At 43.4% G+C, this 115,343-nt stretch carries 81 protein-coding genes and 1 pseudogene (1 of these 82 cut by a window edge); 59 read left to right on the top strand and 23 right to left on the bottom strand.

All coding sequences use genetic code 11. The features are described from left to right. The first annotated feature begins 26 nt into the window (after nt 1-26). The 6 genes from SNE26_RS12695 to SNE26_RS12670 all read left to right on the top strand — a co-directional run bounded on the left by SNE26_RS12695 (nt 27) and on the right by SNE26_RS12670 (nt 10,114). A complete protein-coding gene (locus tag SNE26_RS12695; protein ID WP_321559727.1) occupies nt 27-1,646 on the top strand; it encodes a RagB/SusD family nutrient uptake outer membrane protein in 1,620 nt (539 codons plus the stop codon). 70 nt (nt 1,647-1,716) lie between these two features. After that, nucleotides 1,717-4,602, top strand: coding sequence for a VCBS repeat-containing protein (locus SNE26_RS12690; protein WP_321559726.1), 2,886 nt, complete (start codon nt 1,717-1,719; stop codon nt 4,600-4,602). Nucleotides 4,603-4,616: 14 nt separating this feature from the next. Continuing rightward, the gene (locus SNE26_RS12685) at nt 4,617-5,279 is read left to right on the top strand and encodes a VCBS repeat-containing protein (RefSeq protein ID WP_321559725.1); all 663 of its coding nucleotides are present in this window, start codon (nt 4,617-4,619) and stop codon (nt 5,277-5,279) included. 151 nt (nt 5,280-5,430) lie between these two features. Further along, entirely contained in the window at nt 5,431-7,266 is a 1,836-nt protein-coding gene (locus SNE26_RS12680) for a family 16 glycoside hydrolase (RefSeq protein WP_321559724.1), read from the top strand. Between the two features lie 12 nt (nt 7,267-7,278). Then, complete coding sequence (locus SNE26_RS12675; RefSeq protein ID WP_321559723.1) at nt 7,279-9,243, top strand: hypothetical protein; 1,965 nt, start codon at nt 7,279-7,281, stop codon at nt 9,241-9,243. A gap of 94 nt (nt 9,244-9,337) precedes the next feature. Continuing rightward, nucleotides 9,338-10,114 carry a DUF1080 domain-containing protein gene (locus tag SNE26_RS12670; RefSeq protein ID WP_321559722.1) on the top strand — a complete coding sequence of 259 codons (777 nt, stop codon included), beginning with the start codon at nt 9,338-9,340 and terminating at the stop codon, nt 10,112-10,114. A 134-nt stretch (nt 10,115-10,248) separates the two neighbouring features. Here the strand turns inward: SNE26_RS12670 and SNE26_RS12665 are convergent, their stop codons facing one another. Next, nucleotides 10,249-11,481, bottom strand: coding sequence for an MFS transporter (locus tag SNE26_RS12665; protein WP_321559721.1), 1,233 nt, complete (start codon nt 11,479-11,481; stop codon nt 10,249-10,251). Between the two features lie 55 nt (nt 11,482-11,536). Next, nucleotides 11,537-12,190 (bottom strand): FadR/GntR family transcriptional regulator, encoded by a 654-nt coding sequence (locus tag SNE26_RS12660; RefSeq protein WP_321559720.1) that lies wholly within the window; start codon nt 12,188-12,190, stop codon nt 11,537-11,539. Between the two features lie 185 nt (nt 12,191-12,375). Here SNE26_RS12660 and SNE26_RS12655 point away from each other — a divergent pair, with 185 nt between their 5' ends. The 6 genes from SNE26_RS12655 to SNE26_RS12630 all read left to right on the top strand — a co-directional run bounded on the left by SNE26_RS12655 (nt 12,376) and on the right by SNE26_RS12630 (nt 21,344). Then, nucleotides 12,376-12,984 (top strand): sigma-70 family RNA polymerase sigma factor, encoded by a 609-nt coding sequence (locus SNE26_RS12655; RefSeq protein WP_321559719.1) that lies wholly within the window; start codon nt 12,376-12,378, stop codon nt 12,982-12,984. A gap of 48 nt (nt 12,985-13,032) precedes the next feature. Next, the gene (locus SNE26_RS12650) at nt 13,033-13,971 is read left to right on the top strand and encodes a FecR family protein (RefSeq protein WP_321559718.1); all 939 of its coding nucleotides are present in this window, start codon (nt 13,033-13,035) and stop codon (nt 13,969-13,971) included. A 111-nt stretch (nt 13,972-14,082) separates the two neighbouring features. Further along, nucleotides 14,083-17,436: a TonB-dependent receptor gene (locus SNE26_RS12645; RefSeq protein ID WP_321559717.1), complete on the top strand. Its 3,354-nt coding sequence runs from the start codon at nt 14,083-14,085 to the stop codon at nt 17,434-17,436. A gap of 33 nt (nt 17,437-17,469) precedes the next feature. Further along, entirely contained in the window at nt 17,470-18,984 is a 1,515-nt protein-coding gene (locus SNE26_RS12640; RefSeq protein ID WP_321559716.1) for a RagB/SusD family nutrient uptake outer membrane protein, read from the top strand. A gap of 59 nt (nt 18,985-19,043) precedes the next feature. Continuing rightward, the gene (locus tag SNE26_RS12635) at nt 19,044-20,888 is read left to right on the top strand and encodes an alkaline phosphatase (RefSeq protein ID WP_321559715.1); all 1,845 of its coding nucleotides are present in this window, start codon (nt 19,044-19,046) and stop codon (nt 20,886-20,888) included. A 126-nt stretch (nt 20,889-21,014) separates the two neighbouring features. Then, complete coding sequence (locus SNE26_RS12630; RefSeq protein ID WP_321559714.1) at nt 21,015-21,344, top strand: hypothetical protein; 330 nt, start codon at nt 21,015-21,017, stop codon at nt 21,342-21,344. A gap of 30 nt (nt 21,345-21,374) precedes the next feature. Here SNE26_RS12630 and SNE26_RS12625 read toward each other — a convergent pair whose 3' ends face one another. Genes SNE26_RS12625 through SNE26_RS12615 form a run of 3 tightly spaced genes read right to left on the bottom strand, consistent with a single transcriptional unit; the run spans nt 21,375 to nt 25,278 of the window. Then, nucleotides 21,375-22,106 (bottom strand): MIP/aquaporin family protein, encoded by a 732-nt coding sequence (locus tag SNE26_RS12625; protein ID WP_321559713.1) that lies wholly within the window; start codon nt 22,104-22,106, stop codon nt 21,375-21,377. Between the two features lie 22 nt (nt 22,107-22,128). Continuing rightward, on the bottom strand, nt 22,129-23,643 hold the full coding sequence (gene glpK / locus SNE26_RS12620) for a glycerol kinase GlpK (protein ID WP_321559712.1): 1,515 nt from the start codon (nt 23,641-23,643) through the stop codon (nt 22,129-22,131). Between the two features lie 54 nt (nt 23,644-23,697). Then, nucleotides 23,698-25,278, bottom strand: a complete 1,581-nt coding sequence (locus SNE26_RS12615) for a glycerol-3-phosphate dehydrogenase/oxidase (RefSeq protein WP_321559711.1) — start codon at nt 25,276-25,278, stop codon at nt 23,698-23,700. A 151-nt stretch (nt 25,279-25,429) separates the two neighbouring features. Here SNE26_RS12615 and SNE26_RS12610 point away from each other — a divergent pair, with 151 nt between their 5' ends. Further along, the gene (locus SNE26_RS12610; RefSeq protein ID WP_321559710.1) at nt 25,430-26,194 is read left to right on the top strand and encodes a DeoR/GlpR family DNA-binding transcription regulator; all 765 of its coding nucleotides are present in this window, start codon (nt 25,430-25,432) and stop codon (nt 26,192-26,194) included. Here the strand turns inward: SNE26_RS12610 and SNE26_RS12605 are convergent. Beyond that, on the bottom strand, nt 26,191-27,225 hold the full coding sequence (locus tag SNE26_RS12605) for a LacI family DNA-binding transcriptional regulator (protein ID WP_321559709.1): 1,035 nt from the start codon (nt 27,223-27,225) through the stop codon (nt 26,191-26,193). The two genes, SNE26_RS12610 and SNE26_RS12605, sit on opposite strands and share 4 nt — an antisense overlap. 247 nt (nt 27,226-27,472) lie before the next feature. Between SNE26_RS12605 and SNE26_RS12600 the strand changes: the two genes are divergently transcribed. The 5 genes from SNE26_RS12600 (at nt 27,473) to SNE26_RS12580 (ending at nt 35,929) form a co-directional block, all read left to right on the top strand. After that, nucleotides 27,473-28,093 carry a sigma-70 family RNA polymerase sigma factor gene (locus SNE26_RS12600; protein WP_321559708.1) on the top strand — a complete coding sequence of 207 codons (621 nt, stop codon included), beginning with the start codon at nt 27,473-27,475 and terminating at the stop codon, nt 28,091-28,093. Nucleotides 28,094-28,172: 79 nt separating this feature from the next. Then, nucleotides 28,173-29,207, top strand: coding sequence for a FecR domain-containing protein (locus SNE26_RS12595; RefSeq protein WP_321559707.1), 1,035 nt, complete (start codon nt 28,173-28,175; stop codon nt 29,205-29,207). A gap of 11 nt (nt 29,208-29,218) precedes the next feature. Further along, complete coding sequence (locus SNE26_RS12590) at nt 29,219-32,665, top strand: SusC/RagA family TonB-linked outer membrane protein (RefSeq protein ID WP_321559706.1); 3,447 nt, start codon at nt 29,219-29,221, stop codon at nt 32,663-32,665. A gap of 19 nt (nt 32,666-32,684) precedes the next feature. Then, entirely contained in the window at nt 32,685-34,217 is a 1,533-nt protein-coding gene (locus SNE26_RS12585) for a SusD/RagB family nutrient-binding outer membrane lipoprotein (RefSeq protein WP_321559705.1), read from the top strand. A gap of 83 nt (nt 34,218-34,300) precedes the next feature. After that, complete coding sequence (locus SNE26_RS12580) at nt 34,301-35,929, top strand: alpha-L-fucosidase (protein ID WP_321559704.1); 1,629 nt, start codon at nt 34,301-34,303, stop codon at nt 35,927-35,929. Between the two features lie 301 nt (nt 35,930-36,230). Here SNE26_RS12580 and SNE26_RS12575 read toward each other — a convergent pair whose 3' ends face one another. Genes SNE26_RS12575 through SNE26_RS12550 form a run of 6 tightly spaced genes read right to left on the bottom strand, consistent with a single transcriptional unit; the run spans nt 36,231 to nt 43,547 of the window. Next, a complete protein-coding gene (locus SNE26_RS12575; RefSeq protein WP_321559703.1) occupies nt 36,231-39,869 on the bottom strand; it encodes a hypothetical protein in 3,639 nt (1,212 codons plus the stop codon). Nucleotides 39,870-39,891: 22 nt separating this feature from the next. Next, complete coding sequence (locus SNE26_RS12570) at nt 39,892-40,779, bottom strand: ABC transporter ATP-binding protein (RefSeq protein WP_321559702.1); 888 nt, start codon at nt 40,777-40,779, stop codon at nt 39,892-39,894. 16 nt (nt 40,780-40,795) lie between these two features. Continuing rightward, nucleotides 40,796-41,533: a hypothetical protein gene (locus SNE26_RS12565; RefSeq protein ID WP_321559701.1), complete on the bottom strand. Its 738-nt coding sequence runs from the start codon at nt 41,531-41,533 to the stop codon at nt 40,796-40,798. After that, a complete protein-coding gene (locus SNE26_RS12560; RefSeq protein ID WP_321559700.1) occupies nt 41,517-41,924 on the bottom strand; it encodes a GntR family transcriptional regulator in 408 nt (135 codons plus the stop codon). Before SNE26_RS12560 ends, SNE26_RS12565 begins: the two co-directional genes overlap by 17 nt. A gap of 11 nt (nt 41,925-41,935) precedes the next feature. After that, on the bottom strand, nt 41,936-42,706 hold the full coding sequence (locus tag SNE26_RS12555; RefSeq protein WP_321559699.1) for a hypothetical protein: 771 nt from the start codon (nt 42,704-42,706) through the stop codon (nt 41,936-41,938). Beyond that, entirely contained in the window at nt 42,699-43,547 is an 849-nt protein-coding gene (locus tag SNE26_RS12550; protein ID WP_321559698.1) for an ABC transporter ATP-binding protein, read from the bottom strand. The genes SNE26_RS12555 and SNE26_RS12550 overlap by 8 nt, the downstream gene beginning before the upstream one ends. 183 nt (nt 43,548-43,730) lie before the next feature. On the opposite strand from SNE26_RS12550, the gene SNE26_RS12545 reads away from it, so the two are divergent. The 3 genes from SNE26_RS12545 (at nt 43,731) to xth (ending at nt 45,867) form a co-directional block, all read left to right on the top strand. After that, nucleotides 43,731-44,744: a hypothetical protein gene (locus SNE26_RS12545; RefSeq protein ID WP_321559697.1), complete on the top strand. Its 1,014-nt coding sequence runs from the start codon at nt 43,731-43,733 to the stop codon at nt 44,742-44,744. 42 nt (nt 44,745-44,786) lie between these two features. After that, nucleotides 44,787-44,978: a hypothetical protein gene (locus SNE26_RS12540; RefSeq protein ID WP_321559696.1), complete on the top strand. Its 192-nt coding sequence runs from the start codon at nt 44,787-44,789 to the stop codon at nt 44,976-44,978. 112 nt (nt 44,979-45,090) lie between these two features. Then, nucleotides 45,091-45,867, top strand: a complete 777-nt coding sequence (xth, locus tag SNE26_RS12535) for an exodeoxyribonuclease III (protein ID WP_321559695.1) — start codon at nt 45,091-45,093, stop codon at nt 45,865-45,867. Between the two features lie 328 nt (nt 45,868-46,195). Here xth and SNE26_RS12530 read toward each other — a convergent pair whose 3' ends face one another. Then, nucleotides 46,196-46,807, bottom strand: coding sequence for a hypothetical protein (locus SNE26_RS12530; protein WP_321559694.1), 612 nt, complete (start codon nt 46,805-46,807; stop codon nt 46,196-46,198). 484 nt (nt 46,808-47,291) lie between these two features. On the opposite strand from SNE26_RS12530, the gene SNE26_RS12525 reads away from it, so the two are divergent. From SNE26_RS12525 to SNE26_RS12460, 13 genes and pseudogenes are all read left to right on the top strand, one after another. Continuing rightward, nucleotides 47,292-47,480 carry a hypothetical protein gene (locus tag SNE26_RS12525; RefSeq protein ID WP_321559693.1) on the top strand — a complete coding sequence of 63 codons (189 nt, stop codon included), beginning with the start codon at nt 47,292-47,294 and terminating at the stop codon, nt 47,478-47,480. Beyond that, nucleotides 47,461-47,661, top strand: coding sequence for a hypothetical protein (locus SNE26_RS12520; RefSeq protein ID WP_321559692.1), 201 nt, complete (start codon nt 47,461-47,463; stop codon nt 47,659-47,661). Before SNE26_RS12525 ends, SNE26_RS12520 begins: the two co-directional genes overlap by 20 nt. Further along, on the top strand, nt 47,654-48,619 hold the full coding sequence (locus tag SNE26_RS12515; protein ID WP_321559691.1) for a sterol desaturase family protein: 966 nt from the start codon (nt 47,654-47,656) through the stop codon (nt 48,617-48,619). The genes SNE26_RS12520 and SNE26_RS12515 overlap by 8 nt, the downstream gene beginning before the upstream one ends. Further along, complete coding sequence (locus SNE26_RS12510; RefSeq protein WP_321559690.1) at nt 48,619-49,761, top strand: formylglycine-generating enzyme family protein; 1,143 nt, start codon at nt 48,619-48,621, stop codon at nt 49,759-49,761. The genes SNE26_RS12515 and SNE26_RS12510 overlap by 1 nt, the downstream gene beginning before the upstream one ends. A gap of 196 nt (nt 49,762-49,957) precedes the next feature. Beyond that, the gene (locus SNE26_RS12505) at nt 49,958-50,134 is read left to right on the top strand and encodes a hypothetical protein (RefSeq protein WP_321559689.1); all 177 of its coding nucleotides are present in this window, start codon (nt 49,958-49,960) and stop codon (nt 50,132-50,134) included. After that, a complete protein-coding gene (locus SNE26_RS12500; protein ID WP_321559688.1) occupies nt 50,131-53,220 on the top strand; it encodes a TonB-dependent receptor in 3,090 nt (1,029 codons plus the stop codon). Before SNE26_RS12505 ends, SNE26_RS12500 begins: the two co-directional genes overlap by 4 nt. Before the next feature lie 24 nt (nt 53,221-53,244). Next, nucleotides 53,245-54,801, top strand: coding sequence for a RagB/SusD family nutrient uptake outer membrane protein (locus tag SNE26_RS12495; protein ID WP_321559687.1), 1,557 nt, complete (start codon nt 53,245-53,247; stop codon nt 54,799-54,801). Nucleotides 54,802-54,910: 109 nt separating this feature from the next. Beyond that, nucleotides 54,911-56,004, top strand: a pseudogene (locus tag SNE26_RS29535) (ISAs1 family transposase). 143 nt (nt 56,005-56,147) lie between these two features. Further along, the gene (locus SNE26_RS12480) at nt 56,148-56,624 is read left to right on the top strand and encodes a hypothetical protein (RefSeq protein ID WP_321559686.1); all 477 of its coding nucleotides are present in this window, start codon (nt 56,148-56,150) and stop codon (nt 56,622-56,624) included. Between the two features lie 11 nt (nt 56,625-56,635). Continuing rightward, nucleotides 56,636-58,471: an arylsulfatase gene (locus tag SNE26_RS12475; protein WP_321559685.1), complete on the top strand. Its 1,836-nt coding sequence runs from the start codon at nt 56,636-56,638 to the stop codon at nt 58,469-58,471. A gap of 19 nt (nt 58,472-58,490) precedes the next feature. Then, nucleotides 58,491-60,371 (top strand): arylsulfatase, encoded by a 1,881-nt coding sequence (locus tag SNE26_RS12470; protein ID WP_321559684.1) that lies wholly within the window; start codon nt 58,491-58,493, stop codon nt 60,369-60,371. A gap of 2 nt (nt 60,372-60,373) precedes the next feature. After that, nucleotides 60,374-61,105, top strand: a complete 732-nt coding sequence (locus SNE26_RS12465; protein ID WP_321559683.1) for a thioredoxin domain-containing protein — start codon at nt 60,374-60,376, stop codon at nt 61,103-61,105. 9 nt (nt 61,106-61,114) lie between these two features. Continuing rightward, a complete protein-coding gene (locus SNE26_RS12460; RefSeq protein ID WP_321559682.1) occupies nt 61,115-62,698 on the top strand; it encodes an arylsulfatase in 1,584 nt (527 codons plus the stop codon). Nucleotides 62,699-62,856: 158 nt separating this feature from the next. Here the strand turns inward: SNE26_RS12460 and SNE26_RS12455 are convergent, their stop codons facing one another. From SNE26_RS12455 to SNE26_RS12445, 3 genes are all read right to left on the bottom strand, one after another. After that, the gene (locus tag SNE26_RS12455; protein WP_321559681.1) at nt 62,857-64,716 is read right to left on the bottom strand and encodes a DNA topoisomerase 3; all 1,860 of its coding nucleotides are present in this window, start codon (nt 64,714-64,716) and stop codon (nt 62,857-62,859) included. 127 nt (nt 64,717-64,843) lie between these two features. Next, the gene (locus SNE26_RS12450) at nt 64,844-65,926 is read right to left on the bottom strand and encodes an aminoglycoside phosphotransferase family protein (RefSeq protein ID WP_321559680.1); all 1,083 of its coding nucleotides are present in this window, start codon (nt 65,924-65,926) and stop codon (nt 64,844-64,846) included. An 81-nt stretch (nt 65,927-66,007) separates the two neighbouring features. Next, on the bottom strand, nt 66,008-67,033 hold the full coding sequence (locus tag SNE26_RS12445) for a LacI family DNA-binding transcriptional regulator (protein ID WP_321559679.1): 1,026 nt from the start codon (nt 67,031-67,033) through the stop codon (nt 66,008-66,010). Between the two features lie 414 nt (nt 67,034-67,447). Between SNE26_RS12445 and SNE26_RS12440 the strand changes: the two genes are divergently transcribed. The 7 genes from SNE26_RS12440 to SNE26_RS12410 all read left to right on the top strand — a co-directional run bounded on the left by SNE26_RS12440 (nt 67,448) and on the right by SNE26_RS12410 (nt 81,021). Next, the gene (locus SNE26_RS12440; RefSeq protein WP_321559678.1) at nt 67,448-68,761 is read left to right on the top strand and encodes a DUF3472 domain-containing protein; all 1,314 of its coding nucleotides are present in this window, start codon (nt 67,448-67,450) and stop codon (nt 68,759-68,761) included. 35 nt (nt 68,762-68,796) lie between these two features. Then, the gene (locus SNE26_RS12435) at nt 68,797-70,146 is read left to right on the top strand and encodes a Gfo/Idh/MocA family oxidoreductase (RefSeq protein ID WP_321559677.1); all 1,350 of its coding nucleotides are present in this window, start codon (nt 68,797-68,799) and stop codon (nt 70,144-70,146) included. A 567-nt stretch (nt 70,147-70,713) separates the two neighbouring features. After that, nucleotides 70,714-73,824: a TonB-dependent receptor gene (locus SNE26_RS12430; protein WP_321559676.1), complete on the top strand. Its 3,111-nt coding sequence runs from the start codon at nt 70,714-70,716 to the stop codon at nt 73,822-73,824. A gap of 39 nt (nt 73,825-73,863) precedes the next feature. Continuing rightward, the gene (locus SNE26_RS12425) at nt 73,864-75,384 is read left to right on the top strand and encodes a RagB/SusD family nutrient uptake outer membrane protein (protein WP_321559675.1); all 1,521 of its coding nucleotides are present in this window, start codon (nt 73,864-73,866) and stop codon (nt 75,382-75,384) included. A gap of 84 nt (nt 75,385-75,468) precedes the next feature. Next, the gene (locus SNE26_RS12420) at nt 75,469-76,869 is read left to right on the top strand and encodes an aryl-sulfate sulfotransferase (RefSeq protein WP_321559674.1); all 1,401 of its coding nucleotides are present in this window, start codon (nt 75,469-75,471) and stop codon (nt 76,867-76,869) included. A gap of 10 nt (nt 76,870-76,879) precedes the next feature. Beyond that, nucleotides 76,880-77,896 (top strand): c-type cytochrome, encoded by a 1,017-nt coding sequence (locus SNE26_RS12415; RefSeq protein WP_321559673.1) that lies wholly within the window; start codon nt 76,880-76,882, stop codon nt 77,894-77,896. 140 nt (nt 77,897-78,036) lie between these two features. Further along, nucleotides 78,037-81,021 (top strand): glycoside hydrolase domain-containing protein, encoded by a 2,985-nt coding sequence (locus SNE26_RS12410; RefSeq protein WP_321559672.1) that lies wholly within the window; start codon nt 78,037-78,039, stop codon nt 81,019-81,021. Between the two features lie 161 nt (nt 81,022-81,182). Here SNE26_RS12410 and SNE26_RS12405 read toward each other — a convergent pair whose 3' ends face one another. Continuing rightward, nucleotides 81,183-81,515: a helix-turn-helix transcriptional regulator gene (locus SNE26_RS12405; RefSeq protein ID WP_321559671.1), complete on the bottom strand. Its 333-nt coding sequence runs from the start codon at nt 81,513-81,515 to the stop codon at nt 81,183-81,185. A gap of 745 nt (nt 81,516-82,260) precedes the next feature. Between SNE26_RS12405 and SNE26_RS12400 the strand changes: the two genes are divergently transcribed. Then, complete coding sequence (locus tag SNE26_RS12400; protein ID WP_321559670.1) at nt 82,261-82,821, top strand: inorganic diphosphatase; 561 nt, start codon at nt 82,261-82,263, stop codon at nt 82,819-82,821. Between the two features lie 293 nt (nt 82,822-83,114). Beyond that, nucleotides 83,115-84,236, top strand: a complete 1,122-nt coding sequence (locus SNE26_RS12395; RefSeq protein WP_321559669.1) for an XrtY-associated glycosyltransferase XYAG1 — start codon at nt 83,115-83,117, stop codon at nt 84,234-84,236. A 40-nt stretch (nt 84,237-84,276) separates the two neighbouring features. Here SNE26_RS12395 and SNE26_RS12390 read toward each other — a convergent pair whose 3' ends face one another. From SNE26_RS12390 to SNE26_RS12380, 3 genes are read right to left on the bottom strand one after another with little or no spacing between them, the layout of a single operon-like run. After that, nucleotides 84,277-84,600 (bottom strand): phosphoribosylpyrophosphate synthetase, encoded by a 324-nt coding sequence (locus SNE26_RS12390; protein WP_321559668.1) that lies wholly within the window; start codon nt 84,598-84,600, stop codon nt 84,277-84,279. A gap of 36 nt (nt 84,601-84,636) precedes the next feature. After that, nucleotides 84,637-85,569 carry a cation diffusion facilitator family transporter gene (locus tag SNE26_RS12385; protein WP_321559667.1) on the bottom strand — a complete coding sequence of 311 codons (933 nt, stop codon included), beginning with the start codon at nt 85,567-85,569 and terminating at the stop codon, nt 84,637-84,639. A gap of 6 nt (nt 85,570-85,575) precedes the next feature. Further along, nucleotides 85,576-86,616 (bottom strand): AI-2E family transporter, encoded by a 1,041-nt coding sequence (locus tag SNE26_RS12380; RefSeq protein ID WP_321559666.1) that lies wholly within the window; start codon nt 86,614-86,616, stop codon nt 85,576-85,578. A 232-nt stretch (nt 86,617-86,848) separates the two neighbouring features. On the opposite strand from SNE26_RS12380, the gene SNE26_RS12375 reads away from it, so the two are divergent. The 8 genes from SNE26_RS12375 to SNE26_RS12340 all read left to right on the top strand — a co-directional run bounded on the left by SNE26_RS12375 (nt 86,849) and on the right by SNE26_RS12340 (nt 99,301). Beyond that, nucleotides 86,849-88,087 (top strand): MFS transporter, encoded by a 1,239-nt coding sequence (locus SNE26_RS12375; protein ID WP_321559665.1) that lies wholly within the window; start codon nt 86,849-86,851, stop codon nt 88,085-88,087. 7 nt (nt 88,088-88,094) lie between these two features. After that, nucleotides 88,095-88,949, top strand: a complete 855-nt coding sequence (locus SNE26_RS12370; protein ID WP_321559664.1) for an ROK family protein — start codon at nt 88,095-88,097, stop codon at nt 88,947-88,949. 12 nt (nt 88,950-88,961) lie between these two features. After that, nucleotides 88,962-91,622: a glycoside hydrolase family 2 protein gene (locus SNE26_RS12365; protein ID WP_321559663.1), complete on the top strand. Its 2,661-nt coding sequence runs from the start codon at nt 88,962-88,964 to the stop codon at nt 91,620-91,622. Between the two features lie 164 nt (nt 91,623-91,786). Further along, the gene (locus SNE26_RS12360; protein WP_321559662.1) at nt 91,787-93,589 is read left to right on the top strand and encodes a hypothetical protein; all 1,803 of its coding nucleotides are present in this window, start codon (nt 91,787-91,789) and stop codon (nt 93,587-93,589) included. A 119-nt stretch (nt 93,590-93,708) separates the two neighbouring features. Next, entirely contained in the window at nt 93,709-95,949 is a 2,241-nt protein-coding gene (locus SNE26_RS12355) for a S41 family peptidase (protein ID WP_321559661.1), read from the top strand. Nucleotides 95,950-96,334: 385 nt separating this feature from the next. Then, complete coding sequence (gene rpsO / locus SNE26_RS12350; protein ID WP_090524765.1) at nt 96,335-96,613, top strand: 30S ribosomal protein S15; 279 nt, start codon at nt 96,335-96,337, stop codon at nt 96,611-96,613. A gap of 127 nt (nt 96,614-96,740) precedes the next feature. Beyond that, a complete protein-coding gene (gene pnp, locus SNE26_RS12345) occupies nt 96,741-98,873 on the top strand; it encodes a polyribonucleotide nucleotidyltransferase (protein WP_321559660.1) in 2,133 nt (710 codons plus the stop codon). 155 nt (nt 98,874-99,028) lie between these two features. Continuing rightward, a complete protein-coding gene (locus tag SNE26_RS12340) occupies nt 99,029-99,301 on the top strand; it encodes a hypothetical protein (protein ID WP_321559659.1) in 273 nt (90 codons plus the stop codon). A gap of 139 nt (nt 99,302-99,440) precedes the next feature. Here the strand turns inward: SNE26_RS12340 and SNE26_RS12335 are convergent, their stop codons facing one another. After that, the gene (locus SNE26_RS12335) at nt 99,441-100,607 is read right to left on the bottom strand and encodes a putative sensor domain DACNV-containing protein (protein ID WP_321559658.1); all 1,167 of its coding nucleotides are present in this window, start codon (nt 100,605-100,607) and stop codon (nt 99,441-99,443) included. 526 nt (nt 100,608-101,133) lie between these two features. On the opposite strand from SNE26_RS12335, the gene SNE26_RS12330 reads away from it, so the two are divergent. The 6 genes from SNE26_RS12330 (at nt 101,134) to SNE26_RS12305 (ending at nt 109,919) form a co-directional block, all read left to right on the top strand. Beyond that, complete coding sequence (locus tag SNE26_RS12330) at nt 101,134-102,294, top strand: MFS transporter (protein WP_321559657.1); 1,161 nt, start codon at nt 101,134-101,136, stop codon at nt 102,292-102,294. A 95-nt stretch (nt 102,295-102,389) separates the two neighbouring features. Beyond that, a complete protein-coding gene (locus SNE26_RS12325) occupies nt 102,390-102,905 on the top strand; it encodes a DinB family protein (protein ID WP_321559656.1) in 516 nt (171 codons plus the stop codon). A 141-nt stretch (nt 102,906-103,046) separates the two neighbouring features. Continuing rightward, the gene (locus SNE26_RS12320) at nt 103,047-103,649 is read left to right on the top strand and encodes a TetR/AcrR family transcriptional regulator (RefSeq protein WP_321559655.1); all 603 of its coding nucleotides are present in this window, start codon (nt 103,047-103,049) and stop codon (nt 103,647-103,649) included. Between the two features lie 417 nt (nt 103,650-104,066). Further along, nucleotides 104,067-105,212, top strand: coding sequence for an efflux RND transporter periplasmic adaptor subunit (locus SNE26_RS12315; protein ID WP_321559654.1), 1,146 nt, complete (start codon nt 104,067-104,069; stop codon nt 105,210-105,212). A 24-nt stretch (nt 105,213-105,236) separates the two neighbouring features. Further along, the gene (locus tag SNE26_RS12310; RefSeq protein ID WP_321559653.1) at nt 105,237-108,440 is read left to right on the top strand and encodes an efflux RND transporter permease subunit; all 3,204 of its coding nucleotides are present in this window, start codon (nt 105,237-105,239) and stop codon (nt 108,438-108,440) included. A gap of 66 nt (nt 108,441-108,506) precedes the next feature. Then, nucleotides 108,507-109,919, top strand: a complete 1,413-nt coding sequence (locus tag SNE26_RS12305) for an efflux transporter outer membrane subunit (RefSeq protein ID WP_321559652.1) — start codon at nt 108,507-108,509, stop codon at nt 109,917-109,919. 88 nt (nt 109,920-110,007) lie between these two features. On the opposite strand, the gene SNE26_RS12300 is transcribed toward SNE26_RS12305, so the two are convergent. Continuing rightward, a complete protein-coding gene (locus tag SNE26_RS12300) occupies nt 110,008-111,561 on the bottom strand; it encodes a hypothetical protein (RefSeq protein ID WP_321559651.1) in 1,554 nt (517 codons plus the stop codon). Between the two features lie 321 nt (nt 111,562-111,882). On the opposite strand from SNE26_RS12300, the gene SNE26_RS12295 reads away from it, so the two are divergent. Beyond that, nucleotides 111,883-113,670, top strand: coding sequence for a beta-N-acetylhexosaminidase (locus SNE26_RS12295; protein WP_321559650.1), 1,788 nt, complete (start codon nt 111,883-111,885; stop codon nt 113,668-113,670). A 41-nt stretch (nt 113,671-113,711) separates the two neighbouring features. On the opposite strand, the gene SNE26_RS12290 is transcribed toward SNE26_RS12295, so the two are convergent. Then, nucleotides 113,712-114,053, bottom strand: a complete 342-nt coding sequence (locus SNE26_RS12290) for a hypothetical protein (RefSeq protein WP_121227275.1) — start codon at nt 114,051-114,053, stop codon at nt 113,712-113,714. A 331-nt stretch (nt 114,054-114,384) separates the two neighbouring features. Here SNE26_RS12290 and SNE26_RS12285 point away from each other — a divergent pair, with 331 nt between their 5' ends. Further along, on the top strand, nt 114,385-115,343 hold the 5' portion of the coding sequence (locus SNE26_RS12285; protein WP_321559649.1) for a glycoside hydrolase family 9 protein. 817 nt of this gene lie beyond the right edge of the window; only the first 959 of its 1,776 coding nucleotides appear in the window; it begins with the start codon at nt 114,385-114,387; its stop codon lies beyond the right edge, outside the window.

The following is a 115,343-nucleotide window of genomic DNA, read 5'->3' as shown; positions in this document are numbered from 1 at the left end:
TAAACATTTAACATAACAGTAAAGAAATGAAATTCAACAAGAAATATATATACGTACTTTCAGTTGGACTGGCAGTATTGCTTCCATTGAGCTGTAAGAAAAACTTTTTGGATCAAACCGATTCACAGCACCCTACGGCAACCACTTTGTTTGATAAACCAGCCGATGGCATTGCCCTTGTAAACGCTATTTATGATACCTATCAAAATGCCGATCTGTTAAAAAAGTCAATTTGGTATTATGCAAATTTTCAATCGCATGACTTTTTTAACTGGGGTAACGACAGGTTCTATAATACCTACGCAATTCCCTCAACATTTGGCGCTATCGAAGTGTTCTGGACTCGTGCTTATGTTGGTATAGCCCGCGCAAACTCGGCGCTGCCTATCATAGCAAAAATGAAAGCTAATGGTGTGTTAACCGCAGCCCTTGCTGATAGGTTAACCGGTGAAGTTTACTTTTTACGCGGCATGACTTACTATTATCTGGCCGCAAGTTTTGGTGGTGTTCCGTTAGAATTAAAAGACGGTACCAACCTTGGTTTAACGCCAAGGAGCACGCAGGATCAGGTATTTACCCAGGTTGTTTCTGATTTAACAGCCGCAGCAGGTTTGTTACCATGGAAAGAACAACTGGATGATAAGGAAAAAGGCCGCGCAACCAAAGGTGCCGCTTTAGGTTATTTAGGAGCAGCGCAAATGTGGCTTAAAAAATATGCAGATGCTTTAGCTTCATACAATCAGTTAACAGGCAAGTATACCTTGTTGCCTAATTTCATTGATGTAAATGAGTACGACAAGCAAAACAACGCTGAGTCGCTGTTTGAAGTACAGTTTGATGTAGCCGGTACTCAAAGCTGGGGAGCAAGTAATGAAGTTGCCTGGATCAGCACCTTTGGTATGCCTGAGGAGGTAACCAATTTTGGTTATGATTATGCTAATTCTGCATTGGCAAGTTCTTTTCAGGACGGTGATTTACGTAGGATTGCTACCGTTATTGGTCCAGGCGATGAAAATCCAAGTCCGGGCATAAAAGCGCGTGGCGGTATTAAATCATACCCGCTGGTAATATCTGGTTTTGCAAGCACAGATCCAGCTGTAAAAGCGAAATATACCGGTGATGATGGAAAGATCATCAATACCTGCGGTACAAAAACACGCCCATGGGTTGGCTCGGATAACACGCAGTTGAGAACCGGTTATTATAACGAAAAATTCTGGAGAGATCCTACATTGGTAGGTAACTCAGGCGATCAAACGATCTTTGGCGCTCAAAACCAGGTTCTGTTGCGTTATGGCGAAGTTTTGTTAAGCAAGGCTGAATGCCAGGCCCGTACAGGCGATGCCGCTGGGGCATTGGCTACCTTGAAACAGGTCCGTGACCGTGCTTTTGGTGGCTCTGCTCCGGCAACTTTCATTAGCGATGGTAAAATTATAACTGATCCTTTGCAAATGATTTACAGTGAATACAGACACGAATTATCCGGTGAGTATTCAACTTTTTATGATTTGAGGAGAGCTGGTGTAGCTACCGAATTTGTTAAGAATGTGTACGGTGTAACTATACCTGCCGGTCGTGAATTGTATCCTATCCCTCAGTTTGAAATAGGCCTTAACCCTAATTTAACTCAAAACCCGGGTTATTAATATAGTTTGTTTTTGCTAAGAGGGTTTCTTCCAACCGGGAGAAACCCTTTTACTATTATAAGTTTCGTCGATGAAGAAAATTTTATCCATCGTTATACTATGTTCATCTGCCTTATTCTCCTGTAAAAAGCCTTCACTTTTTCAGCAGGTTTCATCTTCGCATTCCGGTATTCATTTTAAAAATGAGATTATCGAAAACGATTCGATAAACCCCTTAGACCTGGTGAATATTTATAACGGCGGGGGCGTAGGGGTTGGCGATTTTAATGGTGATGGCTTACCCGATTTATACTTTACGGGCAACATGGTGTCAAGCAAGTTATACCTCAATAAAGGTGATTTTAAATTTGAAGATGTCACCGATGCCGCCGGCGTAAATGGCGCGGGCCGATGGGGAAGGGGTGTTGCTGTAGTTGATATCAACAATGATGGATTACCGGATCTTTACGTTTGTAATACCATTACCAAAGATTCGCTGAAAAGGCGGAACATACTATACGTTAACCAGGGGAAGGGCAGCGATGGGATTCCTCATTTTAAAGATGAGGCTTCAGAATACGGTCTGGAAGCAGGGGCACAATCAACCATGGCCAGCTTTTTTGACTATGATAATGATGGCGACCTGGATATGTACCTTACGGTAAACAGCGCCACAGCAAGTTATAACCCAAATTTATTCGGAAATTCAAATTATACGGCAAACCATAGCCGCGGAAGATTATACCGTAACGATTGGGATGAGAAATTACAGCACGGTGTATTTCATGATGTATCTGCGCAGGCAGGTATTAACCTGGATGGCTACGGCCATGCAGCCACAACTGTCGATTTTAACAACGACGGGTGGAAAGACATTTATGTATCGGATGATTTTATATCAAACAACATCCTGTACATCAACAACCATGACGGTACTTTCATCAATCGTACCAAAGAATATTTCAAACATACATCCTACAACGCCATGGGGCAGGATGTTATCGATATCAATAACGACGGTTTGCCCGATGTGGTTGAACTGGATATGAACCCGGAGGATAACTATCGCAAAAAGATGATCCTCGGCCCTAACAGTTACCAAACCTATCAAAACTTTGATATTTATGGTACACAATATCAGTACGTGCGCAATACCCTGCAATTAAACCAGGGGCCGCGTTTAGGGCAGAATGGTGCTATTGGCACTCCTGCTTTTAGCGAAATAGGTTTTTTAAGCGGCATTGCCCAAACCGATTGGAGCTGGACACCGCTGATCATCGATTTTAACAACGACGGCTACCGGGATATGATCGTAACTAACGGCTTCCCTAAAGATGTGTCAGACCATGACTTCATGACCTACCGTGAGCAGGCCTACGCCGTTACCTCCAAACAAAAAGTTTTGGATCAGATTCCCGAAATCAAGCTGCATAACTATGCTTTTGTAAATAACGGTAACCTTACCTTCAGCGATGTAAGTAAGGACTGGGGCTTAAGCCTGCCAACTTTTTCAAACGGGGCTGTATACGCCGATCTGGATAATGATGGCGCCATGGATATGGTGGTAAATAATATCAATGACGAGGCGCTGGTTTACCGCAATACATCGCGCGATGATAAAAATAAGCTTGATAAAACCCACTACCTGCAAATAAGTTTTAAAGGGGATAAGCAAAATATTAACGGCTTAGGTGCTACGGTTGAGATCTTTTATGATAAAGACAAAAAACAGGTATATGAAAACGATCCCTACCGGGGATATATTTCATCGGTACAGAGTATCGCGCATTTCGGTTTGGGTAAAGTTACCTCGGTAGATTCGGTGTTGATCAAATGGCCGAACGGTAAAAGAGAAAAGCTGACTAACGTAAAAACAGATCAACAAATAAAGGTTGATATAAATAATGCGAAGGAATCTTATTACCTGATTCAGCCGCAAATAGCCGCAAATGCCTTGTTTAAAGAAGTAACAGACTCCATAGGGATCCATTATACCAACAAGGGAAGCGGTTTTCTTGATTTTAATATCCAGAAACTACTGCCGCATAAACTTTCGGAGTATAATCCGGCTTTGGCTGTAGGGGATATCGACGGCAATGGCTTTGACGATTTGGTCATCGGCGGCACCGCGTACGATCAGGCGCAGGTTTTTTTCCAGATGCCCGATGGTAAATTTAACCGCCGCAACCTGTTAACAGGCAATATTAATCCTGCCCATAATTTTCAAGATGAAGGTTTGTTGCTTTTTGATGCCAACGGCGATGGCAAGCTTGATTTATATGCAGCCAGTGGAGGTTACGAATTTGCAGCAAATGGCCCTGAATACCAGGACAGGCTTTATATCAATGATGGCAAAGGCAATTTTACGCTTAGTGCTGATGCTTTGCCTTCAAACCTCACCAGCAAACTTTGCGTACGGGCTTGTGATTATAATAAAGATGGCAAGCCCGACCTGTTTGTATCAGGCAGGGTTGAACCATGGAAATACCCCAACCCGGTTTCGAGTTTTATTTTACGGAACGATGGCGAAAATGGCCATGCAAAATTTACGGATGTTACAGCACAGGTAGCCCCGGCTTTGAAAAACATAGGCATGATTTGCGATGCCCTGTTTACCGATTATGACAACGACGGCTGGCCCGACCTGATCATGGCCGGCGAATGGATGCCGGTAACATTCCTTAAAAATGAGCATGGTAAGTTTGTTAATACCACGGCTCAATCCGGCCTGGGCAATAAGCTGGGCTGGTGGAACTCGTTAGTGGCCGGAGATTTCAGGCATACTGGTCGCACGGATTATATTGTAGGGAATCTGGGCGAGAATAGCCTGATTAAAGCCAGTGAACAATATCCTGTTTGCATTACAGCTAAAGAATTTGATAAGAGTGGCATCTACAGCGCGATTCCGTCTATTTTTCTGCCTGATGAAAAGGGGACAAGAAAGAATTTCCTATGTACGGTCGCGATGATATGCTGAAGCAAATGATCAGCATGAGAAAAAAGTTTACCAATTATCGCTCGTATGCTTTGGCAACTATGGATGAGGTGCTTTCACCTGAACAAAAGAGCGGGGCACTACGGCTGAAAGCCAATACGTTACAATCATGCTTTTTAAGAAATGATGGCAATGGCAAATTTACTGCTATCCCGCTGCCGGTTGAAGTCCAGGTTTCGGTATTAAACGGTATGGAAACCGGTGATTTTGATGGAGATGGAAACCTCGATGTAGTTATCAATGGTAACGATTATGGCAGTGATGCTACTATCGGGCGTTATGATGCGCTCAACGGTTTAATGCTGAAAGGTGACGGCAAAGGCAACTTTAAACCGTTAAGTATTATGCAAAGCGGTATTTATATTCCGGGGGATGGTAAGGCCCTGGTAAAGTTCCGCGATAAAAATGGGCAGGTAATATTGGCCGCCAGTCAGCATAAAGATGTTTTAAAAATTTTCAGATCAGAAAATAAAACAAAAACTATCCCGGTAAAGGCCAATGATGTTTATGCCCTGATCAAATATAAAAACGGCAAAACCTCGCGACAGGAATTTTATTTTGGCTCATCTTTTTTGTCGCAATCAGCAAGGTTTATACAGCTTAATGACAAAATGCTAAGCGTTACCGTTTTTGATGACAAGGGTAATCAAAGGCGGTAAATTAGGTATTTTACCCCCGGGAAAAATTATGCCGCATAATGATTAAAATATTTTTCGTAATCGATTGCGTAAATTAATTATCTTGCGTTGCTAATGTAAGGCCGCATTATTATGCGCTTTAGCCAATAAACCATATTATAATTAAAAATCAATGCATTGCTTTAATCAATCTCCTAAACTCTTCGGCAGAAAAAAGTTTTGGATAGCATGTGTTTGCCTGCTCGGTTGCCAGCAACTCCGGGCGCAAAACACGGTATCTCTTAATGATCTTTCTTTTTTTGATAATCCGTCACCCAACTGGAAAGTAGCAGCCAGCGCACAGGCTGATATTGTACAGGATGAGGTTTTCACCATTAAAGATGGCAACGGAATTTTGGTAAACCTGCCTGGCAAAAAAGGTGCGAAAGACCTTTTTACCAAAGCTGTTTACGGAGATGCCGATTTGGAGCTCGATTATATGATGGCTAAAAGCTCAAACTCCGGCATTTATTTGCAGGGACGTTACGAGATTCAACTGCTGGATAGCTGGGGAACAGTAAACCCAAAATCGGGAGACAACGGCGGTATTTACGAACGCTGGGACGATAGCAAGCCCGAAGGACAGCAGGGCTACGATGGCCATGCGCCAAGACAAAATGCCAGCCGTGCGCCGGGTTTGTGGCAGCACATGAAAATTTCGTTCCAGGCGCCGCGTTTTGATGGCAACGGGCAAAAGATCAGCAATGCCAAGGTGCTTTACGTTTGGTTGAACGGTGTTTTGATCCAGGATAATGTAGAGCTTGCCGGGCCAACCCGCGGTGCTTTTGACAATAAGGAGTCGGCCACCGGTCCGCTGCGTTTGCAGGGCGATCATGGGCCGGTAGCCTTCCGGAATATTCAGATAATCAGCTATGATAAACCGCATCCAGTACTTTCAAATTTGAAATATTGGGTTTATAAGGGTGGTGATATAGCGGGTAATGGTTATAAGAAACTAAAACCCGAATCTGAGGGGGCCTCGTCCGTATTGTCATCAAACCAAAGTAAGCTAAGCAATGATTTTTTGATTCGTTATACAGGTAATATACAAGTTAAAGAAGCTGGTGAATATGCTTTTAAACTGAATGTGCCAGGCGGTAAAGGGACATTGCGTATTAACGGCGCCGATGCGGTTGCGTTAACCGAAAACAAGGGTGAGGGCAAGATCCGGTTACAACCCGGCGATCATCCGTTTGAATTACTCTACTCAAAAACTGTTGATTGGGCAAAACCGGCTTTAGGACTTACCGTTTCAGGTCCTGGTATTCGCGAGTATTTATTGAGCGATGCTAACGTTAGCAACAATGATCCTGTTGATCCTATTTTGATTAATGCAACTTCAAACACCGTATTACGGAGTTTTTCCGATTTGCCGGGAGGCATCAGGGTTACCCATGGTGTAAATGTGGGCAGCCCTGAACTGTTGCATTACACTTACGATTTGGATAAAGGGATGATTGTAGAGATCTGGCGTGGTGGTTTTTTAGATGCTACCCCCATGTGGCATGACAGGGGCGATGGCTCATCTCGCCCGGCTGGTTCTGTACAATACCTTGGCAAACCTGTACCTGCTATCGAAAAGCTGAGTGATGCCAATGCCGCCTGGGCTTTGGATACTGCCGGTACGGGATATAAACCAAAAGGCTATGTTTTGAATGCCGACGATGTTCCGGCATTTAAGTACAATATTTATGGCACTTCGGTAAATGATGCCAGCAATGTAATGGATAAAGGCCAGGGCATCCACCGGGAAATAACCCTTGCCAATGCAGTAGACGGCCTGTTTTATCACCTGGCATCTGGCAATATCGAAACGCTTGGTAATGGATTATATGCCATTGATGATAAATCGTACTATATCCGCATTGACGATGCCGCTGGGGCAAAACCTGTGGTTCGGGACGCGGGAGGGAAGCAGGAGCTTATCATCCCTATCCAAAAGAAATTAACCTATTCTATCATTTTTTAAGCTGCCTTGATCATGAACAATACTTTAAAACAAATGATAAACAAGGGCACGTTTTTATTTACGCTTGTAATTATCGCGCTGTTAAGCGATATCAAAAATACCTTTGCCCAGGCCGAATCACCTAAAGAAGATGACTTTTTTAAGATCATGAAAGTGCCCGCGCCTGAAGGTACTATACTTGAGGTTGGTGGCTTATGCACACTGCCTAATGGTACTTTAGCTGTAACCACCCGTCGCGGGGATATTTTTATGGTCGAAAACCCAACTGGTCAGCACCCATTCTTCCGTAAGTTTGCTTCTGGGTTGCATGAGGTTTTGGGAGCTGCCTGGAAAGATGGTGCTTTATATGTGGTTCAGCGTGGCGAATTGACCAAACTGGTTGATACCAATATGGATGGCAAAGCCGATGTTTTTGAAACCATTTATGCCTGGCCATTATCGGGTAATTATCATGAATACAGTTTTGGGCCTAAGATAGCGCCCGATGGCTCATTCTTTGTGACTTTGAACCTTGGCTTCCCTCCCGATTGGTGGCACCCTAAAAGCTTTGTGCCTTACAGGGGCTGGGCTTTAAATATTAAAGAAGATGGCACCGTTATCCCATGGGCTGCCGGTTTGCGTTCGCCTTGCGGTATCAGTATGATTGATGGCGAGCTTTGGTATTCAGATAACCAGGGCGACTGGGTGGGCTCAGGCAGTATTATGCCGATCAAAAAAGGTGCTTTCATGGGGCATCCTTCAAGTTTGGTTTGGACTGGTTTGCCTAATTCGCCATTAAAACTTACGTCCGAGCAATTCTTTGCCAAAAATAATCCCCGAATAGAGTTTGATAAAAATGGCCAACCTGTAAAGCCGCAGGACATAGTTAACGAAAAATTTAAAACGGAGTTCGAGGCCAAAAAGGAAATCCCTGAATTACAACTGCCCGCGGTTTGGCTGCCTCATGGCATTTTAGGAATTTCAAACTCCGAGATCGTTAAAATCCCGGAAGGCGCATTTGGTCCGTTTGCGGGGCAGCTACTGGTTTGCGACCAGGGACAGAGCATGGTAGACAGGATCTTTTTAGAAAAAGTTAACGGCGAATACCAGGGCGCGGCCTGGGCTTTCAGAAGCGGTTTCCAGTCAGGCATAGTAAGGCTGGCCTGGTTACCTGATGGTTCATTGGCTACTGGCGAAACCAACCGTGGCTGGGGATCGGCAGGGGAGGCCACTATGGGATTGCAGCGATTGGTATGGAACAATAAAGTTCCGTTTGAGATGCGCGCTATCCGTGCTATGCCCGACGGTTTTGAGATAGAGTTTACCAAGCCGGTTGATAAAAAAGTAGCTGAAGACATTGCTTCATATTCTGTAGAAAGCTATATCTATAAATACCATGGTGTATATGGCAGCCCGCCGGTAAATACCGAAAAATGCCCGATAGCAGGTGTGAAGGTATCTGCAGATGGTTTAAAAGCGCGATTGATTGTGAATAACCTGCGTAAATATTATATCCACACCATTACGCTTACAGGTATCCGCGATAAAGAAAACTATTTCAATTTAGTTCATCCAACGGCTTATTACACACTCAACAACATCCCCGAAGGGCAAAAACTTTCAATGACGGAGGTAAGTAAGGTAAACTCTGCCAAAGCTGTTGGGGCGACCGATCTGAAAAAAGGCGTTGCGGGTAAAAAAGGTGCGGCGGTAAAATCTGCAGCTGGATTAAATGCCGTTCCTACTTATGCCGAGGTACAGCCGATTTTGCTGAAAAATACTTGCCTTTCGTGCCATAATGCTACAAAAAGGCAGGTTGGCCCAGCGTATGTGGATGTAGCCAAACGGAAATACAGCGTGGCCGAATTGATCCAACTGATCCGTAACCCGAAGCCTGAACATTGGCCCGATTATTCAACACCGATGCCGCCGATGCCGCAGGTGCCTAAAGATGAAGCACGCAAGATCGCGTTATGGATCAAATCGCTGGCTAAATAAAATTTGAGGAAATTTAATGCTGAAGTCGGAAAGCTAAAGCTGTTGGTATTGGTTAATTACTGTTTAGGATATTAATGTTGTTATATAAAGTTCAATGAAACATAAGATTATTTTTACTGCTTTATTAGCAGGTAGTTCATTAGCTGCATTCGCGCAGCAAAACGCTAAGCCGGAAGATACCGAGATCTGGTCGCCGGTGCCGGCTGTAGTTACGCCGGGCAAAGTTCCCGGTGATGCTCCTTCTGATGCTATCATTTTGTTTGATGGTAAAAACCTGGACGAGTGGGTGGCTACAAATGATACCACATCAAGCCATAAATGGAAGGTTGATGATAAAATAATTACTGTCGATAAAACAGCAGGCGATATCCAAACCAAGCGTAGGTTCATGGATTTTCAACTGCATATTGAATATCGGATCCCATCAAACATAACCGGCAGCGGGCAGGCACGTGGTAACAGCGGTATTTTCCTGGCGGCCCTGCCATGGGGAGCCGGAGGTTATGAGCTACAGGTACTTGATAATTACAACAACAAAACCTATGTGAATGGGCAGGTAGGTAGCTTGTATAAACAAGCTATCCCACTGGCAAATGCCTGCCGCAAACCCGGCGAGTGGCAAACCTATGATGTGATCTGGACTGCTCCGCAGTTTAATGAGGATGGTTCATTGAAATCGGCAGCCCGTGCTACAGTGCTGCATAATGGTGTGTTGGTTCAAAACAATACATCACTGATAGGTGATACCCCATACATCGGTAAACCCGAATACCGTAAACATGGTGCTTCGCCAATTAAATTGCAGGCCCATGGCGATAAAAGTGAGCCGATCAGTTATCGGAATATTTGGGTAAGGGAACTGGGGCAGTAGCGCCAATCTTCCAAAAAAGCGTCATTATAAGGTACGAAGCAATCCCAAACTGTACAGAGGGACTTGTATCGCTACTCTGCTAATCGGGGATTGCTTCGTGCCTTATGTTGACGTGATTAATTAGTCTGTATTGTTTAACCGTTTACCGCCTTTTTACCCTCAATATTGGGCAACAAGCCGGTGAAAATACCAATCAGCGGCAGATAAGCACAAATCTTAAACACATAATTAATACTGGTCATATCGGCAACTTTACCCAATACTGCCGAGCCTAAGCCGCCCATACCAAAGGCAAGACCGAAAAACAAGCCCGCTATCAATCCCACTTTTCCCGGTACCAGTTCTGTCGCGTAAACTAAAATGGCCGAAAAGGCTGATGAAAGGATCAAGCCTATAAATACAGATAAAACGCCGGTCCAAAACAATGATACATAAGGCAGGAGCATGGTAAATGGAGCTACACCCAATATCGAGATCCAGATGATGTATTTGCGGCCAAAACGATCACCCAATGGTCCGCCGAAAAGCGTTCCGGCAGCTACGGAACCTAAAAACATGAACAGATAAATTTGTGAGTGCTGAATGCTTAAATGAAATTTATTGATCAGGAAGAAAGTATAATAACTGGTGATACTGGCCAGGTAAAAATATTTAGAGAAGATAAGCACCAGCAAAATGCCTAGGGAAAATATCACCCTCCTTTTTGAAATGTTGAGATGCACGGCTTCTTTTGCATTTTTGTTTTTAGCATTGAGGCTGAGGCGCTCGGCGTACCATTTCGCTATCCGCAACAATACCAATATACCTGCAAAGGCGATAAGGCAAAACCAGATTACGTTTGATTGTCCATAAGGAATCACGATAAGAGCCGCCAACAGCGGACCGATTGCACTACCGGCATTACCGCCGAGCTGAAAAATAGATTGCGCCAATCCTTTTTTACCTCCTGATGCCAAATGCGCCACCCGGGATGATTCCGGGTGAAAAATAGACGAGCCAATGCCAATAAGGCTCACTGCCATCAGCATGATGTAAAAGTTGCTGGCAAAAGAGGCCAGTAACAACCCTGATAATGTAAAGCCCATGCCAATTGCCAATGAATATGGCTTAGGTTTTTTATCGGTATAAAGGCCTACAAAGGGTTGCAAAATTGAAGCGGTAATTTGATAAGTAAAGGTAATAAGCCCAATTTGAGTAAAGTTAAGACTGAACCGTTGCTTGATAAGCGGATAGATAGATGGTATAACCGACTGCAGCATGTCATTAATAAAATGAGCAAGGCTTATTGTAAACAAGATTGAATACACTGTTTGCTGAACCAATTTTTTTGGTTCGGAGACAATAGTTGTTGGTGATGTAGATTCCATTAGTAACAGATTAAATTATAAAACATTATATCATCAGATGAATTTGATGAAATTTTTAATATTGATGAATTTCAGTAGCGGTATTCCAGGCCTGTTTTGAATCGCAATCAAGGATGTTTTTCAATAGTTTTTCGTGCAGGTGCTGGGTCTCGATAAAACTGCGCGTATCAGGATAGATTTCAGTGAACCAGTTTTTTAAATGAACGGCGGCTGTTTTATATAGATCGCTCAGGATCTCGTTTTTTGATGCTTCGGCAATGGCAATGTGAAATTTAACATCGGCGTCAATGCATTCTTCCAATAAGCCGCCTTCGGCCGCTTTCTTCCTGTTTTCTAAATGTCCCTTCATGATAAAAATGTCTTTCTGAGAGCGGTTTATAGCAGCTTTTTCGGCTATTTTCATTTCCAAAAGCTGCCTTACCTCATCGAGGTCCTGTGATCGGGCACGTTTTAAGCGGGCTTCCATGGGTTCGGGATTGGTAGCTGTGCGTTCTACAAAAGTTCCGGCACCCTGCTGAATCCTGAGCAGGCCCGATTGTACCAGGCTTTTAGTTGCTTCGCGGATGCTTGAACGCCCAACGCCAAACTCGGCCATGAGTTCGGGTTCGGTAGGCAGTTTGTCGTTTACCCGGTAATGGCCGTTGCTTATCTGTTCCTTCAATTTCTCTGCGATCTCTTCTGCCAGCGACTTTTTAATAATCTTACTCATGTTTGTAAATCATCAGATGAATTACAAAGGTAGAAGTTTATCTGAAACATCAAAGCCATTTTTAAATCAAAATCAATCTGCAAAAAAATAATGTTCATTTGTGATCAACATTTTCTAAAGCATTAATATATATTTAAATTTAGCTTAACATCGGTGCTGTTACTTTGCCTCATAAAAATACCCCTGTGAAACATTACTCGGATGCACAACTTTTATTTGAACTGCAAGGCGGTGATGATAAGGCATTCCGGGAAATTTACGAGCGTTATGCGGATAGGTTAATTGCCTTCGCTTTAAAAAAAACGCAAAATGAGGATGAAGCCATGGATATGGTGCAGGAGCTCTTCCTCTCCATATGGAAAAATCGCCATACCATCCAGGTAAATGGTGCGCTTGAGGCTTATTTAATGGTTTCCATTAACTACATGAGCTACAAGTGGTATAAAAAGCAAAGCACCAAGCCACGTCCTTTAGATGATGTTGCCGAAATACATGAAACTTACGAACACAGCACCGATCAAAAACTCTCCCTTGCCGAACTGCGCCTGCTGATAAACCAGGAAATAGCGGATATGCCCGAAAAAATGCGCCAGGTTTATTTATGCAGCCGTGAGCAGGACATGACCGGTCCGCAGATAGCCGAGTTTTTAGGCTTATCTCATCAAACTGTACGCAACCAGATCAGCAATGCTTTAAGCAGACTGAAAAAGTCTGTTCAGAAATATTACGATGTTATCCCCTTTGATAATTACGGCAGATTTTTGCTGCTGATAATTTTTTTTAAACGCTTATAGTACACTCCTCCTTTCCCTGTCACTTACCAGGTATAAAGCTCCTGTTAGGTGAATCAAAAAGAAATAAAAAGACTACTCCATAAGTTTAACGCCGGTAAATGCACCGACGGGGAATTGCAGCTTTTGCAGCAATTAATGCACAACCTCGATACGGACGCCGAAGCTGATGATAAAATTAAAGCCCTTAAACATCCTCTTTGGGAACGAATAGAAAAGCAGACCATAGCTAAAGGGAATGTCCGCAGGTTAAATACTGCATGGTTAAAAGTTGCAGCTGCCGTGTTGGTAGCTGTTTGTGCCGGACTATTATATTCAAAGTTAGCACAACATAAGCCCGAGCAATTAGTTTACCAGGTGATCACCGCCCCCAAAGGCAGTATGAAACAAGTGATGCTGCCCGATAGTACCACCGTTCAGTTAAACGCGGGTACGTCAATCAAATTCCCGGTTACATTCAGTGCTGCAAAAAGAGAAGTTACCCTCATAAACGGTGAAGCTTTTTTTGATGTTAAGCATGATGCCTCAAAGCCGTTCCTGGTGCATACGGCGAAAGTTACTACGCAGGTATTAGGTACCTCATTCAATATTAAGTTTTATAAAGAATTGCCCGACATCCAGGTGTTTGTGAACAGTGGAAAGGTTGAGGTGCATGATCAAAAGCATACCCTTGGCTTTTATACGCCACAACAACAGCTAACCTATAATAAACATACCCAAAGCTTTACACGCCGGCAAGTTGCCGGTGATCATTCACTGAGCTGGATGCATGATGAGCTGATACTGGATAATGTATCATTTAAAGAAATCACAGTTTATCTGCAAAACCGCTACAGTGTAAACTTTAAATACACGGGTAAAAAGTTAAGTCAGCAGCATTATTCGGTAAGGTTTTCAAATAAGCTCAATATCAGCCAGGTGCTGGATATACTGCAATTTATTGACGGCCGAAAGTATAAGCTGAAAGGAGATACAGTAAATATTAAATAATAATATAAAAGAGAAACCAATGCCTGCTACGAACAAGCACTGGCTAATTAAGTGTAGCTGCCAAAAACTAAAAGCCAACAGGCAGTTACTAATCACTTTAAAAACAAATGTATGGAAAAATCTTTAACCCGGATTTCAAGAAGATTAATCACAGCAATTTTATTGCTGGTAACAACCCTGGCGGCATCATTGCCGGTACGTGCTTCGGCCGAACGGAGCGCTTCGCTGATGGATCAGCCGGTAACTGTAAAGTTTGCCGATGAAACCATGGATGCCTCGCTCGAGAAACTCAAAAAAGCGGTTAATACCGTTGCATTTAACTACAAAATGGATGATGTGGCCGTGGTAAAAGTAAAGGCAAACTCATTTGTAAACAAACCCTTAAAAGATGTACTTAATGCTTTAACCGCCAATACGCAATTGGAGTACCGGGAAAAGTATGGTACCATCATCATCTCGCGCAAAAAAGTGGTGCGCGCTCCCGAAAAAGTTACTGTTACCGGTACGGTGACCGATAAAGATGGCCCGCTTGCAGGTGTGGCCGTACGCAGCAAAACATCAACAGCGGCTACTTCAACCGATATTAACGGTAATTTTAAAATTACTGTTGAAAAGGGTGAGGTGCTGGTTTTTAGCTTTATCGGCTACAAAAGCCGTGAAGCCACAGCCGGTCAGTCGCCGCTTAATATTACTTTGGATGCTGATGTTACCGGTTTAAATGCTGTTGTGGTTGTTGGTTACGGTACACAGAAAAATACAGATGTAACCGGTTCGGTAGGTTCCTTGAAAGTTAGTAACGTTAAAGATAGGTCAGTAGGTTCGGTTACCGAAATGCTGCAGGGGCAGATAGCCGGCGTTACCGTATTAAATGAAGGTGGCGACCCGACATCAGGCCCGAGCATCAGGCTGCGTGGCCAGAGCTCTTTTAACAATGAAGGCCCGCTGGTGGTTGTTGACGGAACCATTTATAATGGCGGCCCTATCGATCCTTCAGATATTGAATCAATCGACGTGTTGAAAGATTCATATGCAGCTATCTACGGAGCCAAAGCTGCCGGTGGCGTAATCCTGATCACAACAAAACGCGGTAAACAAGGGAAAACCAACCTGGATATAACTGCTAAAGGCGGAGTACAAAATGCCTTAAAAATATTACAGGCTTTAAATGCTGCTGATTACGCTGATGCCATCAACACGGCATATGATAACGCGGGAAAAACGCGTTTGCCCGCCTTTGATGCAACTGTAAACCCCGATTCCCGCGTAACCCGTACCAACTGGACAAACGCGCTTTTCAAAACTGGTTATGTACAGGATTATAACCTGAATATCAGCGGCGGCAGCGAAAAATCTACTTTTTATATCTCCGGCGGCTATCGTAAAAACGATGCTATCCTGTTAAATACCAATGCTATCCGTTATAACTTTCGTGTAAACTCTGATCACCAGATCAATAACTGGCTGAAAATAGGCGAGAGCTTCTCGTACTCTTATAACAACGGACAGGGTGCTAACACAACCAGTGCTTATACCGGTGCTATATTATCAGCTATATTTTATCCGCCTAATGCCTCAATTTACAATGCAGACGGTAGCTTCGGTGGTGTGCCCGCACAATACGCAGGTTCATATGGCGATGTTATTAATCCCGTTGCTTATTTAAAACGTTTGGATAACAGCGATGCTGTAAACAGCTTCAATATTAACCCTTACGTTGAAATAAGCCTGATTAAAGGTTTAAAATTTCGCTCAAACCTGGGCATCACCAAAAACTCAGAAACCATCAAAAACTTCAGCACAAGGGTGTTGGAGCCCGGTAAAAAGTTTTTTGATAACTTCCTTTTCCAGGAGCAAAACAACACGCGCACTATCCTCGCCGAGCAAACTTTAAACTTCGACAGGACCTTTGGTAATCATCACTTCACTGCTTTGGCAGGTTATACCTACCAGGATGATACCCAGGAGTTTTTTAGCGTTAATACTGATAATTACCTGAGCGAAGACCCGGCTTACCGTTACATTATCAACGGAACGCTTAATCCGACAGGCGTACCGTTGCAGGGTAATAAAAACGAATCTGCACTGATCTCATACCTGGGCAGGATTGGTTACGATTATGCCGGAAAATACTTCATTAACGGTATTATCCGTCGTGATGCTACTTCATTACTTTCGAGCAAAAACCGCGCCGAGGTTTATCCTGGCGTATCGGCAGGCTGGTTAATTAGCAAGGAATCATTTTTCCCTACAGATGCGCTTGTTTCATTTGCTAAGTTAAGGGCAAGCTATGGTCAGTCAGGTAACCTTGCAGGTTTGCCAAGCTTCCCAACTTCGGTTTCTTTAACCAAAACTGCAGGTTATTTAGGTAACCCTGCCGCCGCCATTACCGGTTCGGCTGTTGATGGTTTGGCTAACCTTAATCTTAAATGGGAAAAAGCTACGCAAACCGATATTGGTGTTGATTTGGGCCTGATGAACGGCAAAGTCAATATTACTGCCGATGTATTTCAGAAAACGAATACCCGTTTCCTGTTCCAGCCACCGGTGGCTGCCGTTTACGGTGTATCAAATCCTCCATTTGTTAACGGTGGAAAGATCCAGAACAAAGGCGTTGAGCTATCGGTAAAGTATAATGGCAGTGTAGGGGAACTTCATTATAATTTAACCGCCAACGGATCGTACATTAAAAACAAGATAGACGACATTTTACCGGGACAACAAACCATCCTTTCTGGTCCTACCGTGAGGGATAACCTAGTGCCGGTTTGGTTGCAGCAGGGTTACTCTTTGTATTCTTTCTTTGGATTAAAAACCGCCGGCTTATTCCAATCGCAGGATGAGGTAAATAACTATAAAGATGCTTCAGGTAACCTGATTCAGCCAAATGCTAAAGCAGGGGATATCAAGTTCCAGGACCTTAACCACGATGGCAAAATAACCGAAGCTGATAAAACTTATTTGGGTACACCGTTCCCTAAATTCAGCTATGGCTTTACTGCAAACTTTAACTATGGTCCGTTTGATTTGAGCATATTTTTACAAGGTATTGCAGGTAACAAGCTTTTCAACGCGGTTAAATACACCGGCCTGAACGCATCAATCCAAAACTATAACCTGCTGGCCGACGCTAAAAATGCATGGACTCCAACCCATACCAATACCAATATCCCTCGCCTTTCGGCAAGTGATGCAAACGGCAACTTTGGTAACGTATCTGACTTTTATGTAGAGAATGGCTCGTACATGCGCATTAAAAATGTAACCCTTGGTTATACACTGCCAAAAGCACTGATGACTAAGATTGGTGTAAGAAGCGCCCGTATTTTCGCTAATGCACAAAACCTGGCAACGTTTACCAAATACACAGGTCTTGACCCGGAGGTTGGTATTAACCAAAATGGTGTTGATTTAGGCTTGTACCCACAGGCAAGGATCATTTTAGTAGGTGTTAACGTAGGCTTATAAGAAATCAGGAACCATAATTAAGGAGATACAGAGATGAAATTTAAAAATATAATTAGCAAAGGCTTAATGGGTGTAATGATTATTGCACTGGCCCAAAGCTGTAAAAAAGGTACTTTAGATAATATTAAACCAACCGGTACGCCAACCAGTACCAACTTCTGGAAAACTGCCGACGATGCTCAGGCGGCTGCCAACGGTTTATACGAAAAACAAAGCAACAGCGAAGACCTTTACGGTCGTGGTTTCTTTTGGTTTATTAACGCCAGTGATGATATGGTTGTAGGCCGCACCTCTGCCGACAGGGAAAATATCAAAAACTTTATTTGTACAGGTAACGAAAGCAGTATTTACGCGCCTTGGCAGCTGCACTTTGTGGTGATGAAACGTGCTAACGATGTGATTAACAATGTACCGAATATCAACATGGATGCGGCTACCAAAAACTTTATTTTGGGCCAGGCTTACTTTATCCATGCTGTAATGCACCTGGAGATAGCCGATTTGTACGGATCAGATAAACAGGGCGCCCCTTTACAAAACCGTACCAATGCATTGGCTTTCCCTGCTCAATTGCCATCGGTAAAAGATAACTATGCTTATATCGAGGCTGATTTGAAAAAAGCTGCTTCGCTATTACCTTACTTTGATAAGCTTGCTGCTGCCGATAAGGGTCGCGCTCATAAAACTGCCGCCTATGCATATCTTGCTAAAACTTATCTGCATGCTAAGGATTACGCCAATGCCGAAAAATATGCCGACTCGGTTATCCTGAGCGGCAAACACGCTTTGTTAAGTAATTATGCCGATGTGTTCAAGATCGCCAATAACTATAGTACTGAATATATCTGGTCGGTAGCCAGTAACCTGAATGGTCAGAGCATTTTACCGGGTGCTATGCTGGAGAACAAAGGCTGGGGCTTATACAACGGCTTTGGCTACTATCAGCCAACCAAAGAATTGGTTGACGAGTTTGAAGCGGGCGACAAAAGGCTTGCTGCTACCATCCTTCAAAAAGGTGACAGCTTCCAGTATTTCGGACAGACTTATACTTACCCAATTGGTGGTAAAAGCAACAGCTTAACCGGCTACCAGTTCAACAAATATATGGAACCGTTTAGCTATGCTGGGGGCATCCACGTAAGCCCTAACGGTGACGAGCCATCAACAGATTTAAACGTACCATTATTGCGTTATGCCGAAATTTTGCTGATCAAAGCCGAAGCCCAGATCATGCAGGGTAAAAACGGTGATGCCGCACTTAACCTGGTGCGTGTACGTGCGGGCTTAAAGCCAATTACCAATGCTACTATGGTTAACCTGAAGCACGAACGCCGCGTTGAATTGGCGGGCGAGTGGAGCGACCGTAATTTTGACCTGGTACGCTGGGGCGATGCACAGGCAACTTATGCAAAATCGTTACACGGTTCGGATGGCTCAGTTGTGTGGAAAGCACGTAACTTTGACCCGGCGAGGGATAACGTTTGGCCTATTCCGCCAAAGGATATCCAGATAAGCCAGGGGCAGCTGAAACAGAATGCCGGCTGGTAAATTGACATATTGAAACTATAAAAACCGGGCTCAGCCCGGTTTTGCTATATCTATACCAAATGAAAAAAAGTACTACTCTTATTACGCTGGCGGCGTTGCTTTCAGGTGTCACGCTTTCGGTTAATGCCCAGGTTAAAACCGCTTATACCGTAGCCGACGCACATTCCCACAATGATTATAAAAACAGTATCCCTTTTTTCAGGGCCTATGAAAAAGGTTTCGGCTCTATCGAGGCCGACTGTTATGCCGTTAACGGACGACTAATGGTGGCTCATGATAAAAAGGAGATTAACGCTAAGCGATCATTAAAGATTTTGTACATCGACCCGCTGATTGAAAAATTTAAACGCGATCCGCAGCGTCATTTAAGGTTGCTTATTGAGATTAAGGAAGATCATAAAGCGGTATTGCCACTGGTGATCAAAGAACTAAAACCATTGGAGCAGTATTTTGATTATGAAGGCCACCCCGGCAGGTTATCTATAGTAATGACAGGCGCAGTTCCTCCTCCGGTCGAAATGACCAGTTACCCGGCCTGGATCTCTTTTGATGTTGACCATATGAACGGCTTTACCCCCGGGCAATGGAAAAAGATCGGATTAGTAAGTTTTCCGTTTGGTAAATACATGCACTGGAATGGCAAAGGTGTTTTGAACAGCGAAGAGATAGCCAGGATAAAAGGCGGGATTGACAGCGTACATAATGCCGGTAAAAAGATCCGCTTTTGGGAAACTCCTGATACCAAAAGTAGCTGGCTGGCGCTGATCCGTTTAGGGGTGGATGTGATTGGTACCGATAAGATAGAAGAGCTTGGTGATTTCCTGGATAAGAAACCTATGAGCGAATACACTGCGCCGCAACCATACGCTATCTATAAGCCTACTTATAAATCGGACGGTACCGTTAAGAAAGTTAAAAATATCATATTGTGCATTGGCGATGGTATGGGCTTGTCGCAAATCTATTCAACCTATACCGCTAACCGGGGGCAGTTGAATATCTTTCAGATGCTTAACATCGGCTTTTCGGTAACTAATTCTGCCGATGCTTACATCACCGATTCGGCTGCCGGAGCCACCGCTTTTGCTTCGGGACAAAAAACTAATGACAGGGCGGTAGGAGTTGATCCCGCAGGAAAACCTTTAAAATCATTAGCGGATTATAGTGCCGAAGCAGGTAAAAAGACTGCCGATATTGTGGCTTGCGAATTAACCGACGCAACTCCCGCTGCTTTCTATGCTCATGATTTAGAGCGGAGCCATTCGGCCGCTATTGCCAATCAGATTACTTCGTCGCCTATTGATATTTTCTTAGGCTCATCCTATAAAGATTTCATCTGGCCGGTTAATGGTGAAAGCCCGATAGGCAAGATGAAAAAGAGGGGATATACCGTTATTCGTAACTTTGACGAATTTCTGAATAGTTCGGCGCCAAAAATCCTCGGCTTAATGGATGATAGCGTAACCCGCCCAAAAATGGAGGGGAGGGGAAATTACCTGCCGCTGGCGTTCAATAAAGTAACCCAAGCATTTAAGAATGCTCCAAAAGGTTTCTTTATGATGATTGAGGGTTCGCAGATTGATCACGGCGGCCATGCTAACAACCTAAAACAAGTAATCACCGAAAACAGCGACTTCGACCGTGTAGTTGGCGAGGCGCTGAAATTTGCCGACGAGGACGGTGAAACCCTGGTAATTGTAACTGCCGATCATGAAACCGGCGGCTTAACCCTGCTTGATGGCAGTATCAGCAAAGGTTATGTATGGGGCGATTTCAGTACCAACGATCATACCGGTACCCCGGTTCCTGTATTTAGCTACGGGCCGCATTCGCTGGATTTTAGGGGAGTTTATAGTAATACGGAGATCTTTAATAAGATCAAGGCTTTGCTGGAGACAGAGTAATAATTTCGCGCAAAGGCACAAAGACGCTAAGCTTTTCACATTTTTATAGCGTCTTTGCGCCTTTGCGCGAAAAATTAAAAAGAATGGTATTGGGTTCGTATTTTTATACAACCAATCTCCTGAAATATGTGGACAACAGAATCGCTTTGGTTCGAGGTAGCTATTGTAAGTATCATTTACGCACTCGGCAATATCATTTTTGGCCATTTTGAAGAGCGTACACCTGTTGTGCGCCGGGTAGGTAAATATCTGCTTACTCTTATTATTGTTATCGCGATCTCTTTTTACTTTGGAAGAACCATAGCTATGGCTTTCTTAGCCCTGTTTATTATACCTTTTCTATATATCCATGCCTACTACCTCCCACGTAAAAAAGGCATCAACGGGTTAACCGGCGAACCCAAAAGCAAATATTATGAGTTCAGGAAGTGGGACAAAAATATCTTCCAAAAATGATTGGGCAGTAATTTAATTTATAGTGGTTTGTTATTGTTTGATAGCGAGATATAATATTGCAGCAATAGCACCACCTGCCAATGGCGCAATCACGGGAATCCACGCATACGCCCAATCGCTGGTTCCTTTGCCTTTTATCGGCAATAGCATATGCATAAAGCGTGGGCCAAGGTCGCGCGCGGGATTGATAGCGTAGCCGGTAGTGCCCCCTAATGACAAGCCGATCACCCAAACCAGTAATGCTACGGGGATAGCGCCTACTGAACCCAGGCCAATAGGGGTTTTTGCCGGCGTGATTTCGGCACCGGCTATGTAGAAAATGGTAAAGAGCAATACAAAAGCACCTATTACCTCGCTGGCAATGTTTGATATGTAATTGCGCACGGCAGGACCGGTGCAAAACACCGCCAATATAGAAGCTGGATCATTGGTACGTTTAAAATGATCGTAATACATGAGCCATACTAAAAACGCGCCCATGCAGGCACCTGCAAACTGGGCAATAATGTAGGGCACAACATTTGCCCAGGCAAACTTACCTGCAATAGCGAGTGCTATGGTTACGGCAGGGTTAAGGTGTGCGCCGCTATACGGACCGGCAACAACTACCCCTACAAAAACGGCTAATCCCCAGGCGGTGGTAATTACTATCCATCCGCTGTTATTTCCCTTGGTATCTTTTAAAACTACGTTGGCTACTACACCATCACCTAATAATATCAAGAGCATGGTGCCTATCAGTTCGGCTACAAATGGAGACATGTTAAAATATTCTAAAGGTGGATTAAATAACTGTTACAGGATGGCCGGAATTTGACCAGCATTGAGCCGTGCTTACCGCGCGTTTCCAGCCCGCAATGCCCGATTTTACTTCATCAAGATCGTTTGCAGGGTTAAATTCGGCTTCGGCTGCCCACAAGTGCTGGATTTCGGCTATATCTTTCCAATAGCCAACAGCCAGCCCTGCCATATAGGCTACGCCAAGTGCTGTGGTTTCGGTAACCTCGGGCCGGATCACTTTGCAGTTCAACACGTCCGATTGAAACTGCATCAGCAGGTTATTGGCTGTTGCGCCGCCATCCACGCGCAGTTCTTTTATCTCCATACCCGCATCGGCCTCCATCGCTTTCAGTACATCCATGGTTTGGTAAGCTATTGATGATAACGCCGCCCTTGAAATGTGGGCCGCTGTAGCCCCGCGGGTTAGTCCAACAATAGCGCCGCGAACTTCCGGGTCCCAATAGGGGGCGCCCAAACCCGCAAATGCAGGTACAAAGTAAACGCCTGCGGTATCCTTTACCGATGTAGCCAATTTTTCAACATCGGCCGATGTTTTGATAATACCCAGGCCATCGCGCAGCCATTGTACTACCGCGCCGCCTATAAAAATACTGCCTTCAAAGGCGTAGGTGATCTCCCCGTTTATTTTCCAGGCGATGGTGGTAAGCAGGTTGTTTTTTGATTTGATAAACTCATGCCCGATATTCATCAGCATAAAACAGCCGGTGCCATAAGTGTTTTTAACCATAGCCTTATCAATACACATTTGCCCGAATAAAGCCGCGTGCTGATCACCGGCTATGCCCGCTATTGGGATCCGTTGCGCAAATAAGTTATTGGCAGTTTCGCCATATAATTCACTTGACTGTTTTACTTCGGGCAAGATACTTTTTGGGATGTTGAACAGCTGTAACAGTTCCTCGTCCCATTGTTGTGTGCGGATATTGAACAGCATGGTACGGCCGGCATTGGTTACATCGGTAGCGTGAACTTCGCTGCGGGTAAGCTGCCAGATGAGCCAGCTGTCAACCGTGCCAAAGGCCAGTTCACCGGCTTCGGCCTGCGCTCTTGCACCTTCAACATTGTCCAGGATCCATTTAATTTTTGAACCTGAAAAGTAGGCATCTATTACCAGTCCTGTTTTATCGCGGATCATATCGCTATGACCGCCTTGTTTTAGCTCATCACAAAAGGCGGCGGTACGCCTATCCTGCCAAACAATGGCGTTATGGATGGGTTCGCCGGTTTTGCGGTTCCACACTATGGTGGTTTCACGCTGATTGGTGATGCCTATCGCTTTGATATTTCCGCCACCTAAGCCTGCTTTCGCGATGGCCTCGGCAGCAACCCCAATCTGGCCTGCCCAAATCTCGTTAGGGTTGTGCTCAACCCAGCCGGGTTTAGGAAAATACTGCTTAAATTCTTTTTGTGCCGAAGCAATAATTTTGCCGGCATGATCAAAAATTATGGCCCGTGAGCTGGTAGTGCCCTGGTCAAGCGCTAAAATATATTCCTGCATAATTTGGTTTGGTCTACCTTGGTTTATTTATTGAATATCACATTAAATTTTATTTTAATGCGGTGTTAGTATATAATTTTTTGCTGTTTCGTTAAAAGCTTTAATCTGCGCTTGTTCCCATGCTGCATCTTTTCCAAGTTCGCCGGCCATGAGGCGGGCTACTTCGGGTGCCATCTCTGTAGCCAGGCGCGCATCTAAGAATAACACACGGGTACGCCGCGCAAGGATATCTTCAACAGTACGTGCCATTTCATTCCTTACCGACCAGATTACCTCACTCTTAGTATAGCTGCCTTGAGGATGAATGAGGTTTTTCCAGTCAGGGTTCTCGTTATATAGAGCAAGAATTTTCTCGGTATCACTACCATAAACAAACATGGGGTTTGTGCGGTCGGGGTTGGGGCGACTGCCATGGATAGGTAAGGAGTCCGTTTTGCAAGGCATGTTTTTAAGCCCGGCTATTTCAATAGCTTTATCAACAATATCTTCGGCCATCTTGCGGTAGGTGGTCCACTTGCCCCCGGTTATGGTAATTAAGCCCGAGGCCGAAACGATCAGCTTATGGCTTCGTGAAATTTCCTTTGTTTTTGACGATCCATCCTGCGGGGCGGCAAGTGGCCTTAAGCCTGCAAATACGCTTAATACATCTGCACGGGTAGGAGCTTTGGTGAGATATTTACCGGCTGTTCGCAGTATAAACTGTACTTCTTCATCCAGCGCTACCGGCTCCAGGCTATGTGAGTCGATAGGGGTGTCGGTAGTGCCGATTAATAATTTTTCATGCCATGGAACTGCAAAAAGTACACGCCCGTCTTCCGTTTTAGGGATCATCAGCGCATCCTCTGCCGGTAAAAATGAACGGTCGAGCACCAGGTGTACGCCCTGGCTTGGCCTTACCATGGGTTTCTTCTCGGGGGTATCCATTTTTAGCACGTCATCAACAAAAATGCCGGTTGCATTGATTACCGCTTTTGCTTTTATTTGAAGTGTATCGCCGGTTTCAATATCAGTGGCCTTTACACCTGTAATTTCATCGGCGGGATCTTTAATTAACCCGGTTACTTTAACGTAATTCAGTAAAGTGCCACCCTGTTCAATGGCCGTTTGCGCCAGGTTGATGGCCAGCCGCGAATCGTCAAACTGCCCGTCATGATATACAACGCCACCGTGAAGCCCTTTTTCCTGGATGCCCGGTAACCGTTTTAGCGTTTCTTTTTTTGAGATATGTTTTGCCCTGCCAAAGCTTAGCTTGCCGGCGAGCAAATCATAAATACTGAGACCTATAGTATAAAAAATGCCATCCCACCAGGAGTAATTAGGAATAATAAAACTTTCGTTTTTTACCAGGTGCGGGGCGTTTTTTAATAATAATCCCCGCTCACGTAAAGCTTCACGTACCAGGCCGATATCGCCCTGTGCCAAATATCGAACGCCGCCGTGTACCAGTTTGGTAGCCCGGCTCGAGGTGCCTTTGGCAAAATCGGCCTGTTCCAGTAATAATGTAGAGAAGCCGCGTGAAGCTGAATCTACAGCTGCGCCAAGTCCCGTAGCCCCGCCGCCTATGATGATCAGGTCCCAGATCTTTTGGGTATCGTTAATATCGCGGAGGTTGGCTTCTCTTGTAAATTGATTCATTTTATTTCGATATTTATTCAAATATATAAAATCGAAATAAAATAAAACTAAATGAAATTAAAAATAATTTTATTTGATTACATTTGAATGATTGGCAACGTAGGGAACTTTGCAAACATTTCAATCAATTTTTCTGTTTAGTTTTACGATTATGAGTAAAAACACCGACCGGCACAAGTTTATCCTGCAAAAAGTTGAGACAGAAGGATTTGTAAACGTGCAGGACCTGAGCAACCAGTTAAGTGTTTCGGAAGTTACTATCCGAAAGGACCTGAAACTTTTGGAAGACAAAAACCTGCTTTTCAGAACGCACGGCGGCGCAAGTAAAACCAACCCATATACTAACGACAGGCCGGTAGCGGAAAAGGAAAAGCTGAACGGGCCCGAAAAGAAAAGGATAGCAGCCGAAGCTGCGGTGAGGATAGATACTAATGATTCGGTTATTATTGCCTCGGGTACAACCATGCTTGCCCTTGCACGTGCCATGCAGCCCAATAAACATCTTACGGTTGTTACCGCAGCCCTGCCGGTAGCCCTTGAGCTTTTACAGCACCCGCAGGTTGATATTGTTCAATTAGGCGGGCAAATGCGTAATACTTCATCATCGGTAACCGGTAACTATGCTGAGTTAATGCTGGATGATATGCTATGTGGTGTTTTGTTTTTAGGAGTAGATGGTATCGACCCGGAAATAGGGCTTACCACAACCAATTTGTCCGAGGCACGGCTTAACCAAAAAATGATCAACGCAGCCCAAACTACCATTGTGCTTGCCGATAGTACTAAATTCGGCAAGCGGGGGTTAGCGAAGATCTGTTCGTTAGACCAGATCAATGAGATCATTACCGATAGTGGTATTAGCCCGGTAATGCTCAATATGCTGGAAGAAAAAGGGGTGAAGGTAACAGTTGTTTAGTTTACGCTTTTCCTTGATGATGACCGCACTATCAACTGTGTATCCACCTTTTCAGTAGTAAACTCTTCAACCGGCCATTTGCTTTCAATGGTTTTGATCAGCATTTCGGTAGCCATTTGTCCTATTTGAAAAGCCGGCTGACGTATAACTGTTAAGGGTGGGTCAAACAATTCAACCACGTCTGAGTTGGTAAAGCCGGCAATTGCAATATCTTCAGGTACTTTTAACCCCATTTTTTTTAAGATCGACATGCTGCTGATGGTAAGCCTGTCGCTGCCGATACAAATAGCCTCGGGGCGACCATCCAGTGCCAGTAATTCTTTAAGAACAAACTCAACTTCATCATGTACCATGCCGCCATGGTTGCAATGTTTCAGGTATTCGGGCCTAAATTCAATCCCGTGCTTATCAAGCGCTGCTTTATATCCATCAAAACGCTCGTGGCTGATGAGCAGGTTGTTTGAATTAGTGAGATGGGCAATTTTAGTAAAACCCGAATTGATCAGCGTTTCGGTAGCATCAAATGATCCCTGGAAGTTATTGGCTATTACTTTATGGGTGTTAAGGTCGGGAGCTGCCCTGTCAAAAAAAACAATGGGGAAGCCTTTCTCCAGCAAATACTTATATTGAGAGGTATCGGTTGTTTGGGCAGATATCGACACCAGCAAGCCATCCACATGGCGCGACAGCAGGTGTTTTACATTGGCGCTTTCCCTGTCAAATGATTCGTGTGTTTGGGTTATGATAACGTGATACCCGCGGTTGTAAGCTATGGATTCGATACCGTTAATGGCCTGCGAGAAATAATCGTTGGCTACCTCGCATACCACCACGCCTATGGAATGGCTTTTTTGCTCTTTAAGGCTTAAGGCGATAGGGTTGGGGCGGTAGTTTATCTTTTCGGCATATTCAAGGACAAGCTTTTTGGTTTCGGTGCCAATTTCGTAGCTCCCGTTCAGTGCCCGTGAAACCGTTGATGTCGACACACCCAAAGCCTTGGCAATATCCTTAATGGTAACTGATTCAAACATAATTTAATCCGGCAGCAGGTTTTTAAATATTCAGGAAAATATTTGATACGGGCTAAGTTATTTTAAAAAATGAAATATTTCGGTGTTTTTCGATTTTCAAACCGTATAACTTGTTTGCGCAGGGGCCAGACTAACCTTTATCAATTAATTATAGGATTGATTTTTAAAGTTGATGTAAAATTATTGTTATAATTATTACATTGTACCTGATTTCAATTGTAAAACGTTTTGTCCCCTGGTTAAAGCTATGTCTCACGAACAACTTGTTCATGACGATCATAATATTGCTACCTGGCTTGCTTTTAAAGAAGGCAGTTGGGATGCCTACACGCAATTATATAACCGGCATTTTAAAATCCTCAATAACTACGGACATAAATTTACAAGGGATGTTAACGTAATTGAGGATGCCATACATGATCTTTTTATCCGGCTATGGACAAACAGGGCAGGGCTTGGTAACCCGGTTTCGGTAAAAAACTATCTCTTCAAATCACTGCGAAGCATTATTTTCCGCAAGCTGCAATCAAAATCGCGCTTTGTTGACCTTGAAGATGAGGCAGAGCATAACTTTCCTTTCGAAATTTCATTCGACCAGCAGCTCATCGCCGATGAGGAAGAACAGGAATTACAGAAGAAAATTAAATTTCATGTAAAAGCTTTACCTGCCCGGCAGCAGGAAATCATATACCTGCGCTTTTATGAAGGGTTAAGTTATGATGAAATAGCCGATATTATGGAGATAAACATTAGTTCGGCCTATAAACTGATCTATAAAGCTTTCGATAACCTACAGGATGTGCTCAAAGTTTCCAAACTGGCTATCGTTTTAGCCCTCTATTCGTGCTTCTGCATAAATAATCATTAAAAATTAAATTTTTTTTCGGTTTGTAGGGATAATTAGGGTAGGCTGCTGTCTATAAGGATAAAATAACACCTTATAACCAATGCAGATCGCCAAATACAGTAATTATACCCTGCCTGATTTTTTAGAAGATGATGATTTTCTCCGTTTTGTGATCAATCTGTCACCTAACGATACTGTTTTCTGGCAGCAGGTAATTGCCGCATATCCTCAGCAAAAAGAAATAATAGCCGAAGCTTCAAAAATTATTACAGCGTACCGTAAGCAGGATGTTTTTACCAATGAGGATAACCAGGCAAAAGTTTGGCTGCGGATTGAATCAACCCTACAAAAAGATCAGGTTAAGCCAAAGATCTTTAGGCTGAACAGGTATCTCCGTGTTGCTGCGATGCTGGTGCTGGTATCCTCCATCGGCATAGCCTTATGGCTCATCAAAGGCAGGCAAAATGAAATTGATACCACATACGGCGAGCTCAGCACCGTCACCTTGCCCGATGGCTCAACCGTAGTGCTCAATGGTAACTCGAAATTAACTTACTCCAATAATTGGGATAAAAACTCAAGGGAGGTTTGGATAAGCGGAGAGGGGCTGTTCAATGTAAAGCATATCAATAAAGATCCGCGCCATATAAAATCTTCTGAAAGATTTATTGTGCATTGCTCTGACATGGATATCGAGGTTTTGGGAACAACTTTTAATGTAAGAAGCCGGCATAATAAAACTAATGTGGGCTTAGTGCAGGGAAAGATCAGACTTGATTATGTTGATGCTGCATCGGGGAAAAAATCACTTGTTATGAAACCGGGCGATTATGTACAACATACTTATAAAAAAGCCCTTACCCGTATTATCCTTCCCGCTCCTGAAAAGATCACCAAATGGACAAAGCACCAGCTTTTATTTAACGATGCCACCCTGGCGCAGATCAGCGAGATCATGACCGATGATTACGGCTATCATGTTGATTTTTCAAGCCGCGAATTAGCCGCCCTCAAAATAGAAGGCGAAATAAATGTACCTAATGTTGACGAGCTGATAGAAACCATTTCCACCACGCTCCCTGTGAAAATCACCCGAACAGACAAAAATATCACTATAACAAAATTAAACCCCTAAACGAATAACTTATGCGAAAACTCGACTCATCCAATTTTTTAAGATGTTGCTGTTTCCTGATGGTATTGCTTGGCCAGTCGGCGTATGGCTATGCCCAAATGGCATTAACCAGCAACAACAGGGTACATGCACGAAGCTTCAATTACCCGGCATCACAGGCTGCCGAAAGTAAGATGCTTTTGAAGGATGCACTTGAAAACCTAAAAAAGCAATTCAATGTGCAAATTGCTTACCAGGAGGGCCTGCTTGATAATAAATTTATATCGGCAAGCTTATTTAACAATGCTAAACAGCTTACGCTTGATGATAACCTCAGGCAATTGCTGTCGGCATTTCAGCTTGAATATCGTAAGATCAATGAAAGCCAGATTTCGATATTCGCCACAAAAGAAATAGCCTACAATACAGCTGTTGCAGCAGTTGTGTTAACAGGTAAAGTGCTTGATGTAAATGATAGTCAACCGGTTATCGGAGCATCGGTTTATTTGAAGGACGATAACAAGATAGGTACTACAACCGATGTATCAGGTAATTTCAAATTGCTGGTGCCCGACAAGTATTCGGGCAAATTACTAACCCTGGTAATTGCTTTTGTTGGCTATGTTCAGGAAGAGGTTGCGGTAACTGACGCGTCAGCGCCCATCCAGATCAAACTCAAACAGAACAACAGTACTTTAAATGAAGTTGTGGTTACCGCCCTGGGTATCAGTAAGCAAAAAAAGTCACTGGGCTATTCGGTTACCGAAGTTAAGGGCACTGAGTTTACCCAGGCCCGTGAAAATAACGTGGCTAACGCGCTTACCGGTAAAGTTGCCGGTGTTAACGCCGCTGGTTTATCAACCGGGCCGGGCGGTTCAAGCCGCGTGGTGATCAGGGGTAATGGCGGTCTTGCGGGCGATAACCAACCTTTATATGTGGTAAATGGTATGCCTATTGATAACAGCGTACCCGGAGGCGCTGCTACTGTGAACGGTATTACCAATAACGTTGACCGCGGCGATGGTATTGCGGCAATAAACCCTGATGATATTGAATCAATAAGTGTGCTTAAGGGCGGTACCGCCGCAGCCCTTTATGGTTCACGTGCGGCAAATGGTGTTATTTTGATCACCACAAAAAAAGGCCGGATCCAGAAAGGAGTAGGGGTTGAATTTAACTCGACAGCCACCTATGATAATGTTGCTGTATTCCCCGATTATCAATACGAATACGGGCAGGGCGATGGGGGTGTAAAACCGACAACGCTGGCGGCAGCACAAGCAAGCGGCAGGCGCTCATGGGGATCAAAAATTGACGGCTCGACTGATTATGTAGCTGTTGACGGGCTTACCCATCCTTATTCGGCACAGAAGAACAACCTGAAGAATTTTTACCAAACAGGCAGTACTTATACCAACAGCCTTGCTTTTTTAGGCGGTAACGAGGCTTTCACTTACAGGTTTTCGGCTGCTGATTTGAACAGTAAAGGTATTTTGCCGGGCACTACTTATGATCGTAAAACCTTTAACCTTGCCCTTAACGGTAAGTTAAGCGATAAACTATCCATAGAAGCATTAGCGCAATATAACGTTGAAACGGGCCACAACCGTACCGGCGCAGGCGATGCATTAGGTAATCCCAACTGGACCCCGCTTGAGGTAGCCAACACGGTTGATGTCCGCTGGTTGAAGCCTGGTTATGATGCTTTGGGCAACGAGCAGATCTGGAACGATGCATCCATTGCATCAAACGGTTATTTTGTGATCAATAAGTATAAGGAAGATGACGTTAAGAACCGTTTTATTGGCCAGGGATCTGTTATTTACTCGCCCATAAAAAACCTTACTTTCAAGGCCACCATCAGCCGCGATTTTTTCAATTACAACTATACCAATATCCTGCCAACGGGTACATTGTATATCCCTAACGGTCAGTACGCCGGCATCAAATCGGATGTATCTGAAACCAACGAACTGGCAACCGTTAGTTACAAAACAAAGATCATCAGCGATTTAAATGTAAATGTTTTGGGGGGCGTAAACAGCCGTAAAAACACAACCAACCAGCTAACGTTTAATGGTTCGCAATTTACTATTCCATATTTTTACAGCTTTACCAACCTTGCGGTTTCATCAACCACACCATACAATGCCAAAATTGTAACCAACTCGGTTTTTGGTTCGGCCGATTTTGACTACAAGAGCCTGGTGTTCCTGTCATTCACCGGCAGGAAGGATTGGTTTTCGACACTTAGCCCTAAAAGCAACAGTATCTTTTACCCAAGTATAGGCGGTAGCTTTATCCTGTCGGATGCGGTTAAACTGCCCGAATTTTTTAATCTTGCCAAACTGCGCGGCTCATGGGCCCAGGTAGGCGGCGGTGCTCCCGATCCGTATGTGATTAACCTTACTTACAGTAACGTACCAAGCGCCGGGCAACCGCTGCAAAACGTAACCAGCAATAACATTACCAATAACAACCTTAAGCCATATACTTCAACAACGTTTGAAGGCGGTTTTGAACTGCAGATGCTTAAGAACCGCTTAGGTTTGGATGTTACCCTGTATGACCGTAAAACTACCAACGATATCGTGAATACAGCAATTTCTTCAACATCGGGCTACAATAATGTGATCCTGAACGTAGGTGAGGTAAGCAATAAAGGTATCGAAGTATTGCTGAATGGTACACCGGTAAAAAAAGGCAGCTTTACCTGGACTGCAAGTTATAACGTAGCTTATAATGATAACAAAGTAGTAAAACTGGCTCCCGGCCTTAACACTATCCAATTGGCTACTTCGGTAGGTAACTGGGGTATTTTGGATAACATTGAAGGCAAGCCTTTTGGTATGATAGTGGGCACACGCATGCAAAAAGATGCCAATGGTACTGTAGTGTTTAATGCTACCACAGGTTTACCGGTACAAACCCCACTGCAACAGTTAGGTAAAAGCGTGGCCCCGCTTACTATGGGTTTAACCAACGAATTCAGGTATAAAAGGATTTCATTAAGCTTTTTGGTTGATGGTAAGTTTGGTAACAAGGTGTTTTCGGTTATGGAGGTATATGCTACCCGTTTAGGTTTGATGAAATCAACACTGCCAGGCAGGGAAAACGGATTGGTGCTGACAGGTGTTGATCAAACAGGTGCTCCTTATACCCGTACAGTGCCCGTAAGTGGCTTAAGATCATACTATGATAACTACAAAACGTATTCCGAACTGTTTTTGCATGATGGAAGCTTTGTTAAACTTCGCCAGGTTATCTTGTCGTATGCGCTCCCAACCGGCCTTTTAAACAAAGTTAAGATCCAGTCGGCCAGTATATCCTTTGTGGCCCGGAACCTGTGGACTATCTATAAACAGACAGACAATTTTGATCCGGAGCAAAGCTTTACCAACAGTAATGCGCAGGGCTTTGAGTCTATCGGCTTGCCGCGTACCCGTTCACTCGGTGTAAACCTGGCCGTTAAGTTTTAACACTTTTAAATTGAATACGATGAAAAGACATTTAACCAAATATATTTATTGCTCACTGGTATTGCTCAGCATTATCGCCACACAATCGTGTACCAAAAACTTTGATACGCTAAACGTTAATCCCGATGCCTCATCAAAAGCGGTACCACAGTACATTTTTACCAAAGCTCAATATGACGGTACAGCACGTATGCTCGATCTGTTACTGGGTACTATGCAGTATACCACCAGTTTTAATGATGTGGCAGGTTTCGGATCAAAGTATGTATTGAGCCAAAGCCCGCAGTCCGCAGCAGCTTTCAGTAATGCTTATCCCAATGAAATTAACGAATTGGTTGAGGTTTTGAAGGCCGTTGGTACCGATGCTTCGCAGGTAAACCTGCAGGCCGAAGCAAGGATCTGGAAGGTGTATTGCCTTAGCAGGCTTACCGATCTTTATGGCGATATCCCATATTCGCAGGCTGCACAGGGTTATAACCAGGCGGTGTATAAACCCGCTTACGATGCGCAAAAAGATATCTACGCCGATTTATTGAAGGAACTTGACCAGGCGGCCCAAAGTCTTGACGCTGCTAAAACAACCTTTGGCGCGGCCGACTTAATTTACGGCGGCAATACCGTAAAATGGAAAAAATTTGCCTATTCACTCATGCTTAGGTGTGCCATGCGCATGACCAAGGTTGATATAGTTCAGGCGCAAACCTGGGCTGCAAAAGCTATAGCCGGCGGCGTTATTTTGGATGATGCTGATGTTGCCAAAGTAGCCTACGTTGGAGCAGGCCAGGATATCAACAAAAATCCTTTGGCGCTTGATCTTTACAACAATGACTATATTGCAGGTAATGGCAGCACCAATACCGAGGGGGGCAAGTACCAGGATGTGTTTATCAATTATCTGAAAACCAATAAAGATCCCCGCCTGGCCGTAGTATCTGTAGTATGGAACAGTGGTGTGGCTGATACTACCTCGGCTATCCAAAAAGGTATGTCGTCGGGCCTGAATGCCAAGCCCGCCGATTTTGTTACCTATTCGGAGCCCAATCCTAAAACTATATTGCTGTTAAACTCGCCGCGGTTGGTTTTTACAGCTGCCGAAAGCTATTTCCTGTTATCTGAAGCTGCTGCAAGAGGCTGGTATACAGCAGCCACTGCCGAATCATTGTATCAAAACGGTATAGCGGCGTCAATGCGCCAGTGGAGCATTATTGCAGGCAGTGCGGGTACCATAACAACGGCCCAGATCAACTCATACATTAATGCACACCCTTTTAATACAGGCGGTACGCTTGATCAGAAAATGGCGCAGATCTACACCCAGTTTTGGGTTGGTGTATTCCCTGATGCGCAGGAGGTTTTTGCAAGCTACAGGCGTACCGGTTACCCGGCGCTGGTACCTAATAATTATGTGGGTAATGCTACCGGCGGTAAAATATTCAGGCGGATGTTGTATCCGGTTGGTGAGCAAAACCTTAACGCCGCATCATATGCTGCTGCCATCTCTCGCCAGGGACCGGATGATTTTTTAACCAGGATGTGGTGGGATAAACAATAATGTTAAAGTTTGATTAGTTAAATTAGTTGATGTTGTTTCGGGGAGGGCGTGGGGCCTTCCCTGATTTTTTTTAACCTTTTTTGATGTATAAGAGATACTTTTTTTTCCTGCTGCTGCTTTGTTGTATTCAGAGTGTATGGGCACAAAATGATCTGGTTAAGGATGATAATGCCAGTAATTATAACCTGAACAAACCCGAACGCGAACTATGGCTTAAAAATACCGGTTTAGGCCTGTTTATCCATTTTAGTATGGATAGCCAGTTGGGCGTGGTGATCAGCCATTCGTTGGTTGGGGCAAGTGACGATTATGTGAACAGGTATTTTAATGAGCTGCCGAAAACATTTGATCCCTCCAAATTTGATCCGCATCAGATAGCAACGCTGGCTAAGCTGGCGGGGATGAAATACATCGTATTTACAACTAAGCACCATTCGGGTTTTTGTATGTGGGATACTAAAACCACCGGTTTTAACATCACCCATACACCTTATAAAAAAGACTTGTTAAAAGAGTTTGTTGACGCCACGCGTGAGGCAGGCTTGCAGGTAGGCTTCTATTTTTCGCCCGAGGATTTTAATTTTCTTCGTGATCATCACATCCCCATTAGTCGTACCGATGTTAAAATGGATACCCAAACCCGGCACGATTATGACGAATACACCCGGAAACAATGCGAAGAGCTGATGACCAATTATGGGAAAATTGACGTACTTTTTATAGATGGCGATCCAAAAGAAGTGGTAAAGCAAACCTGCTGGAAATTGCAGCCCGATTTGCTGATAACCCGCGGCGCCATCAAAACCCCCGAGCAGATCATGCCGGGGGCTATGATCAATGAGCCATGGCTGTCATGCATAACTATGGGTACAGCCTGGGGATATCAGCCAACTAATGAACGCTATAAATCGGGCAGCCAGTTGATAGGTTTATTGATAGAGGCAAGGGCTAAAGGTGGCTCACTATTGCTGAACGTTGGCCCTAAACCTGATGGTGCATTACCCATTGAACAGAAGGAACGGCTGCGGGAAATGTCGGCATGGTATTTTGTTAACCGTGAATGTATCGACAGTGTGCGAAGCTGGGTGATCAGTAAAGAAGGCGATACCTGGTTTACGGCTAAAAACGGACATACGCTTTATGCCATAGTTACCAATGCCGCCGACTGGAAGGAGGGAACGCGCAAAAGTTTTCTGATCCGCTCGGCCATCTCAACTAACAATACCAAAGTGAATGTATTAGGGCAGAACAGCAAAATCATAGAATATAAAACCGACGATGTAAGCTGCAGGTACAAACAAACCGATAAAGGGCTTGAAGTATCTGTTGTAAAGGCGCAACGCATTTATGACGATCACCGCTGGCCTAACCCCGTAGTGATCAAATTGGAAAATGTTAACTCCGTTTTTAAGGAAGCTGCCATAGTTGAAACCGGTGCAGGTTCAAAAACAAAGACAGGGGCAGTTTTAAAAGGAAAGATCCTGAACTACAAAAGTATTTCGGCAAAACGGGCCCGGTTTGATTACCGTCCTTACCATGGGCAGGTTGAAACGTTGTATGCAGGCAAGTGGACAGCCAGCACCTGGGTAAGTATTAAGACTGATGGTACTTTTGAAGGAACGCTACCTTTAAAAGCCGATTACGAATATAAAGCGGTAGTTGAACAGGGTAACGTTGAAATCGAAGGGGAGAGCAAATTATTTAAGCCGTAATATTTCGTTAAATTATGGAAGGAACTTTGTCATAAATCAAACTGACCATCCTTGGTGTTATGTTACCTATAAATTGAAGTTTTGCCGATAATATTTAGACAAAAAGGGGGTTAACATATTTTTTGCGTGATAAACACTCAATTCATTGATTGTTAGCTATTTATGTATATATTAACCCCGAATTCTGTTAACCCTGTTAACCCCCCTTTTTGTCAGTATGGTCAATCTAACCCAACACTATATGTTGCTTAAGTATCTGAATACGATAAAAAAAGAGGCTCATTTTACAGCCTCTTTTAGTTTAAAGATCTTTGATGTTATCGTTGGGGTTCCTGTCGATCAATTTGCTAAACGGGTCGATGCCTACAGAAGCAGGTTCTCCTTTAACAATAATGCTGAATTGCTGTTGCCCGCGTTTAAGCTTATACTTCTTAAGGTATAAGGTGTTACTCACCATCCGGTTACCGGCCCCTTTAACCTGCTTGCCAAAGATCCCGATGTCGATATAGTCGTTCATGTTAACGGCCGGAATGTCGTTGTTTTTGGCATCCTTCCAAACTTTATCAATATCAAGCTTAAGTGTGACTTTATATTCATTTTTAGTACCTGTTGGCTTGCTGCTTGCTTCAACCACCCTGTTATCGTACAGCGTAATTTTTTGCCAGGTATCGGCAAGGTAGTATTGCAGCGAATCGGGTACATGCTTTTGAAGGCATTGGTAAAGGTTGTTGGCTCCGGCAAAAGGGCCGTCTGTTTTAAAAGTATAGGCCTTTTTAAATTCACGCAGGGCAACATTGAGGCTGTCTTCACCAATCAGGTCGCGCAAGCCATATAAAGCTACACTTGCCTTGCCTCCCCATAAAAACCATTGATCGGCTTTTATCAAAGGATGTTCATTTTCATTAAGGTGACGCCTGATGAACAAGTAAAACCATAATTGGTCCAGCACAATGTAACGCATGTTATCCTTACCGTATTTACGTTCTGACATTACCAGTTGATCATAGTTCGACAGGCCTTCAGGTATTACCAGGCTACCTATGGTGCTGTTTGGCGCTGTCTGGAAGCGCCACCACTGTTGGGACAGCAGCCTTGTGGTACTGGCATAGCAATAATCAAAACTGTTTGGGTCCCTGAAATCAGCATTCCAGCCAAAATTTTCGGCATAAGTATCCAGGGTAGTCATGGAGGCATCCTGCGGTCCATAAACAGATGTTTCCACCAGGCGGATATCATTAAACGGATAGTTGCCGTAAACCTTGCTGTAATAAGTTAAGCCATCTTTATAAGCTGCAATATATCTGTCAATATTAATATTATGCTCCGGATGGTAATAAACCTCAATGTTCACCTGGCGGTCTAACTGAACGGTTGCTTTTTTAACGGCCAGTCTTTCGGATATAATACCCATCGGCATGTACATGCCCGGTTTATCCTGCACATAGTGAAAGTAATTACGACCGTTTTGCTGCCATTGTTTTACAAGCCGGCCAGGTGCTATAGCAGTTTGATCGGCCAGGGTGCCAATGGTCACATCAAGTTTCAAAAGGTCAGCGGCCCTTCCTGCTTTCAAGGTGCTGATACCTTCGGGATCATTTTGCTGTATTTCCTCTTCCTTTTTTTCGGGCAAACCGGCTTTTTTGCGCTCGTAAGGGCTGCTTAGCTCATCATCTTCATCATACCCCAAGCCGGGCAATCCCCCGTTAAAAAATGTGCCGTTATTAACAAGGGCAGCAGCATACATGCCATTGGTAAATCCTTTATACACTATTTCTGAGCTGATCTCTAATGTTAATGAATCGCCCGGCATCAACGGTTTGATGAACCGGTATAAACGGAAGTCGGCAGTATCTGTCTTCGGCCTGAACCAGTTGAAAAATCCTCTCGGGTAAAGCAGGGGAGTGGTAAAAGGAACTAATGTGCCGTTGGTTTTAAGCGAGTAGCCGGTAAGTTCATCACCGTCGAGCAGCATTTGTGATATGGCAACTTTGTTTTTATTGGTGATGGTTACCAATGCATGCGTAGATACCTGTTGCTTATCGGGATAAAGCTCTACCATCATTTTTATATCGGTCACTTTAGGCAGGGGAAGGTGCTCATACTTTTTCAGCGTTTTTTCATACATCACTGCCCTGGCTGTGTTTTCACTTTTGATGAGGTAGCTGTTTAAAAAGCTTACGTTGTAATAATTCCACCCGCCAACGGCAAAAAATGCTATGGCTACTATGGCAGTGATCAAAGCTGTGCTGCTGTTAAAGCGCTGCGGCAATAAACGTAGCCGCTCTTTAAAAGATGAGGTTACCCCCCGGTAATAAAATAATCCCGAAACAATGATCAGCAAACCCGCAAACAACAGCCAGTACAGGTTGAACCAGCTAATGGGCGCTGCCATATGCCCTATGCCGGTCATATCAGAAATTCCCGACGATGGCGTATATGAATACAGCAGCAGGTTATAGTCAAAGATGCCCGTTTTGCGTAAAAAGAAAATGATCACCCATAAAAAAACACCTATGCCATGTGCCGCGAATTTGTTATTAATAACAACGTGAACTACATAACAAAATACTACCATTTCCAGTAAAGAAGGCAGCAGTATATAGCCTATATAGATAAAATACGCCGACAGGTTCAATGTGTGATAGCCTTTTAACAATTGAACAATAACGCCGGTTATCATTGGGATAAAAGATAAACCGGTACCTATCAATAATAAGGTGATGAGCTTTGACCCGTTCAGGATCCAGTTTGGCGGCGGGAGTGAGTCATTAATAAAGGCATAGCGGGTAGTCCTGTCGCGGTGCAGGGTTTCGCCGGTATAAAACATCAGGATAAAGAAAATGAAGAATGGAAAAGCTTCATTAAAAATGGCCAGCAAGGTAACCGTACGCGGAAAATCAGGCACACCATTCCGGTTTTCGCCAAGCCAGAATACAAAGCCAAGGAACAAGCTGCCGCTTAGTAATATGATCCAGAAATAGTTATCCCGGATAATGTTCAGCACTTCAACTTTTACCAGGTTGCATAAGGTGTTCCAATTGTATTTGCCGGTAAAGCTAACATCAGGTTTAATGGTTACCTGGTTTTTAGTTTTTACCCCTGCCTCGTCAATGGCTGCCTTATCGCGCCTGCCGCTAAAGAAGCGCTCAAAGCTAAACCTGAAATAAGTAAAAAGTACAATAACTATCCCGATACCTCCCCATAAGATACGGTTGAGCATAAATGTACCGGTAACCGGGAATAAGGTGGTGTTCTGCTCAATGGTGCTTGACGAATTGGTTTGCATCCTGATACCGTTAAGCCCAAAAGGATCGCTGAGGTTTATTACCGTTGGATTGTTAATGTGGTTAAGGAAAAACAACGCAATGAAGTAAAACAGGAATAGCAGGATGCCGCCAAAGTAAATAACCTTTACATTGCGGGTGATTGCCACAAGTCCGAAAAACAGGGAGGATGTGAATAAAACGTTAGGCAGACCGATAGTGAAAAACGGGTGCAGGTAGTAAATGAGACTATTGGGGCCGTATTGCCTCGCATCTGTCCATCCCATAGCAGGGCCAAGCCTGGTACCTATGAAGGCGCCAATGATAACTGCCGTTGATATCAGGATCATGAAAACGAACGAGCCCAGGTAACGGCCCCAGAAATAGCCTGCTTTGGTGATAGGGTAGGTTAAATAGTAGTCTTTGGTATTGTACTCAATGTCGCGGTATAAGGCAGTGCCCATAATTGACGAACTCACCAATGTGATCATCATGGTGATGCCTGAGCACCACAAGGCAAGTACATAAGGCGCGTTGATGTGCTCTTTTTCGCCTAATGGTAACGACCCTGTTGAAAAAGTAAACACGGTAAATACCAGTGCGGCTAAAAAATACAGGTAAACGGCTGGCCTGCGGACCCGATTTTGGATCTCGAACAGAAATATTTTAAGAAACATAAACTATTGGTTTATAGTGGTTTTAAATGGTATCTACATCTATTCGTGTAGCGATGTTGCTGAAGTATACATCTTCCAGGTTTGGCGTGCTGCTGATAAAACCGTTGCCGGGTTCGGCTTCGTTGATAATGCGGATATGAAGTTTGCCGGTTTTAAGCTGCGTTGATATAACCTGGTAATCATCCTTGTAAAAGCCCAGCTCTGATTGGGTGATCACTTTGCTGTAAATCTTCCCGTTCAACTCATTTACCGCACTTTCGGGGTCACCTGAATATAAAACCTCGCCCTGGCAAATAATAGCGAAATTAGCGCAGAGTGTACTTACATCCTCAACAATATGGGTTGACAGGATCACGATGGTATTTTCACCCAAGCGGCTCAGCAGGTTATAAAAGCGGTTTCGCTCGGCCGGGTCGAGGCCTGCTGTGGGTTCATCGACAATAATAAGCTTAGGGTTGCCAATCAGTGCCTGCGCTATCCCGAAACGCTGTTTCATACCGCCGGAATAGGTGCCCAGGTGCTTTTTTCGGTCTTTATACAGGTTTACGTTTTCCAGTAATTGCAGCACAAGGTCTTTACGTTCGGAGCTGTTACCAACGCCTTTGAGCTGGGCAATATGGTCAAGCATCCGCTCGGCCGATATTTTGGGGTAAACACCAAACTCCTGGGGCAGGTATCCGAGCAGCTGGCGTACTTCTGTTTTGTTTTTCAATACGTCCAGGTCATCTAAAAAAATGCTGCCTTTATCGGCCTCCTGCAGGGTGGCTATGGTACGCATCAATGATGATTTACCGGCCCCGTTTGGGCCAAGCAGGCCAAACATGCCGTTGTTCAGGGTCAGCGAAACATCTTTTAAAGCATGTACGCCGTTGGCATAGGTTTTTGATAGGGAGTTGATTACTAATTTCATGATTTGCTAAGTTTGGTTATTTGTTATTGCGGATCATCCTGGTACTACCGTTCAGAATAAGTTTGGCACTGTCGGCAAGTTTATAGGTTATGCTGCTGAGGCTGTCATCCTTGATCCATAGGCAGCTTTTATTCCTGATATCAAGATTTGTTTTTTCAAATTGGTTGCCTGTTTCAATAGATAAGTTTGAAGCACTGCTGTTGCTTTTGCCGATAACGGCATTTAATATATTAAACTGGTTATTTTTTAGTAAGATGGTGGAGGCATGGTCCTGGATAATATTAAGTTTATCCCCGCTGAAACCACTGATGGTGGTGGCGCGCCATTTGAAGTCTTGTGCGGCAGTGGTATCGATAATTTGAGTGTCGCCTGCCTTGTATTTTGCATCGGCATAAAACGCATCTAATTGCGGAAGAGATATGTACAGAACGTTTGGAGCTTGTACATTATGAAAGTTATCTTTAAACGCAGCGCGAATAAAGAGCGAATCCTGCCGTTGCTCAATTTTCATGAACTCCATGGCGCCAGGGTCGGCAAGTACTTTGAACGGGCCTTTTACAAGCATAATGTTAATTGCTGTGGATGAAGCAAGGTCAATAACCTTGAAATTTTTGAAATTTAGGATGCGAAAACCATTATAAGGGTTTTTATACTCCCCTTTCAAATACTCTGCTTTCAGCTGAAAGTCATAGATCCCTATCGAGATTATTAACAGCAGTACCGCGCTAAGTAGGGATTTATTGCTTGTTTTCATTGTTGGTTGCCTGGTTTAGTTCATTATTTTGTTGCGCCTGAAAGCTTTGATATTGCAGCCTGATCTCATCTATCGATATACCTAACAGATACATGTTTTTAAAAAGTTCGGGCAGGTTTTGACGTACAAAGTTTTCTTTGCGGTAAGCTTTTACCTTGTCAAAACCGCCATCGGCCACAAATAAGCCGAGGCCACGTTTATTATAAATAATTTCAAGCCCCTGCAAAAATTCGTACGATCGCATAACTGTATTAGGGTTCACTTCCAATTCCACAGCCATATCACGTACCGAGGGGATCTTTTGCCCGGCGGGCCATTTACCCATCAGGATCTGGTCGCTTACAAAAGCCGCTATCTGGAGGTATATCGCTTCGTTATCTTTAAATTCCATTATCGTTTTTTTTAAGCCTGTTTCTCCTTGAATCTAAAATATGCCGCCATCCAGAACAGGAGTGATACAACGGGAACAACAATAAAAACCCAGGCAGATTGCTGCGCATTTAAACCAACGGAATAAAAATTTACACCATCCTGGAAATTCAGAAATGCAAAAGGCATTACCGGTTTGATCGGCCTGCCAACAATAAATCGTACAAATACGGAATTCACAAGGATCAGCAGGGCATAAAAAATAAAGAAACTGAAACCTATTTTTATAAAGTGTAATTTTTCGAACCGGATTGCTCCATATAGGGTAACAGCATGCAGAAATGAAAAAAGCATTATTACCAGCACAAATTTATCCTGAAACAACGAAAGTATTTCACTTTGATGCCCGGGCCAGGGTTTTAGATTCATCAGTATAACTAATACCAGGTAAAAAACGCCGGTATAAACCAAAAGGAATATTACGTACGAATAAATCCAGCTAACCATGAACTTCTCAAGGGGCGATGCAGGCAGGGTTAATATTGGAATTGCCCTGCGTTTATCGCCGAGGTCGGTAAAGATGGTACTTGTAAATAATGGTCCTGCTATCAAAATAAGAACCCCAAATATGGCCATTTGAAAACCGGCATCTACCGGCCCGGGAATCATATAAAAAATGAACGAGCCACCAAGCAAAAATACCCCTGCCAAAACCGCTGCCGACATCAAATAGGTGCGGTAATGCTCTACAGTGTGTTTCATAAACAACAGGCCAAAGCGTTTTAAACTGAAGTAGTTATTCATGGTTTGTAGTTGGTTTTAGCACGTTTAATAATTTTCCGCTGTTGGTCGTTGCGGCATTAAATAATAATTCGAGGTCCATTTTACCGTACTTACCGGCCGTGTTTTGTACAATGGCGTATTTGCCCATAAGGGTATCTTCTTCATACAGTACATTCATCCCGGTAAGGTCTTTAAACACGCTGAAAAACAGTTTTTCGGTAAGCTCATCTACTGTATTTTCAATCACAATGCGGTGGTCATCCAAAATTAAAACTGTATCGATAAGGCTATCCAGATCCCTTACCTGGTGGGTTGAAATAATAATGCAGCGCTCTTCATTTAAAACCGATGCGATTAATTTCCTGAACTGAACTTTTGAAGGGATATCAAGCCCGTTGGTGGGTTCATCAAGTATGAGCACGCTGGTATTTGTAGCCAGCCCGAAAGCAATGATTATCTTTTTTTGCTGTCCGTATGACATTTTGGTCATCAGCAGATCGGGATCAATGTCCAGGATTTTCAGATAGCTGTAAAAGTCGATAATGCTGAAGGCCGGGTAGAAGCTCGCTGTCCTGTCCAAAAATTGCCCCGGGGTTAATGCCGGTACATAAACCTCTTCGGCAATGAAATAAAGATCCTGAAGGGTGGATACAAGTCGCTTTGAGCTTTTTGTTCCGTTAATAAGGCAATGACCTGATTGCGGAAAGGCCAGGCCGGCTATATTTTTCAGGAGGGTTGATTTCCCGGCTCCATTTTTACCCAGCAGGCCATAAATGTGGCCGGCCTTTAATGAAAGGTTCAGATTTTTGAACAACGGCTTGCTGCTGTTGTAGCTAAAATTCAAATTACTTATTTGAATCATTTTATAGTGTATTAGTGTGGTAGTACACTGCAAATGTAATTAAACATTTTTAAAATGCAAGCGGTATTTTATTGAAATCATAAAAGCTTATTTCAATACGGGTTGGTTAGGTTGGAAATATTACCCGATAGTTAAAACCTTGCCATAAAAAGCTTGTTTAAAGGATACTAAATTTAAACCTTCATGGCACTAAAAAAATTTGCACAAACCCGATGGGATATTGAAAGTCAGCGGGTAACATTGTATCCTTATCGTATTTTTAATGTACTCAGCGTTGGTTTCGCGGTAATATTTACAGCCTTTATTATTTTCTTTTGTATAACACTTTATCCCGATCCGTCGCAATCCGTATCGTTAATGATACCCATGTTTTTGGGGCTGGCGATTATTGTTGGCATATTGCGGGGAGTTGGCCGTACATCAGTGGTTTTTGATAGCAGTTCCCAGGTGATGCGTAAAAGGCTTTTTGGTTTGCTTAGTATCCGTTCTGAAAAATTTGATGACCTGGATAATATAGGTGTTGTACGTAATACCATGGGAGGCTATAATTATCGCGCTTTCCCAAAAAGAAATAAATATGGCAAAGGGGTTGTAGTATCGGCAAATTATATAAAAAATGATGACGCAAACGCCATCGCCTTAACCCAGGAAGTGTTCCCGGTAATTATGCAATTCCTTTCGGCGGGTTACATCGAGCCCACTTATGCCGATACAGCTATTACCGATAAATTTTATGACTCCCACCCGCCTTATTATGCAATTAAGCGTAAGTGGATTGGAGGGCTATTGATTGGTTTATGTTTGATAGCCCTTGCTTTAAATGAATTCATCAATCAATCTATGACTCATGATTCGGACCTTTTTCATAAGGTTTTAGTTATGGGGGGATGTTTACTGGGGGGAGCAGCGTTTGTATTTGCCGCCTTCACCAAAATAGTTTTCGATACAGCGAACAAGACGGTAAGCAGGATCAATCCGCTTGGTATAGGTAACCAAACTTTTGCTTTTGCCGATTTTATCAATTTTCAAATCACCAGGCGTACTTATAATTTCGTTTATTCGGGTACCGATATTAACATGTATTTCCAGGTAGCGGGATCCGGTAAGCAGAAGGCATTTGTTATTAAAAGCTTTTCGGGCACAAAAAAGATAGACCGTTTTTTGCAGGAAACAAGGCACATCATGGAGCTTAAATAATCATTCGGGAAAACCTATCCGAAGTTTAGCGGTTATTTAATTATGTCAAAGAAGAAAACCATGCCAAACGAGCCAGATGAAATGCCGGTAAACCCGGAGCGGCCGGAGATCAGGCAGCCTACAGATCCGGGAGAGCCGGAAATGCCCGAAGAAGCGCCGGAGAATATCCCGAATGAAATTCCTGATACCGAACCAGGCCAGCCTGAAGTAGACCCGGATGAGTTTGAAAAGTAAGGGAATAATTTATCGTTCATAAGCCATTGCAACCAATTTGCTTGCGAAGGGTGGCCGCGCTTTTTATATTTTGAAACGAGCATGGTATAACCTAAACTATTTAAATTGCATCATGAAAATAGCTACGTATAACGTAAATGGTGTAAACGGGCGACTGCCTGTTTTGCTCCGCTGGTTAAAAGAAACATCCCCTGACGTTGCCTGCCTGCAGGAACTTAAAGCTCCACAGGAAAACTTCCCGGAGCAGGCCATACTTGATGCAGGTTATAAAGCCATCTGGCATGGCCAAAAAAGCTGGAACGGCGTTGCGATACTGGCAAAAGACAGGGAAATTACAGAAGTATGCCGGGCGCTTCCCGGCGATCCTGAAGATGAGCATAGCCGTTATATTGAAGCGCTTGTTGATGGTATTACCATTGGCTGCCTGTACCTGCCCAACGGCAACCCGGCCCCCGGTCCTAAATTTGACTATAAATTGGGTTGGTTTCAACGCCTGAAAATTCATGCAGCCGGTTTACTTGCAGCTGATAAACCCGTTGTACTAACCGGCGATTATAACGTTATGCCTACCGAGCTTGATGTTTATAAACCGGAGCGCTGGGTAAATGACGCGCTCTTTCGCCCCGAAACCCGCGAGGCCTTTAAAACATTGGTAGAACAGGGCTGGACGGATGCTATCCGCAAACTTTATCCTACCGAAGTGATCTATACCTTTTTCGATTATTTCCGCGATGCCTACGGCCGTAACGCCGGTTTAAGGATCGATCATTTTTTGCTGAGCCCTCATCTGGAAAAGCGGCTCGTTGCTGCAGGCGTGAACAGGGACGTTCGCGGCTGGGAAAAAACAAGCGATCACGCGCCGGTTTGGATCGAGTTGAAAGATGCTTAATGAAAAACAGGGTCTGCGAAGCTTAAATGACATTAGGCATGGAGGGACTGTCATCCTGAGTGTTTAATCCCGCGGCCTCTGAAGGAGATATGACATTTCTCCGCCCGTCATCCTGAATTTATTTCAGGATCCCACGGGATAGGTAGGCGATTTGCTTAGCACGCGGCTTAGCAAGTGGGGTGCTGAAACAAGTTCAGCATGACCGTCTTTTTAATTATGTTATGGGTAGCTTGTCGAAGGACGCGCGCAGAGGCCCCACCCACCATGCTTCGACAGGTTCAGCATGACACCCATTTTTTAATATTTTATGGGTAGAAACGAACGTATTTTACCTCCGCATTGCGATGTTTTCATGCACCCATCTAACCTCGTCCTCCGGTGTCACTTTATCTACAGTACTGCTTACCCGGCTAAATGTAGCTGCGGGGAAATCATAAGGTTTGCTATCATCAAAAAATGGCCCTGCAACGCCAAGCATCCAACCGTTTTTAGCAGCCCAGTGGGGTGGGTTTACACGGTATTTAAACACCTCATAATGGATAAAATTACTTCTACCGTCAAAGTCAATGGTAACCCGTTTAATATGTTCTATCTCGTCGGGGCAGGCATCCAGCTCGGTAGGGAATTCCAGCCATTGGGCCAGTGAGCTTTCAGCCCCTTTAATAAGTGTATGATATTCTTCGGGAAACAGGTGTAGTTCGCCAAGTTCTTTTAAATATAAAAAGGTATCATAGCGGGTTAGCAGGTTTTGGGCAAAGGGCAGCACATCTTCAGCAGTAAGGCCGGCAATAGTTTCCGCTTTTTTATAAAGTGGTAAAATCCTGGCCGATCGCTCCAATTCCAGTTTCTGTTTCTTCTTTTTAACGTCAAACAGCCTGAATGCAGCAAACGCTATTATGAAAACAATAATGGTAATGACAATAAGGGTAGTTAGATCCATAATGATATGAATATAGGATTTGTGTGGGTGTGTTGTGAAATTTATTGTGCAACCAGTAGAAAAAGTTGGAGCGATTTCTCCGTTTCCCATGCTGTGTGACTGCTTAAAAGATTTAAATTCATCAAAAAATATTTTATTTATATAAATTCTATAGAATTAGTAGTATTTATCAAATCTTTTTTTACATTTGCCTCAGAAAATTAATCACAACAAATTAAAATCATTTAAAAGCACCCACCATGCAACCCGAACTTTTACCTAAATACGGCCTTGCTAATAATCAGTTAACCGCTGCTGCTTTTACTTCCTGTTGTTATTCTTGTTGTTGCTGTTAAGCGGCACAAGGGTTAATCCCTTCTCTATGATCGTGCGTTGATAGTGCGGTATCCCAGATTTTTCAATTCATTACATTATTTACCGGGCATTGCTGCTTTGTGCGGATCGTTATGCACTGCCCTATTGTTAATCATTTAATTAATTCATTATGACCATTAACGACGTTTCCCTGATTGGGAAAAAGGTACTGGTTGGCATTATTGTAACCTTGATACCTTTTATTATCATTTTCGGCGGGTTGTGGCTTGGCCGTAAGCTTCTTGAGCAGCGCTCTAAAACTAAACAGGCATTAATTATTCAACCTCAAACTAACGGTTATGAAACTGGAAGAAGCTAAAAAGACAAGGATCGTTAAAAATGCTATCCTGAGCCTGTTTTTGTATACGCTGCCTATCGTGCTCATGTTTGCTACATTTTATATCACCGGCGAACGTCCATGGGAAAAGAAACAGCACCATAAACAACAAACTGTTATAAAAAACAAAACCATAAACTCACAACCACAAGACAATGATTGATCAGATAAAACAAATAATAGAAAACCTTAACGGATATGGTTTCTCCGTGCTGGTGCTGGTACTTGGCGTACTGGAATTTTCTTTCGGTCTTTATAAAAAACGCTGGAACAAAAATGAAAAATGGGTAGATATCGCCTGTTTCACTATTCCAAAGCTGATAGTGAAGCCGTTGGTTGCTTATTATGGCCTGAAAGTACTGCCTGCTATTCTGCCTGGTTTTAAAGATACTTTTAGCTGGGTTCCATTTTTCTGGGGATTTATTATCATCGCGATAGCCGATGATCTTACCCAATACTGGTACCATCGCTTGCATCATGAAATACCGTGGTTATGGCGTTTTCACCGTACGCACCACTCGGCATCATACATGGGTATGGCAATGGCCAGCAGGCAAAACATTATCTATACCATTTTCTTTTCGCAAACTTATTTAACTACCGCGTTGGTTTACCTTGGTTTAGGTATCCCGGCAGTAGTAGTAAAAGGTATCAAAGGGACTATTACTACACTGGCGCATTCAAGTATCCCATGGGATAAACCATTTTATCAATATAAAATATTGCACCCGCTGGCCTGGGTTTTGGAGCGTACGATATCTACTCCGGCAACGCATCATGCACACCATGCAGCTACCACCGATGATGGGGTAGGGTATTACAAAGGCAACTTTGGCAATATGTTCTTTTTGTGGGATATCATTTTCGGTACGGCACATATTTCTCGTCAATACCCTAAAGCTTATGGGATATCACATTACGAGGGCGATCAATGGTATGCACAACTGGCCTGGCCTTTATTTAAATCAAAAGTGCCCGGAAGTGAGCTTGCCGCCGATGGACCGATGGTTAAAGAAGATGTTCCGTTGCAGCCTCATCATTTGTACAGACCTGATAAGGTCGAAGAGCAGTCGGCAGAACAGGTTGATGCAGCTTTTCAATTACAACCTGTTAAAGCGTAATGAATAAGATTGTACTTATACTTTTTAGTGTTATATGGATTGCTTCATGCAGACAACCGGAGAAACCGGCGGCGATTATTGCGGTAGCCAAAGTTCCCGGTATTAAAAAAAAGGTTTGCTGCGAATCAAATATCCCTAACAGGTTTAAAGCAGCGGGGTTAAGCGGTGCGGCGCTTGCCCTGCCCGATACAGGTGATACCCATGCCAGCCATGCGGGGATGGCATGGGTGCCGGCCGGGACTTTCAGGATGGGGGCCGATAACCAGCAGGCCGAACCTGATGAGTACCCTAAGCATGACGTAACGGTTGATGGCTTTTGGATAGATAAAACAGAGGTTACCAACACCCAGTTTGAAAAATTTGTAAAAGCAACAGGTTATGTTACCACAGCCGAGCGTAAGCCTGACTGGAACGAGCTCAAAAAGCAAATGCCCCCGGGTACCGAAAAACCTGCTGATAGTTTACTGGTTGCGGCCTCGCTGATATTTGTGCCGGCAAATAAACCGGTTAATCTCAGCGATTACAGCCAGTGGTGGGAATGGAAAACAGGTGCTAACTGGAAACACCCGCACGGGCCGGGCAGCGACATTAAAGGCAAAGGCAATTACCCGGTAGTACAGGTTTCCTGGTACGATGCCGTAGCTTATAGTAAATGGGCCGGCAAACGTTTACCAACCGAAGCTGAATGGGAGCGTGCGGCAAGGGGCGGATTGGAGGATAGAATCTATCCCTGGGGTAATGAAAAAGTAAGTGAAGGACAACCGAAGGCAAATACCTGGGAGGGAAGTTTCCCCTATAAAAACACCGAACGTGATCATTATTATTACCTGGCCCCGGTTAGCTCGTTTGCACCAAATGGTTACGGCTTGTACGATATGGCCGGTAACGTTTGGGAATGGTGTGCCGATTTGTACAATAACAATTATTATAAAACAGTAAACAGCCCGGCAGGAGTTAAAAACCCTAAAGGTGCTTCAAAATCATATGACCCGGACGAGCCTTATGCCATTAAAAGAGTGGTGCGAGGTGGCTCATTTTTGTGTAACGACAGCTACTGCTCTGGTTATCGTGTATCACGTCGGATGAAAACTACCGAAGATAGCGGCATGGAGCACCTCGGTTTCAGGTGCGTAAGCAACTAAATATTAATACCCCAATAAAATAATTGACCTGCCTGCTAATGCGGGCATAATAAAGAAAGGACTATGAAATAATCTGAACAAGTACATACTGCAAATAAGGGAAAAGCAAAGCTTTTCCCCGGTCATTAAAACAACGAAACAGGGATCGATTGGCGTTGAGCCTGTTTCAATGGTGTCATTTTAACTATTCAAATCTATGCAAAATATTGCAAATGCAGGGGTTGGCTATGCGTTGCCTTTCCCATTGCATGCAGCTGCTTTTACGCTGCAAATAATTGAGGATGCTTTTCATCCGCAGCAATTATACAGGCCGTTTAATGCGGTTACTGATCAGTCGTCCGGTTTTTCATCTTCTAAAAACCAGTCGACATGAAAAAATTGCTATTAATCCCATTCCTGCTGCTTATTGCTTTTCCGCTGTTAACTATCGCGCAGCAAACCCAGCCTATAATTAATTCAAGACTGGTTGGCCGTGTTATTGACGGTACTACCAAAGAGCCGCTTCCGGGTGCCGTGGTCCGTATCGAGGGTACTACGCACGTAGTTTCAACCGATATTGAAGGTAAATTCAGCTTTGTCACCGGGCAAAAGTTTCCTTATAAACTGATTGTCACTTTTACCGGTTATGAAAAACAGGAATTTATTGCTGATGGCAGCCCGGTTGAAATTAAGCTTAAAGACGCCCAAACCCAGTTAAACCAGGTAGTTGTGGTGGGTTACGGATCGCAAAAACGTAAGGACATCACAGGTTCAGTAGCATCTGTACCTGCACTGGCTTTAAAACAGCCGGTTCCCTCGCTCGACAGGGCTTTACAGGGCGCTGTATCGGGCATACAGGTTACACAGGCCACCGGGCAGCCGGGAGCGGGTGTGACAGTGCAGGTGCGTGGTGTAAACTCCATCAATGCCGTTGCCGAGCCATTGTATATTATCGATGGCTTTCCCACCTCAAACAGTAACTCACTTACTGATGCGGGTGTAACCAATGGCCCGAAGATCAATCCGCTGGCATCTATCAATACTTCGGATATCGAAAGCATTGAGGTTTTAAAAGATGCTTCGGCCACGGCTATTTATGGTACACGTGGCGCAAACGGTGTAATTATCATTACCACAAAAAAAGGTAAAGCCGGCGTGTCATCTATCAATTATGATGGCAGCTATGGCAAGCAGGAAGTGATCAAAACGCTCCCGTTGCTCAATACTCCGCAATGGGAAGCATTACGTAATGACGCTTTGGCAAACACAGGGAAAACCGCCCAAACAGAAGCGCAGCTTAATCCCTACAACGCCAATACTGATTGGCAGGATGCAGCCTTCCGTAAAGGGAGCTCACAAAATCACAGCCTTTCAATATTTTCAGGTACCGAGCGTACAAGGCTTGCTTTTTCTGGCAACTACTTTAAACAGGATGGTATTTTACAAAACACCAATTTTGAGCGTTATGCCGGCAGGGTAAACGTAGAACATGATTATAACGATAAGTTCAAGATCACATCATTTATTACCGGCAGCCGTACTACTGCGCAAATTGCGCCCCAGGGCGTAGTACCAGCCATCTTGCTGATGACGCCTACCACGCCGGTTTATAACGCCGATGGTTCATTCTTTATCAAAAACGTATTTGAGGGTACTTACGGAAACCCCATCAATACACTCTATAATCAAACCAATACCACTACCACAAGCCGCATTTTAGGTAATATTGCCGGCGATTACAAGATCACCGAAAACCTTACCGCAAGGGTGTTGGCCGGTGTGGATATCATCGACAATAAGCAAAACCGTTACCTGCCATCTACCGTTTACGAGGGTTCGGGCTATTCGGGCCTTGGCGAGGTTGGTACCCTTAACTCATTCAACTGGCTGAATGAAAACACGCTTACCTACAATAAAAAATTTGGTAAGCACTCGTTAAATGTATTAGCCGGTTTTACACAGCAGCAATTCAAAGCCGAAGGTGCAATTACAGGTTCATCGGGCTTTGTGAGCGATTATGACACTTTCAATAACCTTGGTTCGGGAAGTGTTACTTCGGTATCGGGCAGTGGTTTTGCCATTGCGCCATCGTCATCGTCAAATACCTGGGCTTTAAAATCATATCTGGGCAGGATAAATTATGGTTTTAACAGTAAATACCTGTTAACCTTAACCCTGCGTACTGATGGCTCATCGAAATTTGCACCGGGGCATCAATGGGCATCCTTCCCATCAGCCGCCATAGCCTGGAATGCATCGAGCGAAGATTTTCTGAAAAATGTAACTGCCATCAGCCAGTTAAAATTGAGGTTAAGTGCGGGTCAAACCGGTAATAGCGATATCCCGGCCTACCAGTCGTACTCACAATTAGGTTACTACCGTTACAATTTTGGTAATTCTACAGTTGCGGGTTTTGCGCCCAATAGTTTGTACAATCCCAACCTAACCTGGGAAAAAACAAGTCAGTACGATTTTGGTTTCGACCTGGGCCTGTTTAAAGACAGGGTTACGGTAACGGCCGATGTGTATTACAAGAAGACTACTAACCTGCTATTATACCTGCCTTTACCGGCGACAAGCGGTTTAACTATTATTACCAATACAGCTATTACCAATCCGCAGCAATATGAAAACGTGGGCTCGGTACAAAATAAAGGTTTTGAGTTGGGTATTAACTCGCGCAATATTGTTGGCAGTTTTGTATGGAACACCAACCTGGTATTTGCACTTAACCGTAACAAGGTGCTGAGCCTTGGCGGTAACGGTGTTAACCAGTTCATCCCCGATTCGTCACTGCCGTCTATCATTAAAGTTGGCGAGCCTATCGGCTCATTTATCGGCTACAAAACCAATGGCCTGATCCAGGCTGGTGGGCCGGTACTTACTCCTGCAGCCAATACCGCTCCGGGTGGTCAAAATTACCAGGATATTAATGGCGATGGCAAAATAACACAGACCGGCGACAGGGTGATCCTCGGCAACTCGCAACCTAAATTTACAGGAGGTATCACCAACACATTCGCTTACAAGGGTTTTGATTTAAGTGTTTTCTTACAGGGATCATATGGTAATAAAATCTATAACCAGCAAAGGGGTGTTTTGGAATTAGGAACAGGTTATACCAATGCTACTACCACACTGTTAAATCGCTGGACACCAGCCAACACCAACACCGATGTGCATAGTGCTTATCAGGACCCGGCTGCAACCATATCCGACAGGTTTGTTGAAAACGGTTCGTACCTGCGCCTTAAAAGTCTTGGTTTTGGCTACACCTTCCCGCAATCTGTTCTCTCCAGGTCGCCTGTTAAAAAGGTCAGGATTTACGTGAGTGCCCAAAATCTGGCAACCTGGACAAAATACACCGGTTACGATCCTGAAGTAAGCAGTAACGAGCAATCGGCAATTACCTCGGGAGTTGATAACGGGGCTTACCCCAATAATAAATCTGTAATAGTTGGCATAGGGCTTACCCTGTAAAGGCTACACCTTGATTTTTAAGATATGAAGACGAAAAATATTAAATACCTCATTATACTGGTTGCCCTTGCCGCTGCCTCATGCGCCAAGCTCAATGAAGACCCGCGGTCGTTTATCCCGGCAAGCCAGTTTTATAAAACCCAGGCAGATGCCGTTGCTGCAGTTACCGCGGCTTATTCCCTGTTGAATGGCGGCGCAAACGCAGTGCAAACACCCTATAATACCCTTTTTAACACCGGTATGAATTTTATGGGCGATGATGAGGGCCCGGGGCCTGGCGCCACCAATGCCGACGTACGCTCCCAGTCGGTATTAGGCCATTCAGCATCGGGCCTGCGCATTTTGCAGATCTGGCAGCAGCACTATGCCGCTATCAAAAAGGCCAATATTGCTATCGATACTATCCCCAATATCAAATTTGATGCAACGCTAAACAAAAGGCTTGTTGCCGAAGCTAAGTTTTTAAGGGCTTTGTACTACTTTAACTTAGTGCGTTTGTATGGCGATGTGCCTTTGGTATTGCACGATCAAACCTCAATTAACTTGTCTGATCTGCAAATTCCGAGAACGGCCGCCGCCACCGTATATACTCAAATTGAAACCGATTTAACAAATGCCGCTACCGATTTGCCCAACAGCTATACAGGTGCAGATGTGGGCAGGGCTACCGCCGGCGCAGCTTATTCACTGCTGGCTAAAGTTTACCTTACCGAGCGTAAATGGGATAAGGCTGTGACGCAGGCCGAAGCTGTGATTAATGGCCCATATGGGTATGATCTGTTTGCCAATTATGCTGATGTGTTTTTGCCCGCTACCGAAAATGGCAAGGAGCACATTTTTTCGGCGCAGTTTAAATCAAACTCGCAGGGGCAGGGCAATAACCAGGCCCCCCGGTCTATACTGAACGGTATTCCCGGTATGGTGGGCAGCTATGCCGATCAGGTAGTGTTTTACTCCGTGCCCGATGCTACCAAACCCGGCGGCGTTGATAAGTTTTTCAGTATTTATAAACTATACCCTGCCAATGATAAACGCAAACGGGTGAGCTTTGTAACCCGTTTCCAAAGCCCAACCACCAGCCTTTGGTACGGTAAGCTTAATGATGCTACCATAGCTAACGACTCTATCCCATTCTTTAATAAATATTTTGATCCAGGCGTGGTATCTAACGAAGCCGAGTCTGGCGCCAATGTATCTATTATCCGTTTCTCAGATGTATTGCTGATCCATGCCGAGGCTGAGAATGAATTGAACGGGCCGACAGCCAAAGCTTATGCATCCATTAACCGGGTAAGGAAACGTGCCGGGTTGGATGAACTTGCAGGGCTTGACCAGGCATCCTTCCGTGATGCGGTTTACTTAGAACGCAGGCTGGAGTTTGTATTTGAGTACCAGCGCTGGTTTGATTTGATCCGTGAAAGGGATGCATCGGGTAAAGGCATTCTTGAGGCAAGCCTGCTGAAAGTTGGCAAAACCAATGTAAGCAAAGGTGCGGCGGGCAAATTTTACCTGTTCCCGATACCTCAGCAGGAAATTGACAATAGCAATGGTAAGCTTACGCAAAATCCGGGCTGGCAATAGAAGCTGATGAACTGAGCGATGCGGGCAATGGCCTGCGCGATTCCCCTCTTGAGAGCAGGGCTGTTGCATTCTAAATATTATAAGTTAACTTGAGGTCAAAAAAGTTAGGATGGATAAGAGCATATTAGCGTATTTATCAGAGTTACCGGATATAAGGCGAAAGGCAGGCCAGCGCCATGACCAGACTTTCATTCTGTTGCTTGTGTTAATGAGTACAATGAGCGGTTATCATGGCTATCGTTCGATGGGTGATTTTATAAAGCGGAATGAAGTCGATCTTTTGGCCTTCTTTCAGCCTAATAAAGCCCGCCTTCCAAGCTTTTATACTATAAGACGTGTAATACAAGATTTAGACTTTAACAGCTTAAATGAGAGTTTCCATAAATGGGCCAGTCAGCATATTGATTTGTCTAAAAATGAATGGCTACATATAGATGGTAAGGCAATGAAAGGGACGATGAGCGATTATTCTCTTGACAAACAACGATTTGTAAGCCTGGTAAGCTTGTATAGTAGCAGGAGTAATCAAGTCGTTGGCCATGGTTTGGTTGACAACTCAAAACAAAGTGAAATCTCTGTAGTTCAGCAGCTTATTTCCAGTTTAGGATTACAGGGGGTAACGTTTACACTTGACGCATTACATTGTCAAAAAAAACGGTAGAGGCTATTATTGATACAGATAACAATTATATAATAGGCGTGAAGAAGAATCAAAAGAACCTTTACAAAAAGATCGAAACCATTACATCGGACGAGGCAATGGTTTGTAGTAAGTTTGTTGAGTTGTTGAAAAACAAAGGGCGAATAGAACGTAGAACAGTTTGGGTGTACCCGGGAACAGAGGAAATCAGTAACACATGGGCTGGGGTAAGCCAACTTATTAAAGTGCATCGCTGGGTAAAAGAAAAAGGACGTATCCGGGAAGAATACGCCTTTTTCATCAGTAGCTTAATCGGTAATGCGCAAACATTCTGCCATGGTATTAAAAGCCATTGGAGTATAGAAAACAGTCTTCATTGGGTAAAGGACGTGACATTTAACGAAGACGCTTCACGAATTAGAACATCCAATGCGCCTGAAAATACTTCTGTGTTCAGAAACATAGTTATTAATGTATTTAGAATAAATGATTACCCAAACCTCGCACAAGCGCAAAGGCTTGTTTGCAACGATATCAACAGGTTAAAACAACTATTAAATTAGAATGCAACAGCCCTGCTCTTGAGAGGGGTGGAGGGATGTGTTACTCTGTAGGCGACTTATCGCTCATACAACACACCCCTCCCAACGCCCTGTCCTTCGCGCCCCCTCTCAAGAGGGGAGCAAGAATTCCAAAAGCAATATCTATGAAAAAGATAACAATGTTCCTGTTAATCCTGGCTGGCCTCGTCAGCCGGGTATCGGCACAAAGCGCCCCTATCGAAAACGGCTCACACGGCATCGACCCCAGAGTACGCGCCGCCGTGTTGCAGGTACTTGACGAATATATGGCAACCTTTAATGCCAAAGATTTGAATGGGTGGGAGGCTACTTACCAGTTTCCGCATTATCGGCTGGCAGGCGGCAAAATGTCGGTATTGGAAAAGGCTGGTCTGCGCGATTCGGCAAAAGTATTTGGCGAGCTGCAAAAAGCAGGGTGGCACCACAGCCAGTGGGACCACCGTAACATTGTTCAGGCATCGGCAGATAAGGTGCATGTGGACACCCGATTTTCACGCTTCCGGGCTGACGGCAGCCTGATAGGGCATTATGAATCATTATACATATTAACCAAAGAAAACGGCCGCTGGGGTGTGAAGTTCCGCTCCAGCTATGCCGAATAAACCTTTTACAGATGAAAACAAAAAAAATAACATTGTTCCTGTCGCTTGGCTTGCTTGCCGCATTTACAGCCAGGGCACAAAATGGACAGGCACCGGTATTTGGCGGCACGGTGGGTAAAACGCTTGATGATTCGAAGGAGTGGTGGCCTGAGCCTCATAAAGCACCCACCGGCGCGCCAAACGTATTGTGGATTATTTTAGATGATGTGGGCTTCGGCGCTACGAGCACCTTTGGCGGCATCATCAAAACCCCCAATTTTGATACGCTGGCCAACAATGGCCTGCGGTATACCAATTTCCATACAGCAGGGATCTGCGCGCCTACACGTTCGGCTTTATTGACAGGCCGCAACCATCATTATGTTCATGAAGGTGGCTTTTCGCACGTAACCTTGTCGGCCGGTTTTCCGGGTTATGACGGGCGGATCCCATCTGATAAGGGAACCGTTGCCGAGATTTTACGCGAGAATGGTTATAACACCTTCGCGGTAGGTAAATACGGGCTTACACCCGATGAGGATGCAACCGATGCCGGTCCGTTCGACCGCTGGCCTACAGGTAAAGGTTTCGATCATTTCTTCGGATTTTTAGGCTCGGCTACAGATCAGTATAAACCGGATTTGGTGGAAGACAATGCTCATGTAACGCCAGACGGCCGTCACCTTACCGATCAGATTACGGATAAAGCTATATTTTACCTAACCCGCCAGCATAAAGTGGCACCCGAAAAACCTTTCTTTTTATACTACGCACCGGGAGCAACCCATTCGCCTCACCAGGTAGCCACCGAATGGAGCGACCTGTACAAAGGCCAGTTTGACAGCGGTTGGGACGATTTCAGGGAGAAGGTTATTGCAAGGCAAAAACAATTGGGCATTATCCCTGCTTACGCCAAACTGCCTGAACGTAATACGCGGATCCCTGCATGGAAATCATTGCCTGAGGCTGAGAAAAAGCTATACGCGCGTTTCATGGAAGTTTACGCCGGATACCTTACCTATACCGATCATGAAGTTGGCCGGCTCATCAATTACCTGAAACAAAGCGGTCAGCTGGATAACACATTAGTATTTGTGATCATTGGCGATAACGGTGCCAGTAAAGAAGGTACGGTTCATGGTGTGATCAATCCTAAAAAAAACTCGGCCAAACTGGTTGCTGAAGATGCTTACCTGAAAACCAATATTGAAGATATCACCGATATCGGCACGCCGCAGGCCAGTACAAATTACCCACTGGGCTGGGCACAGGCGGCTAATACACCATTTAAGTACTGGAAACAGGATGCCAATTCGGAAGGCGGCACCCGTAACCCTTTAATTGTTTACTACCCTAAAGGCATTAAAGATAAAGGGACTATCCGCACCCAGTATGGGCATGTGATTGACGTATTGCCAACTACCCTTGAATATACCGGCATTAAACTGCCCGAATATATCAGGGGCATTAAACAGGATACTTTACAGGGTACATCGCTCGTGTATTCATTTGATCATCCTGAAGCAAAATCAAAACATGTTTTGCAGCATTATTACATTTTTGGTTCCAGGTCGATTTATAGCGATGGTTGGAAGGCCGAAGCTGCGCATCATCCTGATAATGTTGAACTTGGGGATTTTAAAGTTGGTCAAAACGTGCCAGATAAGAGTTTTGATGACGACATTTGGGAATTATATAACCTGAATGAGGATTTCAATGAGCGCATTGACCTCGCCAAAAAATATCCTGAAAAGTTAAAGGAGTTGAAAGCTGTTTTTGAAGCACAGGCTCAAAAAAATAACCTTTATCCGTTTATCGACTGGTATGATGTTTATCACCAGCGCATCCACAAAAATTATAAAAAGTAAATTTTAAATCTTTAAGATCATGAAATACGCTTATCAACGAATTGTTATGTTATCGGCATTGGCGCTCGCATTCAGCGCACCGGCCTTAGCGCAACTGCCGCAGGTAAAGGTAACGCCGGCAAATATAGCACCTATTGACCCAGCCAACTTTAAAGGTGTGGAAGGAAAAACGCTTGCCGAATCAAAAGAGTGGTGGAACAAACCGCTTAAAGCCCCAAAAGCTGCGCCAAACATAGTTTGGATTCTATTGGATGACGTGGGCTTCGGCGCGTCGGGCACTTTTGGCGGATTGATCAATACGCCAAACTTTGATACGCTGGCCAATAACGGTTTGCGCTATACCAATTTTCACACGGCGGGTATTTGCGCGCCAACGCGGTCTTCATTACTTACCGGGCGTAACCACCACTATGTGCACATGGGTAATTTTGCCCACGCTTCTACAGCAGCGGGTTTTCCGGGCTATGATGGACGTATCCCGCCCGATAAAGGTACCATTGCTGAGGCTTTACGTGCTAATGGCTACAGTACTTTTGCAGTAGGTAAGTGGGGGGTAACGCCGGATGAGGATACCACAGCCGTTGGCCCGTTTGACCGCTGGCCTACCGGTAAGGGTTTTGATCATCACTTCGGCTTCCTGGAATCGGCTACCGATCAGTATAATCCGCCGCATTTGGTAGAGGATAATTTCCACATTAAACCCGATGGCCGCAACCTGAATGAGCAGATCACTGACAAGGCCATTGCCTATATCGATGCTGCCCATAAAGCGGCACCTGATCAACCTTTCTTTTTATACTATGCGCCCGGCGCTACCCATGCGCCACACCAGGTGAGCCACGAATGGAGCGACCTGTATAAAGGCAAGTTTGATGAGGGCTGGGATGTTTACCGCCAAAAAGTATTCGAAAACCAGAAGAAAGCCGGCTACATTCCTGCTTATGCCAAATTGCCCGAGCGTAACGAGCGCATCCAGGCCTGGAACAGTTTGCCTGCCGATCAGAAGAAATTGTATGCCCGGTTCATGGAAGTTTATGCAGGCTATCTAACCTACATCGATCACCAGGTTGGCCGGGTGATCAGCTATCTGAAAGCTTCGGGCCAGTTTGATAATACCTTGGTTTTTGTGATGATAGGGGATAACGGTGCAAGTAAGGAGGGAACTGTGCATGGTGTAATTAACCCTAAAAACTCACCAGCTACAACGCCGGAAGCTGATTATATCAAAAAGAACGAAAGCGATTACGAAACCATCGGCACACCGGAGGCTTCAACCAATTACCCACTGGGCTGGGCACAGGCGGCTAATACGCCGTTTAAATACTGGAAATCGGACGCTGACGCTGAAGGTGGTACCCACAATCCGCTCATTGTTTATTATCCAAAACTCATCACCGAAAAAGGAGGCATCCGCACACAATATAGTCACGTATCTGATGTATTCCCGACTACTATTGAGGCCGCCGGTTTAAAATTGCCCCAGTATGTTAAAGGCATTAAGCAGGATACGTTACAGGGTAAATCATTCTTCGGTTCGTTCAATAATGCTCAGGCAAAATCGCTGCATACACAACAGTATTATTACATTTTTACCTCAAGGTCTATCTACAAAGATGGCTGGAAGGCCGAGGCTGCACACCGCCCGGACAATGTGGACTTACTGAACTTCCCGCAAGGCAAAACCATCCCTGAACGTAATTACGATAAGGATGTTTGGAAGCTTTATAACCTGAACGAGGATTTTAATGAGCGTGTTGACCTCGCCAAAAAATATCCTGAAAAATTAAAGGAGCTGAAAGACGTGTTTGACGCTGAAGCTAAAAAGAACCACATCTATCCATTTATCGACAGGGACGATATCAACAACAAACGAATCCATAAACTCGAAAACAACAATTAACCATGAAAAGCTTAAAAATTGTATTGCTCGCGCTACTGGTAGTTTTTATCGGCGAGGCAAAAGCGCAATCGCCTGCTTTATTATCTCTTGAAGCATTTGCGGCCAAATTAAAACAGGCAAAAGAACCACAGATTTTAGATGCCCGTTCGGCTGAGGAGTTTGTGCAGAACCATATTAAAGGAGCTGTAAACGTTGATGCCAAAGCAGCCGGTTATCAGCAGAAAGTGGATGGCCTGGATAAGGATAAACCAACCTTTGTTTACTCGATAGCTAACGGCCGTAGCACGGTATTGTGTCGCGAGTTGAGGGCTAAAGGGTTTAAAGATGTAGAGGAATTGCCTGGTGGTTTAGCCAACTGGATAGGATCGGGTTATCCAATTATTTCTACCACAAAAAAAGGAGTTTCCTTGTCAAAAACCCAGTTTAATGAACTGGCAGCGTCATCATCTTTAGTGTTGGTTGATTTTGGTTCGAGGTATTGCGGGGCCTGCAAAAAGCTGGTGCCGGTACTTGATTCGCTCAAAGCAAATGCTGCTTTTACACCCAAAGTGATCAGCATTGAGGTTTATGATAATACCACTTTAGCCAAAGAGTTAAAGGTAAATGTGCTGCCAACGCTGGTGCTGTATAAAAACGGTAAAGAGGTTTGGAAAAAGCAGGGCTTTTCATCGACCACACAAATTGAGGCTGTTGCTGAACAAGCCCGAACCGGGCTGGCTGCAAGTGGTAAATAAAACACAGCAATGATAAAAAACATCTGCTACTTACTTATCGCTATATTTTGTACGGGGCCTGTGTTTGGGCAGGCCCCTAAGCAAAAGCCCAATATCGTCATCATTTTAGCCGACGATATGGGCTTTTCTGATATCGGCTGCTTTGGCTCGGAGATCAGCACACCTAATATCGACAGGCTTGCCCGCGAAGGCCTGAAAATGACGCAATTTTATAATGCGGGAAGATGTTGTCCCTCACGTGCGGCATTGCTAACAGGTTTATATCCTCATCAGGCCGGCGTTGGTGATATGGTAAAATACAAAGGTTCGCCAGCATACCAGGGCTACTTAAATGATCATAGTGCTACCATTGCCGAGTTGCTGAAAGAGCAGGCAGGTTATAATACCATCGTATCAGGCAAATGGCATGTGGGGTTGCCGCAATCCGCTTTGGCCTATAACCGCGGTTTCGATCAATCCTTTACGATGCTGAACAATGGCAGCAGTTATTTCAATTCGGCACCGCTGTATAATGATGGCAGCAAAATCACTTTTATGCTGAATGACAAGGAGATCACCCGTAGCGATACTTCAAAATATCTTACACAAGCTATTACTGATTTCGCTGTAAAATCATTAGACAAGATCAAGGATCAGCAGAAGCCTTTCTTTCTATATGTGGCTTATAATGCCCCGCATTGGCCCATCCAGGCCCTGCCCGAAGATATAGCAAAGTTTAAAGGCCAATATCTAAAAGGCTGGGATGTTTTGCGGAAACAGCGCTATGAAAAACAATTGGCCACCGGTATTATCAAAAAACAATGGCAGCTATCGGCGCGGGATAAGCGTGCTCCGGCATGGGATTCACTATCTCCGGGAGAAAAAGATAAATGGGATACTCGTATGGCTATTTATGCTGCTATGGTTTACCGGATGGACGCATGTGTAGGCGAGATCATGACCCGGTTGAAAAAACTGGGAAAAGATAAAAATACCATTGTACTGTTTGCATCTGACAATGGCGGCAGTGCCGATGAAGTAAAAAGTTTGTCAACGGTGATCCAAAAGAATGGAACTCCCGGTTCTGTCAATTCGATTGACAGTTATGAGATCCCATGGGCCAATGTGAGCAATACACCATTTAAGTTGTTTAAACGCAACACACACGAAGGGGGGATAGCCACACCGTTGATTGCCTGGTATCCGGGGCATATCAAAGCCGGAAGTTCCGATAGTAGTCCGGGGCACTTGATTGATCTAATGCCAACCTGCCTTGACCTTGCCGGTGTAAACTACCCGGCTCAATTTAAAAACAGGCAGCTTACACCATTGGCAGGCATCAGTTTGCTCGATGCTTTTAAGAGGAAAGCTTATACCGGTAATAAAACATTATTCTGGGAACATGAGGGGAGCAGGGCCATAAGAAAAGGCCAATGGAAGCTGGTTGCCGAAATTGGTGAGCCATGGGAATTATACGACCTGGAAACAGATCGTTCTGAAATAAATAACCTTGCTGCTAAATACACCGATAAAGTTAAAGTGCTTGAAGCGGAGTATTTGGAATGGGCAAAAAAAGTTGGCGTTGTTGATTGGAATACGATTAAAGGGTTGTAGAAATTGTTTATCAATTAAAAAAAACATGTCGTTGCGATCGTAGCGCGGCAATCTCGTAGCCAATGCATGTCCGATCTGTATAGCTACGAGATTGCTTCGTCGTTTCTCCTCGCAATGACATGGTTTTATAATTTAAAATGGAGTTTTTATTGGGCTCTCTAAGCACTTACTTTACCGCCGGTTACTTCCATAGCCGGGATCTTTAATGATTTACCCTGCGCTAATAATTCAGAAGTAATAGCACGGGTATAAGTTTTGATCTCGTTCTGGAATTCAGTAACCGAAGCCCCCGAGCGGATCTCTTCAAGGCGTTTTTCCCATGTTCCGGTAAGTTCAGCCTGGGCTATCTGCTGGTTTTTCACCACCTCATAAACGGCAATGCCGGTAGGGGTAGGTACCAGGTTCTTCTTTTCCCTGATAATGTAATTACGCTTAAGCAGGGTTTCGATGATGGCCGCCCGTGTTGCCGGGGTGCCAAGGCCACTGTCTTTCATGGCGTAACGGAGCTCTTCGTCATCAATCTCTTTGCCCGCTGTTTCCAAAGCCTTAAGTAAAGTGGCTTCGTTATATAGTGGTCGCGGTTTGGTCTGCTTTTCGAGCAGGGCCTTGGCGGTTATCGGCAGGTTTTCGCCTTGTACTACTTTGGGTAGTGTAGCGTTCTCTTCGTCTTTTTTATCGTCCTCCTTATCGTTGAACACTGCCCGCCACCCGGCAGTATGGATCACGGTTCCGCTGGCATTAAACTTGGCACCCGATTGTACAACAATTTTCGTGACCTCTTTGATACAATCCTGGTGAAAAGCTTCGAGCATACGCCCGGCCACCATATCATAAACAGCCTGCTGATCGGCCGAAAGCTGGTGCGGGTTTTCGCCGGTAGTAAGTACGGCATGGTGATCCGTTACCTTTTTAGCATTCACGCTCCGTTTGTTTAATGTCGCGCTGCCCAGTGCTATAGCCTGTTTGCCAAATAGCGGATGTTGTTCCAGTTTTTGAATCAGTGCAGGTACACCTGCAAAAACATCGTCACCTATGTAACGACTGCCGGTACGGGGATAGGTAACAAGCTTGTTTTCATACAAGTTTTGGAGAATATTAAGCGTTTGATCGGCAGTGAAACCTTTACGTTTGTTGGCTTCCTGTTGCAGGCTGCTCAGGTCGTGCAATAAAGGAGGTGGCTCTTTACGCGGTTTGGCTTCCACCTGCAAAATATGGCCACCCTGCGGAAAGCCGCCTTCAACATCCTGCACCTGGTCGACTACCGCTTGTGCTTCTTCTTTTGTTTTATAATTTTCGGTTGATATCGCTTTAAATACCTGTCCGTCTTTATCAGGGTGGATACTTACCTGGTAAAATGTTTCGGGTACGAAGTTTTTATTTTCCAGGTACCGCGAACAGATCATGGCGAGAGTAGGCGTTTGCACCCTGCCCAAGGAAAGTACCGCGCCTCGGATGCCCGACGAAAGACTGAGCGCTTGTGTGGCATTCATACCCACTAACCAATCTGACTGTGAGCGGCAATGGGCCGAATTGAACAGCGTATCATAATCGCTGCCGGGTTTCAGATTGCGGAAGCCCTCTTTGATAGCTTCATCTGTTTGGGACGAGATCCAAAGCCTTTTAAAAGGCTTTTTGCATTTTAAATAGTAGTAGATATAGCGAAAGATCAATTCGCCCTCGCGCCCGGCATCCGTTGCTACGATGATCTCAGTGGCTTCATCAAATAGCTTTTGGATAGTATCCAGTTGTTTTTTTACTGATGGGTCGTCTACCAAACCATCTTTTGTTTTTACCTTACGAATGGAAAGTTTGAACTTTGGCGGCAGCATGGGCAGGTGCTGAACGCTCCAGCCGTAGTAACCGTATTCCTGTGGTGCAGCAAGCTGCAACAGGTGACCGAAAGCCCAGGTAAAGGTGAAACCTTTGCCTTCAATATAGCCATCCTTTTTTGTGGTTGCCCCAAAAACTTTGGCAATTTCCCTGGCTACAGATGGTTTTTCGGCTATAATTACTTTCATAGATGCTGCTCCCAATGCGTTGATTTATACCAACGCTTGCTGATATGGGCGTCGAAAGTATGAATTTAACGAGGGCTGTGCAAGGTTTGTTGGTAACATTGTGCCGCCCGGTATATTGAACAACCTGTTAAATATTGTTCGTAGTAGCCAATAATTCCTTATCTACCCCGGCAATTATTTCTTTAAATATTGGCTCTCCATCGATGTAAGCTTCAAGCAGTTTAAACTGGTTTTTGGCCCTGATTAAATTATGCCCTTCGTATTGGGCTCCATAGTAAACATCGTTGTTTAAGAAATCGGTCAAAAAGCGAAGGCCCTGCATATAGATCATCATCTTGCCCGAAAATATGAAATACTGTTTTTCAGTTTCGGTAAGGATAGTGCCCATTTCGCTCATATAGCCTTTATATATTGCCCTGAAAAAGTCAGTCCTGGCGGTAATCTTATCCAGATCTTTTTCCTCTTCGTTGGCGGGCGACAAGTAGGTTCGCATCATGTCGCCAACGTCGCTTAAATAATAGCCGGGCATTACGGTATCAAGGTCGACAAGACATAGCGCGTTTTGCTCTTTGTCAAACAAAACATTATTTATTTTGGTATCGTGATGGATCACCCGGCGGGGAATTTCGCTATCGGTTGTAAACAGGTTGTAGGTATGCAGTATGTTGATATGATCATGCGCCGCTTTTACTTCTTTAGCAGCCTGTTCCAGTTTTTCAGATTTGGCAGTTTTTAAGGCCTGTTCAAATTGTGTAAACCGTAATTTCAGATTATGAAAGTCCGGAAGTGTGTATTCAAGTTTGCTGATATCAAAATTATTCAGTAAACGGGTAAACCGGCCAAACTGTACCGCGGCGCTATATGCCTCCCTGGTATCCTGTAAAAAATTTACCGTGTGCGATCCTTCAATAAATGGGAAAAGCCTGTAGAATTTATCACCGGCATAAATAATTGATTTACCTGTTTTGCCTTTTAAAGGGGCTACAAATAAATAACCGGGGTTGTGTTTATCAAGATATTCTTTGATTAGTGTAAGGTTGCTGTCGATATAATCAGGCTGTTTAAAAACGGCAGCATTAATTTGCTGAAGAATATAGGACTGATTAATACCGCTTACTTTATAAGTATAATTTATGAGCCCCGAGCCAAAAGGCCGGATATGGTATTCAGAAACGTTTAATCCAAAATTTATTAGGATATCATCAAACATATTATAGACGTTAACTCATCAAACATAGCTAATTGATAAACGATAGCCATGCGCAAACGTTTGAGTGTTTTTTGTTTAGGTTTATTTTTTGTTTTCGACCAATTGCGATTCAATGATCACCTTATAAAAGGCGCTTGGTTCATTGCCGCCGGTACCCTGGTGATGCAGCAGGTCCATTAAAATATCAGTTGCTTTTTGCCCTTGTAAATAAGGAAATTGCTCAACCGAAGCGGCCGGGATATTCTCCATATAATTGATCAGCGGTAAATTGGCATAGCTTACAAATTCAAGGTCCTTATTTATTTTGATGTTTAATTTACTGGCGTGTTTAATAGCAAAAAGCGCCACATAATCGTTAAAGGTTACTATAGCAGTCGGCTTGCGTTTGCTGGCCAGCAGATCGTCTAAGGCCTTTTTTGTGCCTTCTTCGGTCAGGTCGCACGAAACGATGAGTGATGGGTCATACTTAAGCCTGTTTTTGGTCATCGCTTTGATATAACCCTCTTTACGTTCGCCGGTGGCAACCATGGTTTGCGGCCCGTTAATCATGCCTATTGCCCGGTGCCCTTTTTTAAGCAGATAACTCACCGCCTCAATGGTACCTATTTCCATATTGCAGGCTACATAATGAATATTAGGTATAGATGGGATCCTGTCGAAATAAACTACAGGAATATTGTATTTCTTTAAGTTTTCAAAGTGCTGATAGGAGGAGGTATTTTTCCCTACCGATACAAGCAGGCCATCAACCCGGTGGTTTTTCATTTTTTCAACCAGTTGTTTTTCCTTCTGCTCGTCATCATGTGATTGTGCCAGCAGTACGGTATAGTTTTTTTTATAGGCAGTATCTTCAATTGCGCTTATGGCCGATGAAAAGAAAGCCTCTGAAAGTTCGGGTAAAATAACCCCAATGGTGAGGGTTTTACCCTTTTGCAAAAAAATAGCGGTTTGGTTAGGCTCATAGTTTAATTCGCCGGCCAGCTTTTTAACTTTTGCCCTTGTAGTGAGCCCTATGCTCGGGTGGTCATGCAAGGCCCTTGAAACTGTAGAAACCGAGATGCCTAATATTTGCGCTATCTCTTTTATAGTAGTTGGCTTTGTTTGCATTAATTGTGGGCTATATCGTTTTTATAGTTAAAGTTAAGCGATTATTATGAAATAGCTTGTATTAACTGCATTGCAAACGTTTGCGTGGCTAAATCATCAGTTTGCATAAGTTGGCTGGTTAGTATAGGGGAGATTTGATATTGGCGGCGGCATATAGTGCCCTTTAATTTTATTTAGAGAGCCTGGCTTATTTGCAATAAAGAAATAACCGCTTTGCAGGCATATTTACCTCCAATTTTTGAAACCGAAATCATCAACCCGGGATGTTTGATAAATACCTGTTTTTCAATTAATGCCAGTTAAAGGATAATTATGCCCATTTTTCAAACGTTTGCGTTGAAATTGAAGCATTTATTTTTTACTAAAACCGCTAATGCGAGTACATTTATGAAACGATACTTGTGTTATAATTCAATGATGAAGAAAACCGTTATAATTTGTCTTTCGATATTGTTTATTGCCATAGGAGATAATGCCGCCATTGCGCAGACCGTACACTTTGATGCTGCACAATTGCGTCACGTTATCCCGTTTGGCGGCAATGCCTGGGTAAACGCGCCTGATACTATTACCGATGAAGGCTTAATTGGTCTGAAAAGTCCGAAAACAACAGCTGGTATTTATTTCAGGGTTAGCAACGCACAGGATCTTCAACTTGCGCTGGTAGTACGTGTGCCGCAAGGCAGCAGTACTTTACAGCTATCGATAGGGAAAAATACGTTTGTTAAAAAACTAAACAATACCAAATTTGATACCGTCAGTTTCGGAAAGGTTCATATCAACAAGCCGGGGTATATAATGGTAAGGTTAAAAGGAACCAGTAAAACCGGCGCTGTTTATGCCGATGTATCTGATTTGGTAGTTACGTTGCAGAAAGCAGATAATGATATATCTTATGTTGCTAAAGGCAGCTCGTTTCATTTTGGCAGGAGAGGGCCTTCCGTGCATTTGCGCTATCCGGTGGCTGGCGATAAAGAAAATAAAGTAAAATGGTTTTATAACGAGATCATTGTACCAAAGGGACAGGACGTGATAGGTTCATACTTTATGGCCGATGGTTTTGGCGAAGGGTACTTTGGTATGCAGGTAAACTCTGCTACCGAACGCAGGGTACTGTTTTCAGTATGGAGCCCTTTTAATACTGAAGACCCCAAGAGTATTCCCGACAGCATGCGAATTAAACGGGTAAAAAACGGCAGTAATGTTCATATCGGCGAGTTCGGCAATGAAGGATCGGGCGGTCAAAGCTATATGCGTTTTCCGTGGACGGCCGGGCAGGCTTATGCGTTCCTGTTGAGCGCCGAACCTGATCAGCTAAAAAAAACTACTACGTACACCGCTTATTTTAAAGATGTAGCTGCCGGTAAATGGTTTCTCATAGCCAGCTTTACCCGCCCGCAAAAGGCCACCTACTTAACTCATTTGTATTCGTTTGTTGAGAATTTTGAACCGGAAAATGGCGATAAAGTGCACAAAGCTTATTTTACTAACCAATGGATAGGTGACAGCGAAAACAACTGGCTGGAGCTTACCCATGCCGTATACACAGGTGATGCTACCGCAAATGCCAACTATCGTAAAGATTATGCAGGCGGAAAAGAAGGCGATAAATTTTTCCTGCAAAACGGTGGTTTCTTTAACAATTATATCGTACTTAAAGCACCATACGATCGTGAGGCTACCGGCCAGAAACCTTTGATTGATTTTTCAAAACTCCCCGTTAAATAACACTCAATAGCCAATATAGATACACTAATTATAATATGGAAAGAAGACAATTTTTGAAAACCAGCGCAATTGCGGCGGCAGGTTTTAGTATTTTACCTTCAGGAAGCCTGTTTGCATCGGCACCTTCAAAAGTACGCTTAGGTTACATTGGTGTAGGTGCCCGCGGCATGAGCCATATTGCCGAAGGTTTGCTTCGCGATGATGTGGAGATCGTAGCCATTTGTGATACACAGGAAAGCTCCTTGAAAATTTGCCGCGAATACATCGCCAAAAAAGGACATGCGCCTGTAAAGGAATACACCGGCGGATTGGACGCTTACAAAAAGCTATTGGATCATAAAGATATTGATGCTGTGATTATTGCTACACCATGGCAATTTCATCATCCGCAGGCTATTGATGCCATGAAGGCCGGAAAATATGTGGGCTGTGAGGTGATTGCTGGTTTAACTGTTGAAGATCACTGGGATATAGTGCGCACATCCGAAAAAACAGGGATGCCTTACATGACGCTTGAAAACGTTTGCTATCGTCGGGATGTGATGGCGGCTTTGAATATGGCACGCCAGGACCTGTTTGGCGAGATCATCCATTTAGAAGGCGGATATCAGCATAATTTAAGGGGAGTATTATTCAACGACGGTAAGCATTATTATGGAGGCGGTGTTGAGTTTGGCCCTAAAGCCCTAAGCGAAGCGCAATGGCGTACCCAGTTCAATATCGATGTAGACGGCGATATCTATCCAACACATGGCGCTGGTCCGTGTATGCACTATGCTAATATCAATGCAGGTAACCGTTTTACTAATCTTGTGTCATTCAGTTCAAAGGCGCGCGGTTTGGCGGCCTATGTAGAAGAGTTGTCGCCAGGCCATCCGAATGCTAAAATCAACTATAAAAATGGCGACGTTACTACCACTATGATCAATTGTGCCAATGGCGAAACGGTACTGCTGAGCCATGATACGCACCTGCCGCGCCCTTATTCATTAGGTTTCCGTGTGCAAGGCACAAAAGGCCTTTGGATGGATGTTAACAAAAGTGTTTACATCGATCATAAATCAAAAGAGGATGATTCGTGGGACCCGGCAAAAGAATGGTTTGATAAATATGATCACCCGCTGTGGAAGAAATATGAAAAGTTTGCCGAGGGTGCAGGCCATGGTGGTATGGACTGGTTTGTGTTTAATGCTTTCGTTGAAGCTGTAAAGCAAAAGCGTCAAACACCTATTGATGTTTATGACTCTGTTACCATGAGTGTAATTACACCTCTATCAACCAAATCATTAAAAGAAGGTAACGCAAGTGTGGAGTTTCCTGATTTCACGAAAGGGAAGTGGAAGGAGCGGAAGAATACCTTTGCGCTCGATGATAGCGGCTTTTAATTATCGTTTATATTTTTTGTATGTTTTGTTTAGCCCGGCCAAAAGCCGGGCTTTACTTTTTTAAAACAATCACCGCCACCGCTCAGCTCCAGCCGAGTGGCTATTATCCAAGGCCTCAGGCCTACATTACACCCATCCGTGGCGGCCAGAGGCCGTGAAATAGTTACCACCCGGCTGGAGCCGAGTGGTGGCGGGGGCTCTGCTGTCACGCAATTGCTTCGTCGTTCCTCCTCGCAATTGACATAGGAAGCTTTCAACCTGCTCATAATCAAATTCTTTGATCATGAGCCCTAAATACGCCGATTGCATAAAATTAATGCTTCATTCACCCCATCTGTGGCTTGTTTAACGCCTCAAATAACCTCGATTATTGCCCGTTTTCGCCGCAAAATACTTTGAGTCAAACGTTTGCGTAAGCTCGTTTTTGCTCAAAGCAAACGTTTGCGCTGTGTTTGGAGGGTCGATTTTTTGCTTTCAAAATCCGGTATCTCTAATTTCCAATATTCAAAAACAGGACTAAATCGCAACAGAAAACTAACAATTAATTAATACCAACACCCACCACGTATGATTAAAATTTACTCAAACCCCGACAAGGGCTTCAGCAAACAGATTTATTTAGGGAGGCATAAGAATGGCCTTTTTAAATTGATGTGCTGTTGCCTGCTTTTATTATTGCCTGTGCTTGCAAACGCGCAAACAATTATCAGTGGTAATGTAAAAGATAAAGACGGCCCCATCATTGGAGCTACCGTAACCCAAAAAGGCGTTAAAAATACTACCTCTACCGATGTTAACGGCAAGTTCAAGCTTACATTAAAGAGTAATTCAACGGTATTGGTTGTTTCTTACGTAGGATTCAAAACACAGGAGGTATCCGTAGGAAATTCTACCGATATAACTATTACCTTACAGGAAGACCTTAACAAATTGAACGAAGTAGTAGTAGTAGGTTACGGTACCGTTAAAAAAGGCGACCTTACCGGTTCTATCAGTTCAATTAAAAGTGATAACCTCACGCTCGGCGGTACTACATCTAATATCGGCCAGGCCATTCAGGGTAAAGCAGCTGGGGTACAGGTTCAGCAAGCCAGTTTTGCACCAGGTTCAGGTATCAATATTACCGTGAGGGGTGGTAACTCCATCAATACTTCTACAGCACCACTTTATGTAGTTGATGGTTTTATCAGCGAAGCCGGCAGCCAGGTTAACCCGAACGACATCGAAGACATCCAGGTACTGAAAGACGCATCGGCGACGGCCATCTACGGTTCAAGGGGCGGTAATGGTGTTGTTTTGATCACCACTAAAAAAGGAAAAAATGGCAAAGTGTCTTTAGATGCTGATATATCAGGAGGTACGCAATACCTGACGTACAAGCCGGCTCTGTTAACCGGTCAGCAGTATACCGATATTCAAAATGCTACCGCTCTTGAAGACGGTAAGCCACAACCATATCCATCAAGTTTCCAGGTGGCCAATACCAATTGGCTAAAATTGGCAACCCGCAATGCTACCGTTCAAAATCAAAGCCTCAGCTTAAGCGCAGGCGATCAGAACTCAAAATTATATATCGCCGGTAACCACATCAAACAGGTAGGGGTGCTGCAGCATACCGGCTTTGAAAGGTATACTGCAAGGATAGGCGCTGAAAAAACAGTGAATGAAAATATTAAGATCAGCGGTAACTTCTATGGTGCAAATTCAACCTCAACTTTGCAATCATACACGGGCGATATTACCGCACCGTTGTTTAGCCTGCTTACGGCACCGCCTAACGTAGCGCCTTATAATGCCGATGGTACTTATAACTATTACGTTACCCAGGGCACAAAAACCAACGCTTTGGCCGGCCTGTTGGAACCCACAAATAATAGCGGTAATAAATTAATTAATGCCAATGTTGGTTTGGATTATAAGATCATCAACGGGTTAACATATCACCTTACTGCAGGTACCGAATATAACCAAACCACTACCGGTCAATACCTTCCAACAACTACAATTGCCGGTGCAAAGCAGGGTGGTGTAGCTGCCGAACAGATCTATTCAAACTTCAGGTGGATTGCTGAAAACTATTTTACTTATAAATTCAATATCAAAAAAGACCACGATTTTACCGTATTGTTAGGTACATCAAACCAAAAAGATGTTGCCGAATCATTGCTTTCAGGTGCCAAGGGCTTTTCAACCGACGCTTTTTTATATTATAACCTAAATGCAGGTTCATTAAGTAATGGCTATGGAAGCAACAAGGCAGAGGCTTTTCTTACATCATACTTTACAAGGTTAAATTACGCTTACAAAGACAAAATTTTGGCGTCGTTTTCTTATCGCGATGACAGGTCGTCACAGTTTGGTTCAAACAGACGCTCTGGCTTTTTCCCGGCCGGCGCTGTAGCTTACAAATTAACTGATGAGGATTTTGTAAAAGACCTGAATACTTTCTCAAATTTAAAAGCCCGTGTTAGTTATGGTGTTACCGGTAATGACCGTATCCCGGCAAGTTTATATCTTGCAACTTTTGGGCCATATAGCACAGTGCTTAACGGAAGCGGTCAGTTACAAACAGGCATCGAACCTAAAAATCTTGCTAACCCTAACCTTAAGTGGGAAGCCACAAGGCAACTGGATATTGGTTTGGATATGGGCTTCGCTAACGGCCGTATTAACGCAAGTATTGATTATTACAGCAAAAAAACTACCGACTTGCTGATCCAGGTACCGATTGGGGCACAATGGGGGGCTACTAACGGAACACAATGGATAAATGGCGGCGCTATCCAAAACAGGGGTATTGAGCTTTCGGTAAATACCAGCAACCTGCGCAGCAAAAACCTGTCATGGAATACTACAGTTACATTTGGCTACAATAAACAAAAGGCGTTAGATTTAGGTCCGGGGGTTACAATAATAAGTACTAATACCGCCAACCCAAGCGGCACCGTTTCGGGCCAGGAGTTTACAAGGGTTGTACCAGGTATTGAGCTTGGCGAGCTTTATGGGTATGTATACCAGGGTGTTATAAAAACAGGGGAAAGCTATGCCCCGCAACCAAATTCAAAAGCAGGTGACCCTAAATATAAAGATGTTAATGGCGATGGTGTAATTACCCCGGCCGACCGTACCTACCTGGGCAATTCAAACCCGCATTATATGGCTGGTTTTGGTAACGATTTTCATTACAAAGGCATTGATCTGGGTATATTTTTCCAGGGAGCATTTGATTACTACCTGTACAATATGAACAACATGGTACTGGAATCAACAACCGGAGCAGCCGCGTTGAACAGGTTTGTTGCAGGTAAAAATGAAAATACCGCTATCCCGCGTGAAGGTTATTACCTGAGCACCTATGGTAGCTACGTAAATTCACGTTTTGTTGAAAATGCCTCTTATGTGCGTTTGAAATCGCTTACGCTGGCATACAACTTTCCGGCCTCGTTATTTCAAAATATGAAAATTTTACAGGGCATCAGGATTTATGCCGAAGCGCAAAACCTGTGGACCATTACCGGTTATAAAGGTACTGACCCGGAAGCAAACGTACATGCCGATGACACTGGCGCACACCCTGGTCAGGTTCCGATCCGGTCGGCTCTCGGAGGCGGTTTGGATTTTAACTCCTTCCCGGCATTTAAAACGGTAACATTCGGTATTAAGGCATCTATCCATTAATGAATTATCCATTCAAGGGATCAACAAAATTTAAATCAAATGAAAAAATATAATATTCTACTCCTTGCTGCTGCGGTAGTTACTCAGTTTTCCTGTAACAAATCCAGCCTCGAACCTAAAATATACAGCAGTTTAACAAGTCAAAATGCGTTCCTCACCAAGTCTGACGCTATTGCCGCCGTAAATGCGGTTTATGCCCGGCTTAAAGGCCCGGCGGTAGGTGACAACTTTGACTATTGGACAGTAAGGCACTTCGCGCTTACCGATTTAACTACAGATGTAGGCCACTGTAGCTATGCAGGTGACCCGGGGCAATTATCGTTAGTGCAATGGAACTCAGCCAACGGTTTAATAGCTGAGGATTACAGGCAGATCTACAAACTTGTAGCCAATGCAAACAATGCTATCTACAACATTGCGGCGATGAAAAGTATCACAGATGCTCAGAAAAGTCAGTTCTTGGCTGAAATGAAATTTTTACGTGCTATTGCTTATTCTGATCTTACCGACGCCTGGGGGCCGGTGATCCTTAATACCGAAAAAGATATAGCCAATCCTGATTACAAGGCTCAAACCCCTCCAAGCCCGGTTGCTGATGTTGACGCTTTAATGATCACTGATCTGCAAAATGCGATCAATGTATTACCCGCAGATTATACAAAAAGTGATATTTATACAACCAACGATGTAGGTCGCGCTACAAAAGGCGCCGCTATGTTCCTGTTGGCCAAAATCTACCTGCGTGAGCATCAATGGCAAAAAGCTGCCGATTTAACCAAACAGGTAATGGATTTGGGAATCTACCAGTTATATCCGACATATGCAGGCTTGTTTAAAGAATCAAATACCTGGTGTTCTGAAAATATCTTCTCGGTATTGAGCGACGCCAACGTTAATGGAACAGAGTTATTGAACCACTTCGGTCCGCTAAGCCATCCGGTTTTAACTGACAGGTGGCAATACTACGCCGTAACCTGGGATTTTTACAACAGTTATGGCGATGAGGATGACCGTAAAAAAATGTTTTTTACCCAATACCAGGGTGTTGATGGTTTAACCCACAAACAGGCCCCGTCATCAGGTGCTACCGCGCCAGACGGTGTATTATATATGCCGGATGTTGCGACTATGAAATATGCAGATCCGAACGGTGCTAATACTTACTATGACGGCCACAGTGTTGATGTTTTGCGCTATGCGGATGTATTGCTGAGCCGTGCGGAAGCTTTAAATGAGTTGGGCGGTCCCACTGCCGAAGCTGTTTCCTTAGTAAACCAGGTTAAAGGCCGTTCGCACGCCAAGCTGCTGGTACAGGCAAATCTTACACAGGCAACTTTCCGTGATGCTCTGTTGCAGGAGCGCGGCTGGGAGCTGTATTACGAAGGCAAAAGAAGGGCCGACTTAAAACGTTTTGGCAAATATGATGTGATTGTGAATGCATACCTGAAACGTGTTGGCCAAACCAATACCGTTCAGTTGCCGCGCGACGAGTATTTCCCATATCCGCTTAACCAGGTTACTGTTAACCCTAAGCTGAATAATGCGGGCAGGCAGCAATAAACATAAAATTCAAATGGATAAAGAGTATACAGCCTTTACTGGTTGTATATTCTTCATCATTTAACCGGTATTACAAAATTAGTGATGAAGGATTGGTTTAAAGTTTTAGCGAAGGGTTTGTTAGTTTCGATCATCTGCGGTTGCTCGGGTGGTAACATTATAAAAGAAATTCACATAGGTTTGTACAATAACAATGAGCTGAAGATAAAGCTTGATGTTGTGACCAGTAAGCCTGTTGATGTTTACGCTGAGTATTGGATAGAAGGCAAACAGCCGGTAAAATACCGGTCGACCGCCACTGGTAATTCTAAATCGTACAAGCTTGTACTTTGTAATATTTTGCCGGATACTACTTACTCGTATCATATTGTAACCATTGATGGCGGTGATACCGTTGTCAGCAAACCCCATACTTTTAAATCGCACCAACTGCCGTTGTTTTTGCAGGAACAGTTTCACGCTAAAACAGCTGCTAAGGCTTCGCTACCTGCACAGTTCAATGGTGGGTTGATGCTCATCAATAAACGCTATGCGCCGGGCGTCGCATTTTTGGTTGATGCCAAAGGACAGATACGGTGGTACCATATGATTGACAGGCTGGGTTTTAAAGTGATCAATTTTACGAAGGATAAAACGCTGCTTTCTATTTTAGGCCGAAATGATGAGCCTACCAGCTACGGCAGCGAGATCCTGGAGGTCAATATGCTGGGCGATACATTGCTGCACCTTACCAGAGGCCAGGGCGATTTCAAGCAAACCATCCATCATGAAATACTGAAGAATGATAAAGGCCGGCTGGTAACCATTTTTGTTGATCAGCGATTAATGGATTTGAGTTCGATAGGCGGAGGTAAAAAAGATACTGTTAATGGCGATGGGATTATGATGATGGATAAAACGGGTAAGCAGCTTTATAAGTGGAGCGTGTTTGATGTGATGGATCCCCTGAAAGATCCTAAGATCCTGAAAACAAAAAAAGACTGGATGCATGCCAACAGCCTTAGTTATGATGTTGATGGCAATTATCTGATGTCGTTTTATAACAACGGGCAAATCTGGAAGATAGATTCTCACACCGGTAAGGTAATTTATAAGTTTGGTAAGGGTGGCACTATAGCTATGCCTGCCGACTGCAACTTTACCCAGGCCCACGCAGCCCATATTAATAACCAGGGAAACCTCATGTTTTTTGACAACGGGGTGGAGAAACACCAGTCGGGCGTATATGCTATGAAAATTGACGAGAAAAATCAAACTTCAACAATTGCCATGCACATCAAACTACCTAAAGAGATATTTAACGGCCGGATGGGCAGCGCTTATATGATCAACGATACAGCCACACTTGTATGCTGCTCAAAAAGGCACATCGTGGTGTTGGCAAACAACAAAGGCGTTTTACAGTGGACGATGGAAACATCCGTGCCAACCTACCGGGCCGGTTTTATAAAATACGAACAACTTGATCCATTTTTAAAACCATAGATCATTAAAAATGAAAAAGAAATATCAATATATAACTTTCCTGCTGCTGCTATTTGCCCTGGCAAACGTTGCCCAATTGGCATCATGTAGCGGAAGCAAGGCTGAAGAGGCAGATAATGCTGATTCGTTGGCCGCCGGCAGGCTTGTTTCGGTAGATACCACCAAAATGCCCGGAGGCAAATATGGTGAGGCTGTGCGCTATGGGAGGGAGCTGATGCTGCATACCGCCTATTATATCGGCCCGGAGGGCGTTAACGGACATTACACCGGCAATAAAATGAACTGCACCAATTGCCACCGCGATGCCGGTACAAGGCCGTATGCTTTCAACCTGGTAAGGTCTTTTCGTGATTATCCGCAGTACCGTGCAAGGGAGGGCAGGATTTTATCTTTGGCGGAGCGCATCAATAATTGCGTGATGCGTCCTAACTTGGGCAGACCGCTGCCGCTTGACGGGCGGGAAATGATCTCGATCATGGCTTACCTGAAATTTTTGAGCGATTCATCAAATGTTGCAAAAACTACTAAAGGCTTAAAGAATATGGAGGTTGAGCTGCCGGACGTTGCTGCATCATCAGACAGGGGCGAGGTGCTATACGCCCAAAATTGCGAGCGCTGTCACGCCAAAAATGGTGAAGGTAAAATGCGCTTTGATAACGTGACTTACGAATATCCGCCGGTATGGGGTTTATTGGCCTATCGCCCGGGCTCGAGCATGCACAGGGTAGTTAAGCTGGCACAATGGTTAAAAGGCAATATGCCTTATGATAAAACAGCCGAGGGTAAACCTTTTTTAACCGATGCTGAAGCGCTTGATATTGCCGCCTTTGTTAACGATGACACAAAGCATAAACGTCCGTTGCCTAAAACTACCAAAGAGGTTGATTATCCGCATTACGAAGAAAAAGCAATTGACTATGATAAAGGCCCTTTTAAAGATCCTTTTTCGGAGCAACAGCATAAATACGGGCCGTATAAACCTATCATTGATTATTGGGAAGGTAAGGGGATAACACCGGCTATTTAAAAATACTAAACCCCACTATGTCATTGCGAGGAACGAAGCAATCGCATGCTATACAGAGCGGACATGCTTATGTGCGATTGCCACGCTGCGCTCGCAATGACATAGTTTTTATTATAAAAAGTACTGACTAAATTTATTCCATGAAAAAACAATTTTTAGCTATCACTTTCCTTTTAACCGGCTTTGCTGCATCGGCACAAAAAGTACCTTATACCAACTGCGAAAAATGCTGGCTGGCCGATTCATTGGGTAATCACCGTGTAGTGTTAACCTTTAATGGTACTGGTAAAGTAGCTAAAGCCGTAATCAACTGGAGGCGAAGAGATAATGAACCTGAAAATAAACGGATCATTATTGAGGATGCTAAAACCAAACAAAAAATAACCAACGTAAAAATCGGTGCTGTGAACCGTGAAAGCGGCGAACTATATTTTGAGCCAACATCTGGCAAAGGCACTTACTTTGTGTATTATATGCCTTATAAAAATGAAGGCCGCTCAAATTACCCTAAAGGCGTTTACCTTAAACCCGAAAATACAGCGTCTGCGGAATGGCTTAGTGCTGTAAATGGTAAGCAGGTGCAGTTAGCTTCGGTAAAAGAATTTCAGTCGATTGATGCTTTTAACAGTTTTTACCCCATGGAGGTGATCGCCACTAAAGCAGAAACAGATGCCTTAGTAAGTAAGCATAAAGCAGACGCATTTTTAATTTTTCCGGAAGACAGGATGAACTCCATCCGCATGACTAAAGATCTGCCGCAACGCTGGATAGAGCTTGGTCCGCAGAATAGATACACCGGTGAAGCTGCCCGCGGCGAAAACTTTGCATTTCAGTTGGGTATCTACGCGTTGCAAAATGTCGAAAATGTACAGGTAATATTCAGCGATCTGAAATCTGCTGCAGGTAAGGTTATTCCGGCATCGGCATTATTTTGTATCAATACCGGCGGTACTACCTATGATGCTAAACCGCTTACCAAGGTGGTGAATGTGACCAAAGGCGAGATCCAGGCTTTATGGTGCGGGGTTGATGTACCTGCTGCAATTTTACCTTCGGTTTATACAGGTAAGGCCACTATCAGTATCAACGGAAAACCGGCAAAAACAATCGCTTTGTCGGTTAAAATAAATAGTAAAATATCAAAAGATGGCGGTGTAAGCGAACCTTACAAAATGACCCGCCTGAGTTGGTTAAACTCAACCATGGCGCAACAAAACACCGTTATTGCGCCATATACGCCGCTTGAAATCATCGGCAATACGGTAAGCTTATTAGGCCGTAAAGTAGAAGTGAATAAAGACGGTTTCCCAAAACAGATCCAAACTTATTTTACGCCCGAAATGACGGAGTATGCTGCAGCGCCCAATAGCCTGCTTACCGAAGCAATCCACTTCCATTTTATTGACGCTGCCGGGAAAAAGATAAACCTGAAAAGCCAGGGTGTACAGTTCACCAAGAAAGAAGCAGGATTAGTTCAGTGGACTGCCTTAAGCGCCAATGATAGTTTACAGATGAATGTAACCGCCTCGTTGGAGTTTGATGGCTTTATGGCTTACACAGTGAAAGTAAAAGCACTGCAGGATGTCAACCTGAAAGATATTACCATGCACATCCCTTTTAAAAGGGAGTTTGCAAAATACATGATGGGGCTTGGTCAAAAAGGTGGATATCGCCCGGAAAACTTTGAATGGAAATGGGATGTAGCCCATAAAAATCAGGATGGTGCATGGATAGGCAATGTTAACGGCGGCTTGCAGTATTCTTTAAGAGATGAGAGATATGTTCGTCCGCTGAATACTAATTTTTACCTGCAAAAGCCTTTATTGCTGCCAACCTCGTGGGGCAATGATAACAAGGGTGGTATTAAAGTAGCGTTTGATAGCAAAGCAGTATTGGCCAATAATTACAGCGGAGAGCGCGACCTGAAAAAAGGCGATGAGCTTTATTATAACTTCACGCTGTTGGTAACTCCATTCCATACCATTAATACCGATTTTCAGTGGGCTACAAGGTTTTACCACGCGTACAAACCTATTGATACTATTAAAAGTGCAGGAGCAACGCTTATCAACATTCACCATGCCACGGCTATAAACCCAACCATCAACTATCCGTTTATCGCCTGGCAAAAAATGAAGGCTTATGATGATTCGGCTCATGCCGCCGGGTTAAAGGTGAAGATCTACAACACCATCCGCGAGCTGTCAAACCACGCCTATGAAACTTTTGCTTTGCGCAGTTTAGGTCATGAAATCTATTCGCCGGGTAAGGGTGGAGGATTTAGCTGGTTACAGGAGCATGTGGGCGATGATTATATCGCCGCCTGGTTTGTTCCCGAAATTAAGGATGCGGCTATCATTAACAGCGGTATGAACCGCTGGCATAATTACTATGTAGAGGGCATGAACTGGCTGACCCAAAATGCAGGTATCGACGGTATTTACCTGGATGATGTGGCCTTTGATCGTGTAACCATGAAGCGTATTAAACGAGTATTGACTAAAGATGGCCACCCGGGGATTATCGACCTGCACTCGGCTAATCAATACAACAAAAGCGACGGTTTCAATAACAGCGCTAACCTGTATATGGAGCATTTTCCTTACCTGAACCGCCTTTGGTTTGGTGAGTATTTCGACTACGAAAAAAACGATCCTGATTTCTTCCTTACCGAGGTGAGTGGGATCCCTTTTGGTTTAATGGGCGAGATGCTGCAGGGCGGAGGCAATAAATGGCGCGGGATGGTTTATGGCATGACCAACCGCATGCCATGGAGCGATGGCGCCGATCCGCGCCCGATCTGGAAGGCCTGGGACAATTTTGGCATGAAGGGAACTAAAATGATTGGTTACTGGGTTGATAATAACCCAGTAAAAACCGATAAAGCCAAAGTGATTGCTACCGTTTATAAAAAGGATGGTGCAACCATGGTGGCCGTTGCCAGCTGGGAAGATGCTGATACTGATTTTCAGTTAAATATCGACTGGGAAAAATTAGGCATAGATCCGGCTAAAGCCACTATTACTGCTCCTGAAATTAAAAGTTTTCAACCTGCAAAAACATTTAGTTTAAACGACAGGATTCCTGTTGAAAAAGGTAAAGGCTGGTTACTGATCATCAAATAAAGCGGTTAATGCATAAAAATGGTTTATCATCGTATGCTTTTGCATTGGCGGTATGTTAATTTAAATTCCGTACCTATGGTTTTCCCTTTTCTTCAAAAAATAAATAAGAGAGTATACATAAATAATATCCTGAAGCGGGTTCTTATGCAACGGGCAATAACTTACTCTGATAATAATTGAACATACTGCTCAAGCAAATTGATGTATTTATCTTTCCAAACATTTACCCTGCTTTGGTTTGAGCGCAACACCTCTCTGCTTCTGTGATCGTATACGTTATTAGTTTGTTTTGAAAAGTATTCCGGAAATTCTTGTGAAAAGTCATGATCTATAATCCTGCCTATTCGCTGAATAATCTCTGCATTTAATTTTTCCTTGTTAAACCATTGATATACCATACTTCTGCTTACATCTGAGTGATGAGCAAGTGCTGTAATACTAAAGCCTTTTTTTCTAATCAGGGTTTCTACAATTTGACCGTGATGTTTTTGCATAATTTTTAGCTGTAAAAAGTTAAAAAACTAATCCAAAATAAGTTTAGGTACTAACTAATAATTAGTTTTTAATCAATTGACTAACCATTGCCAGATAATCATGTATTGCAACATCTGTGCCGACGTCCCAATTTTAATCCTGACGAAATTGATAAGATAGGTTGATTTAGCAATAAGATTGACTACAACTTTTAGGAGTATTTTTAACTTTTAGGATATTTATTTACTCTTTTATCTTTTTGCAGTTAAAACGTCGTGTATTTAATTACGCGTAATGTGTGGAATAATGTATACATGGTGTGAAATTTTATTCCCATTTGATGGTTTGTAGTTAAAAGTTTAATCTTGAGAATAATAATAGTAACAAGTAAATCAGCGGATTGCCACAATAATGTTACAGACTTATGGCTGTAATACTATTGTGAAGAGGTATGCCAATGTTTTACGGCTGAATACATTATATTAATAGTTAATTTATGTAAAATTAACCTGACGCCCAGGGAACTTAAAAATCCTGATGACAAACCAGAATTTTGAACGGGTATATTTTGTATCCCTTATCAGGGTTTATAAGAGAATTTCGGTAGTGTACAATCCTGTAAACCAGCAAAAAAAGAAGAAAAGAGATGTATGAGAAGTGTTTGAGTAACAAAGTGTAAAAAAAATAGAATGGAAATATTTTAATAAAAATGCCAAATTGTTAGTACTTTCATAAAAAAATAATCAAAAGATTAAATTACTACCAATGAATACACAGCATCCATGGCATGAAGTTTCAACCGGGCCTAAAATCCCTTATGTTGTAAACGCCGTTATTGAAATCCCCAAGGGCTCGAAGGCTAAATATGAGATTGATAAAGAATCCGGGCTTTTAAAGTTAGACCGTGTGCTTTTTTCATCTGTAATGTACCCGGCCAATTATGGGTTTATCCCGCAAACCTATTGTGATGACGAGGATCCGCTCGATATTTTAGTGATATGCTCTGTTGATGTTTTTCCGATGTCTATTATTGAAGCAAAGGTGATCGGGGTAATGCATATGATTGATAATGGCCAGCAGGATGATAAAATTATTGCTGTTGCCAATAATGATATGTCGGTTAATTATATAAATGATTTAAGCGAATTACCGCCGCATACTATTAAAGAGATTGAGTGTTTCTTTAAAGATTATAAAGTTTTGGAAGGTAAAAATGTAACTGTGGAACGATGGATGGGGGTAAGTTACGGGCACCAGGTAATAGAAGATAGTATGGTATTATACGATGTTAATTTTAAGCCGGCCCAAAGTAAGGTTGCCGGTTAAAAATATCAGGAGCTAAAAAAATGTTTAACCCAACTTCGTCTTAATCGAGCTGCCGGGTTAAACATTTTTTATTTTTAATTTGCCCTGCCAGCGGATGTAGTTAAATGTGTATGAGCTTAGTTTAGTACCGTTTGTTTTATTCAGGATTTTCCCTGCTCTATTTATATAAGTAATTTTAGTTGGTTTAGCAGGGCTATTTTAACTACCGCATTAATTTAGGTTTAAAATCGCAACCGGCTAAATAAACCATCAACGGGTGCATATTTGCATTCCCTTACAGCTAACGATATTTTATGAAAATACTGCACATTATACCTGCTTATAAACCCGCTTATGGATACGGAGGGCCAACTGAATCTGTATCGCGGCTGTGCGAGGGATTAGCAGCTAATGGGCATGTTGTTGACGTTTTTACCACCACTGCTAACGGTAAAACCGAACTGGATGTAATACCCGGTGCTATAACAAATGTGGAGGGGGTTAATGTAATTTATTTTAAACGGATCACCGGTGATCACACACACGTAAGTCCGGCATTATGGCACAGGCTTGTTAGAACCGCTAATCATTATGATGTGATCCATATCCATTCATGGTGGAGCATTTTAAGCGTAATCGCTGCGCGGATTGCCTTGTTCAGTAAAGCCAAGGTAATTTTGGCGCCCCGCGGCATGCTAAGCGAGTATGTATTTGAAACCGGGAACAGTGGCTACAAAAAGTTGATCCATAAATTGGGCGGCCGAAAAATTTTAAAAAAATGCGTGCTGCACGCTACCGCCCAATCTGAATATGTTGAATGCAGGAAGTTGATTCCGGGATGGGAAGGCTTTGTTTTACCCAATATTTTATCATTACCCGATATCGAAATAAAGGAAACCAACAATGAGTGTTTCACTGTTATTTTTATGTCACGCATTCATCATAAAAAAGGACTTGAAAAACTGTTTACTGCTATAAGTCAGCTTTCGTTTAAGCTGAAACTTGTTATTGCCGGCAATGGCGATGAAGCATACGTACAGCAATTGAAACAACTTGCAGATGAATTAAATATAGCTTCAAAAATTGACTGGATAGGCTGGGTAAACCGTGAGCAAAAGTTTGAACGGCTTAACCAGTCTGATCTGTTAATCCTCACTTCCTTAAATGAAAACTTCGCGAACGTAGTGGTTGAAGCGTTGCATATGGGCACTGCTGTTTTAATTTCTGAAAATGTAGGCCTTTCCGATTTTGTTGGCGAAAATAACCTGGGCTGGGTTTGCACATTAGATGCCGGCAGCATTATCGGAAAATTGAACGAAGCCCACCTTGGAAAGCAAAAATTAGATCACATCCGCAAGCATGGCCGTGAAATTATCAGAAAAACATTTCATGAGCAGGTACTGATTACAAAATATTACCAGGAGTATTTAAAATAATCCCTCCTTTTCTTTCCGCTAATTTACTATCCCGGTCAGACTACTGCCGGCCCTGTTGATACTTATAATGTAAATTCTTTAGCGTTTCGATAGTTGCCTCATCTGTTGAGATTCCATAACCTGTTACCAGTGTGCCTTTAACGCCATCGGCTGAAGCAAGGGCGTAAACAATGGCTTCATCGGCAGGGTCGGAGGGACCTTCATAACGGTACAGGTCTACTATTTCAAATTCCTCCACCGGAAAATTTTCTCCGCCTGCTTTAAGATGGTCATCTTCCAGGCTAAACTCATGGGTATAGCCCTGTTCTTTTAATTTGGTTATAGCTTCGGTTACTGTTGCGTAATGAAATTTTTGTTCTTCCATGAGATAGGTTGTTTGTTATCAATAGCTAATATACAATTAAAGTACGCCGCCTGTTTCAGTAATTTCTGCCGAAAATGTTTCGGGCTGTACTAAAACAAAGCGCACCAGGCTAAACTCCTGCTTAATGCAATCGCGGATCCGGTCGATAGCTTCGTTGATCTTTTGTGTATCAAGATCCTCTTTAAAAGCTACTATCAGCATCAAAATAATTTCATCGGGCGATTGATAGGTTGACAGCATGTGCATCACTTTTAAAACAGCACTGTCACGTTCAACCAGGGCGGTGATCTTAGTACGCGATTCGGATGAAATGCCTTCGCCCATAAGCAAACTCCTGCTTTCGCGGGCTAATATCGCCGAAACACCAACCAATATCAACCCAACCAATAATGATGCTACACCGTCAAGCACAGGGATGTGGTAACGATGGTTCAGGAACATACAGATGCCTACGATAAAAAGCCCTGCAACGGCTGCGCTATCCTCAAACATTACTAAAAAGGTTGATGGGTCTTTGCTTTTAACAACAGCATCCCACCAGGTTTGATCACCTCTTATTGCATTAAATTCTTTCAGGGCGATGATGAGCGATGAGCCTTCAAATATGACAGATAATCCCAATACAATATAGCTCATCGTAGGGTCGCCAAGAGGTTCGGGTTCGCGGATATGTAATATGCCCTGGTAAATGGATAACCCGCCGCCCAGGCCAAATATCATGATAGATACAATGAACGACCAGAAATACAACTCCTTGCCATAGCCAAAAGGGTGGGTTTTATCGGGCTCCTTGCGTGCCCGGTGCAGGCCAAGCAATAACAGCAATTCATTAGCAGTATCCACTACCGAGTGAATGCCTTCGGAGATCATCGATCCGCTCCGGCCGATAACACCCGCAATGAATTTGGTTATTGCTATCAGCAGGTTGGCAATAAGCGCACTATATATAGATTTTTTTGATGAGGCCATTTTACTTTAATGCGCTATTACCTCGGCATCGCCAAGTTTTTTAACATACAATTCATCAACCAAAATCACAATGATAGCCACAATAGGCACAGCCAGTATAATGCCCAGCACACCCGAAAGTGTTCCCATAACCACCTGGCTGATGATAGTAAGCGCAGGAGGCAGGTTGATCATACGGTTTTGTACTATAGGCACTACGATATTGCTCACTATGGTTTGCGATACAACATAAATGAGCGCCACTATAATGGCTGTATTAGTGCCCATGGTAAGTGCAAGTAATACACCGGGTACCATGGCTATAACCGAGCCCAGGTTGGGGATGATCTTTAACATGCCTGCAAATAAGGCTAATATCAACGCTGCCGGGATGCCCATGATGCTTAAACCCGTGGTAAGCAGCAAGCCTAATAACACCATAGAAAGTAACATCCCTTTAAGCCAGCCTTTTAATGAAAGACTAATCCTGTCCATAATATCCTGCCCCAAAGGTTTTTTCTTTTCAGACAAAAGCATTAAAATGCCGTTTTTATAAACATCGGGATTAGTAGTGAAAAAGATACTCAGGAACAGGATGATATAAATATCACCCAGTACGCCAAAGCTGGTACTGAAAAAGTGCTGTACGGTAACTACTACCTTGTCAGGATCATTATCGCCCGAAAAATAATCAAGTATTTGCTGCCCCGTGGGGTTTGAAGCCAGTTTAGCCTTGAAATTATTAACCGTATGCGGGAGTGTATCTTTTAGTAAAGTTATCTGGTGCTGTATGGTTGTGCCCATCAAATAAAACAAGCCAGCTACAATTAAAAATGAACCAACTACTGATATGATCATAGCGTAGCGCCTGCGCATTTTGGTATTGCGCTCTATCAGGTCGCCCAGGCCGTGAAAATAGGTTGCTATCAGCGCGCCTGAAAGTACCATAAGCAGTACGTTAAAAGCAACCCGGGCTATCAGTATCACTACAACCAACAAGGCAACAATGGCAACAGTATGCCATACTTTTTCGATGTAGGTAAGTTCTTTCTCTCTTTTTGGGGTCATACAGCAGGTATTTGTTCCATTAACACGTTCATGTACCCCAAATGTTTTGATTGAAGGTATTTAGTTAACAGAATATTAAGTAAAGAATGATATCGATTGTTTTTTAGGCTTTTTAAAATATTTTAAAAAGAAAGTGTAACAATTTAAATAAGATTTTTTAAAATTATCCAGCCAAAGAATTTTTAACGATATTTAAGTTAATACCGAACCAAAAACCATAACCCTCCAATTGATGAAGAAAAACTACTACATCGTAACGCTTATCATGCTTACGTTTTTTGTCATTTCGTTTTTAACCAATATCATTGGGCCGTTATCTCCCGAGTTTATTAAGGATTTTAAACTGAGCGATGTAATGGCAGGGGTATTGCCCTTTGCGTTTTTTATTGCCTATGGGGTTATGTCAATCCCGTCGAGCATGCTGGTTCAAAAGTATAACGAAAAAACCATCATGGTTGCTGCTTTTGTGGTGGCGTTTTTTGGCTCTTTACTATTGGCTGTTTATCCTAACTATCTAACTGCCATTATATCCTTGTTTTTAATTGGCTGCGGTATGGCTATGCTGCAGGTGGTGATTAATCCGCTGCTCCGCACATCAGGCGGGGAGGAAAATTACGCTTTTACCTCGGTACTGGCACAGCTTATATTTGGCGGGGCATCGTTTGTTAGTCCGCTGGTTTATTCATACATGGTTAAAAATATGGGGAGCAGCAAGGGTGGTATTTTCCCTTTGCTTGAGGCCCACGTACCCATAACCATGCCCTGGATCTCGCTGTACTGGCTGTTTGCTGTTATTTGTTTAGGTATGTTCGTGATCATGCTGATATCTAAATTTCCGAAGGTAGAGCTGGCCAGCGACGAAAAAGCCGGGCCTTGGAAAACTCACCTTGATCTTTTTAAAAAGCCCGTTGTTATAGCTTACTTTATAGCCTTGTTTTGTTATGTGGGCAGCGAGCAGGGCGTATCCTACTGGATGTCGCAATTTTTACTCGTTTACCACAAATTTGATCCGCAAACCACGGGCGCCAGTGCCGTAGCTTACTTCTGGGGACTGATGACCGCCGGAGGTATTTTAGGCTTGTTCCTGCTTAAGTTGATGGATAGCCGCAAGCTGCTGGTGATCTTTACCATTTTGGCACTTGTTTTCCTCACGCTTGGCCTGTTCGGCAGCGCTCAAACATCGTTGTATTCATTTTCAATAGTTGGTTTCTTTATGTCGGTAATGTATCCCATTATATTCTCGCTGGCATTGAGCTCGATAGCCGAAGATCACGGTTCATTTGCCGGAATTTTAGTTACGGGTATTATTGGCGGCGCAGTGGTTCAGCTTTTGATAGGCGGTTTGGGCAGCCTGTTTGGGTTAAGGCAGGGGATGTTTTTCCTGTATATTACATTCGGTTACATGCTTAGTATTGGCTTTTGGGCTAAGCCGCTGGTTACCAACAAAACTATTTTTGATAATAAAGCATAATATATAAATGAGCAATATAAAAGTTATAGGTATCGACCTGGGTGCTACCAATATCCGCGGTGCGGTGGTTGATAATAACACCATCGGTAATATTATATCGCAACGAATAAAAAGTGACGGCAGTGTTGAAGATGTGCTGAATGATATTTATACCGTTGTTGATGCCCTGCTGCAAAGCGATACCGTCAGCGCCATAGGCATAGGCGTGCCCAGCGTGGTTGATGTAGCCGAAGGTATTGTTTATGATGTGCAATATATTCCCTCATGGAAAGAAGTACACTTGAAAAAACTAATGCAGGAGCGGTACAACGTTCCGGTATATGTAAATAATGATGCCAATTGTTTTGCCGTGGGCGAACTGTATTTTGGAAAGGGGAAAGGTGCTGACAGCATGGTTGGGGTAACCCTGGGTACGGGGCTTGGCACAGGCATTATCACCAATGGCAAACTATACGCAGGCCATAATTGCGGTGCCGGGGAGATAGGTCTTTTTCCTTATATCGATAACATCCTGGAGTACTATTGCAGTGGCTCATTTTTTAGTAATGTATACGGATTGGATGGCGTACAGGTATTTAAAGATGCCCGGGCCGGCAAGGAAAGGGCATTAGGTTTGTATGCCGAATTAGGAAACCATATAGGAAATGCCATAAAAATGGTCATGTACGCCTATGATCCCGAGCTGATTATTTTAGGCGGATCGGTAAGCCAGGCCTTTGAATATTTTAAAGATACCATGTGGCAGCAGGTGAAAACCTTTGCCTATTCAAAAACGCTTGAGCGTATAAAAATCGAGACCTCAGAACTGCAAAACAGCGGTATCATTGGCGCGGCCGCTTTGTATTACGACAATCAGAAGTAAAGTTAATCTGTCATGAAAAAAATATTATTAATGTCGGTAATTGTCCTGCTTGGTACAAGGGTATTTGCGCAGGGGCGGCATGAGAATTTTAATTTGCTGTTGAAGGATGACTGGCAAATGCAATCGGCAGTTACAGCACCCGCCGCTGCTACAGACATCTCGAAAGAAAAATTTGATACCCAGGGCTGGTATAAAGTAAGCGTGCCGTCAACCATTTTAGCTGGTTTACTGGCCAATCATGTATATAATTTCGATCCGTTTATGGGCAGGAACCTTGAAAAACTGGCAGATCCTAAACTGGATAAGCCATGGTGGTTCAGGAAGGAGTTTAACCTGCCCGCTGCCGAAAATGGCAAGAACGTGATCCTTCGTTTACATGGCATCAACTATAAAGCCAACGTTTGGTTCAACGGGGTTAAAATAGCCGATTCAACAAAAGTAAAGGGCCCGTACCGCATCATTGATCTTGACCTCACTAAAAATATCAACTATAGTGGCACTAATACTTTAGCTATTGAAGTACTCAGGCCTTTTACACCAAACAAACGTAATGGTGACCTGGCCATTGACTATGCCGACTGGATCCCTTATCCGCAGGATTATAATGGTGGCATCATCAATAATGTTGAGGTAAAAACCTACAACAAGGTAGGCGTGAAGTTTCCGCTGGTTACTACCGATTTTGACCTTCCTTCGCTTGCGGTAGCCCATTTAACCGTAGATGCCCAGGTAACCAACTACACCAATAAAGCCCAGGACGCGGTGATCAAAGGCAAGATCAACGAAAATATATCCTTCGAGAAAAAAGTACACCTGCTGGCTAACGAGTCGAAGAATGTAAACTTTTCGCCTTCGGAGTTTAAGCAGCTTAATGTTAAGGGCCCATCCATCTGGTGGCCCTGGCAATATGGTAAGCCAAATCTCAATCGTATTGAAATATCGGCTGTGGTTAATAAAAAGCTGAGTAATTCGGTGAGCGAAAACTTTGGGATCAGGCAGTTTACATCTAAGATCATTGATGATAACCAGTCGCGGGAGTTTATTGTGAATGGTAAGCCTATTATGTTAAGAGGCGCGGCCTGGTCGCCTGATATTTTCCAGCGCCGTTCGCCTCAAAGGCAGGAGCAGGAAATCCGTTTGGTGCGTGATATGAATATGAACATTGTGCGCTCCGAGGGTAAAATGGAGGACGATAATTTTTACGACCTGTGCGATAAATACGGCCTTATGGTGATGAACGGCTGGATGTGCTGCGGCACCTGGCAACACCCCGAAAAATGGGATGCCGCCGAGCGAAAAGTTGCCATGGCATCAGATAGCAGTGTGATGTACTGGCTGCGCAACAAAGCCAGCTTATTTGTATGGCTCAACGGCAGTGATATGCCGCCGACAGACACCTCGGTTGAGCGCGATTACCTGAAGATTGAAAAGCAGTTAAAATGGCCCAACCCTTTATTGGCAACCGCCAATGAAAGTAAATCAAAAGTATCGGGCTATAGTGGCGTAAAAATGGCTGGTCCGTATGAATGGGTACCGCCAATATACTGGGAAACCGATGCCGCCAAAAAGTATGGCGGTACTTACAGCTTTGCTACCGAGATTTCGCCCGGCCCGTCTATCCCGCCATATGAAAGCTTGGTGAAATTTATTCCAAAAGATTCGCTGAACGTAACCTCAGCCGCCTGGAACTATCATTGCGGTACAGGCTCATTTGGTACGACAAAGGTATTCACCAGGGCGCTTTACAGTCGTTACGGCGAAACGGCATCCATTAAAAACTATGTAGCCAAAGCTCAGGCACAAAATTACGAGGCCCACCGCGCCATGATGGAAGCATACGGATTAAACAAATACCAAACTGCCACCGGCGTGGTGCAATGGATGCTGAGCAATCCGTGGCCGGGCATTATCTGGCATACATATGATTATTATCTGTACCCTGCGGGCACTTACTTTGGTATGAAAAAAGCCATGGAACCCCTGCACGTGCTGTATTCATACAAAGCAAATGAGGTAGCGGTTATCAACTCCTATTTAAAAACCTTTACAGGTTTAAAAGTTAAGGCTGATGTTTATAACCTGGACGGGTCAAATAAATTCAGTAAAACCACTACTGCCAATATTGGTGCCGATGCATCAAAAAGATTATTCGCCCTGCCCGCCATTGTGGGCTTAACGGATACTTACTTTTTACGCCTTGAACTAAGCGATAAAAGCGGTGAATCTAAAAGCATCAACTGGTACTGGCTCTCCAAAAAAGGTGATGAGCTGAACTGGAAAAAATCAAACTGGTTTACTACGCCACAATCGGCTTACGCGGATTATTCGGCCCTGCAATCTTTACCCAAAACTAAATTAGTGGTTAGCCAAACAGGCAAAGCCGAAGGGGACAGTACCTCGTATGCGGTAACCATCAAAAATACAGGCACTGCAGTTGCGTTTTTTGTACATCTGCGCGCTTTAAAAGGGCAAGGTGGTGACGATATTTTACCTGTGATCTTTAGCGATAACTATATCTCACTGGCACCAGGCGAAAGCAGGGTGATTAAATGTACCTATAGTACTAAGAATGCCGATGGTACAGCACCTTATTTCCTGACTTCGGCCTGGAACCTGGACCCTGCTGCAAGCAGTGGCGATTGTGGGTTTGAAGATGGGTTGCCGGGGGATTAGTTTATTCGGGATATAAGTTTGACATGGCCTGTTTTTCTTAAACTAAACCACCTTGTAAAATTTATCCCCCGGGAATAAATACCTGCATCTTTCGGGCTAATTTCCGGTGATTGGCGAAATAAATAAACCGCTGTTTATTATATTCGGCAAAACCCAAGCAGATAATGAAATTACTATCTAATTTAACCCTGTCATTTTGCCTGTTTTTTTGTGCTGGCGTTTGGGCCCAGCAACCTGTTAATATGCAATATTCGGTGTCGATGGAAAAGGCAGCCGAACATTTGTACCATGTTGAGTTGACCAATAAAACCCACCTCAAAACGCTCGATTTTAAAATGTGCGTTTGGACACCGGGATATTACCAGCTGATCAATTTTGCAGGTGCAGTACAAAATTTTACTGTTGTCGATGCCAAAGGAACCGCGCTTAAATTTGATAAGCCAACAAAGGATACCTGGAAGGTTATTAATCCTTTGGCCGGCGATGTAAAGATCTCGTATGATGTTAAGGCAGTTGTGCCGTTTGTAGGCAACGTTTACCTTGACGAAACAAGAGGCTACATTACCCCCGGAGGCCTGTTTATGTATCTCGACCAGGAATTACGCCATCCAGTCACCATCCAAATGAAGCCTTACAGCAAATGGAGCAACCTGGTAGCAACCGGGCTGGATACTCTGAAGGGGCAATACCATGTTTACAAAGCAGCCGATTTTGATGTGCTTTATGACAGCCCGTTTTTAATGGGCGAGCTGGAAGTACTGCCTGCGTTCAGTGTGCAAAACAAGCCGCATAATTTCATAGGTTATAAGTTGCCTGCTTTCGACAGACAGGCGTTTATGGATGATCTGAAAAAGATCGTAGTGACAGGCAGCAACATCATAGGCGAAATTCCATATACGCATTATACCTTTTTATCAATAGGCGCGGGCGGCGGCGGTATTGAGCATTTAAACTCAACCTCGCTAAGCTTTAGCGGAGGCGAAGGGTTTAATACGCCCGAAGCCCGTAAAAAGCTGTACAACTTTATAGCGCACGAATATTTTCACCACTACAATGTTAAACGGATCAGACCGGTTGAACTTGGGCCCTTTGACTACTCGAAAGAAAATCATACCAATATGCTGTGGGTATCAGAAGGGTTTACGGTTTATTATGAATACATGATAACCAGGCATGCCGGTTTAATGAATAATGAAGATATGTTTGGCGATTTTCAGAACAACCTGCGCAACTACGAGAACCAGCCCGGGCATTTATACCAATCGGCAACACAGGCCAGTTATGATACCTGGGATGACGGGCCCAACGGCCGACAGGGTGACGATTTTAATAAAACGATCTCTTATTATGATAAAGGGCCGATTTTGGGTTTGATGCTTGATTTCAGCATCCGCCACGCTACTCAAAACAAAAAAACGCTTGATGATGTAATGCGCCTGCTTTATTATAAGTATTACAAAAAGCTGAACCGTGGTTTTACAGAGCAGGAATTTAGGAACGAATGCGAAAAAATGGCAGGCATGCCTTTACCCGAAGTATTTGAATACGCATCAACCGTTAAACCTCCCGATTATCCTAAGTACTTTGCTTATGGTGGCCTGGCTGTTGATACGGCAACCAGGGTAGTATCTGAATCATGGGCCGGTCTTAATGTACGGCAGCAGGGCGATACCCTCCGGATCAATACTGTAGCTTATAAATCGCCGGCATGGGATAAGGGTATCAGAGGGCGTACAGTTATACTTACAGTTGATGGCGCCCCAGCTACAAAAGATGTACTTTTTAAAGCCTTCGAAACAAAAAATACAGGCGATAACCTAACCTTGGGTTTACTAAAAAACGGAGAGAAGAAGGACGTAACCATTGTTTTAGGCAGATTACATGAAAAAACATTTAAGATCACGCCGCTGCCTAATCAGGATAAACTACAGGCCGCCATTTTTAAGAGCTGGACGGAGGGGAAGTAACGATTTACCCGGCATTTTTGTTGGTACAATGGGTACACGCTACTTTTTATGATTTGCTATATATTAAATTATAAGAAATAGCGTTTTGGTTTCATTATAAACTTAACCTATCCAAATCGATGAAAAACTTCCTGGTGCCTTTATGCCTCATAACGTGTTTGTTTAGTTGCAATAAATCAAATGGCCAAAACCAACGAGATTTATTAAATGGCGATTTTGAAAAAATAAATCATAAAAGTAAATATCCTGAGGGTTGGAGCCATTCTGACGGTCGTGATTATAAATATGGAATAGATAGCATTGCCGTACAGCATGGTAAATATGCATTGTCCGTTGCTTCAGCGGTTGATAGTGCCGGGTATGGTATTGTTAGCTTTGCTATTCCAAAAAGATTTGAAGGAAATGAGATTGAACTAAGAGGATATCTGAAAATCGAAGGAGTGAGCTCTGGCTTTGCGGGATTGTGGCTTCGGATTGACGGTACATCCGCTTTTGATAATATGCAGGGGCAAAATATCCATGGCACAGCCGACTGGAAACAATATAGCATCAAATTACCTTACAACAGCCAAAAGGCGATTAATATAGTTGGCGGCGGGCTGTTAGTGGGCAAGGGGAAAGTTTGGATTGATAATTTGCAACTCTTTATTGATGGCAAGTCCATCGAAAATGTAGCGTATAAGGAGATAGCCCGGGTAAAAGCCGACCTTGATACTGCTTTCAAAAATGGCTCGGGGGTTAATACCATTACGCTTAACCCGCAAGCAATTACTAATTTAAGACTGCTCGGTCAGGTTTGGGGCTTTTTAAAATATCATCATCCTGCTGTTGCCAAAGGAGATTTCAATATGGATGCCGAGCTTTTTAGGGTAATGCCGGCTGTTATAAAAGCGCGTAATAATAACGAGTTAAGCCAGGCGCTTGAGCAATGGACTGATAAGTTTGGTAAAGTGAATATTTGTGACAATTGTAAGCCTGATATTGGTAGCTCGGTTAAACCCAAACCCGATTACAGTAATCTGTTTGATCATTCGGTGCTCAATAAATCACTTGTTGATAAGCTTCAATTTATTTTAAATAACCATAAAATCAGCGAAAGTTATTATGTAAACATGGCCGAGGGAGTAGGCAATCCCTTATTCGATCACGAAAATGGATATTACAAAATGAAATATCCGGATGCAGGTTACCGTTTGCTATGCTTGTTTAAATATTGGAATATGGTGCAGTACTTTTTTCCTTACAAACATTTAATAGGAAAAGATTGGAACCAAACCTTGCCTGAGTTTATTCCTCAATTTGTTAGTAATAAAAATTCAACGGAATATATACTCACAACGCTTAAGCTCATCAGCGGTATTCATGATACACACGCTAATATCTGGAGTGGTAATATTGAGTTGGAAGCTTATCGCGGTAAATACCGGCCATCATTTAAAGCTGGGTTTGTGGAGAATAAACTGGTGATAACCGGTTTTGAATCTGATTCGCTTGCTGTTAAAGAAAAATTCAGAATAGGGGATGAAATACGGGCTATTAACAATATTACCGTCGACGAACTGATCAGAAAATACCTGCCCATAACTGCCGCGTCCAACTATGCTACCCAATTAAGAGATATGCCGGGCAATTATTTATTGAGAAGCAACAATCCGCGCTTTGATTTTACAATACAACGAAATGGAAATGCTTTAAGTGCAGCTAATGAAGGCGTACTTGTTTCCAAGGCCGGCTTAATGAATAACAGCAATGTTAATGTTAAAGATCCGGGCTACTATTTAATTAATGAACAAATAGGCTACCTGTATCCGGGGAAATACCATAATGCAAATCTGCCCGCTATAAGGTTGATGTTTAAGAACACAAAAGGTATTATCATTGACATGCGCTGTTACCCTTCGGAGTTTATGCCATTTACATTTGGCGCATACATTAAGTCGGGCCCTGCTCCATTTGTTAAGTTTACAAATGGCAGTATTAATCGGCCTGGTTTATTTGTAGAAACACCAGCGTTGGATATTAAACCGGATAATTCTTACCAGGGCAAAGTTGTAGTGATCGTAAATGAGCAATCACAGAGCCAGGCCGAGTATACAACAATGGCTTTTCAGAGTTCGCCCAATGTTAAGGTTATCGGGAGTACAACAGCGGGCGCAGATGGTAATGTATCGCAAATTATATTGCCGGGCAGTATAAGTACGATGTTTTCGGGGATAGGTATTTTGTACCCTGATGGAACTCAAACACAGCGAAAGGGCGTGAAAATTGATGTTGAAATAAAACCTACTATTAAAGGTATCAAAGCAGGAATTGACGAACCCCTTGAAAAAGCGAAGGCCTTGATAATGGGCAGTAATTAAGTTTTTCTAAATTGCATGGGTAGGTGAGTAGTTGATTAAGTGAATGGTGCTTTAATGTCCGCAAAAGCCGCGTTAGCGATAGGGGCGGATACCGGCCAAATGGATAAGAGCTGCAGCCGTATGAGCGTATAGCGCGGGCCGAAGGTAACGCCGTAGTTCAGTTAGCAATTTGGAGCAGACAGTTTGCGTTATACACGTTTTATATATAAATTTTATATATAAAATAAAGGTGTACATCAACCATTCACCTAATCAGCCACTCACATAACCAACCCAATCAACCACTCACTCCAAAATTATTCCTGCCCCTTGCATTTGCATAATTAATCGCTATCTTTGCACCCACAATTAATAAAATAGTTAACGCTTTAATATTATTCAAGTAATGTATTTAGGTAAAGAAGCAAAGGCAGAGATCTTTGCAAAACACGGTAAATCAGCAGCTGACACAGGTTCGGCCGAAGGTCAGGTAGCTTTATTTACTACCCGTATTGCTCACTTAACAGGGCATTTGAAAAAAAACAAAAAGGATTTTTCAACTCAATTATCGCTACAAAAATTAGTAGGTAAACGCCGTGCGTTACTTGCTTACCTGTATAATAAAGACATTGAAAGGTACCGTGCTATCATCAAAGCTTTACAGCTAAGGGATATCATTAAGTAATTCTCTCCTTTTTTATTTAAAAGCCATCCCCATTTTAGGATGGCTTTTTTACTTTTGAAACATATATTTACACACATAAAATCCGATGCGCTCCCGAAGATGAAAAGTGCATCACAAACAAAAAAAGATGAGTTTAAACGTAATTAAAAAAGTTATTGATCTGGGCGACGGACGCACCATTGAGATCGAAACAGGTAAGCTGGCCAAACAAGCGGATGGCTCGGTAGTAGTGAAAATGGGTGATACCATGTTGCTTGCTACTGTTGTATCATCGCCTGAAGCTAAAGAAGGTGTTGACTTCTTGCCATTATCTGTTGACTACCAGGAAAAATACGCTGCAACAGGCCGTATCCCGGGTGGTTTTTTACGCCGCGAGGCCCGTTTATCAGACTATGAGGTATTGATCTCACGTTTGGTTGACCGTGCTTTGCGTCCATTATTCCCTGAAGATTATCACGCTGATACACAAGTGATGATCTCTTTAATATCTGCCGATAAAGATATCATGCCCGATGCATTGGCCGGTTTGGCAGCATCTGCAGCTTTATCTGTATCTAACATTCCTTTTAACGGCCCTATCTCTGAAGTACGTGTTGCTAAAATTGACGGCCAGTTAGTAATTAACCCTACTTTAAGCCAGCTTGAAAATGCAACTTTAGAATTTATTGTTGCAGGCAGCGAGCATGATATCAACATGGTTGAGGGCGAATCAAAAGAAATTCAGGAAGCTGAATTGGTTGAAGCCATCAAATTTGCCCACACTGCTATCAAACTTCAATGTTTAGCTCAAAAAGAACTGACCATTGAAGTTGGTAAAACCGAAAAACGTGTTTACAGCCATGAGCACAGCAACGAGGATTTGAAAAAAGCCATCTACGCCGCTACTTATGACCAGGTTTACGCTATTGCTTCGGCTGCGTCGGCAAAAGAAGAGCGTAGTGCTAAATTTAAAGAAGTACGTGATGCTTATATCGAAACTTTAGGCGAGATTGATGATATCACCAAAGGCCTTGCCAAAAAATACTACCACGATGTGGAGTATGATGCTATCCGTAACCTTGTATTAGACGAAGGTAAACGTTTAGACGGTCGTACTACTACGCAGATCCGCCCGATATGGAGCGAAGTTGGTTATTTGCCATCTGCTCACGGTTCGGCTGTATTTACCCGTGGCGAAACTCAGTCATTAACTACCGTTACCTTAGGTGCTAAGGATGATGAGCAAATGATTGACGGTGCTTTCATTAACGGATACCAAAAATTCCTGTTACACTACAATTTCCCTGGTTTTTCAACCGGTGAGGTTAGGCCTAACAGGGGTGCCGGCCGCCGCGAAATTGGTCATGGTAACCTGGCTATGCGTTCATTGAAACAGGTATTACCATCTGAAGATGAAAACCCATACACTATCCGTGTAGTTTCTGATATTTTGGAATCAAACGGTTCGTCATCAATGGCTACTGTTTGTGCCGGTACACTGGCGCTGATGGATGCCGGTGTTAAAATTAAAGAGCCTGTATCAGGTATTGCTATGGGCTTGATCACCAACGAAATGGGTACCAAATATGCTATCCTTTCTGATATCCTTGGTGATGAAGACCACCTGGGTGATATGGACTTTAAAGTAACAGGTACTAAGAACGGTATCGTTGCAGTACAGATGGACTTAAAGATCAACGGCCTTTCATATGAAGTATTAACCAACGCGTTAAACCAGGCTAAAGACGGTCGTTTACACATCCTTGGCGAAATGGCTAAAACCATTACCGAGGCTCGTGCCGATTACAAGCCACATGCTCCGCGTATTGTTACCATCAAAATTGATAAAGAATTTATTGGTGCAGTTATCGGGCCCGGTGGCAAAATCATCCAGGAAATGCAACGCGAAACAGGCGCCACTATTTCTATCGAAGAAAAAGACAACCAGGGTATTGTTCAGGTATTTGCCGATAATAAAGCATCTATCGACGCTGCTTTGGGCCGCATTCGCGCCATCGCTTCAAAACCTGAGGTAGGCGAAATTTACGAAGGTAAAGTAAAATCAATCATGCCGTTTGGTGCATTTGTTGAGATCATGCCTGGTAAAGATGGCTTGCTGCACATATCTGAAATTGATCACCGCCGTATTGAAACTATGGATGGTATCTTCCAGATAGGTGACGAAGTGAGGGTAAAACTGCTTGATGTAGATAAACAAGGTAAACTGAAGTTATCGCGCAAGGTTTTATTACCGAAACCGGAGCCAAAACAAAGCAACTAAGCATTTTTTTATAGTAACAAAACCCTCTTTATGAGGGTTTTGTTATTTTGTTTCAATTTTTTTTATTTTTTTAAAACAAAAAGCGGATGTTTAAACTTGTTAACTGTTAATACGTAGTTGATAAAACCATAATTCCGATCCTGTTTGACAAAAAAATGACCCCTGCTACTAATGATCCTTTAGATTTCCTGAATAGCAATTCGGCTGGCATGCAGACGGGTACACAGACTGATTTGGTTCAGCAGTTACTGTACGAAATAATAAGGGTAAAGGAAATCATTGTCTATTACGACTCTATCCCAAACGGAGGCGGGCAGTTGGGTTCATCTATCCTCAATGAACTTGTGTCAGAGGCTTACCAGTCGCTGGTTAATTATGATACGGTGTTGATGAGGAAATATTATGATTTGTTGTTGAATTGCGATTAGTCTGAACCAGGATTTTTTTGATTTTCAGGATTTCAAAGATTTTTAACTCGAATTATACGAATTGAGGGAATTTATAGAGCTTGTCATTCCATCGCACCGGTAGTAACTAACCTTTAATCTCCAATCACTAACCTCTAACTCACAACAACAATATATCAATCTGGTGAGCATGCACCATGCCGACAACCGGCGACCATGCAAATACCGTAAACCGGCCATCCTGTGAGGCTACCAGAGCTAAAGCGTCCTTTTGATCAAAAACGAACTGTGCCGCCGCTAAATGCCTTGTACCTCCGTTTTGCGCCGGGTGGATTACCCGGGTTGAACAGCCTACTATTGGTTCGGTCACTACGATCTCTTCGACAGGCGTGCTTTTTTCTGAGCGGCCTATTTTGGCGCCGAAAGCCAGCAGCTCGTGTTTATCATTTATTAGCGTAGCGCCGTCTATCGAGGTTAATCCGCCTATGGTATCAACCGCACGGCGCATTTTTTCCTGCCATGAGGTATGGTATCTGTCGATACCTTCATGAATCATCAGATCGGTAAGGCCTGAAAACGGAGGATCGACAGGGTAAGAGATCGGGGTGATGATGGATTCGCGCCATTCTTCGCTTCCGGAGGGGACAACTAATAAGATGCCGCCACGTTTGTGGGCTTGCATGGAGGTTGCCAGTTGAACTAATACGTTTACCGGATCATTCCATAGGGATGGTAAAGTAAAATCAAGCATGGCCGAAAGCACATTAGGGCAGTCAGAAATGCTGGAGCCATGCTCGTCAACTACTTTGATATCGTCGCCTTTTAATATGGCTATGTTTACAAATTTGCCAAAACCCTCTATACGGCGATGTTTGATCACTAATAATCCGGGTTCAATTACTTCCAGCACAAAACAGTAAGCCGGTATGGCCAGGGTGGTCCCCCAGATGTATAGTTCATCATCTTCAATCCAGATGCCTAAATGGATGCCCGGCTGTTGTACTGCCGAAGCAAATTTGGTCAGGATATTAGGCGCGAGTTTAATTTTGCCACCAAACAATAACGGCTGACCGGCGGCTTCCGGCGGTAAAAAAGCCAGAGTGAATTTTGGTGAAAATCCCTCTTCCCGGCGCAAGCTTGCCCAAAATGAGATATCGATAAGTGATTCGATAGTGGTACAGCTGGGGGTAGGCGCAAGGTCTATCTCATCGTTATCGGCGAGGGCTTTGGCGTGAAAATGCCTGAAATGCCTTTCGATAATGGTTGCTACTTTACCGGCTGCTTTATATGTAGGTCCTGAACTCAAAGTTTTGGTGGTGTCTTTCATTTAAATACTTATCTCAAAAGTAAAGCTAAAAAAACGGGCTTACAAACAAACGCCTCAATATTGCAATTGGATGAGCCGGCCTCTCCCCAAACCCCTCTCCAGAAGAGAGGGGTTTTAAAAATTTCAAAGGCGGATTTTTAAAGTCCTCTCCTTTGGAGAGGATTTAGGTGGGGTTGATTGTCAGATGTTTATCATACTTAATATCAATTATCTCCCTAAAGTCAGTTATTAATCCAGGTCAATTTTTTTCGAAACTATTGTAGCAATTTTGCAGCCGGAAACGATAATGTAATTATGAAGCTCATATCACACCTCATATCACTCACCCTGCCGGACACTACGCCGTTGCAGGTATTAAATCTGGGGTTAACTTACATGCAACAAGGCTTTAATAAAGTTTTTCATAAGGCAGCGCAAAACAATCAGCCCTGCAGCGAGCTTCAGCCATGTATGTAGCCGCATTTAATTGTAAATAGCGGCAGCTGTGCTTACAAATTATAGCTAAATTTGCGCTCAATTATTAAGTATGGATCAGCTAACGGCTGCGGGCAAATCAAAAATGCGGATTGCCAACAGTGTCTTCTTCTTCGTTTCGGGCTTCGGTTATTCTTCATGGGCCTCACGTATTCCATCCATAAAACATCAGCTTAATTTAAATGAAGCCCAGTTAGGGGTTGTGCTGTTTGCTATGCCTGTTGGCCTGATGCTTACCATGCCTTTAACAGCTAAAATGATTAAACATTTCAGCAGCCGTACAATGATGCTGATTGGTGCGCTGGCTTTTAGCCTTGTACTTTGCCTGCCGGGCTTTATGGCTTACATGTGGCAGCTGATAGTGGTTTTATTCTTTGTCGGATCAACACGTAATATACTGGGCTTGTCCATGAACTCGCAGGCTGTAGGGATCCAGGCTTTGTACGATAAATCGATCATGGTAACTTTTCACGGCATCTGGAGCCTGGCAGGTTTTGGCGGAGCCGCGGTGGGTTATTTGATGGTATTGTTCAACGTAGCGCCTTCATACCATCTATTAGGTGTGGGGATTGCGATGCTGATCCTCTCGGCAATATTTTATCCCTCAACATATGATTATCAGCCTGCCGAAACACCTAATAAATCGGTGTTTTCCATGCCTGATAAACACCTGCTTAAATTTTCCTTAATATGTTTCGCTTCAATGGCCTGTGAAAACACGTTATACGATTGGAGCGGTGTTTATTTTGAAAAAGTAGTACATGCCACCAAATCATTTGCTGAAGCAGGTTTTGTAGTTTACATGGTTACCATGACCATTGGGCGTTTTGCGGGCGATAGGGTAGTATCGGCCATCGGCATTAAAAAGGTGTTAACTTATAGCAGCGCGCTGGTTTTGGCTGGCCTGTTGGTATCCGTGTTTTTACCTTATACTTTAACTGTTTATTTGGGCTATGCCATGATAGGCATGGGGGTGTCATGTATAGTGCCGCTGATATTTAGCATGGCAGGTAAATCAAAAACAATGAACAGCAGCCAGGCCCTGGCTGCCATATCAACAGTAGGTTACCTGGGCTTTGTTATAGTACCGCCGATAGTTGGCTTTATTGCCCAGGCAGCCAACCTGCAAATAGCTTTTTTTGTTGTTGCCGCTTTTGCTGCCATGATGATATGGCTGGTGAGCAAAATTGAAGATGAGCCCGTGGTATCATAGTTTTGTCAAATAAGCTGGTTAGTATTTACGTCAGCCCCGTTTTAGCTTATAATTGTGTCATCAAATCGACTGGTTTGATATTACATCTGCAAAAAATGAGCACAAACATTACCGAAACCAGCATACAACCGTCGACAGAATTATTTATCAAAATGGTAGTCTCCAACTGGGAACTGCAAAACAGCCGTTTAAATGGTTTGCTTGATAAGCTTACTGACGATGCGATTACTGCGGAAACAGCTCCCGGCCGAAACACCGGTGTTTACCTGCTTGGCCATCTCACTGCTGTTAGCGACGGAATGTTTACCTATTTAGGCCTGGGCGAAAGGCTCTATCCCCAGCTCGATCAAATTTTTGTTAAAAGCCCTGAAAATTCTGGTCTGGATAAACCTTCATTAGCCGAGCTTAAGCAATATTGGGCTAAAGTTAATGAGGTTTTGACCGAAAGAATGAATGCTATGCAACCCGAAGACTGGTTTAAGCCGCATAGCGCCATTGCAGCAGATGATTTTGCAAAAGAGCCGCACCGTAACAGATTAAATATCCTAATTAATCGTACTGTACACCAGGGTTATCATATTGGGCAATTGGTTTACCTGGTAAAGAAATAAGCGTGTATCGACCGGATTTGCCTCAAAAGGTTTAATCCGTGACAATTGGATGAAACGTTTTTTACAAAGGGATGGTAAATAATCCTGAAAACCGTTATACTTTTGCTTAACACTGTTAAATGATTTAATAGTGTAATCAAAATGGCAAGTAAAGAACGAATCCAGCGCTTAAAAGAGGAAACCCGGGTTAATATCCTGGATGCCGCGCTCCACATAGTTAAGCATGAAGGCTGGCAGGCTTTAAGCATGCGTAAGATTGCCGATGTAATTGAATACACCGCGCCCATTATATATGAATACTTTGCAAATAAGGATGCTATACTAATGGAACTTACCCGCAAGGGCTATTTAATATTAGCAAAGGACATGGAGGAAGCCAAAGAAAAGCACCGACTGCCCGAAAAGCAATTGGAAGCCATGTGGCTTGCTTACTGGAACTTTGCTTTTGAAAATAAGGAGCTTTACCAGGTTATGTTTGGCGTACAGATGAACTGTTGCTGCGAACTGGTAAAATCAATGCCCGAAGCCCAGCTCCCTACCACTATGGTTAGCGAGGCTATTATGCAACTGATGGATATAAAGGATATAAACGACGAAATGATCTGCACCAAATACTATACCTTTTGGTCGGTTGTGCACGGGCTGGTATCCATCAACTTACTGAGCAGGGGATTCTCTGACGAAGTTAACCGCCAGGTTTTGAAAGATACCATAGGCGGTATCATCAGGTCGATGAAAGATTAAATTTTTCTGTGACTTGAAAACAACACTGTTAAATTACCTTACAGTGTTAGGTAATTGTTAAGCACTTTTTAAAACAAACTCTTAATACAATGAAAAAGCTCACTCACAACCCTCGTAATCTATTTAACAGTGTTAAACGATTTAACGGTGTTGTAACATCTAATTTATGCAGATGCTGTAATTAGCGCACATCGTTTTGTTATATCGTGATGAAAAATCGTGAATATCACGATATAAGGTACTTTAAATTAAATTCTATTATTATAAATGATTGATATGCAGTTAAATATAAAATTGGCATCTCAATTGAAAACAGTAGGCAACAGTAAAACAATGAAAACAATCAAATCATCATATATCACAAGCCCAACGGCTTTTTCTAATCCTATTCATTCACCACTCTTAAAATCATCACTCATGAAAACACTCCTTTTAGCAGCAGTTGCAGCTTTAACATTATACGGATGTTCATCTGCACCGCAGGCTCCAACAGCACCACCACCGCCGGCCTTACCGGTTGCTACTATAGTATCAGGTACCGAAACTACTTACCAGGAATATCCGGCTTCAATTGAAGGTGCTGTTAACGTAGAGATCAGGCCACAGGTAAGCGGTACTTTAGATAAAGTATTTGTTGACGAAGGCGCTTTCGTATCTGCCGGTCAGCCTATATTTAAAATTAACGAACAACCATACCGCGCAGCTTTAAATAACGCTTTAGCAAGCTTACACGCGGCCGAAGCAGCACAGGTAAATGCGCAATTGGAAGTTGAAAAATTAACTCCGCTTGTAGCTAATAAAGTAGTTTCTGACTACCAGCTAAAAACAGCTAAGGCGGCAGCTGATGTAGCGAAAGCCAATATCGAATCGGCTAAAGCTAATGTAGCTACCGCGCAGATCAATTTAGGTTACACCTTAATAAAAGCTCCTGTAAGCGGTTATATCGGTCTGCTTGCTAAGAAACAAGGTAGCCTGGTTGCCCCTGCAGATGTTGCTCCACTAACTCAATTATCAGATGTTCATGATGTACACGTTTACTTTTCATTGGGCGAAAAAGATTTTGTTGCCTTTAAAGAACAATATCCCGGCGCTAACCTGAAAGATAAATTGAAAAATGTACCATCAGTATCATTATTGTTAGCTGATAATAAAGAATATGCTAAACAAGGTAAAATTGATATTGTAGACGGCCAGTTTGATAAAAACACCGGCGCTATCACACTAAGGGCAAACTTCTCAAACCCCGACGGTCTCTTACGCTCTGGTAATACCGGTAAAATCCGCTTAAGCCTGAGCCATAAAGATGCCTTGATTGTTCCGGAAGCTTCAACTATCGAAATGCAGGATAAAGTATTCGTATTTGTAGTTGGCGATAGCAGCAAAGTTAAAAAACAACCTATCGACATAGTTGGTAAATCGGGTGATCACTACCTGGTTAAAGATAAAGAAGCTATTAAAGCAGGCGACCAAATCGTGTTAGAGGGCATTGATAAATTACAGGAAGGTATGGTTATCCAGCCTCAAAAGGCTGCAGATAAAGTAGCCGTTGTAGTTAAGAAATAATACATATACTTAAACTTTAAAGTCATGTTTCAGAAATTTATAGAAAGACCGGTACTCTCAACTGTTATCTCCATATTGTTGGTGATAGTGGGTGTACTTGGTTTAACAAAACTGCCCTTAGAGCGGTTTCCTAATATTGCCCCTCCGTCAGTATTGGTATCTGCTGTGTATCCGGGCGCCAATGCCGAAACTATTTTACGTTCCGTTACGCCTTCGTTAGAAGAAGCCATTAACGGTGTGGAAAATATGACCTATATGACCTCTACCGCCAGTAACGACGGTACATTGGGTATCACCGTTTACTTTAAACAGGGCACTAACCCCGATCAGGCAGCGGTAAACGTTCAAAACCGTGTTTCACAGGCTTCAAGCCAGTTGCCAGCCGAGGTTTTGCAATATGGTATTACAACTACCAAACAGCAAAACAGCTTTATCGGTGCTATGGCCATCTACTCTGAAGACCCTAAAAAATACGATCAAACCTTTGTGGCCAACTACGCACAAATCAATATCGTTCCGGAAATTAAACGTATTCCGGGCGTGGGTTCTGCCAGTATCTTTGGTGGCATAAAGGATTATTCAATGCGTGTTTGGTTAAATCCTACCCAAATGGCAGCATACAATGTTACACCTGCCGAAGTAACCGCCGCTATTCAGGACAAAAACCTTGAAGCAGCGCCGGGTAAATTTGGTGAGCGCAGCAACGAAGCATTTGAATACGTAATTAAATATAAAGGCAAGCTTACCAAACCAGAAGAGTATCAGAACATTGCTATCCGCGCAAATGCAGATGGTTCTGTATTACGTTTAAAAGATGTGGCCCGTGTTGAATTGGGTGCTTACTCTTATAATAGCGTAAGTAACCTGAACGGTCACGACGGTATCATCGTTGGTATTATACAGCTATCAGGTTCAAACGCCAACGAAATTCAGATCGCGATTGACAACCTGATGGTGAAACTATCAAAAGATTTCCCTGTTGGTATCAAATACAACCAGTTCTATCGTACCAAAACCGACCTTGATGAATCTATCAACCAGGTTGAGCATACATTGGTTGAGGCCTTCATCCTCGTTTTTATCGTAGTATTCGTCTTCCTGCAGGATTTCAGGTCGACCCTGATCCCGGCGATTGCGGTTCCGGTTGCTATTATCGGTACGTTCTTCTTCATGAACCTGTTTGGTTTCTCGGTTAACTTGTTAACGCTGTTTGCGTTAGTGCTGGCTATCGGTATCGTGGTGGATGATGCTATTGTGGTGGTGGAGGCGGTGCATGCCAAAATGGAGCACGATCCAAGCTTAACACCTAAAGCGGCGACTACTGAGGCTATGCACGAAATTACCGGCGCGATTATATCTATTACGCTGGTTATGGCGGCGGTATTTTTACCGGTGAGCTTCATGACAGGCTCAACAGGTATTTTCTATCGCCAGTTTGCGTTAACCATGGCTATATCTATTATTATATCGGCTGTTAACGCGTTAACTTTAAGTCCGGCTTTGGCTGCACTATTCTTAAAGAATAAACACAGCGAAAATGGCCACGCCGCTCCTAAGAAAAGCTTTGTGGAGAAATTTTACGCAGGCTTTAATGGTGGCTTCAATTATATGACCAATAGGTATGTTGGGGGCCTGAAAGTTTTGATCCGTAATAAATGGATCAGCATGGCAGGGCTCGCCTTAGTAGTTGTTGCTACTGTTTATATGATAAACAAAACCAAAACAGGCTTCATTCCTACCGAGGATCAGGGCTTTGTGGCGATAGCAGTAAATACACCATCAGGTACTTCATTAGCAGGGACTAACAAAACCTTTAAACAGGCTGAAGATCAGTTGAAAACATTGCCATCGGCACGATTTGTTACCGCGCTGTCTGGTTTTAACTTCTTAACACAATCCAGCAGCCCGTCGGCAGGTGTTATCTTCCTGTTATTAAAGCCTACTGAAGAAAGGGGTGAGGTTAAAAATATTGATGCTATCCAGAATATTGTGAGGGGCAAATTAGCAGGCATACCAGGTGGTACGTTCTTCGTGTTCAGCTTCCCAACCGTTCCTGGTTTCAGCAACGTGGAAGCGCTTGACGTGATGCTACAGGATAAAACCAACGGCAGGCTGGATAAATTTAGCGGTGTTGCAAATAACTTTATCATGAAGCTGATGCAGAAACCAGCGGTTGCCTTCGCCTTTACTTCATACAAAGCTGATTACCCTCAGTTACAGTTAGAGGTTGATGACGAAAAAGCTAACCAGCTGGGTGTAAGTGTGAAAGACGTACTTTCAACCATGCAGGCTTATTTCGGTACCGCGCAGGCATCAGACTTTAACCGCTTTGGTAAATACTACCGTGTGGTTGTTCAGGCTGATATTGCCGACAGGACAGATCCATCAGCAATTGACCGTGTGTTTGTTAAAAACAAATCAGGCGAGAATGTGCCAATTAATACCCTGGTTAAATTAACCCGTGTATATGGTTCAGAAACAGCTTCACGTTATAACCTGTTCAACTCTATCGAGATCAATGCCATCCCTAAACCGGGTTATAGCTCTGGTGATGCTATTAAAGCGATAGAAGAAACAGCTAAAGAGCAATTGCCTACAGGTTTTGCTTACGAGTTCACCGGCCAAACCCGTGAGGAAATTGCTTCAGGCGGTCAGTCAACCGTGATCTTCCTGTTGTGTTTGGTATTCGTATACTTCCTGCTGTCAGCACAGTATGAAAGCTATATCCTGCCGTTAGCGGTAATACTTTCAATACCTACAGGTTTATTCGGGGTGTTCATTGTATTAGGTTTAACCGGCATCGAAAATAACATCTATGTACAGGTTGCATTAATCATGCTCATTGGTTTGCTCGCCAAGAACGCCATTCTGATTGTAGAGTTCGCGGTACAACGGCGAAAGGCGGGGCATGGGCTTGTTCAATCGGCCATTGAAGCTGCTCAGCTCAGGATCCGGCCTATCATCATGACCTCAATGGCCTTTGTGTTCGGTTTGTTCCCGATGAGTATCGCTACAGGCCCATCTGCACAGGGTAACCACTCAATCAGTATCGGTGCAGCGGGCGGGATGGTTTCAGGTGTATTATTAGGTTTGTTTATCATACCTGTATTATACGTAATATTCCAGGGCTTGCAGGAACGCATCAGTGGCAAACCTAAACCGCTTGCTGCTAACGCAGGTGACCATGGTAAAGATGTAGCCGTTTTAGAAAACGAATATTCCGCTTAATCAATTAAACGTCAACTAAAACTATCATGGGTTTTAAATCCATGATAGTTTAAAAAAGATACAACAATGAAAAATATTATAGGCAGTTTGGCCCTTGCACTGGTGGTGCTGGCAGGCTGTAAAGTTTCAAAAGATGTTGCTACGCCGAAAGATGGGCTGCCTGAAAATTTCAGGAATGCGGTTACCACCGGCGATACCAGCAGCATTGCCGACTTGCAATGGAAAAACTTTTTTACCGATGCCGCTCTTCAAAAATTGATTGATAGTGCCATTGTTAAAAATTACGATATGCAGGTGGCAGTTAAAAACATTGAAGCCTCTGAGTTACAATTTAAACAGGTTAAATGGAACTACGCACCTACTTTAGGTTTAAACGTTACAGCAAGTACCAACCGTCCGTCAGACAATAGCATCAATGGTTTAAGCATTAAACAATATGGCATCGGTACCAAACATATCGAAGATTATAATGCAAATTTAGCCCTTTCATGGGAGGCCGATATCTGGGGTAAGATCCGTAACCAAAACCGCCAGGCTTTGGCTCAATACCTGCAGACTAATGAAGCTAAAAGGGCTATCCAAACCAATATTGTAGCAAGCGTATCACAAGGTTACTATAACCTGCTAATGCTTGACGAACAGTTGGAAATTGCAAAGAAAAACGTAAAATTGAATGACAGTACTTTGCGCATTATCAAATTACAATATGATGCCGGCCAGGTAACTTTTTTGGGGGTACAACAGGCGCAGGCCCAGCTGGAATCTGCCGCCCAACTGGTTCCTCAGTTTGAGCGCGATATCAACGTTCAGGAAAACGGGTTGAGCATTTTAGCCGGTAAATTGCCTGATGCTATTGAGCGTAGCGCTAAACTTAATGATATCACTTTCCCCGAAACACTTTCGGCAGGTGTGCCATCAGCAATGGTTAGCCGCAGGCCCGATGTCAGGAGCTCTGAACTGGCTTTGAACATTGCTAACGCAAGGGTTGGTATAGCTAAGGCTCAGCTTTACCCTTCATTAACCATTACCGGCCAGGGAGGTTTAAATTCATTTAAATCAAGCAACTGGTTCAATATACCCGCTTCGTTGTTTGGTACAGTGGCAGGTGGCATAGCTCAGCCTTTGTTACAGCGCAAACAATTGCGTACCCAATACGAGGTTGCTAAGGTTGATCGTGAGAAATCTGTGATCCAGTTCCGCCAATCGGTACTGAATGCCGTGGGCGAAGTTTCAGATGCATTAGTAAGGCTTCAGAAACTCAAAGAGCAGCAAACTATTGCAGCTAACCGCGTTAAAACATTGCAGCAGGCTACAACTAATGCCAGTTTATTATTTAAAAATGGCCTTGCCAATTACCTTGAAGTAATAACCGCTCAGGGTAACGTATTACAGGGCGAGCTTGAATTAGCTTCAATAAAAATGGCGCAGCTTAGTGCCAACGCCGAGCTTTACCGCTCATTAGGCGGCGGCTGGAAATAAGCTTCTATCTGCCCTATGAAAACAGAAAACGGCTGATCAGAAACCCTGATCGGCCGTTTTGCATGTTACGGGTAATGCTTTTTTGCATTTATTGTGCCGCCTTTTTTTTAGCCGATGTTATATATTTATTTATAATCAGCAATAAAACAGGCAGCAGCAAACCTGTCAATAACGCAAAAAAATATACTAATAACAATTTGGAGATCATTGATTCCCGCATGTACCACGTTTCATTTATAATGAGCCTTGGCCCAGGGTTTTGCCTGCCTGATCCATGTAATAGCCTGTTATACTGTTGTTGCTTGCTTTCAATTAAGGCGTTTATTTGGGCGATAGAATCGTTCAATTGCAACGACAAAAATGATGCTATTGATTTTGAATCTTTTGGCTGATCGACATCTTTTGGCTGCATACTATCTTGAGATTGCTCGGCATCTTTTGGTTGATCAATGTACTCAAGTTGACGGACCTCTTTAGTTTGATGAGCATTTCTAATTTTTTGTTCCTTTACCGTTATGCTATTAACAAGTGCTTCTTTTATTGAATTAAGTTCGAGTTTGAAAGCATAAACGCTTGCCTCAGCATTGTCCGAATCCTGCATTACCCGCTGTTTATTAAGTTGCGCTTTATTGAAATCCTGTATGAGTGCTTCGATACGGTAGTCGCTAATTTGATAATTATCCGGTATTATAACAAAAGCGTCATTAGGTTTCAAGGCGTATGCTTTAACGGCAGTGAGTGTATTTAAGCCGGCTCTTTCTTTTTCAGTCAATGCAGTCTTCACCGTCACCAGTACCGGAACCGCTCTCGGCTTTGGCATTTGCCTGGGTTTTTTGATGTTGTTCAGTATGGCTTGCTGCTCGTGATATTTATCGGCCACTGCTTTATAGTATGTTATACTATCGTTTAATTTAGCAAGCAATTGGGTATCAACAACCGCCGGTTTAGTGGGGGAACCGGCTTTGGTATATTCGGCATTAATAATTTCCACCAGCTTTTTCAAAAAATCCTGCCCCTTTTGAGCATTATCTGCGTTTATGCTCAATTCAAAAATGTTACTACTCAAAACTTTTGCATTTAAACTTTTACTAAAATGTTCGGTTAAGTTGGCAGAAGGAGTGAGTTTTATTACCAGCGGTGGTTGTATTGGTTTAAAGGCAGGCCCTTTTATGATGGTATAGCTTAAAGATCCATGTTTAACCGGGTGGTATAAAAGTACATCTGTGAATACATTATTCTGATCAATCCTATAAACGCTGCCATTAATTAAATTGACGGTGATTTCAACAGGAGAAGTATAGATGCCGCCCTTTCCAGGTATAAGCTTAATGGGTAATGAATCGCCGTATATCTCTTTTGTTGTAAAAGTTCCCTTACGATAATAGCTCACCTGGAGCCCTAATGCATTGACCGCTTTTTTTATCGTGGTTTCAGAACGCAACTCCTTAATTGCAGTCGTTGATAATTCCCAATCGCCGGAAGCAGTCAACTCCATGCTCACTTTGTATTTAGGGGATGAAAAAAGTAAATAAACTGAAGCTGCTAAAACAAGAATTATTACCGAAGCAATAACGAAATATCTGTTGCGGAATAACAGGCCTGAAATATTCCTTCCCGCTCCTTTGATGCGAGCCTGGTTCATAGGATATAATACTTGTGTGATGTAAATTGCTGTAATTTAGTAAATTGCAATTTATCCAGAACGCTCGTTTTGCGATTGTTCTTTGCGCTGTTGTAATTTTATTAACGCTTTACATGTTGCTATAGCTAAACTCCACAATCGTATCTCAAAATTGTAAAGCAATTTATACAACTCTCGAAACGCATTGACAGGTGATTTCATGACCTTACGAATAACAACTGCCCGGTTGCAGGAGTTAAACACTTTGTTACAAACAAATTACCCGGTTTCTCAAAGAAAATTCATATCATAGCAGCCCCAAACTATTTGAGTTGTTTTTAAATGAAATTTAAGATCGTACTTGTATTTATTTTGTTTTCCGGTTACTTGCGGGCACAAAATGTCAATATAATCCCACAGCCCAAGTCTGTTATTAATGGTACAGGGCAGTTTACTTTTAGTAATCACAGTACCGTTGGTGTAAATGATGCTTCGTTGTTGCCGATAGCCCGTTACTTCCAAAAACAGGTAAGCCAGTCGGCGGGTTTTACGCTTGCCGTTGATAATAAAGATGCAGGCAGTGTTATTCATTTGTTGTTAACCAACGGCGATCCCACCGCTGGGGCATATTCCTTAAAAATTGTGGCTAATGAAATTACCATTTCTTCGTCAAACCGTGATGGGGTGTTTTATGGGATGATCTCCTTGCTGCAAATGATTAAAGACCAGCCCCGGGGCGAAACCATCAGCTTAGCGTCTTTAACAATTGCCGATACCCCGCGCTATCAATGGCGGGGATTAATGCTTGATGAGTCGCGCCATTTTTTTGGGATGGAAAAAGTTAAGCAGATCCTTGACTGGATGGCTTACTATAAGCTGAATAAATTTCACTGGCATTTAACCGATGCACAGGGTTGGCGTTTGGAAATAAAAAAATATCCTAAACTAACGCTTGTTGGAGGGATAGGCAACTACAGCGACTCATCTGCTGATCCGCAATATTATACCCAGGTCCAGATCAAAGAAATTATAGCGTATGCTGCTGAAAGATTTATAACCGTGATCCCCGAAATTGATATGCCCGGGCACGCGACAGCAGCCAATAAAGCCTATCCGCAGTTTAGCGGCGGCAGTGTAGAAGGCTATCCTAATTTTACTTTTAATCCCGCAATCGATAGCACCTACCAGTTCCTTGGTAACATTATTAAAGAAACAAGCTCACTTTTTCCCTCTAAAATGATCCATTTGGGAGGCGACGAGGTGGCATTAGGCGTAAAAGCCTGGTCGCTTAATCCTTCAATCGCAGGGTTTATGCAAAAGAACAATTTTGCCGATGTAGGTGAGTTGGAGCGTTATTTCTTTAAGCGTGTAGCTGATACTGCTATAAATGCAGGTAGCAAAGTGTTGGCGTGGGATGAAGCAACGGGTACAAATCTCCCTGCCGATAAAACCATTATTTTTTGGTGGAGGCAAAACATGCCGGGCCAGCTTCATTTAGCTTTACAAAAAGGCTATCAGGTGGTGCTTTGTCCGCGCCTGCCTATGTATTTTGATTTTGTACAGGATGCAGATCATATGTCGGGCCGCAGGTGGAAAGGCGTATATAATACCGTTGGCAGTGTTTACGGTTTCCCGGAGAAGCAAATGCAAAATAACGAAGACCTGCAATCTAAACAGGTCATCGGTGTGCAGGCCAACATCTGGACAGAAATGATAGGTTCTGAAAAGCGTCTTGATTTTATGCTGTTTCCGCGTATAGCCGGTTTGGCCGAAGCTGGATGGACAGCCCCCGAGCTTAAAGATGAAGAGGCTTTCAACAACCGTTTAAAGGCAAGTATCAAGATCTATGATGCGGCTAATATTTATTATTTTAATCCTTTCGACAAGTTTTTCCATGACGAGGCTATTGATTTTGGCCCTAAGATCAGGAAAATGGAAAGACCGGCAGACCAGAATATCGATGAAGAGGGTTACCGTCCGCGCAGAAGGCATGGAAGGTCATCAAAAAAGAGCAGCCATTCATCAAAACATTCTTCATCAGTAAAACATTCGTCGTCTAAAAAGTCATCTTCAAAAAAATCTTCCTCATCAGGTAAAAGCAAGAAAACATCTCATAAAAAAAGGAAATAACCGACGGGTTATTTCCTTTTTGAAATTACTTCCGGATATTATTATCTATAAGAAGATAGGTGCGTGGTTTTAATGCTCAGGACAAACGATTTGCCAACACTCATTTTTACATTTTTATCTTTTAAAAGCTCTTTGATCGCGTTGTCGGCTTTAAGGAGTTCGTATAAATCTCGGGCCACTGCCGATCCGCTGATGTTGTTGGTCACCTTGCCATTTTCCATGTTGATACTAAATGTATAGCCGGATTTGCCCCTGCTGCCAGCAGCTTCAAAATCGGTTATATTTAGCTTAAACTGCTGTTCTTCCTGCAAGCTTCTTTTTAAGTGCAGGCGTATTACAGGCATGTACTTTTGCCATGTCATCAAATAATTTCTTTCGTCCATAATCGTTTTTTAAAAGCAAAAGCCCTCGTATAGTATGGATACAAGGGCTTCGGTTATCAGGTTGAGGAGCTTGTAAAATCTCCCGGTATAATGCGTTGTAATTATTGGCTTGTGATGGCAGCCAATTTTGTAACTTTTCAAAGTTAACTAAATAAATGGGTAAAGCGGTTGGTATTTATAGTTTGTTTTAGTAGGGCCCAATAAATAACTACGGTTGCTTAAATACATTGTAGTGGTGAATTAGGGGCGATGGGTAATGCTTTTTAACTAAGATCACTAACTGTAAGTTTGTAAATGCCGTAAATTGCAGGTATCAATAACCCACATTTACATGAACCTGTTTAACCGCTGCCAAATTATACTTGCAATTTTATTTACCCTGGTTTGCAGCCTTTGTAAAGCCGATCCTATTTTTTATATGAACCAGGTGGGATATGATGCGCGGGGGGCAAAAACTATTGTTGTGCGCAATGATACCAGGTTTACGCCCGATATGTTTTTTGAGCTTGAAAATTCAACAGGTAAGGTGGTATATAAAGCCAGGCTTACCGGCCCGCTTCAGATAGATGAATGGGTTAAAGGCGCGTATTTTTACCAGGCCGATTTTTCGGATTTTAAAACAGAAGGTAAGTACCGGGTTATAATAGGGAGAAATAAAGATTCAGCATCCGCCTGGTTTGAGATCAAAGAGAACGCACTGGCTGTGACCACTATCCCTTCGGTGTTGAGCTATTATAACAGGCAGCGCGCCAATACCCCAACCGAATGGCAGGCCGATGCGGCTGTTAAACTTTATGGCAGCGATAAAACAGTTGACCTGCGTGGCGGCTGGTGTGATGCATCAGGTGATGTAAGCAAATACTTTTCGCATTTGGCTTATGCTAATTTTATGTCGCCCCAGCAAATACCCCTCGTAACCTGGTCAATGATCAATACAGTGCAAACTGCGCCGGGTTTGTTAAATAAACTGGGGATTTATGATGGCATGGTGAATGAAGCACTTTGGGGGGCCGACTATATGATGCGCGCCCTGTCAAAAGACGATTATTTTTACATGATCGTATTCAGCTATTTTAATAAGGACCCTAAAGCCAGGCGTGTTGTAGGGTTAAAAGCGAACAGCGTTACTACAGATGAATACCAGGCTGCTTTTCGCGAAGGAGGGGGCATGGCCATTGCATCGCTGGCGCGGATCTCGCAATTGAAAAAAGACGGTGACTTTAAGTCGGCAGAATATCTTGCCGCTGCCAAACGGGCTTTCGCGCACTTGCTGGCAAACAATACCAAATA

Origin of the sequence: Mucilaginibacter sp. cycad4, assembly GCF_034263275.1 — a bacterium.
GTDB lineage: Bacteria > Bacteroidota > Bacteroidia > Sphingobacteriales > Sphingobacteriaceae > Mucilaginibacter.
The sequence above is the reverse complement of the archived record's forward strand: the minus strand, read 5'-3'. Positions and strand labels throughout refer to the sequence as shown.

Bases quoted from the DNA above. Each gene is read 5' to 3' on its own strand.
- SNE26_RS12550 (WP_321559698.1), bottom strand. From the start codon at position 43,547: ATGATTCAAATAAGTAATTTGAATTTTAGCTACAACAGCAGCAAGCCG.
- SNE26_RS12335 (WP_321559658.1), bottom strand. From the start codon at position 100,607: ATGAAAGACACCACCAAAACTTTGAGTTCAGGACCTACATATAAAGCA.
- SNE26_RS12610 (WP_321559710.1), top strand. From the start codon at position 25,430: ATGAGTAAAAACACCGACCGGCACAAGTTTATCCTGCAAAAAGTTGAG.
- SNE26_RS12630 (WP_321559714.1), top strand. From the start codon at position 21,015: ATGTGGACAACAGAATCGCTTTGGTTCGAGGTAGCTATTGTAAGTATC.
- SNE26_RS12660 (WP_321559720.1), bottom strand. From the start codon at position 12,190: ATGAGTAAGATTATTAAAAAGTCGCTGGCAGAAGAGATCGCAGAGAAA.
- SNE26_RS12475 (WP_321559685.1), top strand. From the start codon at position 56,636: ATGAAAACAAAAAAAATAACATTGTTCCTGTCGCTTGGCTTGCTTGCC.
- SNE26_RS12315 (WP_321559654.1), top strand. From the start codon at position 104,067: ATGAAAACACTCCTTTTAGCAGCAGTTGCAGCTTTAACATTATACGGA.
- SNE26_RS12405 (WP_321559671.1), bottom strand. From the start codon at position 81,515: ATGCAAAAACATCACGGTCAAATTGTAGAAACCCTGATTAGAAAAAAA.
- SNE26_RS12395 (WP_321559669.1), top strand. From the start codon at position 83,115: ATGAAAATACTGCACATTATACCTGCTTATAAACCCGCTTATGGATAC.
- SNE26_RS12600 (WP_321559708.1), top strand. From the start codon at position 27,473: ATGTCTCACGAACAACTTGTTCATGACGATCATAATATTGCTACCTGG.
- SNE26_RS12445 (WP_321559679.1), bottom strand. From the start codon at position 67,033: ATGCAAACAAAGCCAACTACTATAAAAGAGATAGCGCAAATATTAGGC.
- SNE26_RS12300 (WP_321559651.1), bottom strand. From the start codon at position 111,561: ATGAACCAGGCTCGCATCAAAGGAGCGGGAAGGAATATTTCAGGCCTG.
- SNE26_RS12670 (WP_321559722.1), top strand. From the start codon at position 9,338: ATGAAACATAAGATTATTTTTACTGCTTTATTAGCAGGTAGTTCATTA.
- SNE26_RS12560 (WP_321559700.1), bottom strand. From the start codon at position 41,924: ATGGAATTTAAAGATAACGAAGCGATATACCTCCAGATAGCGGCTTTT.
- SNE26_RS12325 (WP_321559656.1), top strand. From the start codon at position 102,390: ATGAGCACAAACATTACCGAAACCAGCATACAACCGTCGACAGAATTA.
- SNE26_RS12400 (WP_321559670.1), top strand. From the start codon at position 82,261: ATGAATACACAGCATCCATGGCATGAAGTTTCAACCGGGCCTAAAATC.
- SNE26_RS12295 (WP_321559650.1), top strand. From the start codon at position 111,883: ATGAAATTTAAGATCGTACTTGTATTTATTTTGTTTTCCGGTTACTTG.
- SNE26_RS12680 (WP_321559724.1), top strand. From the start codon at position 5,431: ATGCATTGCTTTAATCAATCTCCTAAACTCTTCGGCAGAAAAAAGTTT.
- pnp (WP_321559660.1), top strand. From the start codon at position 96,741: ATGAGTTTAAACGTAATTAAAAAAGTTATTGATCTGGGCGACGGACGC.
- SNE26_RS12565 (WP_321559701.1), bottom strand. From the start codon at position 41,533: ATGAAAACAAGCAATAAATCCCTACTTAGCGCGGTACTGCTGTTAATA.
- SNE26_RS12355 (WP_321559661.1), top strand. From the start codon at position 93,709: ATGAAAAACTTCCTGGTGCCTTTATGCCTCATAACGTGTTTGTTTAGT.
- SNE26_RS12385 (WP_321559667.1), bottom strand. From the start codon at position 85,569: ATGGCCTCATCAAAAAAATCTATATATAGTGCGCTTATTGCCAACCTG.
- SNE26_RS12675 (WP_321559723.1), top strand. From the start codon at position 7,279: ATGAACAATACTTTAAAACAAATGATAAACAAGGGCACGTTTTTATTT.
- SNE26_RS12580 (WP_321559704.1), top strand. From the start codon at position 34,301: ATGTATAAGAGATACTTTTTTTTCCTGCTGCTGCTTTGTTGTATTCAG.
- SNE26_RS12500 (WP_321559688.1), top strand. From the start codon at position 50,131: ATGAAAAAATTGCTATTAATCCCATTCCTGCTGCTTATTGCTTTTCCG.
- SNE26_RS12410 (WP_321559672.1), top strand. From the start codon at position 78,037: ATGAAAAAACAATTTTTAGCTATCACTTTCCTTTTAACCGGCTTTGCT.
- SNE26_RS12585 (WP_321559705.1), top strand. From the start codon at position 32,685: ATGAAAAGACATTTAACCAAATATATTTATTGCTCACTGGTATTGCTC.
- SNE26_RS12540 (WP_321559696.1), top strand. From the start codon at position 44,787: ATGTCAAAGAAGAAAACCATGCCAAACGAGCCAGATGAAATGCCGGTA.
- SNE26_RS12470 (WP_321559684.1), top strand. From the start codon at position 58,491: ATGAAATACGCTTATCAACGAATTGTTATGTTATCGGCATTGGCGCTC.
- SNE26_RS12575 (WP_321559703.1), bottom strand. From the start codon at position 39,869: ATGTTTCTTAAAATATTTCTGTTCGAGATCCAAAATCGGGTCCGCAGG.
- SNE26_RS12690 (WP_321559726.1), top strand. From the start codon at position 1,717: ATGAAGAAAATTTTATCCATCGTTATACTATGTTCATCTGCCTTATTC.
- SNE26_RS12460 (WP_321559682.1), top strand. From the start codon at position 61,115: ATGATAAAAAACATCTGCTACTTACTTATCGCTATATTTTGTACGGGG.
- SNE26_RS12505 (WP_321559689.1), top strand. From the start codon at position 49,958: ATGCAAAATATTGCAAATGCAGGGGTTGGCTATGCGTTGCCTTTCCCA.
- SNE26_RS12320 (WP_321559655.1), top strand. From the start codon at position 103,047: ATGGCAAGTAAAGAACGAATCCAGCGCTTAAAAGAGGAAACCCGGGTT.
- SNE26_RS12595 (WP_321559707.1), top strand. From the start codon at position 28,173: ATGCAGATCGCCAAATACAGTAATTATACCCTGCCTGATTTTTTAGAA.
- SNE26_RS12570 (WP_321559702.1), bottom strand. From the start codon at position 40,779: ATGAAATTAGTAATCAACTCCCTATCAAAAACCTATGCCAACGGCGTA.
- SNE26_RS12360 (WP_321559662.1), top strand. From the start codon at position 91,787: ATGAAATTACTATCTAATTTAACCCTGTCATTTTGCCTGTTTTTTTGT.
- SNE26_RS12530 (WP_321559694.1), bottom strand. From the start codon at position 46,807: ATGGATCTAACTACCCTTATTGTCATTACCATTATTGTTTTCATAATA.
- SNE26_RS12615 (WP_321559711.1), bottom strand. From the start codon at position 25,278: ATGAATCAATTTACAAGAGAAGCCAACCTCCGCGATATTAACGATACC.
- SNE26_RS12640 (WP_321559716.1), top strand. From the start codon at position 17,470: ATGAAATTTAAAAATATAATTAGCAAAGGCTTAATGGGTGTAATGATT.
- SNE26_RS12290 (WP_121227275.1), bottom strand. From the start codon at position 114,053: ATGGACGAAAGAAATTATTTGATGACATGGCAAAAGTACATGCCTGTA.
- SNE26_RS12480 (WP_321559686.1), top strand. From the start codon at position 56,148: ATGAAAAAGATAACAATGTTCCTGTTAATCCTGGCTGGCCTCGTCAGC.
- SNE26_RS12510 (WP_321559690.1), top strand. From the start codon at position 48,619: ATGAATAAGATTGTACTTATACTTTTTAGTGTTATATGGATTGCTTCA.
- SNE26_RS12525 (WP_321559693.1), top strand. From the start codon at position 47,292: ATGACCATTAACGACGTTTCCCTGATTGGGAAAAAGGTACTGGTTGGC.
- SNE26_RS12375 (WP_321559665.1), top strand. From the start codon at position 86,849: ATGAAGAAAAACTACTACATCGTAACGCTTATCATGCTTACGTTTTTT.
- SNE26_RS12455 (WP_321559681.1), bottom strand. From the start codon at position 64,716: ATGAAAGTAATTATAGCCGAAAAACCATCTGTAGCCAGGGAAATTGCC.
- SNE26_RS12545 (WP_321559697.1), top strand. From the start codon at position 43,731: ATGGCACTAAAAAAATTTGCACAAACCCGATGGGATATTGAAAGTCAG.
- SNE26_RS12420 (WP_321559674.1), top strand. From the start codon at position 75,469: ATGAAGGATTGGTTTAAAGTTTTAGCGAAGGGTTTGTTAGTTTCGATC.
- SNE26_RS12305 (WP_321559652.1), top strand. From the start codon at position 108,507: ATGAAAAATATTATAGGCAGTTTGGCCCTTGCACTGGTGGTGCTGGCA.
- SNE26_RS12425 (WP_321559675.1), top strand. From the start codon at position 73,864: ATGAAAAAATATAATATTCTACTCCTTGCTGCTGCGGTAGTTACTCAG.
- SNE26_RS12590 (WP_321559706.1), top strand. From the start codon at position 29,219: ATGCGAAAACTCGACTCATCCAATTTTTTAAGATGTTGCTGTTTCCTG.
- SNE26_RS12685 (WP_321559725.1), top strand. From the start codon at position 4,617: ATGAGAAAAAAGTTTACCAATTATCGCTCGTATGCTTTGGCAACTATG.
- SNE26_RS12605 (WP_321559709.1), bottom strand. From the start codon at position 27,225: ATGTTTGAATCAGTTACCATTAAGGATATTGCCAAGGCTTTGGGTGTG.
- SNE26_RS12390 (WP_321559668.1), bottom strand. From the start codon at position 84,600: ATGGAAGAACAAAAATTTCATTACGCAACAGTAACCGAAGCTATAACC.
- SNE26_RS12430 (WP_321559676.1), top strand. From the start codon at position 70,714: ATGATTAAAATTTACTCAAACCCCGACAAGGGCTTCAGCAAACAGATT.
- SNE26_RS12625 (WP_321559713.1), bottom strand. From the start codon at position 22,106: ATGTCTCCATTTGTAGCCGAACTGATAGGCACCATGCTCTTGATATTA.
- SNE26_RS12365 (WP_321559663.1), top strand. From the start codon at position 88,962: ATGAAAAAAATATTATTAATGTCGGTAATTGTCCTGCTTGGTACAAGG.
- xth (WP_321559695.1), top strand. From the start codon at position 45,091: ATGAAAATAGCTACGTATAACGTAAATGGTGTAAACGGGCGACTGCCT.
- glpK (WP_321559712.1), bottom strand. From the start codon at position 23,643: ATGCAGGAATATATTTTAGCGCTTGACCAGGGCACTACCAGCTCACGG.
- rpsO (WP_090524765.1), top strand. From the start codon at position 96,335: ATGTATTTAGGTAAAGAAGCAAAGGCAGAGATCTTTGCAAAACACGGT.
- SNE26_RS12415 (WP_321559673.1), top strand. From the start codon at position 76,880: ATGAAAAAGAAATATCAATATATAACTTTCCTGCTGCTGCTATTTGCC.
- SNE26_RS12515 (WP_321559691.1), top strand. From the start codon at position 47,654: ATGATTGATCAGATAAAACAAATAATAGAAAACCTTAACGGATATGGT.
- SNE26_RS12665 (WP_321559721.1), bottom strand. From the start codon at position 11,481: ATGGAATCTACATCACCAACAACTATTGTCTCCGAACCAAAAAAATTG.
- SNE26_RS12450 (WP_321559680.1), bottom strand. From the start codon at position 65,926: ATGTTTGATGATATCCTAATAAATTTTGGATTAAACGTTTCTGAATAC.
- SNE26_RS12465 (WP_321559683.1), top strand. From the start codon at position 60,374: ATGAAAAGCTTAAAAATTGTATTGCTCGCGCTACTGGTAGTTTTTATC.
- SNE26_RS12310 (WP_321559653.1), top strand. From the start codon at position 105,237: ATGTTTCAGAAATTTATAGAAAGACCGGTACTCTCAACTGTTATCTCC.
- SNE26_RS12555 (WP_321559699.1), bottom strand. From the start codon at position 42,706: ATGAATAACTACTTCAGTTTAAAACGCTTTGGCCTGTTGTTTATGAAA.
- SNE26_RS12435 (WP_321559677.1), top strand. From the start codon at position 68,797: ATGGAAAGAAGACAATTTTTGAAAACCAGCGCAATTGCGGCGGCAGGT.
- SNE26_RS12340 (WP_321559659.1), top strand. From the start codon at position 99,029: ATGACCCCTGCTACTAATGATCCTTTAGATTTCCTGAATAGCAATTCG.
- SNE26_RS12370 (WP_321559664.1), top strand. From the start codon at position 88,095: ATGAGCAATATAAAAGTTATAGGTATCGACCTGGGTGCTACCAATATC.
- SNE26_RS12495 (WP_321559687.1), top strand. From the start codon at position 53,245: ATGAAGACGAAAAATATTAAATACCTCATTATACTGGTTGCCCTTGCC.
- SNE26_RS12330 (WP_321559657.1), top strand. From the start codon at position 101,134: ATGGATCAGCTAACGGCTGCGGGCAAATCAAAAATGCGGATTGCCAAC.
- SNE26_RS12635 (WP_321559715.1), top strand. From the start codon at position 19,044: ATGAAAAAAAGTACTACTCTTATTACGCTGGCGGCGTTGCTTTCAGGT.
- SNE26_RS12520 (WP_321559692.1), top strand. From the start codon at position 47,461: ATGAAACTGGAAGAAGCTAAAAAGACAAGGATCGTTAAAAATGCTATC.
- SNE26_RS12645 (WP_321559717.1), top strand. From the start codon at position 14,083: ATGGAAAAATCTTTAACCCGGATTTCAAGAAGATTAATCACAGCAATT.
- SNE26_RS12440 (WP_321559678.1), top strand. From the start codon at position 67,448: ATGATGAAGAAAACCGTTATAATTTGTCTTTCGATATTGTTTATTGCC.
- SNE26_RS12695 (WP_321559727.1), top strand. From the start codon at position 27: ATGAAATTCAACAAGAAATATATATACGTACTTTCAGTTGGACTGGCA.
- SNE26_RS12380 (WP_321559666.1), bottom strand. From the start codon at position 86,616: ATGACCCCAAAAAGAGAGAAAGAACTTACCTACATCGAAAAAGTATGG.